This window comes from Pseudomonas sp. zfem002 (genome assembly GCF_032621685.1).
Lineage (GTDB): Bacteria > Pseudomonadota > Gammaproteobacteria > Pseudomonadales > Pseudomonadaceae > Aquipseudomonas > Aquipseudomonas japonica.
Map to the genome: position 1 here is coordinate 631,062 of NZ_JAVYJH010000001.1, position 99,332 is coordinate 730,393.

General features: G+C 65.6%; 94 protein-coding genes (1 of these 94 only partly in view). 51 read left to right on the forward strand and 43 right to left on the reverse strand.

The features are described 5' to 3' along the window. The 11 genes in view from RTI28_RS02815 to RTI28_RS02865 are tightly spaced (at most 20 nt apart) and all read left to right on the forward strand, a layout consistent with a single transcriptional unit that may run on beyond the window. Positions 1-1,405, forward strand: the 3' portion of a protein-coding gene (locus RTI28_RS02815) for an MMPL family transporter (RefSeq protein WP_316919017.1). The gene continues 1,124 nt to the left of window position 1, outside the view; only the last 1,405 of its 2,529 coding nucleotides appear in the window; its start codon lies beyond the left edge, outside the window; its stop codon occupies positions 1,403-1,405. Continuing rightward, complete coding sequence (locus RTI28_RS02820; protein ID WP_316919018.1) at positions 1,402-2,562, forward strand: sodium:proton antiporter; 1,161 nt, start codon at positions 1,402-1,404, stop codon at positions 2,560-2,562. The genes RTI28_RS02815 and RTI28_RS02820 overlap by 4 nt, the downstream gene beginning before the upstream one ends. Continuing rightward, positions 2,549-3,796 carry an NAD(P)/FAD-dependent oxidoreductase gene (locus tag RTI28_RS02825; RefSeq protein ID WP_316919019.1) on the forward strand — a complete coding sequence of 416 codons (1,248 nt, stop codon included), beginning with the start codon at positions 2,549-2,551 and terminating at the stop codon, positions 3,794-3,796. Before RTI28_RS02820 ends, RTI28_RS02825 begins: the two co-directional genes overlap by 14 nt. Further along, a complete protein-coding gene (locus tag RTI28_RS02830; protein ID WP_316919020.1) occupies positions 3,793-4,524 on the forward strand; it encodes a class I SAM-dependent methyltransferase in 732 nt (243 codons plus the stop codon). Before RTI28_RS02825 ends, RTI28_RS02830 begins: the two co-directional genes overlap by 4 nt. Further along, on the forward strand, positions 4,521-5,006 hold the full coding sequence (locus tag RTI28_RS02835; RefSeq protein ID WP_316919021.1) for a hypothetical protein: 486 nt from the start codon (positions 4,521-4,523) through the stop codon (positions 5,004-5,006). Before RTI28_RS02830 ends, RTI28_RS02835 begins: the two co-directional genes overlap by 4 nt. Continuing rightward, a complete protein-coding gene (locus RTI28_RS02840; protein WP_316919022.1) occupies positions 5,003-6,202 on the forward strand; it encodes a beta-ketoacyl-[acyl-carrier-protein] synthase family protein in 1,200 nt (399 codons plus the stop codon). Before RTI28_RS02835 ends, RTI28_RS02840 begins: the two co-directional genes overlap by 4 nt. Continuing rightward, positions 6,199-6,666 (forward strand): hotdog family protein, encoded by a 468-nt coding sequence (locus tag RTI28_RS02845; protein WP_316919023.1) that lies wholly within the window; start codon positions 6,199-6,201, stop codon positions 6,664-6,666. Before RTI28_RS02840 ends, RTI28_RS02845 begins: the two co-directional genes overlap by 4 nt. Then, entirely contained in the window at positions 6,663-7,391 is a 729-nt protein-coding gene (gene fabG / locus RTI28_RS02850; protein ID WP_316919024.1) for a 3-oxoacyl-ACP reductase FabG, read from the forward strand. The genes RTI28_RS02845 and fabG overlap by 4 nt, the downstream gene beginning before the upstream one ends. After that, positions 7,391-8,617 (forward strand): beta-ketoacyl-ACP synthase, encoded by a 1,227-nt coding sequence (locus RTI28_RS02855; protein WP_316919025.1) that lies wholly within the window; start codon positions 7,391-7,393, stop codon positions 8,615-8,617. Before fabG ends, RTI28_RS02855 begins: the two co-directional genes overlap by 1 nt. 20 nt (positions 8,618-8,637) lie before the next feature. Then, the gene (locus tag RTI28_RS02860; protein ID WP_316919026.1) at positions 8,638-9,078 is read left to right on the forward strand and encodes a hypothetical protein; all 441 of its coding nucleotides are present in this window, start codon (positions 8,638-8,640) and stop codon (positions 9,076-9,078) included. 15 nt (positions 9,079-9,093) lie between these two features. Continuing rightward, entirely contained in the window at positions 9,094-9,540 is a 447-nt protein-coding gene (locus RTI28_RS02865; RefSeq protein ID WP_316919027.1) for an excinuclease, read from the forward strand. Between the two features lies 1 nt (position 9,541). On the opposite strand, the gene RTI28_RS02870 is transcribed toward RTI28_RS02865, so the two are convergent. Further along, positions 9,542-10,429 carry a LysR family transcriptional regulator gene (locus tag RTI28_RS02870; protein WP_316919028.1) on the reverse strand — a complete coding sequence of 296 codons (888 nt, stop codon included), beginning with the start codon at positions 10,427-10,429 and terminating at the stop codon, positions 9,542-9,544. A 227-nt stretch (positions 10,430-10,656) separates the two neighbouring features. Between RTI28_RS02870 and RTI28_RS02875 the strand changes: the two genes are divergently transcribed. Continuing rightward, complete coding sequence (locus RTI28_RS02875; protein WP_316919115.1) at positions 10,657-11,814, forward strand: MFS transporter; 1,158 nt, start codon at positions 10,657-10,659, stop codon at positions 11,812-11,814. Positions 11,815-12,231: 417 nt separating this feature from the next. Continuing rightward, entirely contained in the window at positions 12,232-12,531 is a 300-nt protein-coding gene (locus RTI28_RS02880) for a DUF3077 domain-containing protein (protein WP_316919029.1), read from the forward strand. 174 nt (positions 12,532-12,705) lie between these two features. On the opposite strand, the gene RTI28_RS02885 is transcribed toward RTI28_RS02880, so the two are convergent. Then, positions 12,706-13,059 carry a NirD/YgiW/YdeI family stress tolerance protein gene (locus RTI28_RS02885; RefSeq protein ID WP_316919030.1) on the reverse strand — a complete coding sequence of 118 codons (354 nt, stop codon included), beginning with the start codon at positions 13,057-13,059 and terminating at the stop codon, positions 12,706-12,708. Positions 13,060-13,218: 159 nt separating this feature from the next. Between RTI28_RS02885 and RTI28_RS02890 the strand changes: the two genes are divergently transcribed. Together RTI28_RS02890 and RTI28_RS02895 are read left to right on the forward strand one after the other, a co-directional pair. Beyond that, positions 13,219-14,172, forward strand: a complete 954-nt coding sequence (locus RTI28_RS02890) for a hypothetical protein (protein WP_316919031.1) — start codon at positions 13,219-13,221, stop codon at positions 14,170-14,172. Next, on the forward strand, positions 14,169-15,011 hold the full coding sequence (locus tag RTI28_RS02895) for a hypothetical protein (RefSeq protein ID WP_316919032.1): 843 nt from the start codon (positions 14,169-14,171) through the stop codon (positions 15,009-15,011). Before RTI28_RS02890 ends, RTI28_RS02895 begins: the two co-directional genes overlap by 4 nt. Before the next feature lie 43 nt (positions 15,012-15,054). Here RTI28_RS02895 and hemE read toward each other — a convergent pair whose 3' ends face one another. The 10 genes from hemE to pilM all read right to left on the reverse strand — a co-directional run bounded on the left by hemE (position 15,055) and on the right by pilM (position 29,606). Then, positions 15,055-16,119: a uroporphyrinogen decarboxylase gene (hemE, locus tag RTI28_RS02900; protein ID WP_042121224.1), complete on the reverse strand. Its 1,065-nt coding sequence runs from the start codon at positions 16,117-16,119 to the stop codon at positions 15,055-15,057. 129 nt (positions 16,120-16,248) lie between these two features. Then, a complete protein-coding gene (locus tag RTI28_RS02905; protein ID WP_042121222.1) occupies positions 16,249-17,667 on the reverse strand; it encodes an FAD-dependent oxidoreductase in 1,419 nt (472 codons plus the stop codon). 108 nt (positions 17,668-17,775) lie between these two features. Further along, complete coding sequence (gene gltB / locus RTI28_RS02910) at positions 17,776-22,221, reverse strand: glutamate synthase large subunit (protein WP_316919033.1); 4,446 nt, start codon at positions 22,219-22,221, stop codon at positions 17,776-17,778. Positions 22,222-22,592: 371 nt separating this feature from the next. Continuing rightward, complete coding sequence (locus RTI28_RS02915) at positions 22,593-24,242, reverse strand: SPOR domain-containing protein (protein ID WP_316919034.1); 1,650 nt, start codon at positions 24,240-24,242, stop codon at positions 22,593-22,595. 16 nt (positions 24,243-24,258) lie between these two features. Then, positions 24,259-25,356, reverse strand: coding sequence for a 3-dehydroquinate synthase (gene aroB, locus RTI28_RS02920; RefSeq protein WP_316919035.1), 1,098 nt, complete (start codon positions 25,354-25,356; stop codon positions 24,259-24,261). 100 nt (positions 25,357-25,456) lie between these two features. Then, a complete protein-coding gene (gene aroK, locus RTI28_RS02925) occupies positions 25,457-25,975 on the reverse strand; it encodes a shikimate kinase AroK (protein ID WP_316919036.1) in 519 nt (172 codons plus the stop codon). A gap of 4 nt (positions 25,976-25,979) precedes the next feature. Beyond that, a complete protein-coding gene (locus tag RTI28_RS02930; RefSeq protein WP_316919037.1) occupies positions 25,980-27,248 on the reverse strand; it encodes a type IV pilus secretin PilQ in 1,269 nt (422 codons plus the stop codon). 20 nt (positions 27,249-27,268) lie between these two features. Then, entirely contained in the window at positions 27,269-28,162 is an 894-nt protein-coding gene (pilO, locus tag RTI28_RS02935; RefSeq protein ID WP_316919038.1) for a type 4a pilus biogenesis protein PilO, read from the reverse strand. After that, complete coding sequence (locus RTI28_RS02940; protein ID WP_316919039.1) at positions 28,159-28,698, reverse strand: PilN domain-containing protein; 540 nt, start codon at positions 28,696-28,698, stop codon at positions 28,159-28,161. Before RTI28_RS02940 ends, pilO begins: the two co-directional genes overlap by 4 nt. Beyond that, positions 28,698-29,606, reverse strand: a complete 909-nt coding sequence (pilM, locus tag RTI28_RS02945; protein WP_316919040.1) for a type IV pilus biogenesis protein PilM — start codon at positions 29,604-29,606, stop codon at positions 28,698-28,700. Before pilM ends, RTI28_RS02940 begins: the two co-directional genes overlap by 1 nt. A 190-nt stretch (positions 29,607-29,796) precedes the next feature. On the opposite strand from pilM, the gene RTI28_RS02950 reads away from it, so the two are divergent. After that, on the forward strand, positions 29,797-32,226 hold the full coding sequence (locus RTI28_RS02950; protein WP_401249370.1) for a penicillin-binding protein 1A: 2,430 nt from the start codon (positions 29,797-29,799) through the stop codon (positions 32,224-32,226). Positions 32,227-32,385: 159 nt separating this feature from the next. On the opposite strand, the gene RTI28_RS02955 is transcribed toward RTI28_RS02950, so the two are convergent. From RTI28_RS02955 to rpmE, 3 genes are all read right to left on the reverse strand, one after another. Continuing rightward, positions 32,386-33,654 (reverse strand): malic enzyme-like NAD(P)-binding protein, encoded by a 1,269-nt coding sequence (locus RTI28_RS02955; protein WP_316919042.1) that lies wholly within the window; start codon positions 33,652-33,654, stop codon positions 32,386-32,388. 186 nt (positions 33,655-33,840) lie between these two features. Continuing rightward, positions 33,841-34,602, reverse strand: coding sequence for a thermonuclease family protein (locus tag RTI28_RS02960; protein WP_316919043.1), 762 nt, complete (start codon positions 34,600-34,602; stop codon positions 33,841-33,843). 44 nt (positions 34,603-34,646) lie between these two features. Continuing rightward, complete coding sequence (rpmE, locus tag RTI28_RS02965) at positions 34,647-34,862, reverse strand: 50S ribosomal protein L31 (RefSeq protein ID WP_316919044.1); 216 nt, start codon at positions 34,860-34,862, stop codon at positions 34,647-34,649. A gap of 169 nt (positions 34,863-35,031) precedes the next feature. Here rpmE and RTI28_RS02970 point away from each other — a divergent pair, with 169 nt between their 5' ends. From RTI28_RS02970 to RTI28_RS02980, 3 genes are all read left to right on the forward strand, one after another. After that, positions 35,032-37,251, forward strand: coding sequence for a primosomal protein N' (locus RTI28_RS02970; protein ID WP_316919045.1), 2,220 nt, complete (start codon positions 35,032-35,034; stop codon positions 37,249-37,251). A 104-nt stretch (positions 37,252-37,355) separates the two neighbouring features. Beyond that, complete coding sequence (gene argS / locus RTI28_RS02975) at positions 37,356-39,092, forward strand: arginine--tRNA ligase (protein ID WP_316919046.1); 1,737 nt, start codon at positions 37,356-37,358, stop codon at positions 39,090-39,092. A gap of 1 nt (position 39,093) precedes the next feature. Further along, positions 39,094-39,786 carry an SPOR domain-containing protein gene (locus tag RTI28_RS02980; protein ID WP_316919047.1) on the forward strand — a complete coding sequence of 231 codons (693 nt, stop codon included), beginning with the start codon at positions 39,094-39,096 and terminating at the stop codon, positions 39,784-39,786. Positions 39,787-39,833: 47 nt separating this feature from the next. Here RTI28_RS02980 and RTI28_RS02985 read toward each other — a convergent pair whose 3' ends face one another. After that, complete coding sequence (locus RTI28_RS02985; protein ID WP_042121203.1) at positions 39,834-40,253, reverse strand: NINE protein; 420 nt, start codon at positions 40,251-40,253, stop codon at positions 39,834-39,836. Between the two features lie 156 nt (positions 40,254-40,409). Between RTI28_RS02985 and RTI28_RS02990 the strand changes: the two genes are divergently transcribed. The 10 genes from RTI28_RS02990 to RTI28_RS03035 all read left to right on the forward strand — a co-directional run bounded on the left by RTI28_RS02990 (position 40,410) and on the right by RTI28_RS03035 (position 47,817). Further along, a complete protein-coding gene (locus RTI28_RS02990) occupies positions 40,410-41,039 on the forward strand; it encodes a C40 family peptidase (protein ID WP_316919048.1) in 630 nt (209 codons plus the stop codon). A gap of 96 nt (positions 41,040-41,135) precedes the next feature. Then, a complete protein-coding gene (locus RTI28_RS02995; RefSeq protein WP_316919049.1) occupies positions 41,136-41,822 on the forward strand; it encodes a YggS family pyridoxal phosphate-dependent enzyme in 687 nt (228 codons plus the stop codon). 38 nt (positions 41,823-41,860) lie between these two features. Then, positions 41,861-42,679, forward strand: a complete 819-nt coding sequence (gene proC / locus RTI28_RS03000) for a pyrroline-5-carboxylate reductase (RefSeq protein WP_316919050.1) — start codon at positions 41,861-41,863, stop codon at positions 42,677-42,679. 10 nt (positions 42,680-42,689) lie between these two features. Beyond that, the gene (locus RTI28_RS03005; protein ID WP_042121198.1) at positions 42,690-43,280 is read left to right on the forward strand and encodes a YggT family protein; all 591 of its coding nucleotides are present in this window, start codon (positions 42,690-42,692) and stop codon (positions 43,278-43,280) included. Positions 43,281-43,448: 168 nt separating this feature from the next. Further along, complete coding sequence (locus RTI28_RS03010; RefSeq protein WP_316919051.1) at positions 43,449-44,588, forward strand: homoserine O-succinyltransferase MetX; 1,140 nt, start codon at positions 43,449-43,451, stop codon at positions 44,586-44,588. A gap of 7 nt (positions 44,589-44,595) precedes the next feature. Next, a complete protein-coding gene (metW, locus tag RTI28_RS03015) occupies positions 44,596-45,216 on the forward strand; it encodes a methionine biosynthesis protein MetW (protein ID WP_042121196.1) in 621 nt (206 codons plus the stop codon). A gap of 26 nt (positions 45,217-45,242) precedes the next feature. Further along, positions 45,243-45,677, forward strand: a complete 435-nt coding sequence (locus RTI28_RS03020; RefSeq protein WP_316919052.1) for a DUF4426 domain-containing protein — start codon at positions 45,243-45,245, stop codon at positions 45,675-45,677. After that, entirely contained in the window at positions 45,674-46,270 is a 597-nt protein-coding gene (gene rdgB, locus RTI28_RS03025; protein ID WP_316919053.1) for an RdgB/HAM1 family non-canonical purine NTP pyrophosphatase, read from the forward strand. Before RTI28_RS03020 ends, rdgB begins: the two co-directional genes overlap by 4 nt. Continuing rightward, positions 46,267-47,481 carry a radical SAM family heme chaperone HemW gene (gene hemW / locus RTI28_RS03030; RefSeq protein WP_316919054.1) on the forward strand — a complete coding sequence of 405 codons (1,215 nt, stop codon included), beginning with the start codon at positions 46,267-46,269 and terminating at the stop codon, positions 47,479-47,481. Before rdgB ends, hemW begins: the two co-directional genes overlap by 4 nt. A 9-nt stretch (positions 47,482-47,490) precedes the next feature. Then, positions 47,491-47,817 (forward strand): DUF3392 family protein, encoded by a 327-nt coding sequence (locus RTI28_RS03035; RefSeq protein ID WP_316919055.1) that lies wholly within the window; start codon positions 47,491-47,493, stop codon positions 47,815-47,817. Between the two features lie 133 nt (positions 47,818-47,950). Here the strand turns inward: RTI28_RS03035 and trmB are convergent, their stop codons facing one another. The 4 genes from trmB to RTI28_RS03055 all read right to left on the reverse strand — a co-directional run bounded on the left by trmB (position 47,951) and on the right by RTI28_RS03055 (position 50,199). Further along, positions 47,951-48,673 carry a tRNA (guanosine(46)-N7)-methyltransferase TrmB gene (trmB, locus tag RTI28_RS03040; protein ID WP_316919056.1) on the reverse strand — a complete coding sequence of 241 codons (723 nt, stop codon included), beginning with the start codon at positions 48,671-48,673 and terminating at the stop codon, positions 47,951-47,953. Positions 48,674-48,682: 9 nt separating this feature from the next. Next, entirely contained in the window at positions 48,683-49,477 is a 795-nt protein-coding gene (locus RTI28_RS03045) for a thiazole synthase (RefSeq protein ID WP_075805203.1), read from the reverse strand. A 47-nt stretch (positions 49,478-49,524) separates the two neighbouring features. Continuing rightward, positions 49,525-49,725 carry a sulfur carrier protein ThiS gene (gene thiS, locus RTI28_RS03050; RefSeq protein ID WP_316919057.1) on the reverse strand — a complete coding sequence of 67 codons (201 nt, stop codon included), beginning with the start codon at positions 49,723-49,725 and terminating at the stop codon, positions 49,525-49,527. Between the two features lie 102 nt (positions 49,726-49,827). Then, positions 49,828-50,199: a DUF423 domain-containing protein gene (locus RTI28_RS03055; RefSeq protein WP_316919058.1), complete on the reverse strand. Its 372-nt coding sequence runs from the start codon at positions 50,197-50,199 to the stop codon at positions 49,828-49,830. Between the two features lie 67 nt (positions 50,200-50,266). Between RTI28_RS03055 and mtgA the strand changes: the two genes are divergently transcribed. Beyond that, entirely contained in the window at positions 50,267-50,962 is a 696-nt protein-coding gene (mtgA, locus tag RTI28_RS03060; protein WP_316919059.1) for a monofunctional biosynthetic peptidoglycan transglycosylase, read from the forward strand. Positions 50,963-51,173: 211 nt separating this feature from the next. Here the strand turns inward: mtgA and rpoH are convergent, their stop codons facing one another. From rpoH to ftsY, 4 genes are all read right to left on the reverse strand, one after another. Then, positions 51,174-52,028, reverse strand: a complete 855-nt coding sequence (gene rpoH, locus RTI28_RS03065) for an RNA polymerase sigma factor RpoH (RefSeq protein ID WP_042121186.1) — start codon at positions 52,026-52,028, stop codon at positions 51,174-51,176. A gap of 113 nt (positions 52,029-52,141) precedes the next feature. Further along, positions 52,142-53,167 (reverse strand): permease-like cell division protein FtsX, encoded by a 1,026-nt coding sequence (gene ftsX, locus RTI28_RS03070; protein WP_316919060.1) that lies wholly within the window; start codon positions 53,165-53,167, stop codon positions 52,142-52,144. Beyond that, on the reverse strand, positions 53,164-53,835 hold the full coding sequence (ftsE, locus tag RTI28_RS03075) for a cell division ATP-binding protein FtsE (protein ID WP_075805208.1): 672 nt from the start codon (positions 53,833-53,835) through the stop codon (positions 53,164-53,166). The genes ftsX and ftsE overlap by 4 nt, the downstream gene beginning before the upstream one ends. After that, positions 53,832-55,238 carry a signal recognition particle-docking protein FtsY gene (gene ftsY / locus RTI28_RS03080; protein ID WP_316919061.1) on the reverse strand — a complete coding sequence of 469 codons (1,407 nt, stop codon included), beginning with the start codon at positions 55,236-55,238 and terminating at the stop codon, positions 53,832-53,834. The genes ftsE and ftsY overlap by 4 nt, the downstream gene beginning before the upstream one ends. A gap of 237 nt (positions 55,239-55,475) precedes the next feature. On the opposite strand from ftsY, the gene RTI28_RS03085 reads away from it, so the two are divergent. The 4 genes from RTI28_RS03085 to RTI28_RS03100 all read left to right on the forward strand — a co-directional run bounded on the left by RTI28_RS03085 (position 55,476) and on the right by RTI28_RS03100 (position 59,945). Beyond that, positions 55,476-56,828 carry a pitrilysin family protein gene (locus tag RTI28_RS03085; protein WP_316919062.1) on the forward strand — a complete coding sequence of 451 codons (1,353 nt, stop codon included), beginning with the start codon at positions 55,476-55,478 and terminating at the stop codon, positions 56,826-56,828. Beyond that, a complete protein-coding gene (locus tag RTI28_RS03090) occupies positions 56,825-58,285 on the forward strand; it encodes a pitrilysin family protein (RefSeq protein WP_316919063.1) in 1,461 nt (486 codons plus the stop codon). Before RTI28_RS03085 ends, RTI28_RS03090 begins: the two co-directional genes overlap by 4 nt. Beyond that, the gene (gene rsmD, locus RTI28_RS03095) at positions 58,285-58,866 is read left to right on the forward strand and encodes a 16S rRNA (guanine(966)-N(2))-methyltransferase RsmD (protein ID WP_316919064.1); all 582 of its coding nucleotides are present in this window, start codon (positions 58,285-58,287) and stop codon (positions 58,864-58,866) included. The genes RTI28_RS03090 and rsmD overlap by 1 nt, the downstream gene beginning before the upstream one ends. Before the next feature lie 92 nt (positions 58,867-58,958). Next, entirely contained in the window at positions 58,959-59,945 is a 987-nt protein-coding gene (locus tag RTI28_RS03100) for a hydrolase (protein ID WP_316919065.1), read from the forward strand. Here the strand turns inward: RTI28_RS03100 and RTI28_RS03105 are convergent, their stop codons facing one another. Beyond that, on the reverse strand, positions 59,946-60,800 hold the full coding sequence (locus RTI28_RS03105; RefSeq protein ID WP_316919066.1) for a sulfurtransferase: 855 nt from the start codon (positions 60,798-60,800) through the stop codon (positions 59,946-59,948). It lies immediately after the preceding gene. A gap of 31 nt (positions 60,801-60,831) precedes the next feature. Beyond that, entirely contained in the window at positions 60,832-61,497 is a 666-nt protein-coding gene (locus RTI28_RS03110) for a TetR/AcrR family transcriptional regulator (protein WP_316919067.1), read from the reverse strand. Between the two features lie 148 nt (positions 61,498-61,645). Between RTI28_RS03110 and RTI28_RS03115 the strand changes: the two genes are divergently transcribed. The 6 genes from RTI28_RS03115 (at position 61,646) to ggt (ending at position 67,862) form a co-directional block, all read left to right on the forward strand. Next, positions 61,646-63,088, forward strand: a complete 1,443-nt coding sequence (locus RTI28_RS03115; RefSeq protein WP_316919116.1) for a coniferyl aldehyde dehydrogenase — start codon at positions 61,646-61,648, stop codon at positions 63,086-63,088. A gap of 51 nt (positions 63,089-63,139) precedes the next feature. Then, positions 63,140-63,625 carry a twin-arginine translocation pathway signal protein gene (locus tag RTI28_RS03120; RefSeq protein ID WP_316919117.1) on the forward strand — a complete coding sequence of 162 codons (486 nt, stop codon included), beginning with the start codon at positions 63,140-63,142 and terminating at the stop codon, positions 63,623-63,625. 13 nt (positions 63,626-63,638) lie between these two features. Beyond that, positions 63,639-65,252 carry a GMC family oxidoreductase gene (locus tag RTI28_RS03125; protein ID WP_316919068.1) on the forward strand — a complete coding sequence of 538 codons (1,614 nt, stop codon included), beginning with the start codon at positions 63,639-63,641 and terminating at the stop codon, positions 65,250-65,252. An 88-nt stretch (positions 65,253-65,340) separates the two neighbouring features. Continuing rightward, positions 65,341-65,820 (forward strand): pantetheine-phosphate adenylyltransferase, encoded by a 480-nt coding sequence (gene coaD, locus RTI28_RS03130; protein ID WP_075805217.1) that lies wholly within the window; start codon positions 65,341-65,343, stop codon positions 65,818-65,820. Between the two features lie 111 nt (positions 65,821-65,931). Next, a complete protein-coding gene (locus RTI28_RS03135) occupies positions 65,932-66,183 on the forward strand; it encodes a YfhL family 4Fe-4S dicluster ferredoxin (RefSeq protein ID WP_009396754.1) in 252 nt (83 codons plus the stop codon). Further along, on the forward strand, positions 66,183-67,862 hold the full coding sequence (gene ggt, locus RTI28_RS03140) for a gamma-glutamyltransferase (protein ID WP_316919069.1): 1,680 nt from the start codon (positions 66,183-66,185) through the stop codon (positions 67,860-67,862). Before RTI28_RS03135 ends, ggt begins: the two co-directional genes overlap by 1 nt. A 107-nt stretch (positions 67,863-67,969) precedes the next feature. Here the strand turns inward: ggt and mutM are convergent, their stop codons facing one another. Together mutM and RTI28_RS03150 are read right to left on the reverse strand one after the other, a co-directional pair. Next, positions 67,970-68,782: a bifunctional DNA-formamidopyrimidine glycosylase/DNA-(apurinic or apyrimidinic site) lyase gene (mutM, locus tag RTI28_RS03145; protein WP_316919070.1), complete on the reverse strand. Its 813-nt coding sequence runs from the start codon at positions 68,780-68,782 to the stop codon at positions 67,970-67,972. A 3-nt stretch (positions 68,783-68,785) separates the two neighbouring features. Beyond that, the gene (locus RTI28_RS03150) at positions 68,786-69,598 is read right to left on the reverse strand and encodes an HDOD domain-containing protein (RefSeq protein WP_316919118.1); all 813 of its coding nucleotides are present in this window, start codon (positions 69,596-69,598) and stop codon (positions 68,786-68,788) included. 197 nt (positions 69,599-69,795) lie between these two features. Between RTI28_RS03150 and RTI28_RS03155 the strand changes: the two genes are divergently transcribed. Then, complete coding sequence (locus RTI28_RS03155) at positions 69,796-70,992, forward strand: class I SAM-dependent rRNA methyltransferase (protein ID WP_316919071.1); 1,197 nt, start codon at positions 69,796-69,798, stop codon at positions 70,990-70,992. A 56-nt stretch (positions 70,993-71,048) separates the two neighbouring features. On the opposite strand, the gene RTI28_RS03160 is transcribed toward RTI28_RS03155, so the two are convergent. The 3 genes from RTI28_RS03160 to RTI28_RS03170 form a co-directional block, all read right to left on the reverse strand. Then, entirely contained in the window at positions 71,049-71,450 is a 402-nt protein-coding gene (locus RTI28_RS03160; RefSeq protein WP_316919072.1) for a type II toxin-antitoxin system HicB family antitoxin, read from the reverse strand. Between the two features lie 29 nt (positions 71,451-71,479). Then, on the reverse strand, positions 71,480-71,662 hold the full coding sequence (locus RTI28_RS03165) for a type II toxin-antitoxin system HicA family toxin (RefSeq protein WP_316919073.1): 183 nt from the start codon (positions 71,660-71,662) through the stop codon (positions 71,480-71,482). A 105-nt stretch (positions 71,663-71,767) separates the two neighbouring features. Continuing rightward, positions 71,768-72,250: a DUF2867 domain-containing protein gene (locus RTI28_RS03170; RefSeq protein WP_316919074.1), complete on the reverse strand. Its 483-nt coding sequence runs from the start codon at positions 72,248-72,250 to the stop codon at positions 71,768-71,770. 309 nt (positions 72,251-72,559) lie between these two features. Between RTI28_RS03170 and ilvD the strand changes: the two genes are divergently transcribed. Then, positions 72,560-74,401 (forward strand): dihydroxy-acid dehydratase, encoded by a 1,842-nt coding sequence (gene ilvD, locus RTI28_RS03175; protein ID WP_316919075.1) that lies wholly within the window; start codon positions 72,560-72,562, stop codon positions 74,399-74,401. A 195-nt stretch (positions 74,402-74,596) separates the two neighbouring features. Here ilvD and RTI28_RS03180 read toward each other — a convergent pair whose 3' ends face one another. The 4 genes from RTI28_RS03180 to RTI28_RS03195 form a co-directional block, all read right to left on the reverse strand. Further along, positions 74,597-77,002, reverse strand: coding sequence for a TonB-dependent siderophore receptor (locus tag RTI28_RS03180; protein WP_316919076.1), 2,406 nt, complete (start codon positions 77,000-77,002; stop codon positions 74,597-74,599). 131 nt (positions 77,003-77,133) lie between these two features. Next, entirely contained in the window at positions 77,134-78,066 is a 933-nt protein-coding gene (locus RTI28_RS03185; protein ID WP_316919077.1) for a FecR family protein, read from the reverse strand. A gap of 29 nt (positions 78,067-78,095) precedes the next feature. Next, positions 78,096-78,626 (reverse strand): RNA polymerase sigma factor, encoded by a 531-nt coding sequence (locus tag RTI28_RS03190; protein ID WP_316919078.1) that lies wholly within the window; start codon positions 78,624-78,626, stop codon positions 78,096-78,098. A 76-nt stretch (positions 78,627-78,702) separates the two neighbouring features. Further along, positions 78,703-79,617 (reverse strand): LysR family transcriptional regulator, encoded by a 915-nt coding sequence (locus tag RTI28_RS03195; RefSeq protein WP_316919079.1) that lies wholly within the window; start codon positions 79,615-79,617, stop codon positions 78,703-78,705. A 169-nt stretch (positions 79,618-79,786) separates the two neighbouring features. On the opposite strand from RTI28_RS03195, the gene RTI28_RS03200 reads away from it, so the two are divergent. From RTI28_RS03200 to RTI28_RS03215, 4 genes are all read left to right on the forward strand, one after another. Continuing rightward, a complete protein-coding gene (locus tag RTI28_RS03200) occupies positions 79,787-81,130 on the forward strand; it encodes a nucleobase:cation symporter-2 family protein (protein WP_316919080.1) in 1,344 nt (447 codons plus the stop codon). Positions 81,131-81,170: 40 nt separating this feature from the next. Next, positions 81,171-81,680: a nucleoside deaminase gene (locus RTI28_RS03205; RefSeq protein WP_042121158.1), complete on the forward strand. Its 510-nt coding sequence runs from the start codon at positions 81,171-81,173 to the stop codon at positions 81,678-81,680. Next, positions 81,677-82,036, forward strand: coding sequence for a hydroxyisourate hydrolase (locus tag RTI28_RS03210; RefSeq protein WP_316919081.1), 360 nt, complete (start codon positions 81,677-81,679; stop codon positions 82,034-82,036). The genes RTI28_RS03205 and RTI28_RS03210 overlap by 4 nt, the downstream gene beginning before the upstream one ends. 100 nt (positions 82,037-82,136) lie before the next feature. After that, positions 82,137-82,946, forward strand: coding sequence for an outer membrane protein OmpK (locus RTI28_RS03215; protein WP_316919082.1), 810 nt, complete (start codon positions 82,137-82,139; stop codon positions 82,944-82,946). A 168-nt stretch (positions 82,947-83,114) separates the two neighbouring features. On the opposite strand, the gene RTI28_RS03220 is transcribed toward RTI28_RS03215, so the two are convergent. After that, positions 83,115-84,194 carry a haloacid dehalogenase-like hydrolase gene (locus RTI28_RS03220; RefSeq protein WP_316919083.1) on the reverse strand — a complete coding sequence of 360 codons (1,080 nt, stop codon included), beginning with the start codon at positions 84,192-84,194 and terminating at the stop codon, positions 83,115-83,117. A 242-nt stretch (positions 84,195-84,436) separates the two neighbouring features. On the opposite strand from RTI28_RS03220, the gene RTI28_RS03225 reads away from it, so the two are divergent. Together RTI28_RS03225 and RTI28_RS03230 are read left to right on the forward strand one after the other, a co-directional pair. After that, positions 84,437-85,825: an L-cystine transporter gene (locus RTI28_RS03225; protein ID WP_316919084.1), complete on the forward strand. Its 1,389-nt coding sequence runs from the start codon at positions 84,437-84,439 to the stop codon at positions 85,823-85,825. A 257-nt stretch (positions 85,826-86,082) separates the two neighbouring features. Beyond that, positions 86,083-86,637 (forward strand): hypothetical protein, encoded by a 555-nt coding sequence (locus RTI28_RS03230; RefSeq protein WP_316919085.1) that lies wholly within the window; start codon positions 86,083-86,085, stop codon positions 86,635-86,637. 29 nt (positions 86,638-86,666) lie between these two features. On the opposite strand, the gene RTI28_RS03235 is transcribed toward RTI28_RS03230, so the two are convergent. Next, on the reverse strand, positions 86,667-87,185 hold the full coding sequence (locus tag RTI28_RS03235; RefSeq protein WP_316919086.1) for a dihydrofolate reductase: 519 nt from the start codon (positions 87,183-87,185) through the stop codon (positions 86,667-86,669). A 67-nt stretch (positions 87,186-87,252) separates the two neighbouring features. Between RTI28_RS03235 and RTI28_RS03240 the strand changes: the two genes are divergently transcribed. Together RTI28_RS03240 and RTI28_RS03245 are read left to right on the forward strand one after the other, a co-directional pair. Beyond that, positions 87,253-88,632 carry a DUF2868 domain-containing protein gene (locus RTI28_RS03240; protein WP_316919087.1) on the forward strand — a complete coding sequence of 460 codons (1,380 nt, stop codon included), beginning with the start codon at positions 87,253-87,255 and terminating at the stop codon, positions 88,630-88,632. After that, positions 88,625-89,989 (forward strand): GTPase/DUF3482 domain-containing protein, encoded by a 1,365-nt coding sequence (locus RTI28_RS03245; RefSeq protein ID WP_316919088.1) that lies wholly within the window; start codon positions 88,625-88,627, stop codon positions 89,987-89,989. Before RTI28_RS03240 ends, RTI28_RS03245 begins: the two co-directional genes overlap by 8 nt. Here the strand turns inward: RTI28_RS03245 and RTI28_RS03250 are convergent. The 6 genes from RTI28_RS03250 to RTI28_RS03275 all read right to left on the reverse strand — a co-directional run bounded on the left by RTI28_RS03250 (position 89,986) and on the right by RTI28_RS03275 (position 98,556). Next, a complete protein-coding gene (locus RTI28_RS03250; RefSeq protein WP_316919089.1) occupies positions 89,986-91,119 on the reverse strand; it encodes a TIGR03364 family FAD-dependent oxidoreductase in 1,134 nt (377 codons plus the stop codon). The genes RTI28_RS03245 and RTI28_RS03250 overlap by 4 nt on opposite strands. A gap of 138 nt (positions 91,120-91,257) precedes the next feature. Beyond that, positions 91,258-92,283 (reverse strand): putative 2-aminoethylphosphonate ABC transporter substrate-binding protein, encoded by a 1,026-nt coding sequence (locus RTI28_RS03255; protein ID WP_316919090.1) that lies wholly within the window; start codon positions 92,281-92,283, stop codon positions 91,258-91,260. Positions 92,284-92,328: 45 nt separating this feature from the next. Further along, positions 92,329-94,053, reverse strand: coding sequence for a putative 2-aminoethylphosphonate ABC transporter permease subunit (locus tag RTI28_RS03260; RefSeq protein ID WP_316919091.1), 1,725 nt, complete (start codon positions 94,051-94,053; stop codon positions 92,329-92,331). 1 nt (position 94,054) lies between these two features. Further along, a complete protein-coding gene (locus RTI28_RS03265; RefSeq protein WP_316919092.1) occupies positions 94,055-95,119 on the reverse strand; it encodes a putative 2-aminoethylphosphonate ABC transporter ATP-binding protein in 1,065 nt (354 codons plus the stop codon). A gap of 270 nt (positions 95,120-95,389) precedes the next feature. Beyond that, entirely contained in the window at positions 95,390-96,259 is an 870-nt protein-coding gene (locus tag RTI28_RS03270; RefSeq protein ID WP_316919093.1) for a LysR family transcriptional regulator, read from the reverse strand. Positions 96,260-96,267: 8 nt separating this feature from the next. Continuing rightward, entirely contained in the window at positions 96,268-98,556 is a 2,289-nt protein-coding gene (locus tag RTI28_RS03275; protein ID WP_316919094.1) for a heavy metal translocating P-type ATPase, read from the reverse strand. Between the two features lie 84 nt (positions 98,557-98,640). Between RTI28_RS03275 and cadR the strand changes: the two genes are divergently transcribed. After that, positions 98,641-99,084: a Cd(II)/Pb(II)-responsive transcriptional regulator gene (cadR, locus tag RTI28_RS03280; RefSeq protein ID WP_316919095.1), complete on the forward strand. Its 444-nt coding sequence runs from the start codon at positions 98,641-98,643 to the stop codon at positions 99,082-99,084. The last annotated feature ends 248 nt before the right edge of the window (positions 99,085-99,332 follow it).

A 99,332-nucleotide genomic window follows, 5' to 3' on the forward strand; every position in this document is an offset into this window, starting at 1 on the left:
GATCGCCGCGTTCTCCGCCGCCGGGCTGATCGGCGCCTACCTGAGCTCGGTGTGCCTGCTGCCGGCGCTGCTGCGCACGGTCGACCTGCAACCGGCGCAGTGGCCACTGCGTATCGCCGAAACCCTGGTGAACCTGCGCCTGCGCCTGCTGGAGCGGCTGCCGGCGGTGGTCCTGCCAGGCCTTCTGGCGCTGTTCTGCATCGGCGGCCTGTGGCACCTGCAGAACCGCAACGACGTGCGCCAGTGGGTCGCCAGCCCGCCGCAGCTGCAGGAAGAAGCCATGGCCGTGGCGCGGATCACCGGCTACCAGCCCACCAGCCAGTTCTACCTGGTGCGCGGCGCTGACCAGGGCCAGTTGCTCGATCGTCTGCAAGGACTTGGCGAACGTCTGGACCAGCAAGTCGCGGCGGGCCATCTGAAGGGCTACATGGCCCTCGACCAGTTGCTCGCCAGCGCTGCCGAGCAGGACCAGACCCGCGCCGCGCTCGGCAGCCTGCCCGCCCACTGGCAACCACTGCTGGCCGGGGGTGTACCGCAAGCTGCGCTGGAGGCTGAACTGGCGCAACTACAGGCGCTGCCGACGCTGGATATCGACCAGGTTCTTGCCGGCCCCCTCGGCGAGGCCTTCCGCCCCCTGTGGCTGGGCTGCCATGCCCAGGGAGAGGGCATGCGCGCTCTTGTAGGAGCTGGCTTGCCTGCGAAGGACCGCGACGCGGTCCCGGTTCCTGATCTACAGCCAGGCCAATGGTCTCTACCCGGCTCCGAATCTGGAACCGGGACCGCTTCGCGGTCCTTCGCAGGCAAGCCAGCTCCTACAAATCAATTGGTTACCTGTGCCTCTGATGAACAGGGCGTCGCCGCCATCGTCAGCCTGCAAGGCCTGAGCGACGCCAGTGTCCTGCGTCAACAGGCCGAGGGCCTGGAAGGTGTACAACTGGTCGATCGCCTCGGCGAGCTGAACCAGTTGTTCGCCGCCACCCAGGTCAGCGCCGCGGAACTCAAGCTGTTGTCCTGCGCGCTGATCGTCGCCCTGCTGATCCTGCCCTTCGGCCTCGGCGGCGCGCTGCGCATCGTCGCCCTGCCGCTGCTGGCGGCGCTGTGCAGCCTGGCCAGCCTGGGCTGGCTGGGGCAGCCGCTGACCCTGTTCAGCCTGTTCGGTCTGCTCCTGGTGACGGCGATCAGCGTCGACTACGCGATCCTCATGCACGAGCAGATCGGCGGCGCCGCGGTGAGCCTGCTCGGCACCCTGCTGGCGGCCGTCACCACCTGGCTGTCGTTCGGCCTGCTGGCGGTGTCGAGCACGCCGGCGGTGAGCAATTTCGGCCTGGCCGTGAGTCTCGGCCTGGTCTTCAGTTTCGCCTTGGCCCCATGGGCCGCGCCACGCCACAGGGAGAAGTCGGCTTGAGCATCGTGCTGTTCTGGGCCCTGGCCCTGTCGCTGTTCCTGATCGCCGGGGAAATCGGCCGGCGCCTGGGCCTGATCAGCATCGTCAGCCACCTGCTGCTGGCGACCCTCGGCCTGCCCCTGCTGATGCTGCTGTGGGTCGAGCCGCACTGGCAGCTCAACGGCGCCGCGCTGATCGCCCCCGGCTGGCTGAAGACCCTGTACGGCCTGAGCTTCGCCCTGCTGCTGGGGCACATCCTCTCCGACGTGGTCGAGCTGAAGGTCGATCGCCAGAGCCTGAAGATCGCCCTGCCCAGCTTCCTCGTACCCTTCGTCTGCGGCCTGGCCTGCGGCGCCCTGCTGCTGCCCGAGCAGCCGTGGCTGACCTCGCTGGCCCTCGGCCTGGTGTTCGCCATCACCGCGGTGCCGGTGCTCTACCTGTACCTGCGCAATATCGACTACCCCCCCGCCGCCACGCGCCGGCTGATGCAGGTGGCGATCGGCATCGACCTGGTCTGCTGGCTGCTGTTCGGCCTGGGCCAGGGCAGCCTCGACCCGCTGAGCCTGGCCTGGCCGCTGCTGGCCGCCTGCGCGCCGCTGCCCCTGTACCTGCTGGGCCTGCGCAAGCCCTGGGTATTCGGCCTGACCTTTCTCGCCCTGCTGTTCGTCGCCGAGCACTACAAGCTCAACGCGCTGATCTTCGGCATCGCCTACCTGGCCTGCCTGGCCTGGCTCAAGGTGCCGCTGCGCCTGCCGATATCGGCGCAGTGGATCAGGCGCCTGCAGAACGGCGTGGCCATCCCGCTGATCCTGACCTTCGGCATCATCCAGATCGACTTCCAGCACCTGCTGCAGCACCTCGACCTGCTGCAACTGGGCACCCTGGTGGCGCTGCCGATCGCCAGCAAGATGCTCGGCAACTGGCTGGGCCTGACGTGGGCCGAACCATCATTCCCCGGCGCCAGTCGCTGGCGCGAGAACCTGTTGCTGAACATTCGCGGCCTGAGCGAGATCGTCTTCCTCAACCTGCTCCTGCAACAGCAGCTGATCAGCCCGGCGCTGTATTTCGCCCTGATGCTGATGAGCCTGGTCGCCACCTTGATGCCCGCGCTGGCCGGGCTGCACCGGATTCCGCTCAACACCCTTACCACGGCAAGGAGGCCTCATGCCGAACACTGAACTGCAACAACGGCAGGTACTGGTCATCGGCGCCGGCCCGTCCGGCGCCATCGCCGCGGCGCTGCTCAAGCGCCAGGGTCACGATGTACTGATCATCGAACGCCAGCGCTTCCCGCGCTTTTCCATCGGCGAGAGCCTGCTGTCGCACTGCATCGACTTCGTCGAGGAAGCCGGCATGCTCGACGCCCTGCTGGCGGCCGGTTTCCAGCTGAAGAACGGCGCCGCCTTCGCCTGGGGCGAGGCGTACAGCGCCTTCGACTTCGGCGAGACCTTCAGCAAGGGCCGGCCGACCACCTTCCAGGTCCAGCGCGCGCGCTTCGACCAGTTGCTGGCCGACCAGGCCGCCCTGCAGGGTGTGGAGATCCGCTACGAAGAGGAAATCGTCGGCGCCGACTTCGAGCGCGAGCGACCCCAGGTTCAGGTACGTCGCCCGGACGGCAGCGAATACCTGGTCGAAGCGCAGTTCGTGCTGGATGCCAGCGGCTACGGCCGCGTGCTGCCGCGCCTGCTCGACCTGGAAGCACCGTCGAGCTTCCCGGTGCGCCAGGCGGTGTTCACCCATATCGAGGACCGCATCGACCATCCCGGCTTCGACCGCGACAAGATCCTCATCACCACCCACCCGGAACATCGCGATATCTGGTTCTGGACCATCCCCTTCAGCGATGGCCGCTGCTCCCTCGGCGTGGTCGCCGCCGCCGAGCACTACGACCACGCCCCGGACGACCTGGATGCCTGCCTGAAGGGCTTCGTCGCGCAGACCCCGAGCCTGTCGAAGGTGCTGGAGCATGCCGTCTGGGACACCCCGGCGCGGACCATCGGCGGCTACTCGGCCAACGTCAAGACCCTGCACGGCCCGGGCTTCGCCCTGCTCGGCAACGCCGCGGAATTCCTCGACCCGGTGTTCTCCTCCGGCGTCACCATCGCCATGCGCTCGGCGAGCATGGCCGCCGGCGTCCTGCACCGTCAGTTGCAGGGTGAGGCGGTGGACTGGGAAAGCGAGTTCGCCACCCCGCTCAAGCGCGGCGTCGATACCTTCCGCTGCTATGTCGAGGGTTGGTACAACGGCAGCTTCCAGGACGTCATCTACCACCCCGACAGCTCGCCGGAAATCCGCGCCATGATCAGCTCGATCCTCGCCGGCTACGCCTGGGACCAGCGCAATCCCTTCGTCAGCGAACCCAAGCGGCGCCTGCGCATGCTCGCCGAGATCTGCGCGAGGGAAGAGGCATGAGCGAGCAGCGCTTCTTCAGCGACACCTACGTCGAGGAAACCCGCTTCGGCTTCTGGTTCCTGCGCAGCCACACCTGGCAGCACCATGTGCTGCGGGTGGCGATCAACGACCTGCGCCGCCTGTTCGACGAAGAGCCGCCGCAGGCCCCCGTGCTGCTCGATGTCGGCTGCGGCCAGGGGCGCTCGTTCCGCCACCTGCACCAGGTGTTCAAACCGGGCCGGCTGCTCGGCACCGACGCCGACCCGCACAGCCTGGAGTGCAGCGGGGCCGAGGCGGTGAACCAGGGCCTGAAGGTCGAGCTCAAGGGCAGCGACTGCGCCCAGCTGCAATTTGCCGATGCCAGCGTCGACCTGCTGTTCTGCCACCAGACCTTCCACCACCTGGTGGAGCAGGAAAAGGCCCTGGCCGAGTTCTGGCGCGTGCTCAAGCCCGGCGGTTACCTGCTGTTCGCCGAGTCCACCGAGGCCTATATCGACACCTGGGTGATCCGCTGGCTGTTCCGCCACCCGATGCATGTGCAGAAGAGCGCCGAGGGTTACCTGCAGATGCTGCGTGAGCAGGGCTTCGTGTTCGGCGAGCGCAATGTCTCCTACCCCTACCTGTGGTGGAGCCGCTCGAAGGATTTCGGCCTGCTCGAACGCTTCGGCCTGCGCCGGCCACCGCCGCCGGGGCAGCGCGAGGAAACCCTGGTCAACGTGGTCGCGCGCAAGCCCGTGGACGCCGCATGAAACGCCTGCTGTTGCTGCTCGCCTGCCTGATCCTCGGCGCCTGCGCCGGCAGCCCGCCGCTGCCCGAGCAGGTGCCGCCGCTGCAGTTGCCGATGACCCTGCATGTGCAGCGCGAACAGGCCGGACAACGCCAGGACTGGCTGCTGGTGATCCAGCGCGAGGACCAGCGCCTGCGCTGGTCGCTGCTCGACCTGCTGGGCATCCCCCAGGCCCGCCAGCTGCTCGGCGACGGCACCTGGCAGGCCGACGGCCTGTTGCCACCCAACCCGGCGGCCCGCGAGCTGTTCGCCGCCCTGCTCTTCGCCCTGACCCCGGCCGAGCGCCTGACGGCGCTTTATCCCGCGGCGCGACAGCAGGATAATCGGCGCTGGCTCGACGAGCGCTGGCAGGTCACCTACCGCCAGGCCGACGACTTCACCTTGAATCTGCAGCAAGGCCTGCGTTATCAAGTCACCCCCCTGCCCGGCGAGAGTCCACCATGACCGCTTACCTCAACGCCCTGGGCCTGGTCTGCGCCCTGGGGCGTGATCAGGCCGAAGTCGCCCGCCGCCTGTTCGCCGGCGACAGCTCCGGCATGCGCGCCGAAGCGGGCTGGGTACCGGAAAAACAGGTGATCGTCGGCGCGGTGCCGGGTGAATTGCCGTCCTTGCCCAGCCCGGTCCAGGACCAGCAGAGCCGCAACAACCAGCTGCTGTACGCGGCCTGTGCGCAGATCGAAGCGCCGCTGCGCGACGCCATCGCCCGCTTCGGCGCGCGGCGCATCGGCGTGGTCCTCGGCACCAGCACCTCGGGGATCGAGGAAGCCAGCCAGGGCATCGCCCATTACCTGCACCAGGGCCAGCTGCCGCCGAGCTACGACTACGCGCAGCAGGAACTCGCTGCGCCGGCGGCCTTCCTCGCCCGCTGGCTGGGCCTCGGCGGCCCGGCCTACGTGATCTCCACCGCCTGCACCTCCGGCGCCCGCGCCCTGATCAGCGCCCGCCGCCTGCTCGATCTGAACCTCTGCGACGCAGTGATCTGCGGCGGCGTCGACAGCCTGTGCAAGCTGACCCTGAATGGCTTCACCGCCCTGGAAGCGGTCAGCGCCGCGCGCTGCAATCCGTTCTCGGTCAACCGCGACGGGATCAACATCGGCGAGGCCGCCGCGGTGTTCCTGATGACCCGCCAGGCCAATGCCGAAGGCCGCAGCGTGGCCCTGCTCGGCGCCGGTGCCAGCTCCGACGCCCACCATATTTCCGCCCCGGACCCGAGCGGTGCCGGTGCCCTGCGCGCCATGGCCGAGGCCCTGGCCCACGCCGGCCTCAAGCCTGGGCAGATCGACTACCTGAACCTCCACGGCACCGCCACCCGGCACAACGACGCCATGGAGAGCATCGCCGTGAACCGCCTGTTCGGCCCTGGCCTGGCCTGCTCCTCGACCAAGCCCATGACCGGTCACACCCTCGGCGCCGCCGGTGCCCTGGAAGCCGCGTTCTGCTGGCTGGCCCTGGCCCGGGAGCAGCACGACGGCCTGCTGCCGCCACACCTCTGGGACGGCCACGCCGACCCGCAACTGGCCGCCCTCGACCTGATCGAGCCAGGCCGCCGCCTGCCCGCCAGCGGGCCGCGGCACCTGATGAGCAACTCGTTCGCCTTCGGTGGCAACAACGTCAGCCTGATTCTCGGAGACACCCCATGATTGCCTGGCCACTGGCCGAACTCCTGCCCCACGCCGGCGACATGATCCTCATCGACGGGATCGAGTCGTTCGACGAGGAGCAGATCCACACCCACCTCACCGTGCGCCCCGGCGGCCTGTTCAATCGGCCCGACGGCAGCCTGCCGGCCTGGGTCGGCATCGAGCTGATGGCGCAGACCGTCGCCGCCTATGCCGGCTGCCGCGCGCGCCAGCAGGGCAAGCCGGTGGAGCTGGGCTTCCTGCTCGGCACGCGCAAGTTCGAATGCGATGTCGAGCATTTCCCCGCCGGCGCGCAGCTGCGCGTGCATGCCCTGCGCTCGCTGGAAGACGACAACGGCATGGGCGTGTTCGAGTGCCACCTGTACGGACCGGGGCTGCACGCCACGGCCCGCCTGAATGTTTTCCGCCCGCCGCAGGCCACCGCATACCTGGCCGAAGCGGGCGACGAGGAGTCCCCACAATGACCGACACCATCCTGGTCACCGGTTCCAGCCGTGGCATCGGCCGCGCCATCGCCCTGCGCCTGGCCCGTGCCGGCTTCGACCTGGTGCTGCACTGCCGCAGCGGCCGCGCCGAGGCCGAGGCGGTCGCCGAGGAAGTCCGCGGCCTCGGCCAGCAGGCCCGGGTCCTGCAGTTCGACGTGGCCGACCGCGCCGCCTGCGCGGCGATCCTCAGCGACGACGTGGAAACCCATGGCGCCTACTACGGCGTGGTGTGCAACGCCGGCCTGACCCGCGACGGTGCCTTCCCGGCGCTGACCGAGGAAGACTGGGACCAGGTCCTGCGCACCAACCTCGACGGCTTCTACAACGTCCTGCACCCGGTGATGATGCCGATGATCCGTCGCCGCGCGCCGGGGCGCATCGTCTGCATCACCTCGGTGTCGGGGCTGATCGGCAACCGCGGCCAGGTCAACTACAGCGCCTCCAAGGCCGGCGTGATCGGCGCGGCCAAGGCCCTGGCGATCGAGCTGGGCAAGCGCAGGATCACGGTCAACTGCGTGGCCCCGGGGCTGATCGACACCGCCATGCTGGACGAGCACGTGCCGGTGGAAGAACTGCTGAAAATGATCCCGGCACAGCGCATGGGCACCCCCGAGGAAGTCGCCGGCGCGGTGAACTTCCTCATGTCCGCCGAGGCCGCCTACATCACCCGCCAGGTCCTGGCCGTCAACGGAGGCCTGTGCTGATGAAGCGTGTGGTCGTCACCGGCATGGCCGGCATCACTTCCCTGGGCAGCGACTGGGCGACCATCGCCGCAAATTTCGCCGCCAACCGCAGCGGCATCCGGCGCATGGACGAATGGGACCGTTTCGAAGAACTGAACACCCGCCTGGCCGGCCCGGTAGATGACTTCGCCGTGCCGGCCAGCTGGACCCGCAAGCAGCTGCGCAGCATGGGCCGGGTCTCCCGGCTCGCGGTCGCCGCCTCGCAGAATGCGCTGCTCGACGCCGGCCTGCTCGACGCCCCGTCGATCCGCGACGGGCGCATGGGCGTGGCCTGCGGCTCGTCCACCGGCAGCACCGACGAGATCAAGGCGTTCGGCAACATGCTGCTCAACTCGGTGGCCGAAGGCCTCAACGCCAACTCCTACGTGCGCATGATGCCGCACACCACCGCGGCCAATATCAGCATCTTCTTCGGCCTCACCGGACGCCTGATCCCTACCTCCAGCGCCTGCACCAGCGGCAGCCAGGGCATCGGCTACGCCTACGAGGCGATCAAGTTCGGCCGCCTGCCGCTGATGCTCGCCGGCGGCGCCGAGGAGCTGTGCCCGACCGAGGCCATGGTGTTCGACGCGCTGTACGCCACCAGCCTGAAGAACGACGCCCCGCACAGCACCCCGAGCCCCTACGACAGCGGCCGCGACGGCCTGGTGATCGGCGAGGGTGCCGGCATGCTGGTGCTGGAAGAACTGGAGCACGCCCTGGCCCGCGGCGCGCATATCTACGCCGAGATCGTCGGCTTCGGCAGCAATGCCGACGGCCAGCACACCACCCGCCCCGAGCAGGCGACCATGCGCCGGGCGATGGAACTGGCCCTGGAAGATGCCGAGCTGGCGCCGCAGGCCATCGGCTACGTCAACGGTCACGGCACCGCCACCGAACAGGGCGATATCGCCGAGACCCTGGCCACCAGCAGCCTGTTCGGACCACGGATGCCGATCAGTTCACAGAAAAGCTTCCTCGGCCACACCCTCGGCGCTTGCGGCGCGCTGGAGGCCTGGTTCAGCATCGAAATGATGAACAGTGACCGCTACGTGCACACCCTCAACCTGGTCAACATCGACCCGCGCTGCGGCGAGCTGGACTACCTTTGCGGGGAGTTCCGCGGCATCAGCAACCAGTACGTCATGAGCAACAACTTCGCCTTCGGCGGCGTCAACACCTCGTTGATCTTCCGTCGCTGGCCCTGAAACGAACAGGAGAGAAAGGAATGTCTTCGATGATTCGCATGGCCCTGCTGGGCCTGGCGCTGGCCTTCGCGGCGGGCTGTACCTCGAAGCCGGTGATGGCGCCCAAGGAACTGCTGGTGGTCGGCCATTCGTACAGCAACGACGAGATCCAGCGCGCCATCCTCCAGGCCGTGGCCGAGCGCGGCTGGACCGCGCGCAACGTGGTGCCGGGCCTGGTCCAGGCCGACATCACCGTGCGCAACACCTTCTATGCCGCGGTGGATATCCGCTACAGCCTGAGCAACTTCCGCATCGACTACCGCGACAGCCGGGGCCTGGACTACAACAACGGCAAGATCCATCGCAACTACAACCGCTGGGTGTACAACCTCGACAAAAGCATCATGCGCGAACTGCAGCGCATCGAGACCAACCGCATGGTGCAGCGCGCCGTCAACGAACAACGCTCGAACAACCACTGATCAAGGAACGAAACCATGCGTCTGAAAACCTGGACCGCCACCGCCGCCCTCATGCTCTGCGCCCTGCCCGGCCTCAGCCAGGCCCGCGATACCGCGCTGTACCTGCCGTTCGAGAAGGTCGTGCAGCAGATGACCGCCGAGAAGAAGCTCGACGGTTCGGTGAAGTTCTACCTGGCCGGCGTGCAGCCCAAGGGCAAGGTCACCGTGGTCAGCCCGGGCGCGGTCACCAACAAGAAGACCAACGCCTTCAACAAGTCCGACGAAGCGGCCTGTGAATGGGCCCTGCAGTCGGCCCTGCTGACCATGCAGGACGCCGCGAAAAAGGTGAACGCCAACGCCGTGACCAATATCGCCAGCTACTACAAGAAGAACGAGCGTAAAGATGCCGTCACCTACGAGTGCCACGCCGGCGCCGTGATGGCCGGTGTCGCGATCAGGGGCGACCTGTCCCGCGTCGACTGATTCAGGTCTTTCGGGTCAGCAGCTCGACGAAGGCGTCCGCCATCGCCGAGCCCTGCTCCCGGCGCTGTACCAGCCACACCGCGGTGTCGGCGTCGGGGTCCAGCAGCGTGCGATAGACCACACCGTCGATACGCATGCGCTGGAACGACGCCGGCAGCACCGACACACCCAAGCCCGCCGAAACCAGACCGATGATGGTCATCACCTCCGCCGCCTCCTGGGCGAAATGCGGGGTGAACCCGGCTTGCCGCGCCAGGCTCAGCAACTGTGCGTGCAGGCCGCTGCCGTAGCTGCGCGGGAAGAACACGAAGGGCTCGTTGGCCAGTGCCGCCAGGTGCAGGCCGTTTGCCGAGCCCTGCGCCAGCGGGTGATCGGCATTCAGCACGGCCACCAGCGGCTCGCGCAGCAGTTCGGTGGCGACCAGGCTGTCCGGCAGCGGCAACGGCCGCATCAGGCCGACCTCGATGCGTTCGTCGAGCAGCGCTTCGGCAACGTCGCGGCTGCTCATTTCCTTGAGATTCAGGTGCACGGCAGGGAAACGCTGGCGGAAGCTGTAGATCGCCCTGGGAATGCTCGAGTTGAACGGCGCCGACGAGGTGAAGCCGATCTTCATCTCGCCCAGCTCGCCCAACTGCGCGCGACGCGCCACATCGGCGGCCTTGTCCACCTGCGCCAGCACCTGGCGGGCCTCTTCGAGAAACAGCCGGCCGGCCTCGCTGAGTTCCACTCGTCGGTTGGTGCGCTCGAACAGGCGGGCCCCCAGCTCCTGTTCCAGGGCCTGGATCTGCTGGCTCAGCGGCGGCTGGGAAATCCCCAGGGCCTGCGCGGCCCGGCCGAAATGCAGCTCTTCGGCGACGGCGATGAAATACCGCAGGTGGCGTAACTCCATAAGCGCTCCAATAAGTCGCCAAACGTCTTAAACAGGTCGAACAATATATTGGAAATGATCATTAGCCAGCTATATGATTTTTCCAGTTGCCCCCGAGGCCGCACCCCGCCGAGGTTCCCGTGAAAACTGCTGTAGCGCCCCACGTTCATGATCTTCCCCCGCAAACGGTGGCCGACGTTGCCGCCAACCTGACAGAAACCTGGATCGAAAAAGGCACCCCGGCGTTCATGCGCACGGTGCTGGCGCTGTTCTGCGGCGGTTTCGCCACCTTCGCCCTGCTCTACTGCGTGCAGCCGATGATGCCGCTGCTGTCCCGCGACTTTGCCATCAACGCGGCGCAGAGCAGCCTGGTGCTGTCGGTGTCCACCGGGCTGCTGGCCTTCGGGCTGTTGATCACCGGGCCGATTTCCGACCGTATCGGGCGCAAGCCGGTGATGGTCTTCGCCCTGTTCTGCGCGGCCCTGAGCACCCTCGCCAGCGCCCTGATGCCGACCTGGGAAGGCGTGCTGGCGATGCGCGCGCTGGTGGGCCTGTCGCTGAGCGGGCTGGCGGCGGTGGCGATGACCTACCTGAGCGAGGAAATCCATCCGCAGCACATCGGCCTGGCCATGGGCCTGTACATCGGTGGCAACGCCATTGGCGGGATGAGCGGGCGGCTGATCACCGGGGTGCTGATCGACTTCGTCAGCTGGCACACGGCGATGCTGGTGATCGGCGGCCTGGCCCTGCTGGCGGCGGCGCTGTTCTGGAAGGTGCTGCCGGAATCGCGCAACTTCCGTGCGCGCTCGATGAACCCGCGCAGCCTGCTGGATGGGTTCCTCCTGCATTTGCGCGATGCCGGGCTGCCGTGGCTGTTCCTCGAAGCCTTCCTGCTGATGGGCGCCTTTGTCACCTTGTTCAACTACATCGGCTATCGCCTGCTGGCCGAGCCGTATCACATGAGCCAGGCGTTGGTGGGGTTGCTGTCGATCGTCTACCTGTCGGGCATCTACAGCTCGGCGCAGATCGGCGCGCTGGCCGACCGGCTGGGTCGGCGCCGGGTGTTCTGGGGCACCATCGTGCTGATGCTCGGCGGCATGCTGCTGACCCTGTTCAGCGCGTTGCCGCTGGTGATCGTCGGCATGCTGGTGTTCACCTTCGGCTTCTTCGGCGCGCACTCGGTGGCCAGCAGCTGGATCGGCCGCCGCGCGTTCAAGGCCAAGGGGCAGGCGTCGTCGCTGTACCTGTTCAGTTACTACGCGGGGTCGAGCGTGGCGGGGACGGCGGGCGGGGTGTTCTGGCACTACGGCGGGTGGAACGGGATCGGGCTGTTCATTGGCAGCCTGCTGGCGGTGGCGCTGGGGGTGGCGGTGTATCTGAGCAAGTTGCCGCCGAAGACGGCGTAGTTGTCGGGGACCGCTTTGCGGTCCTTCGCGGGCAAGCCACGCTCCTACAGAGCCCGTGCAGTCCGTTGTAGGAGCGAGGCTTGCCCGCGAAGGCCTGCGCAGCAGGCCCATTCCAGACACCCACAAACATAAAGTTTGTGGAACATGAAAATCCTAGGACGTACCCTACGCAATCTGTCGGTCCTGGCTTCCTTGCCCATGGAAACCACTCCTTCTAGGCTTTGTCGGTCGCTGAATCGTCAGCGATCGGGGTGTGGAAACCTTGGCTTCATCGAGTTGGTCCGTCTATGGCGGCTGTGCGCGGGAGACCTTCGGGTCTGCCGGGTTCCTACTCGCTCGGTTTTCCACCCCGCGTACAGCTGCCACCCTTTCGTGTGGAAACGAAAGGCTGGAGGCCCGAACCGAGTAGACACGCCAATGAAGAAAATCGTCCCCGACCCACCCCTCTCACCCACCTGCAGCCGAGCCTTCGGCGAATGTCCCAGCCATCCGCCGTTATTCTCCGTCAACGCCGGCATCGACCCGCATAGCGCGTTGGTGCACACCTCGATGTTCCTGCGCTGCGCCTACGAATCGGCCCAGCAATCCCTCAGCCCGGACTCCGGCAGCAGCAGCTTTCCCTGGCTGACGATGCATGCCGTGGAAGCCGCGAAAGCGGTAGTGGACGGGTTGCTCGAAGGCATCGAACAGGAGAGCTGGAAAGAGCCAATCAGCTAAATAGCGCCGCGGTCGGCGTGGGAGCGGATTCATCCGCGATCGGCGGCGAAGCCGTCGTAGAACCTGAGTCCCGGATCTACCTGAAACAACCGGGACTCAGGTTTTATGGCCGCTTCGCGCCCAATCGCGGATGAATCCGCTCCCACACCGACCGTGGTGTCACGAGATTCGGGGTCAGTTCACGACCTCGACCAGATCCACATCCACTTCCCGCGACATCAGGTGCTTCTCCACCTCGCCCGTCAGCTTGACCCTGGTCTTGTCATTGAACGCCACCGGTGGCAGGTCCTCGTTGTCGATCTCCACGGTGATGGTCCCGGTGTTGTCCTTGAACTCGTACTTGTCGTCGTTGTTGATCTTCTTGATCACATAGCCGGTGAGCACCACCGGGGTATCGTCGGCGGCGTCGCTGGACGCGGCCACGGTGGTCACCGCCTGCGCGCCGGGCCCGGTGTAGCCGCTGCCGGCGGCCAGGGCGGCGGTGCTGAACAGCGGGGCGAGAACGAGGGCGAGGTAACGAATTTTCATGGTGCTGATCCTGTAGGGGTTTTGATGGGATCAGATTACCCGGGGAGCCTGAATTCAAACTTAACCCGTGGTCCTACCTGGTATTTCTGTCAGTTGTGCCCCAGTTGGGCAAATGGTCTGCTGAGCCTGCAACGATTCGCTTCGGGAAACGGAGGCATCATGACCAGCCAGCCTGCTCGGAAACATCACGTGCTCCACTACGGCGTGCTCGCACTCGTCCTCGGACTGCAGGCATGCACGGTGAACACCAGATCACCATCATCCACGACAGCCCACGCCGACCATCACTACCTGACCGCGCAGGAAAAGACTCAGGTTGGTCAACGCGCGGTGCTGCGCCTGAGGGAGCGCTACCGCGATACGCGCAGCGAGTGCCCGCCGGACGGCAAAGCGGCGTTCTACTGCGATGGTGTATTCGTGCGCGCATTGAATATCGACTGGAACAGCCCGACATTCTGGAATCCGGTCGCCAAGGACATCGAGCGCAACGGCGTGTCGTTCATCTACATGCGCGAAGATGCCAGGATCGAAGAGGTCCCCGGCATGGCGGGGATCATCATGAGCGAGTTCGATGCCCATACCCAGGAAAAGCTGGTGGTCGGCTGCGCATTCCCGATCAATGCTCAGACCAATGTGCGGGATGACAGTTGCTATACCTCCAAGCGCCCGATGTCCTGCCAGAAACGACGGGTGTGGACCGCAGAGAGCTGGCTCGGCTACTACGAGTATGCTCTGGACTTCGTTTGCTCCTTCGACCCGACCGCCAGGTGGTTCCAGTTGAGCATCGAAATCCGCCGGGACCACGCCGACAAGCTGCGCAGCGACTGGAACGAGGTAATCATCCGGCCCTGGGCACAGAACGTTCCCGAACGCCTGCCGCTGGAAGTCCTCTGGTACAACGGCAGCGAAGAAGGTCTCATGCGTGCCCGCACCATGCAGGACAACTTCATCAGGGGCACTGGCCTGTTCATCCCCATCGTGCGGGTGGACCTGGGCAGCGCGGACGTCTTTCTCTACACGCCCAAGGATCAGTTGGAACTGCCGGCCAGGGCACGCGGAACGACCGGAACGAAGGTCCTGACAGGAAAACCGCAGAGCGGGGCGGCGCGGTGAAGCGCCTGTCTATCCGCCGTCTCGCACTGCTCACGCTGGCGGCGGGCCTGGGATGTACGGCGATTCCCGCAACGAGCGCCGAGGACCCGGGACGCAGCGTGGTCCACCGCCTGCAGCAACGCTTCGACGACACCCGCGCGGCGTGCGAGGACGGCAGTGCCGCCTACAACTGCAGCGGGGTGATCGTTCGCGCCATCCGCGATCCGTCCAATCCAACGTTCTGGAATCCATCGCCGGGCGGTGTCGAGCGTGACGGTGTAGCGTTCTCCTATATCCGGGCGGATGTCGGCAGCCTTCATCTGGCGGGTAACGCGGGGTTGATAATGCGCGAACTGGGAGCTCCGTCAGAACAGCGGCTGTCCGTGCGTTGCGTGTTCCCCTCCAATGCAAATACTTCCATGCGCGCCGATAGCTGCGCGACCGAAGAATTCCCTCTGCCTTGCCATCTCAGCGGAGTGACCGACATCCCTACCTGGCAGGCCCACTACGAACAATACGGTCCGGTCAAATCCTGCTATTTCGCACCGACTACCGAGTGGTTTCAATTCAGCATCGACGTCCGTGCCCATTTTCCCCAGCCGGAAAACCGCAAATACTGGAACGAGGTGGTAATCGCCGCCTGGCCGCAGGACATACCTGAACGATTGCCAATCGAAGCCCTGTTCTACAGCGGGGACGGGCTGTCTGGAGCCCGTCAGATGCAGGACAGCTTCATCCGCGCCACCGGCAAGTTCATTCCCGTGGTGAGGATCGAGCTGACCCAGGATCCGGTCTTCTACTACTCGCCAAAGGACCAGGCCGTGCAACCGCCTACGCCGACGACCACCCAGCCAAAATGAAAATGCCGCCCGAAAGGGCGGCATTCATGAATCAAGCCGAGGCTCAGGCGTGGTACTGCGCCGACAACTCATGCACCGCGTTGATGAACGCACCGGCATGCTCCGGATCGACTTCCGGGGTGATGCCGTGGCCGAGGTTGAACACATGGCCAGTGCCATGGCCGTAGCTGGCGAGGATACGCGCGACCTCGGCGCGGATCGCCTCGGGCTTGGCGTAGAGCACGGTCGGGTCCATGTTGCCCTGCAGCGCGACCTTGTCACCGACGCGGCGGCGGGCGTCACCGATCTCGCAGGTCCAGTCCAGGCCCAGTGCGTCGGCACCGGCTTCGGCGATGCTTTCCAGCCACAGGCCGCCGTTCTTGGTGAAGAGGATCACCGGCACCTTGCGCCCGTCGTGCTCGCGGATCAGGCCGCTGACGATCTTGCGCATGTAGGCCAGGGAGAACTCCTGGTACGCCGCCGCCGACAGGTTGCCGCCCCAGGTGTCGAAGATCTGCACCGCTTGCGCGCCGGCCTGGATCTGCCCGTTGAGGTAGGACGTCACCGACTGCGCCAGCTTGTCCAGCAGCAGGTGCATGGCCTGCGGGTTGTCGTAGAGCATGGCCTTGGTCTTGCGGAAGTCCTTCGACGAGCCGCCTTCGACCATGTAGGTGGCCAGGGTCCACGGGCTGCCGGAGAAGCCGATCAGCGGTACACGGCCGTTCAGTTCGCGGCGGATGGTGCTGACCGCGTCCATGACGTAGCCGAGGTCCTTCTGCGGATCGGGGATCGGCAGGGCCTCGATGTCGGCCAGGGTGCTCACCACTTTCTTGAAACGCGGGCCTTCGCCGGTCTCGAAGTACAGGCCCTGGCCCATGGCATCGGGAATGGTGAGGATGTCGGAGAAGAGGATCGCGGCGTCCAGCGGGTAGCGGTCCAGCGGCTGCAGGGTCACTTCGCAGGCGAACTGCGGGTTCATGCACAGGCTCATGAAATCACCGGCCTTGGCACGGCTGGCGCGGTATTCCGGCAGGTAGCGGCCGGCCTGGCGCATCATCCACACCGGGGTGACGTCTACGGGTTGCTTGAGCAGGGCGCGCAGGAAACGATCGTTCTTCAAGGCAGTCATGTCGGCATCCGGAAAAAAAGTGCGGGCATTTTCTCAGACGGACAAAGAAAAGGCACGGTGGTTACCGTGCCTTTTGTCTATCAGGATGCCCTGGGTCAATAGTTTTTGTTGTAGTGCCCAGGCGGCAAATCAGACGCCCAGGTAGTCGAGGATCCCTTCGGCAGCGTTGCGGCCTTCGTAGATCGCCGTCACCACCAGGTCGGAACCACGAACCATGTCGCCACCGGCGAAGATCTTCGGGTTGCTGGTCTGGTGCTTGAACTTGCCTTGCTCCGGCGCGACGACACGGCCCTGGCTGTCGGTCTGGATGTCGAACTGCTCGAACCACGGCGCCGGGCTCGGACGGAAACCGAAGGCGATGACCACGGCATCGGCCGGGATGATCTCTTCGGAGCCCGGGATCGGCTCGGGGCTGCGACGGCCACGGGCATCCGGCTCGCCGAGACGGGTCTCGACCACCTTGACGCCTTCGACCTTGTCTTCGCCGACAATGGCGATCGGCTGGCGGTTGTAGAGGAACTTCACGCCTTCTTCCTTGGCGTTCTTCACCTCTTTGCGCGAGCCGGGCATGTTCGCCTCGTCGCGACGGTAGGCGCAGGTCACGGCCTTGGCGCCCTGGCGAATGGAAGTGCGGTTGCAGTCCATCGCGGTGTCGCCGCCGCCGAGGACCACGACCTTCTTGCCCTTCATGTCGACGAAGTCTTCCGGCGACTTCTCGAAGCCCAGGTTGCGGTTGACGTTGGCGACCAGGAAGTCCAGCGCGTCGTGCACGCCCGGCAGGTCTTCACCGGGGAAGCCGCCCTTCATGTAGGTGTAGGTGCCCATGCCCATGAACACGGCATCGTATTCGGCGAGCAGTTGCTCCATGGTCACGTCCTTGCCCACCTCGGTGTTCAGGCGGAACTCGATGCCCATGCCGCTGAAGACTTCGCGGCGATTGCTCAGCACGGTCTTCTCCAGCTTGAACTCGGGGATGCCGAAGGTCAGCAGGCCACCGATTTCCGGGTTCCTGTCGAACACCACCGGGGTCACGCCGCCGCGCACCAGGATGTCGGCACAGCCGAGGCCCGCGGGACCGGCGCCGATGATGGCGACGCGCTTGCCGGTCGGCTTGACCTTGGACATGTCCGGACGCCAGCCCATGGCGAAGGCGGTGTCGGTGATGTACTTCTCCACCGAACCGATGGTCACCGCGCCGAAGCCGTCGTTCAGGGTGCAGGCGCCCTCGCACAGACGGTCCTGCGGGCACACGCGGCCGCAGACTTCAGGCAGGGTGTTGGTCTGGTGCGACAGCTCCGCGGCGGCGAGGATATTGCCTTCGGAGACCAGCTTCAGCCAGTTGGGGATGAAGTTGTGGACCGGGCACTTCCACTCGCAGTACGGGTTGCCGCAACCCAGGCAGCGGTGCGCCTGCTCGGACGATTGCTGGGGTTTGAAAGGCTCGTAGATCTCCACGAACTCTTTCTTGCGCTGGCGCAGCAGCTTCTTCTTCGGATCCTTGCGCCCGACTTCGATGAACTGGAAGTCATTACTCAGACGTTCAGCCATTTTTAAAAACCTCTTTACCGCAGTTGCTAGCTTCACGCTGCAAGCTGCCAGACGATCACGTTTAGCCGGCGAGCCTCGCACAGGGCGAGGTCGCCGCTTGCAACTGCGTTATTGCGGGTTGGCCCGGGTGCTGGACAACAGGTTCTTCAGGTTCGCCGCCTTCGGCTTGACCAGCCAGAAGCGACGCACGTAGTCGTCCAGGTTTTCCCAGAGCTCACGGCCCCACGCACTACCGGTTTCCTCGACGTACTCGGTCAGCACGCGGTGCAGATGGCTGCGGTAAGCCTCCATCGCCTCGCCGGTGATCCGCTGGATTTCCACCAGTTCATGGTTCAGCTTGTCGACGAAGCTGTTGTCCATGTCCAGCACGTAGGCGAAACCGCCCGTCATGCCGGAGCCGAAGTTGTAGCCGGTCTTGCCCAGAACGCAGACAAAACCACCGGTCATGTATTCGCAGCAGTGATCGCCAGTGCCTTCGACGATAGCGTGGGCACCGGAGTTGCGCACCGCGAAGCGCTCGCCCGCGGTGCCGGCGGCGAACAGCTTGCCGCCGGTGGCGCCGTACAGGCAGGTGTTGCCGACAATGGCGCTGTCCTGGGTGGCGAACGGGCTGCCGGCAGGCGGCACGATGGTCAGCTTGCCACCGGTCATGCCCTTGCCGACGTAGTCGTTGGCGTCACCTTCCAGGTGCATGTGCAGGCCACCGGCGTTCCACACGCCGAAGCTCTGGCCCGCGGTGCCCTTGAAGCGGAAGGTGACCGGCGCCTTGGCCATGCCCTGGTTGCCGTGCAGGCGGGCGATCTCGCCGGAAATCCGCGCGCCGATGGAACGGTCGCAGTTGCAGATATCCAGTTCGAACTCGCCGCCGCTCAGGTCGCGAATGGCCGGCAGGGCCATCTGCACCATCTTCTCGGCCAGCACACCCTTGTCGAATGGCGGGTTGCGGTCGACCTCGCAGAACTGCGGCTTGTCGGCCGGCACGTGCGAGCTGCCCAGCAGCGGGCTGAGGTCGAGGTGTTTCTGCTTCTCGGTTTCACCCGGGAGCATTTCCAGCAGGTCGGTACGCCCGATCAGCTCGCCGAGGCTGCGCACGCCCAGTTTGGCCAGCCATTCACGGGTTTCCTCGGCGACGTAGGTGAAGAAGTTCACCACCATGTCGACGGTACCGATGTAGTGGTCCTTGCGCAGCTTGTCGTTCTGGGTGGCTACGCCGGTGGCGCAGTTGTTCAGGTGGCAGATGCGCAGGTACTTGCAGCCCAGGGCGATCATCGGCGCGGTACCGAAGCCGAAGCTTTCGGCGCCGAGGATGGCCGCCTTGATCACGTCGAGGCCGGTCTTCAAGCCGCCGTCGGTCTGCACCCGGACCTTGCCACGCAGGTCGTTGCCGCGCAGGGTCTGGTGGGTCTCGGCCAGGCCCAGTTCCCACGGGGCGCCGGCGTACTTGATCGAGGTCAGCGGCGAAGCGCCGGTACCGCCGTCATAACCGGAGATAGTGATGAGGTCGGCATAGGCCTTGGCCACGCCGGCGGCGATGGTGCCGACACCGGCTTCCGCCACCAGCTTGACCGAGACCAGCGCCTGCGGGTTGACCTGCTTGAGGTCGAAGATCAGTTGCGACAGGTCTTCGATCGAGTAGATGTCGTGGTGCGGCGGTGGCGAGATCAGGGTCACGCCCGGTACCGCGTAGCGCAGCTTGGCGATCAGGCCGTTGACCTTGCCGCCCGGCAGCTGGCCGCCCTCGCCCGGCTTGGCGCCCTGGGCCACCTTGATCTGCAGCACTTCGGCGTTGACCAGGTACTCCGGGGTGACCCCGAAGCGACCGGTAGCGACCTGCTTGATCTTCGAGCTGCGGATGGTGCCGTAGCGCGACGGATCTTCACCGCCTTCACCGGAGTTGGAACGCGCGCCCAGGCGGTTCATCGCCTCGGCCAGGGCTTCGTGGGCTTCCGGCGACAGCGCGCCGAGGGAGATACCGGCGGAGTCGAAGCGCTGCAGGATGGCTTGCAGCGGCTCGATTTCGCTGAGGTCCAGGGCCTGCTCGGCGGTCTTGACCTTGAGCAGGTCGCGGATCATCGACACCGGACGGTTGTCGACCAGCGCGGTGTATTCCTTGAACTTCTCGTAGTCGCCCTGCTGCACGGCGGCCTGCAGGGTGTTGACCACGTCCGGGTTGTAGGCGTGGTATTCGCCACCGTGGACGAACTTCAGCAGGCCGCCCTGCTGGATCGGCTTGCGCGCGCTCCAGGCTTCGGCGGCGAGCAGCTTCTGCTCGTTCTCGATGTCGACGAAGCGCGCGCCTTTCAGGCGGCTCGGGACACCACGGAAGCTCAGGTTGACCACTTCCTCGGACAGGCCGACCGCTTCGAACAGCTGCGCGCCGCGGTACGAGCCGATGGTGGAGATGCCCATCTTCGACAGGATCTTCAGCAGGCCCTTGGAGATGCCCTTGCGGTAGTACTTGAAGACTTCGTCCAGATCGCCCAGCACTTCGCCGGTACGGATCAGATCGGCCAGCACTTCGTAGGCCAGGTACGGGTAGACCGCCGAGGCGCCGAAACCGAGCAGCACGGCGAAGTGATGCGGGTCACGGGCGGTCGCGGTTTCGACGAGGATGTTGCTGTCGCAGCGCAGGCCTTTTTCGGTCAGGCGGTGGTGCACCGCGCCGACGGCCAGCGAAGCGTGGACCGGCAGCTTGCCCGGGGCGATATGACGGTCGCTCAGCACCAGCAGGGTCTTGCCTGCGCGCACGGCCTCCTCGGCCTGGTCGGCGACGCTGCGCACCGCGGCTTCCAGACCCAGGCTTTCCTCGTAGTTGAGGTCGATGACGTGACGCTCGAAACCTGGACGGTCGAGGTTGGTCAACGAACGCCACTTGGCCGGCGAGATCACCGGCGAGCTGAGGATCACCCGCGAGGCGTGCTCAGGGGATTCCTGGAAGATGTTGCGCTCGGCACCGAGGCAGATCTCCAGCGACATGACGATGGCTTCGCGCAGTGGGTCGATCGGCGGGTTGGTCACCTGGGCGAACTGCTGGCGGAAATAGTCGTAGGTCGAACGCACGCGCTGCGACAGGATCGCCATCGGCGTGTCGTCGCCCATCGAGCCGACCGCTTCCTGGCCCTGCTCGCCGAGCGGACGCAGGACCTGGTCACGCTCTTCGAAGGTGACCTGGAACATCTTCATGTATTGCTTGAGCTGGTCGGCGTCGTAGCTGGCCACGCCCTGGTCGTCGCTCAAATCGGCCTGGATGCGCAGGGCATTCTGGCGCAGCCAGCGCTTGTACGGGTGGCGCGATTTCAGACGGTCGTCGATGGCATTGGTGTCGAGAATCTGACCGGTCTCGGTGTCGACGGCGAAGATCTGCCCAGGGCCCACGCGGCCCTTGGCGATGACGTCTTCCGGCTTGTAGTTCCACACGCCGATTTCCGAGGCCAGGGTGATGTAGCCGTTCTTGGTGGTGACCCAGCGCGCCGGGCGCAGGCCGTTGCGGTCGAGCAGGCAGACCGCGTGGCGACCTTCGGTCATCACCACGCCGGCCGGGCCGTCCCACGGCTCCATGTGCATGGAGTTGTATTCGTAGAAGGCGCGCAGGTCAGCGTCCATGGTCTCGACGTTCTGCCAGGCCGGCGGAATGATCATCCGCACGCCACGGAACAGGTCGATACCACCGGTGACCATCAGTTCGAGCATGTTGTCCATCGAGGACGAGTCGGAACCTACGCGGTTGACCAGCGGGCCGAGCTCTTCCAGGTCCGGGATCAGTTCGTTGGCGAACTTGGTGCGACGGGCCTGGGCCCAGTTGCGGTTACCGGTGATGGTGTTGATCTCGCCGTTGTGGGCGAGGAAGCGGAATGGCTGCGCCAGCGGCCATTTCGGCAGGGTATTGGTGGAGAAGCGCTGGTGGAACACGCAGATCGCAGTCTGCAGGCGCTCGTCACCCAGGTCCGGATAGAAGGCGGCGAGGTCCGCCGGCATCATCAGGCCTTTATAGATGATGGTCTTGTGCGAAAAGCTGCAGATGTAGTGGTCGCTGTCTTCGGCGTTGGCCACCGAGGAACGGCGACGGGCACTGAACAGCTTGATGGCGAATTCCTGATCGCTCAGGCCTTCACCGCCGACGAACACCTGCTCGATCTGCGGCAGGCGCTCCAGGGCCAGGCGGCCGAGGACGCTGGTGTCGATCGGCACCTTGCGCCAGCCCACCAGTTGCAGGCCAGCGGCGAGGATCTCGCGGTTCATGTTTGCGCGCGCGGCTTCGGCCTTGGCGTTGTCCTGGTTGAAGAACACCATGCCCACGGCGTATTGCTTCGGCAGCTCGGCGCTGAAGGTTTCCTGGGCGATGGCGCGCAGGAACGCATCGGGCTTCTGCATCAGCAGACCGCAACCGTCGCCGGTCTTGCCGTCGGCGTTGATGCCGCCGCGGTGGGTCATGCAGGTCAGGGCTTCGATAGCCGTTGTCAAAAGGTGGTGGCTGGGCTCGCCCGTCATGTGGGCGATCAGACCGAATCCACAGTTGTCCTTGAACTCTTCGGGATGGTACAGACCTGTTTTCATAGACACTTTCTCACCAGGTTCGCCTCTCAAGTAGGCAAATCTCTTTTAATTCAACCACTTACCATCCACGCCGAACGAACGCCAGCTTTGCGGGGGCAATACGGGTGCCATTGTTGCACAGCGACAGGGAAGCCCACAAATTTGATGACGAATCATCGAAAATCTATGTCGCATTTTTGAATGTTTTTAAGCGAGTGTCGTGGTAACGACTTGGCTTGAGTCTGAAGCGTTTCAGCCATGACTGCAAGACGGGCTTGTGGCCGGCAGTCTGGGACAGAAAAGCCTGCCGCGCATTTGCACAGCAGGCTGCCTGTGAATTCAGAGGTTGATCAGGTGGCGGGGGTAGGATGCCACCTGGATCAGGCTATTTATCAGCGCGTCGCAGCGAGCTCTTGTTGGACGCTTGCGACAGTGCGAGGCCAAGGTTTACCAGCCTGGACCTTGGCTGGCAAGGCCTTGATGGCATTCAGTGCAGCATCGCGACTGGAGAAACTGCCGTAGGTGATGACATACAGCGGCTTGCCCTGGAGGTTTTTCTTGAAGTAGCGATAGTCGCCACCTTGCGCCTTCACATAAGCCTGAGCCGTGGCCTCGGAGCTGGTACCGAGGATCTGCACCACGTAATTGCCCGGTGCCTGCGCGGCATACCAGCCACCACCGGTGCTTCCACCAGCCGGTGCGGCAGCCGGTTTGGCGGCCGGTTTTTCCACGGGCTTGGCGGCCGGAGCGACCGGTTTGGCGACAGCGACTTCCGCCGGCTTCGGCGCAGGTGCAACCGGCTTGCTGGCGACAGGTGCGGCAGGTTGATGAACCGGTGCAACCGGCTGCGCGGAGGCCAGGGTCTGTGCCGGCTGGATCGGCTGCGCCGGAGTCGGCGCAGGGCCCGCCGTGGCACCTTCCGGCGGCGCGGTGGTGGTCACGGTGGGCGGCTGCAGCGCGGTATTGCCGGCCGGACCGCCTTCCTCACCCTCGTTCATGCCCGCGGCTTCCGCCAACGGACCGCGCATCACCGGCTGGGACTGCCCCACCAGTGGCAGCGGCATCGGCTGCGACGAGCCGGCGAACTCGATCGCCGGACCGCCATTGTTCGACTGCGCGTTGCCCGGCTGACCCTGGCCCAGCGGCAATTGCGCCTGCTCGGCAGGTGCGCCGGTCTTCGGCTGGTCGCCTTTCTTCGGCATCAGCACGGCGGCACCGACGGCGACAATCACCACGGCGGACAGCGCCAGCACATGTTTCTTCGGCATAGAGAACCCCACTGATGGTCGCTTCACCGTCGAGCGGCTGGCGATCATGGCTTCGATCAAGGTATCGCGGGCGACCTGGTTGATATTCCCGGGCCAGCCTTCGGAGTTTTGCTGGATGTCGGCGATCTGCTCGGCGGTGAACACTTCGATGCCGCGTCCCGCGCCTTCCAGACGCTGCTCCAGGTATTCCCGGGTCTCGTCTTCGCTGTAGGGCTGCAGTTCGATGACGTGGAAGCGCTCTTCCTCGATCTCCAGCCCGTCCAGGCTGGCGATCAGCGACGGCTCGCCGAACAGGAACACGTGAGGGCGACCTTCCGCGGTGCCCGCCGCCAGTTCCAGCAACGCTTGGAGCGCCGATTCGCCCAGTTGTTCCGCGTCGTCGACCAGCAGATAGACTTCCTGGCCGGTCAGGCCGAGCTGGACCACCTGGGACAGGATCGCCGGGACTTCGGCCTTGGCCACGTTCAGCGACTGCGCCGCCTGGGCCAGCACAGCGGCGGCGTCGCTGGCGCCGCGGGCGGAAATCACCACGCTCTGCACCGTCTGCTTGTTGGTGCTGGCCACCAGCGCCTGGCGCAGCAGGGTCTTGCCGCTGCCCTGCGGCCCCGTCACCACCAGCAGCAACTGGCTGTAGCGGGCGAGGTGATGCAGTTGCCCCAGCACCGGCTTGCGCTGGGCGGGGAAGAACTTGAACCCCGGCACGCGCGCGGCGAAGGGGTCGTGATTCAACTGGTAGTGGCCGAGAAAGGCCTCGTCGGCATGCAAACTAGTCATCGGGCTCTCATCGACCTCAAAGCTGAGCCACGATCGCGGGGTAATCCGCCGCCAGCGTGGCCTGAAGAATCTCTTGCGGGTAGTCATCGGTGACCACCGCCTCGCCCAGCTTGCTCAGCAGGACCAGACGCAGACGACCATCGAGGACTTTCTTGTCCACCGCCATGTGCTGCATGAACTGCGCCGGCGTCATGTCCTGCGGCGGAACCACCGGCAGGCCGGCGCGCTGCAGCAGGCGAATGCCGCGGTCACGGTCCTGCTGGCTGATCCAGCCCAGGCGCATGGACATTTCCAGGGCCATCACCGTGCCCGCGGCCACTGCCTCGCCATGCAGCCACACACCATAGCCCATCTGGGTTTCGATCGCGTGGCCGAAGGTATGCCCGAGGTTCAGCGTGGCACGCACCCCGGACTCGCGCTCATCGGCACCCACCACCGCAGCCTTGGCGGCGCAGGAGCGCCGGATGGCTTCGGTCAGGGCCACGGTGTCGAGGCCGCGCAGGGCATCGACATTGGCTTCGAGCCAGCCGAGGAAAGGTTCGTCGCAGATCAGGCCGTACTTGATCACCTCGGCCAGGCCAGCGGACAGTTCACGTGGCGGCAGGGTGCGCAGGCTGGCGGTGTCGATCAGCACCGCGTTGGGCTGATAGAAGGCACCGACCATGTTCTTGCCCAGCGGGTGATTGATCCCGGTCTTGCCGCCGACGGAAGAATCGACCTGGGACAGCAGGGTGGTCGGCACCTGGATGAAGTCGACCCCGCGCTGGTAGCAGGCGGCGGCGAAGCCGGCCATGTCGCCGATGACACCGCCACCGAGGGCAACCACGGTGGTGCGACGGTCGTGCCGCGCGGTGAGCAGGGCATCGAAGATCAGTTGCAGGGTTTCCCAGTTCTTGTGGGCCTCGCCATCCGGCAGCACCACCGGCAGCACCGAGTAGGCACCGAGGGTCTTGCTCAGGCGCTCCAGATACAGGGGCGCGACGGTCTCGTTGGAAACGATGGCGACCTGCCGACCGGCAATATGCGGCGCCAGCAGTTCAGGTTGTTCCAGCAGCCCTTCACCGATGTAGATCGGGTAGCTGCGTTCGCCCAGGTCGACCTTAAGTGTCTGCATGTATCCCCACATAGAACGAAGACGCGGGCCTCGAATCCTGGCCCGCGTGATAACAAAGTGCCCTGTCACGGCATGACTGGTCGCCGAGGATAGTCATGCGTCAGCGGGGCGGCAACTTCTGCAAGCGCTCGAGAATATCCAGCACCACCATGCGTGGCGGCCGTTCGTCGGTTTCCACGACCAGGTCGGCGATCTCCCGGTACAGCGGATCGCGCAGCGCCAGGAGATTGCGCAGGGTTTCCTCGGGATTGGCGGTCCGCAGCAAGGGGCGATTGCGGTCACGGGCAGTACGCCCGACCTGCTGCTCGACCGAGGCATGCAGGTAGATGACCCGGCCGCCTTCGTGCAACGCCTTGCGGTTGGCATCGCGCATCACCGCACCGCCACCGGTGGCCAGAACCACGCCGTCCGCGGCGCACAGCTCGGCGATCATCGCCTGCTCACGGTCGCGGAAGCCCGGTTCGCCTTCCTTGTCGAAGATCCACGGGATATTCGCGCCGGTGCGCAGTTCAATTTCCTTATCGGAATCCTTGAAAGGCAGGCGCAGCTCTTTGGCAAGCAGGCGGCCGATGGTGCTTTTGCCAGCACCCATCGGCCCAACAAGTATCAAATTTCGCACAGAATCAATGACTCACAGCAATCGCCTGGTCACTCATGATACGCGGAGTCAGGAAGACCAGCAGCTCGGATTTTTTCTCTTGGATGGTGGAGCGACGAAACAGCCGTCCAACATACGGCACATCGCCGAAAAATGGCACCTTGTCCTGCACATTACTTTTGCTGGTGGAGTAAACGCCACCGATGACGATGGTCTGGCCATCGCCCACGCGAACCCGGGCATTGACCTCGTTCTTGCGGATCGGCGGCACCGTGCCCTGGACATTCAGGTAGTCCGGCTCATCCTTGGTCACCTTGACCTGCATGCTCACTTCGCCGCCCGGCATGATCTGCGGCGTAACCTCCAGCGACAGCGAGGCTTCGCGGAAGGTGATGGAGGTGGTGCCGTTGGCCCCCGACTCCTGGTACGGCACCTCGGAGCCCTTGAGGATTCGCGCGGTTTCCTTGTCGGCGGTGAGCACCTTGGGCTGGGAGATGATTTCACCGTTGCCGGACTTCTCCATCGCGCTGAGCTCCAGGTCGAGCAGGCCGCTGTCACCGATCAGGCCGAAGCCGATACCCGACGCCGGGCGGTCCAGGCCCAGGTCGACGAAGGTCGGCGACTCTACCCCCAAGCCCCGGGCGTTCAAGCGGCCACCGCCCAGGGAACCACCCCAGCGCACACCCAGACCACGCTCGTAGTCGACGTTGGCCTCGACGACCCGCGCTTCTATCAGTACCTGCCGTACCGGCACATCCAGTTGCCCCAGGAGCCGGCGCAGCGTATCGAGGCGCTGCGGGCTCTGGCTGGTGACGAGGGTATTGGTGCGTTCATCGACGCTGATCGCACCCCAGGGCTCCTCGTCCGGGTTGGCCTCCAGCAGCGGCTGGAGCAACGCGGCAAGGTCAGCGGCGCTGGCGTGATTGACCTGGAGCAGCGCCTGCTCCCTGAAAAACGACTGCGGCCTGGCGGTATCCGCCAGTTCCGCCAACGGCGCCACCAGCAGGACATTGCCATCCATGCGTTTGCCCAGGCCCTTGCTGCGCAGCACGGTGTCCAGCGCCTGCTCCCATGGGACTTCCTGCAGACGCAGGGTTACATTGCCGCGAACTTCGTCGCTGACCACCAGGTTGACCCCGACGAAGTCGGCCAGTACCTGCAGCACGGCCCTGACCTCGACATCCTGGAAATTCAGCGACAGCGGCTTGCCCGCGCTCCCACCTGGCAGCGGAACGGCGACGACCGACGGTGCAAGCAGCACCAGACACAACACCAGCATGAACATCCTGTTCATTCATCCTTCCTTATATCTATTCATTCCCTGACCGGCGACAGCAGGGCCAATACCCGCGGGATGCCTGCCACGCCGTCCGTGGCGCCCAGAAGCTCTAGCCGTTCCTCATCGATAGCGCTCACCCGCCCAGACCCCAGCGGGTCGCCTTCGCGCAACAGATGGACCTTGTCGCCCCAGCGCACCAGCGCCGCCTGCCCCTTTCGGTCACGCAGATACCCCACCATGCGCGCCTGCTCCAACGGTATCCCCGTGCTCCCCGTGACCAGGGCGTCGAGAGGCTCGAACGGATTGCGCGGCCGCGCCGACACAGGCACCGTCTGGTCTGCCAGCGCCTGTACTTCCAGGGCACGGTAGGCATGCAACTGCAGTTGCAGACGCAAGGCCCCGGGTGACAGCTCGTCCGCCGCCGCCAGTTGCAATTCATGCAGGGTGACCAGCATGTCCAGGCCCTCGAGTTCCGTGAGGAAGCGTTTCAATGACGGGTATTCGCCCAGCACCTGCACCCGCAGCGGAAGCCGGACATGATGTGCCCCCACCTCGGGCTCCAGAACCTCGACCTGTTCGAACGACAACCCTGCGCCCGAGCGAGCCAGCCCCTGCAGCAGGCTCGCCAGGCCATCAGCGTCGAATAGTTGGCGGCGCCGGCGTTCAAGGTCGTTCTGCAACTCACGGTTCTTCGTCTCGTGGGCAGCCAGTCGCCCCACCTCCCCCGACCCGGCCTGCCATTGCTGCTGCGACTGTTCGTGGCGAGCCCGTTCCCGAATGATCTCGGCATGCCACTCGCGCCCCCAGAGCCCATGACCCGCCACCGGGAACACCAGCAGACAGACCGCCAGCAACCCCGACTTCGCCAGCCACGACCAGCGCAGCAGGGCCGACCAGTCAACGGCGTCATCGATCAGCGAGAGGCTCATGGCGCCGTCCCGGTGCGGCGACCGGCCAGCAGGCGAAAGCGTTCTCCGGCGGATGACGAGGTCAGCGCCTGCAAATCGGCCATGCCCAGCCCAGGCGACATGCGCAGATGGTGCAGCAGTTGCGCGACATCGGCACCGCCACGAGCCAGCCCGGTGAGGCGCAGCTCGCCGTCCGCCCACGTCAGTTCCTCCAGGCGGACACCCGCCGGAACGATCGCCATCAGGGTCGACAGCAGATCGCTCCCCGAGGTGCGCTGCGCCTGCAGTTCGCGCAATGCCTCCAGTTGCACCTGCAGGTCCTCACCCCGCTCGCGCAGCACGGCGACCTGCGCCAGACCTTCGGCCAACCCGGTGATGCGCGTCTCCAACACTTGATTGTCGGTACGCCAGCGCTCCAGGTGCTGACTGAGCAGCGCGGCGAGCACCAGCGTCAGCAGCAGGCCTGACACCAGGCAGCCAAGCAGCGCTGCCTGCCAACGCCGCACCGCCCGCAGGCGCTGCCACTCGCGCCACGGTAGAAGATTGACCTCGCCCATCAGCAGAATCCCCGTAGCGCCAGGCCGCAGGCGACGCCGAGCAAGGGTGAGGCCTGCTCCAGGCCGCTGCGCTCACCGCGAGGGGGCAGCACGCTCGCCAGCGGATCGCAGATCCGGGTCGGGATCCCCAGCCACTGCTGCAGTTGTCCGGCCAGCCCATCCTGGCGGGCATGGGTTCCCGCCAGCCAGAGCTGGTCCGGCATCGTTCCGGGTTCGCGCAGCAGGCACAGGTCAACGAAATCCAGCAAACATTCCGCATAGGGTTGGGCAGGCACCCTGTGGTCGCTGAACAGCACCGAGCCATCCGCACGAAAACCATGGAAGACCCAGGCATCCGTCTCCAGCAGCACCACCGCGGACACGCCCGATGCCTGGCGGCCGAGCACGCGCTGCCAGGCGTGGCTGTCGACATCGACGATGCGGGCGTGCAGGCCGGCCAATCCCATCACGGTGTCCAGGCTGTCCAGCCACTCCTGGCGACAGGCGGTGAAGGCCACGTCGAGGCTGCCGGACACTCCGGGGATCACCCGGTAGTCCAGGGCGGCCTCCTGCACCGCAAACGGAATGAACGGCTCGACCTCGTCACGCAGCCGCTCGTCGATTTCATCCTCGTCCAGCCCCGGCGGCATCTGCAACGAACGCTGGATCACCGCTGCGGCCGGCACCGCCAATGCCGCCTCGCGGACGCTGGCCCCGCTGCGTTCCAGGGCCCTGGCCAGAGCCTCGGCCACCGCCGCGGGCGCTACCACTCGCCCGTCGTCCAGGGCACCCGCTGGCAAGGGCTCGATGGCCCAGCCGCGCAGCCCCGGACCCTGCGGGCGGCGCTCCAGTTGCAGCAACCTGACCGTACCGAAGGCGATTTCCACCCCCAGCAGTGAACCGGCATTACCGCCTGTGCGTCCAAACATCCTGTTTCCTCGTCCTGTCCTGAAAAGAGGCCGCACGCCGCCGTCCTGGTGAAGGGGGCAATGGCCGACCTTGACACCGGGGTGCAAATCACGCGGGAAAGTGAAAATTGCTTATAATGCCGAGCGCTTTTTCCGGCCCGTCAGGCCCTGCGCCCAACTCAAAACTCCAACTGGACACCCCAACGCCTTGATACGCCTGCTGAAGTTCTTCTGGTGGTCTTTCGTCGCAGTCATTAGCGCAGCCGTCCTCGGTCTGAGCGGCGCGTTTCTGTATCTTAGTCCCAGCCTGCCTTCGGTCGAGGCGCTGCGAAGCATCCAGTTGCAGATACCGCTGAGGGTCTACAGCAGTGACGGCAAGCTGATTGCCGAGTTCGGCGAAATGCGGCGGTCTCCAATCCGTTTCGCGGATATTCCCCCACACTTCATTCAGGCTTTGCTGTCAGCCGAGGACGACAATTTCCTCAACCACTATGGTGTCGACCCCAGCAGCCTCATGCGCGCCGCCACGCAACTGCTCAAGTCCGGGCATATCCAGACCGGCGGCAGCACCATCACCATGCAGGTGGCGAAGAACTTCTTCCTGACCAGCGAGCGCAGCTTCTCGCGCAAGACCAACGAGATCCTCCTGGCCCTGCAGATCGAACGCGAACTGACCAAGGACGAGATCCTCGAGCTCTACGTCAACAAGATCTACCTGGGTAACCGCGCCTACGGCATCGAGGCGGCGGCGCAGGTGTACTACGGCAAGTCGATCCGCGACATCAGCCTGGCGCAGATGGCGATGATCGCCGGCCTGCCCAAGGCGCCGTCGCGCTTCAACCCGCTGGCCAACCCGGCCCGCGCCAAGGAGCGTCGCGACTGGATCCTCGGGCGCATGTACAAGCTGGGCAAGATCGACGAGGCCAGCTACCAGGCCGCCCTCGCCGAGCCGCTGAATGCCAGCTATCACGTGCCGACACCGGAAGTGAACGCGCCGTACATCGCCGAGATGGCCCGCGCCGAAATGGTCGGCCGCTACGGCAGCGACGCCTACACCGAAGGCTTCCGCGTTACCACGACGGTACCGAGCAACCTGCAGGAAATCGCCAACGCCGCGGTGCTCGACGGCCTCACCAGCTATGACCAGCGTCATGGTTACCGCGGTCCCGAGTCGCGCCTGCCGGGCAAGACCCGCGCAGCCTGGCAGCAGGAGCTGATCAAGCAGCGCAACATGGGCGGTCTGGAGCCGGTCATCGTGACCCAGGTCGACAAGAGCGGCCTGCGCGTGCTGACCCGTTCCGGCGAGGAAGCGAGCGTGGCCTGGGACACCATGAAATGGGCCCGACCGTTCCTCAACACCAATAGCCAGGGTCGCGCTCCGCAGCAACCGGCCGACGTCGCCCAGGTCGGCGACCTGATCCGCGTGCGCCATACCGCCGATGGCCAGCTGGCCTTCAGCCAGGTGCCGGGTGCGCAAAGCGCGCTGGTGACCCTGGACCCGAACAGCGGCGCCATCCGCGCCCTGGTCGGCGGTTTCTCCTTCGAGCAGAGCAACTACAACCGCGCCATGCAGGCCAAGCGCCAACCGGGCTCGAGCTTCAAGCCATTCGTCTACAGCGCCGCGCTGGATAACGGCTATACCGCTGCCAGCCTGGTCAACGATGCGCCGATCGTGTTCGTCGACGAGTACCTGGACAAGGTCTGGCGGCCGAAGAACGATACCAACACCTTCCTCGGCCCGATCCGCATGCGCGAGGCGCTGTACAAGTCGCGCAACCTGGTGTCGATCCGCCTGCTGCAGAGCATGGGCGTGGACAGCACCATCGATTACATCGCCAAGTTCGGCTTCAACAAGCAGGATCTGCCGCGCAACCTGTCCCTGGCCCTCGGCACTGCGACCCTGACGCCGATGGAAATCGCCACCGGCTGGAGCGCCTTCGCCAACGGCGGCTACAAGATCAGCCCGTACCTGATCGAGCGTATCGAGAGCCGCAACGGCGAAACCCTGTTCACCGCCAACCCGGCGCGGGTGCCTACGGGCCATGAGGCCGAGGCCGGCATCGCCGCGCCACAGGCCCAGCCGCTCGTCACCGATACCCAGCCGGTCGCTTCCGGCCTGCCACAGGCGCCGCTGAGCGCCGAGCGAATCATCGACGCCCGCACCAGCTACATCCTCACCAGCATGCTCGAGGACGTGATCAAGCGCGGCACCGGGCGCCGCGCCATGGCCCTGGGTCGCAGTGACCTGGCGGGCAAGACCGGTACCACCAACGAGTCCAAGGACGCCTGGTTCTCCGGCTACAACGCCGATTACGTGACCACCGTGTGGACCGGCTTCGACCAGCCGGAAACCCTCGGCCGCCGCGAGTACGGCGGCACCGTGGCGCTGCCGATCTGGATGAATTTCATGGGCCCGGCGCTCAAGGACCGGCCAGAGCATCGATTGCCCGAGCCGGAAGGCATCCTCAGCCTGCGCATCGACCCGGTGAGCGGCCGCGCAGCGACGCCGAGCACGCCGAATGCCTATTTCGAACTGTTCAAGGCCGAAGACACGCCACCGTCGGTGAATGAACTGGGCAACGGCGGCGCGCCGGGCAGCCCGCTGCCGGCGGACGAGGCGGCGCCGATGGATCTGTTCTGATTCAGGGAACCGGGGCCGCTTTGCGGCCCTTCGCAGGCAAGCCAGCTCCTACAGAATGTACGCCTCACCCGTAGGAGCGTGGCTTGCCCGCAAAGCGGTCCCAAAACAAAAAGCCCCGGCTCTCGCGAGCCGGGGCTTTTTGTTTACTGCGTCAGCGGATCAACCGTTGAACACTTCATCCACGCTGTTCAGCGGGTAGTGCTTCGGATACGGCAGGGTCGCTACGCCGGACTCGATGGCCGCCTTGGCCACGGCGTCGGAAACGACGTTGAGCAGGCGTGGGTCCAGTGGCTTCGGAATGATGTAGCCACGGCCGAATTCCAGGGCGTCGACCTTGTAGGCGTCGCAGACTTCCTTCGGCACTGGCAGCTTGGCCAGGTCTTTCAGGGCGTTGGCGGCAGCGATCTTCATTTCTTCGTTGATGCGCTTGGCGCGAACGTCCAGGGCACCACGGAAGATGAACGGGAAGCCCAGTACGTTGTTGACCTGGTTCGGGTAGTCGGAACGACCGGTCGCCATGATCACGTCGTCGCGGGTCGCGTGCGCCAGTTCCGGGGAGATTTCCGGATCCGGGTTGGAGCAGGCGAACACGATCGGGTTGGCGGCCATGGATTTCAGGCCTTCAGGGCTCAGCAGGTTCGGACCGGACAGGCCGACGAACACGTCAGCGCCATCCAGGGCATCGGCCAGGGTGCGCTTGTCGGTCGCGTGGGCGAACACGGCCTTGTACTGGTTCAGGTCGTCACGGCCAGCGTGGATCACGCCGGTACGGTCGATCATGAAGATGTTCTCGACCTTGGCGCCCATGCTCACCAGCAGTTTCATGCAGGAGATGGCCGCGGCGCCGGCGCCCAGACAGACGATCTTGGCGTCGCCCAGGGTTTTGCCAGCGATTTCCAGGGCGTTGATCATGCCGGCGGCGGTAACGATCGCGGTGCCGTGCTGGTCATCGTGGAACACCGGGATGTCGCACTGTTCGATCAGGGCGCGCTCGATCTCGAAGCACTCTGGCGCCTTGATGTCTTCCAGGTTGATGCCACCGAAGGTGATGGAGATGCGCTTGACGGTGTCGATGAAGGCCTGCGGGCTTTCCGAGTCGACTTCGATGTCGAACACGTCGATACCGGCGAAACGCTTGAACAGAACACCCTTGCCTTCCATGACCGGCTTGGACGCCAGTGGGCCGAGGTTACCCAGGCCGAGAATGGCGGTACCGTCGGAGATCACCGCGACCAGGTTGCCCTTGCCGGTGTACTGGTATGCCAGCTCAGGATCGCGACCGATTTCACGCACCGGCTCGGCGACGCCCGGGCTGTAGGCCAGCGCCAGGTCACGTGCGGTTGCGGTCGGTTTGGTGAGCTCGACGCTCAATTTCCCCGGACGAGGCTGAGCATGATATTCGAGAGCGGCGGTTTTCAGGTCTGACATGGTGGGCATTCCGCTTGTTTACTGTTCTGACGGACCGCCGAGGATACGCAAAGAGCAATGGGCCGACAAGACTGACCGGTCACGGGTGTCAAGGCCTTTAAGCTACGACTTTCAGCCAAGACCCACGTAATTCAAGGCTTTCAGTGTGTACAATCAGCGCGAAAAAATGTTCACAATTTTTCAGCTTTAGAGCTTCTCCAGCATGCTCGCATCGCTCAACGGCAGCAACCAGCGTTTCCGGCCTGCTGACGAGCCGTGGTTGCGGGAACGATCCAGCACCCAGCCGCGCACTTCGACACGGCGCCCCTTGAGCGTGGAGATAAACGAAGCTGGCCAGGTGCCTTGCAGTTTTGCCGGCACCTGCACTACCAGCGTATCGTCGATTTCGATGCGGATGCCTGCGCGATTGCGCTGTACAGCCCTGACCTGCCCGCTGAGCACGGCAAATCCGGAACGCCGCAGTTCGCTCGTGGCGAGGACCGCCGGCTTGCCCCAGAGCCCGCGCCCGGCCTTGCGCGCAGCCTGCTCGGCCTGGCGCTGGCAGGCGACCAGACGCACGTTCGGCGCTACCGCCACGCGATAGCCGAGACCTTCACCGAGCAACCGGGCGGCAAGATTGTCGCCAGAGCGGTTGTACAGATGCGCCAGGGTGCGCCCATATTTGTCGCGGGATTCCACACCGCGGATCAGCCGGACCTGGCCGCCGCTCTCCCGCACCAACGCCGCCAGGCGCCGACGAGCGGTGTCGGCCAAAGGCTCGCCGCGCCGGCCATTGCGGCCGATTTCCGGTGCATTGATGCCGATCAGTCGCACGCTGCGACCGTCTTTCAGGCGCAGGGTGTCGCCATCGATCACATGCCGCACGCTGACCATCTGCCCGCCGACCGGCGCCGGACAGAACGCCAGGGCCGCCGCCTGCCAGATTGCGCCCACAAAAAAGGCGCCCACAAGGAGCGCCTTCTTCAGCAACGTGGGTAAGCCCACGCGCAGTCTTACTTCTTGGTGCTGAACGCGCCGAAACGGTCTGCGAACTTCTGTACGCGGCCGCCGGTGTCCAGGACTTTCTGCTTACCGGTGTAGAACGGGTGGCACTCAGAGCAAACGTCGATCGGCAGTGGCTTGGCCAGAGTCGAACGGGTTTCGAATTTGTTGCCGCAGCTGCAGGTGACTGCAACTACTTCGTAAGTCGGATGAACGTCTGGTTTCATGGTGATTTCCTCGACTGCGTGCCGCCACCCAACACCATTGTTGAATACCGCACGTAATTAGGCGGCGAATAATACCAGAGGCGGCCATCAACGCAAGTTGTCGCTCGCACCGACTGTCGTCTGCTAGGCTCGCGGGCATCTGGAATCCTCCCTACAGAGAAAACCCCGCGTGTCCGACGTCATTCTTCGCCTTGCCCTGCCCTCGCCACTGCGGCGACTGTTCGACTACAGGGCGACGGCGAGCATGGCCCGCCAGGCTCTGACCCCAGGCATGCGCGTGCGCGTGCCGTTCGGGCGCCGGGAGATGATCGGTATCCTCGTGGAAGTGGCGCAGACTAGCGAAGTCCCGGCGGACAAGCTGAAACCCGCCATCGCCCTGCTCGACCCCGTCTCGCCATTGCCGCCGGCGCTGTTCAGGCTGTGCCTGTGGACTGCCCAGTATTACCAGCACAGCCTCGGCGACACCCTCAGTTGGGCGCTGCCGGTGCTGCTGCGCCAGGGCGAACCGGCCGAGGCGCGCCAGGAACGCTTCTGGCAGGTGGCGCCGAATGCCCGCTTCGACGATCCGCGCATTGCCCGCGCGCCGCGTCAGCGCGAGGCCCTGACGACACTGGCGCAGCACCCCCACGGCGTTGCCCATGGTTTGCTGGGCAAGCTCGGCCTGAGCAAGGACAGCCTCGACCTGCTGCTGGCCAAGGAGCTGGTCCAGGTGGAAGTACGCCGCCACGCGCCGCAGGCCCGCCACGAGCACTGGCTGGCCCAGCCGGAGCTGCCGCTGAACGACGAACAACGCGCCGCCTTCCATGCCGTGCGCGCCAGCTTCGACGCATTTCATGCCTTCCTCCTGGCCGGCGTGACCGGCAGCGGCAAGACCGAGGTCTACCTGCAACTGATCCGCGAAACCCTGGAAGCCGGCAAGCAGGCGCTGATCCTCATCCCCGAGATCAACCTCGGACCGCAGACCCTGGCGCGCTTCGAGCAGCGCTTCAACGCCCGCATCGCCCTGCTGCATTCCGCGGTCAACGACCGCGAGCGCCTGGACGCCTGGCTCGCCGCGCGCGACGGCGAGGCCGACATCATCATCGGCACCCGTTCGGCGCTGTTCACCCCGATGAAGCATCCGGGACTGATCATCATCGACGAGGAGCACGACGGCTCCTACAAGCAGCAGGAAGGCCTGCGCTACCACGCCCGCGACCTGGCCCTGGTGCGCGCGCGCCAGGAGAACATCCCGATCGTGCTGGGCTCGGCGACGCCCTCCCTGGAAAGCCTGCACAACGCCCACACCGGCCGCTACGGCCTGTTGCGCCTCAATCACCGCGCCGGCGCGGCCCAGGCGCCGCGTTTCCTGCGCCTGGACGTGAAGAGCCGGCCACTGGACAGCGGTATCAGCGGGCCGATGCAACAGGCCATCGGCCAGACCCTGGCGGCCGGCCAGCAGGTGCTGGTGTTCCTCAACCGCCGTGGTTTCGCCCCGACCCTGCTCTGCCACGATTGCGGCTGGCTGTCCGAATGCCCGCGCTGCGATGCGCGGATGACCGTGCACCAGCGCTCCGGCGAGCTGCGCTGTCACCACTGCGGCCATGAAGAGCGCATCCCGCGCCAGTGCCCGCAGTGCAGTCATGTCGACCTGCGCCCGGTGGGCGCCGGCACCGAGCGGGCCGAGGAGCGCCTGAGCATCCTGTTCCCCGACTACCCGGTATTGCGCGTCGATCGCGACAGCACCTCGCGCAAGGACGCGATGAACCAGCTGTTCAACACCATCCAGCGCGGCCAGCCGTGCATCCTGGTCGGCACGCAGATGCTCGCCAAGGGGCACCACTTTCCGCGGGTCACCCTGGTGGCGATCCTCGATGCCGATGGCGGGCTGTTTTCCGGCGATTTCCGCGCCAGCGAGCGCATGGCGCAGTTGATCGTGCAGGTCGCCGGCCGTGCCGGACGCGCCGAGGAGCCGGGCAAGGTGATCATCCAGACCCACCTGGCCGATCACCCGCTGCTGGTGCAACTGACCGAGGAAGGCTATTTCGCCTTTGCCGAGCAGGCCCTGAGCGAGCGCCGCGCCGCCGGCCTGCCGCCGTTCGCCCACCTCGCCCTGCTGCGCGCCGAGGCGCACAAGCCGGGGCAGGCGGAGGCTTTTCTCGATGAAGCCTGCTCGGCCGCCGAACGACTGCTGGCCGAACAGGGCCTGCAGGGCATCGAACTGCTCGGCCCGGTACCCGCGCCGATGGAGCGCCGGGCCGGACGCTTCCGCGCGCAACTGCTGCTGCAGGCCAACGCGCGAGCGCCCCTGCACCGCCTTGTCAGTGCCTGGCTGCTAGTGTTGGAGGGGCTGCCGAGCGGTCGCCAGGTGCGCTGGTCCGTCGACGTGGATCCCGTGGACCTGTACTGAGCGCGGCGGCAAAGGTTGGCAACCCATGCCCGGCAACGGATAATGCCCAGTTTTTCCACCTGCGCCTCGAAGCGCCACCGCGCTTGCGGTCGAAAGAGAATCCCATGAAAGACACCATTCGCCAGCTTATCCAGCAAGCCCTGACCCGACTCACCTCCGACGGTGTGCTGCCTGAAGGGCTGACGCCGGCGATCCAGGTGGAGAACGCCCGGGACAAGACCCACGGCGATTTCGCCAGCAACATCGCCATGATGCTGGCCAAGCCCGCCGGCATGAAGCCGCGCGACCTGGCCGAGAAGCTGATCGCCGCACTGCCGGCCGATCCGCAGGTGAGCAAGGTCGAGATCGCCGGCCCTGGCTTCCTCAATTTCTTCCAGAACACCCAGGCCCTGGCTTCGCGCCTGGATGCCGCCCTGGCCGACGCCAAGCTGGGCGTGCACAAGGCCGGCGCACTGCAGAAAGTGGTCGTCGACCTGTCCGCGCCGAACCTGGCCAAGGAAATGCACGTCGGCCACCTGCGTTCCACCATCATCGGCGACGCCGTGGCGCGGGTCCTGGAGTTTCTCGGCGACGAGGTGATCCGGCAGAACCACGTGGGCGACTGGGGCACCCAGTTCGGCATGCTCCTGGCCTACCTGGAGGAGAACCCGATCACCAGCGACGAGCTGTCGGACCTGGAGAACTTCTACCGCGCGGCGAAGAAACGCTTCGACGAGTCCCCCGAGTTCGCCGACCGCGCCCGCGGCCTGGTGGTCAAGCTGCAGGCCGGCGATGCCGAGTGCATGACACTGTGGACGCGCTTCAAGGACATCTCGCTGTCGCACTGCCAGAAGACCTACGAACTGCTCAACGTCAAGCTGACCATGGCCGACGTGATGGGCGAAAGCGCCTACAACGACGACCTGGCCAATGTGGTCAGCGACCTCAAGGCCAAGGGCCTGCTGGTCGAGAGCAACGGTGCCCAGTGCGTGTTCCTCGAAGAATTCAAGACTGCCGACGGCGAGCCGCTGCCGGTGATCGTGCAGAAGGCCGACGGCGGCTATCTCTACGCCACCACCGACCTGGCGGCCGTGCGCTACCGCAGCAACGTGCTGCACGCCGACCGCACCCTGTACTTCGTCGACCAGCGCCAGGCCCTGCACTTCCAGCAGGTGTTCGAGGTGGCCCGTCGCGCCGGCTTCATCAGCCATCCGATGCAGACCGAGCACATGGGCTTCGGCACCATGAACGGCGCCGACGGCCGTCCGTTCAAGACCCGCGACGGCGGCACCGTGAAGCTGATCGACCTGCTCACCGAAGCCAAGGAACGCGCCTACACCCTGGTGAAGGAAAAGAACCCTGAGCTGCCGGAAGACGACCTGCGTGCCATCGCCAAGGTGGTCGGCATCGGCGCGGTGAAATACGCCGACCTGTCCAAGCACCGGACCAGCGACTACAGCTTCAACTTCGACCTGATGCTGAACTTCGAAGGCAACACCGCGCCATACCTGCTCTACGCCTACACCCGCGTCGCCGGCGTGTTCCGCAAGCTGGGCAAGGACTTCAGCGAAATCGACGGTCAGATCGCTCTGCAGGCCGCGCAGGAACAGGACCTGGCTGCGCGCCTGGCGCAATTCGCCGAGATCCTCAACAACGTCGCCGAAAAAGGCACCCCGCACGTGCTGTGCAGCTACCTGTACGACGTGGCCGGCCTGTTCTCCAGCTTCTACGAGAACTGCCCGATCCTCGCCGCAGAAACGCCGGAACAGCAGCAGAGCCGCCTGCGCCTCGCGGCCCTGACCGGCCGCACCCTGAAACAGGGCCTGGAACTGCTGGGCCTGGAAACCCTGGAGCGCATGTAAGTTGGCTGCCAAGAAAAAACCAGCGCCCAAGCGCGGCGCCAGCCGCAACCAGCCCCCGGCGAAACAGCCGATTCCGGGCTGGATGTGGCTGGCCGCCGGCCTGACCATCGGCGCCTTCATCGTCTTCCTGATGAAGCTGGAGCCGGGCCGGGATGAGGTGAAGCGGGAGAAACCGGAGCAGCAGAAGGCCGAGAAGATCGCCGAAGCGAACAAGACCCCGCCCAGCCCGCAGCAGCCAGTGAAGCCGAAGTACGACTTCTACACCCTGCTGCCGGAGTCGGAAGTGATCGTGCCACCGGAAGCGGTGCCGGAGAAAACCCCGCCGGTCCCGGCGCAACCTCCGGTCACCCCGGCGGAAGCGGCGAAGATCGACACCGCTCGCGCCCAGGCCGCGCTCAACGGCGAAACGCCGCCCCCGGCACCACCGGTGATCAAGCCGGCAGCCACCACGCAGTTCTATCTGCAGGCCGGCTCGTTCCGCAAACAGGCGGATGCGGACAAGGTGCGCGCGCAGATCATCCTGCTGGGCCAGTCAGTGCAGGTGGAATCCGGCACGGTCAAGGAAGAGACCTGGTACCGCGTGCTGGTCGGTCCGTTCAGCAACCGCGAACAGCTGACCGTGGCGCAAAAGCAACTGGCCGGCAGTGGTTTCAACAACCTGCTGCTGCAACAGCGCCAGACCCGCCAGCAGTAAGTCCCCGCCCATGCGAAAAGGCCCTGATCCGGATCAGGGCCTTTTTTTCAGTAGCGTTCCTGCGCGTTCTTCATCGAAACCTGGGTGTTCAGCGTCCAGAAGTCGTACAACACGCCGATCAGGAACAGCCCGCCGGTGCACAGGTAGATCAGGCCGGTGATCCACTTGCCCTGGTACATGCGGTGCACACCGAAGACGCCAAGGAACGTCAGCAGCAGCCAGGCGACGCTGTAGTTGATGGGACCGGCGTGGAAACGCAGGTCGGCTTCGCGGTCCATGGCCGGGATCAGCAGCAGGTCGATCAGCCAGCCAATGCCCAGCAGACCGAGGGTGAAGAACCAGATGGTTCCGGTCACCGGCTTGCCGTAATAAAAGCGGTGCGCTCCGAGGAAACCGAAAATCCAGAGCAGGTAACCGATGACCTTGCTGTGGGTGTCTGGACGTGGGCCCTGTTGATAACCGTTCATTCATAGCCTCGACGGGTTAGAGAAAAATTTTCTAAGCAAAAATGTGACTTTTAGGGAACTTGCCGACAGATGACACTTTTGAGACGACCAGCGGATCAAAAATTGACCAAAAAGCTGTTATAAAGTTGCGCGCCAACACTATAAGAGCCTTGCCTAATGCATTCTTTTTTCAAGACATGGCTGACTATTTGCCTATTATTGCCCCTGGCCGCCCACGCCACCAATCGTGAGCAACGTCTTCCCAACGGCTACGTCGGATACACCGCCAGTTCCACCGCGGTCCGCTCGAACAAGAGCGCTTCCGCCAAGGCCCGAACCGGCCGCCACAGCAACAGCGCCGCGCTCAAGCAGGTCGCGCAGATGCCCGCCAGCCAGAGCAGCGACGTGCTCAGCCGCGCCGTCAACCAGCTGGGCACGCCCTATCGCTGGGGCGGCAGCACGCCGGGCAAGGGCTTCGATTGCAGCGGGCTGGTGAAGTACGCCTTCAACGACATCGATGAAGTCGACCTGCCGCGCACCTCCAATGCCATGGCCAATGGCGATCATGGGGTGAAGGTGGCCCGCAGCGATCTCAAGCCGGGTGACCTGCTGTTCTTCAACATCAAGAGCCGCCGGGTCAACCACGTCGCCATCTACCTGGGCAACGACCGCTTCATCCACGCGCCGCGCCGCGGCAAGTCGGTGACCATCGACACGCTGAACAAGCCGTACTGGCAGAAGCATTACGTCGTGGCCAAGCGGGTGCTGCCGAAGGAGCAGCCACAGCTGCGGGTGGCCAAGCGCTGAGTGCTTCCGGGGCCGCCTTGCGGCCCTTCGCGAGATTCCCAAACCCCGCCAAGCGGGTAGAATGCCGCAGACCCAAAAGCTGCTGGCATTCTTTCCATGTCCACCATCGCAGACAACCTTTCCACCCTCGCCGGGCGCATCCACAGCGCTGCCGCGGCGAGCGGACGCGACCCGGCGAGCATCCACCTGCTGGCCGTGAGCAAGACCAAGCCCGCCACCGCCGTGCGCGAAGCCTTCGCCGCCGGGGTACGCGACGTCGGTGAGAACTATCTTCAGGAAGCCCTGGGCAAACAGGCGCAATTGTCCGACCTGCCCTTGACCTGGCACTTCATCGGCCCCATTCAGTCGAACAAGACTCGCGCCATCGCCGAGCATTTCGACTGGGTACATTCGGTGGATCGACTGAAAATCGCACAACGCCTCTCGGAACAGCGTCCGGACCACCTGCCGCCGCTGAACCTGTGCCTGCAGGTCAATGTCAGCGGCGAGGACAGCAAGTCCGGCTGCACCCCGGAACAACTGCCGGCCCTGGCCCAGGCCATCAGCGCGCTGCCGAAGCTGCGCCTGCGTGGCCTGATGGCGATCCCCGAACCTACCGACGACCGCGCCGCGCAGGATGCTGCCTTCGCCCGCGTGCGCGAACTGCAGGACAGCCTCGGGCTGGGCCTCGACACCCTGTCCATGGGCATGAGCCACGACCTGGAGAGCGCCATCGCCCAGGGCGCGACCTGGGTCCGCATCGGCACCGCGCTGTTCGGTGCCCGCGACTACGGCCAGGCCTGATCCATGCTTACCCCTCCTTCTTCTCTCAAGGACCTGACATGAGCAAGACTCGTATTGCCTTTATCGGCGCCGGCAACATGGCCGCCAGCCTGATCGGCGGCCTGCGCGCCCAGGGCCTGGAAGCCGCGCAGATCCGCGCCAGCGACCCGGGCGCCGAGCAACGCGCAAAGATCCATGCCGAACACGGCATTGCCCTGTTCGAAAGCAACGCCGAAGCCGTCGAAGGCGCCGACGTGGTCGTGCTGTCGGTCAAGCCGCAGGCGATGAAAGCCGTCTGCGAAGCCCTCAAGCCGAACCTGAAGCCAGGTCAGCTGGTGGTCTCCATCGCCGCTGGCATCACCTGCGCCAGCATGAACAAGTGGCTCGGCGCCCAGCCGATCGTGCGCTGCATGCCCAACACCCCGGCGCTGCTGCGCCAGGGCGTCAGCGGCCTGTACGCCACCGGCGAAGTCAGCGCCGAACAGCGCCAGCAGGCCGAGCAACTGCTGTCGGCGGTGGGCATCGCCCTGTGGCTGGACAGCGAAGCGCAACTGGACGCGGTCACCGCTGTTTCCGGCAGCGGCCCGGCGTACTTCTTCCTGCTGATCGAAGCGATGACCGCCGCCGGCGAGAAGCTCGGCCTGTCCCGCGAAATCGCCTCGAAGCTGACCCTGCAAACCGCCCTCGGCGCCGCGCACATGGCGACTTCCAGTGATGTCGACGCCGCCGAACTGCGCCGCCGCGTGACCTCGCCGAACGGCACCACCGAAGCGGCGATCAAGTCGTTCCAGGCCGACGGTTTCGAAGCCCTGGTGGAGAAAGCACTGGGCGCCGCGGCACATCGCTCGGCCGAGATGGCCGAACAACTGGGCAATTAAGGAGCATTCAATGATCGGACCGAGTACCGCCCTCGTTTTCATCCTGCAGACCATCGGCAGCCTCTATCTGCTGGTGATCATGCTGCGTTTCATCCTGCAACTGGTGCGCGCGGATTTCTACAACCCGCTGAGCCAGTTCGCCGTGCGCGCCACCCAGCCGCTGCTCAAGCCGATGCGCCGGGTCATTCCGAGCCTGTTCGGCCTGGACATGTCCTCGCTGCTGCTGGCGGTGATCGTGCAGATGCTGCTGATGAGCGTGATTCTGCTGCTGCTCTACGGTACCGCGGGCAACCCGGTGCAGCTGCTGATCTGGTCGCTGATCGGCGTCACCGCGCTGTTCCTCAACATTTTCTTCTATGCGCTGATCGTCAGCGTGATCCTGTCCTGGGTCGCGCCGGGCAGCCACAACCCAGGCGCGGAACTGATCAACCAGATCTGCGACCCGTTCCTCGCACCGTTCCGCCGCATCCTGCCGAACCTCGGCGGCCTGGATATTTCGCCGATCCTGGCGTTCATGGCGCTGAAGCTGATCGACATGCTGGTGATCAACAACCTGGCGGCCATGACCGGGATGCCGGAAGTGCTGCGTCGCCTGATCTGATCCGTGGGGCCCTGGGGACCGCTGCACGGTCGTTCGCAGGCAAGCCAGCGCCTACAGAGCGTGGTTTGCCTGCGAAGGAGCGCAAAGCGCTCCCTGGCCTTCCGATTGCTTGCCGCTTGCCCCCGCGGGTCTTTAGACTTACGCCTCTTTCATGCGTGAGCAGGGTCGATGTCCACTGTCCTTCCCGAAGATTCCGTCGGTCTGGTAACACCGCAAATCGCCCGGTTCGATGAGCCGCTGGCCCTGGCCTGCGGCCGCTCGCTGGCGTCCTACGAACTGATCTACGAAACCTACGGCACGCTCAACAGCGCGGCCAGCAACGCCGTGCTGATCTGCCACGCGCTGTCCGGCCATCACCACGCCGCCGGTTACCACAGCCCCAGCGACCGCAAGCCGGGCTGGTGGGACAGCTGCATCGGCCCCGGCAAGCCGATCGACACCAATCGCTTCTTCGTGGTCAGCCTGAACAACCTCGGCGGCTGCAACGGCAGCACCGGCCCGAGCAGCATCAACCCGGCCACCGGCAAGCCCTACGGCGCCGACTTCCCGGTGCTGACCGTGGAGGACTGGGTGCACAGCCAGGCCCGCCTGGCCGATCGCCTCGGCATCCAGCAATGGGCCGCGATCGTCGGTGGCAGCCTCGGCGGCATGCAGGCGCTGCAGTGGACCATCACCTACCCGGATCGCGTGCGCCACTGCGTGGACATCGCCTCGGCACCCAAGCTCTCGGCGCAGAACATCGCCTTCAACGAGGTCGCCCGCCAGGCCATCCTCACCGACCCGGAATTCCACGGCGGCTCGTTCCAGGACCAGGGCGTGATCCCCAAGCGCGGCCTGATGCTGGCGCGCATGGTCGGGCACATCACCTACCTCTCCGATGACTCCATGGGCGAGAAATTCGGCCGCGAGCTGAAGAGCGACAAGCTCAACTACGACTTCCACAGCGTCGAGTTCCAGGTGGAAAGCTACCTGCGCTACCAGGGCGAGGAGTTCTCCGGACGCTTCGACGCCAACACCTACCTGCTGATGACCAAGGCGCTGGACTACTTCGACCCGGCCGCCCGTCATGGTGGCGACCTGGCGGCGAGCCTGGCGCATGTCACCGCGGACTACTGCGTGATGTCCTTCACCACCGACTGGCGCTTCTCCCCGGCCCGCTCGCGGGAAATCGTCGATGCGCTGATCGCCGCGCGCAAGAACGTCTGCTACCTGGACATCGAATCGCCCTACGGCCACGACGCCTTCCTGATCCCGACGCCACGCTATATCCAGGGTTTCGCCAACTACATGAACCGCATCACCTGCTGAGGACTCCATGAGAGCCGATTTGGAAATCATCCAGGACTGGATCCCCGCCGGCAGCCGCGTCCTCGACCTGGGTTGCGGCAATGGCGAACTGCTGGCCTCGCTGCGCGACACCAAGCAGGTCACCGGCTATGGCCTGGAAATCGACGCCGACAACATCGCCCAGTGCGTGGCCAAGGGCGTCAACGTCATCGAGCAGGACCTCGACAAGGGCCTGGGCAACTTCGCCAGCAACAGCTTCGACGTGGTGGTCATGACCCAGGCCCTGCAGGCCGTGGAATACCCGGACCGCATCCTCGACGAAATGCTTCGCGTCGGCCGCCAGTGCATCATCACCTTCCCCAACTTCGGCCACTGGCGCTGCCGCTGGTACCTGGCGACCAAGGGTCGCATGCCGGTTTCCGACTTCATGCCGTATACCTGGTACAACACGCCGAACATCCACTTCTGCACCTTCGAGGACTTCGAGGCGCTGTGCAGCGAGCGGCGTGCCCAGGTCCTCAACCGCCTGGCGGTGGACAATCGTCACCGCAACGGATGGGCCGGGCGCCTTTGGCCTAATCTTCTAGGTGAAATCGGTATCTATCGTGTCAGCAGCCCCGGCCTGCAGGAGCACAAGGTCGCGGTATAACCGTCGTCCATCAGAGGAATGCGATCATGCGTCGTCTAGTCATGTTTCTGTTCAGCCTGTGCCTGGCCCTACCGGTACTGGCCGCCGATGCCGCGAAACCGGAGCGCAAGGAAGTCTTCGGCGACGTGACCGTGCATTACAGCGTGTTCAATTCCACCTTCGTGCAGCCGGACACGGCCCAGGCCGCACAGCTGGTGCGCAGCAAGAACCAGGGCGTGATCAACGTCACCGTGCTCAAGGCCGGCAAGCCAAGCGTCGCCTCGGTCAGCGGCAGCTACACCGACCTGACCAGCCGCAAGACCCCGCTGAGCTTCAAGCAGGTCCCCGACCAGGGCGCGATCTATTACCTGGCGCAGTTCCCCGTCGAGCAGCAGGAAACCCTGACCTTCTCGATCACCGTCGGCTCCGGCGACAGCAGCCACTCCTTCAGCTTCAACCAGGAAGTCTTCCCAGGCGAATGATGAATATCCAGCAACTCGTATTGGCCAGCCACAACGCCGGCAAACTCAAGGAACTGCAGGCCATGCTCGGTGACACCGTGCAACTGCGTTCCATCGGTGAATTCAGCAGCGTCGAGCCGGAAGAAACCGGCCTGTCGTTCGTCGAGAACGCCATCCTCAAGGCCCGCAACGCCGCGCGCATCTCCGGCCTGCCGGCGCTGGCCGACGACTCCGGCCTGGCCGTGGACTTCCTCGGCGGCGCGCCGGGCATCTATTCGGCGCGCTACGCCGACGGCAAGGGCGACGCGGCGAACAACGCCAAGCTGCTCGACGCTCTCAAGGATGTTCCGCAGGCCGAGCGCGGCGCGCAGTTCGTCTGCGTCCTCGCCCTGGTGCGGCACGCCGATGACCCGCTGCCGATCCTCTGCGAAGGCCTGTGGCACGGGCGCATCCTCACCGCTGCCAGCGGCGAGCACGGTTTCGGCTACGACCCGCTGTTCTGGGTACCGGAGCGCAACTGCTCGAGCGCCGAGCTGGCCCCGGCCGACAAGAACCAACTGAGTCACCGCGCCCGCGCCATGAGCCTGCTGCGTCAACGTCTGGGCCTGGCATGACCGAAAAACACCCGGCCCAGCCGCTGCATGCCGGCGAGGCTGGCTTCACCACCCAGTCACCACGGGCGGCCCTGCCACAGCTGCCGCCTTTGGCGCTGTACATCCATATCCCGTGGTGCGTGCGCAAATGCCCGTACTGCGACTTCAACTCCCACACCGCCAGCGCCGAGCTGCCTGAAGACGCCTATGTCGACGCGCTGCTGGCCGACCTCGACCAGGAGTTGCCGGCGGTCTACGGCCGGCCCATCAGCACCATCTTCTTCGGTGGCGGTACCCCCAGCCTGTTCAGCGCCAAGGCCCTGGGCCGGCTGCTGACCGGGGTCGAGCAGCGCATCCCGTTCGCCAGCGACATCGAGATCACCCTGGAAGCCAACCCAGGCACTTTCGAGCAGGAGAAATTCAAGGCCTACCGGCAGTTGGGGATCAATCGCCTGTCCATCGGCATCCAGAGCTTCCAGCAGCGCAAGCTGGAGGCACTGGGGCGCATCCACAACGGTGACGAAGCGGTGCGCGCCGCCGGGATGGCGCGCAATGCCGGGTTCGACAACTTCAACCTCGACCTGATGCACGGCCTGCCGGACCAGTCCCTGGAGGACGCGCTGGGCGATCTGCAACAGGCCATTGATCTCGGCCCGACGCACCTGTCCTGGTACCAGCTGACCCTGGAGCCGAACACGGTGTTCTGGAACCAGCCGCCCGAACTGCCGGAAGACGACATCCTCTGGGATATCCAGGAGGCCGGCCAGGCGCTGATGGCGCGGCACGGCTATCGCCAGTACGAGATCTCCGCCTACGCCCAGCCCGGCCGGGCGGCGCGGCACAATCTGAACTACTGGAGCTTCGGCGATTTCATCGGTATCGGCGCCGGTGCCCACGGCAAGCTCAGTCATCCGGACGGACGTATCCTGCGCACCTGGAAGACCCGTCTACCGAAGGACTACCTGAACCCGACCAAGGCCTTCAAGGCCGGGGAAAAGCTGCTGCCGCTGGACGAGCTGCCGTTCGAGTTCCTGATGAATGCCCTGCGCCTGACCGAGGGCGTGGATGCCGAGCTGTTCACCCTGCGTACCGGACTGCCCCTGGAAAACCTGCGCGAGGCGCGACGGGAGGCCGAACAAAAGGGCCTTTTGCAAGTCGAACCGACGCGGCTGGTCGCCACGCCAAAGGGCCAGCTGTTTCTCAACGATCTGCTGCAGTACTTCTTGACCTAAGGAAAGCCCATGGACCTGATACTCGACCTGCTCTCGACCGTTTCCCGCTGGAGCCGCAGCAACCTGTCGGAGATTTCCCTGGCGTTGGTTGGCTGTCTGCTGGTGTTGTTCGGCACCGATATCAAAGGCTGGGTCGAAGGCCGCCTGGGCAACCTGGCCGGTGCCCTGCGTGTGCCGTTCATGGCCTTGCTGGTGCTGATCGGCAGCGGCGCTGCGCTGATCTATGCCACCCCGTGGGTGGTGAAGGGACTGAGCCAGTTCAACAACTATGCGCTGGCTCCGGTGCTGCTGGTGGTGCTGGTGTTGATCGGTGTGGTGGCCGATCGGCGGGGGTAATTGGGCCTGCTTTGCAGGCCTTCGCGGGCAGCCACGCTCCTACAAGAGCAATGCGGTCCACGGCGGGCATGTCGTAGGAGCGTGGCTTGTCGTGTGACGAACCACCGCGAAGGACCGCAAAGCGGTCCCGGAATCAGTCAACCCTTTCGAACTTCAGATCCCACACCCCATGCCCGAGCCGCTCACCACGGCGCTCGAACTTGGTGATCGGCCGCTCTTCCGGACGCGGCACATAAGCCCCATCCGCCGCCTGGTTGCGATAGCCCGGTGCCACGGCCATCACTTCCAGCATGTACTCGGCATATGGCTCCCAGTCGGTCGCCATGTGGAACACACCACCGACCTTCAGCTTGCGCCGTACCAGCTCGGCGAACTCCGGCTGGACGATACGGCGCTTGTGGTGCCGGCTCTTGTGCCACGGATCGGGGAAGAACAGCATCAGGCGGTCGAGACTGCCGTCGGCGACGCAGCGATTCAGCACCTCGATGGCATCGCAGTCATACACCCGAAGGTTCTTCAGGCCCTGGGTCAGCACGCCATTGAGCAGCGCGCCGACACCCGGACGGTGCACTTCGACACCGATGAAGTCCTGCTCCGGCGCGGCAGCGGCCATCTCCAGCAGGGAGTGGCCCATGCCGAAGCCGATTTCCAGGGTGCGGGGTGCCGAGCGGCCGAACACCTGGTCGTAGTCCACCGGGCTGTCGGCCAGCTTGAGGATGTACAGCGGGCCACCCTGCTCCAGGCCACGCTGCTGGCCTTCGGTCATGCGCCCGGCGCGCATCACGAAACTCTTGATGCGGCGGTGCTGGCGCTCTTCGCCTTCGGCGGTGACAGGCGTTTCTTGCGATTCAGTCATCTGGGACTCTTACTTGATCAGACCATCCAGCGGCGACGAGGCGCTGGCATAGAGTTTCTTCGGCATGCGACCGGCCAGGTAGGCCATGCGCCCGGCGATGATGGCGTGCTTCATGGCTTCGGCCATCATGATCGGCTGCTGCGCGTGGGCGATGGCCGAGTTCATCAGCACCGCTTCGCAACCCAGCTCCATGGCGATGGTGGCATCGGAAGCGGTACCGACACCGGCGTCCACCAGTACCGGAACCTTGGCTTCCTCGAGGATGATCTGCAGGTTGTACGGGTTGCAGATCCCCAGGCCAGTACCGATCAGGCCGGCCAGCGGCATGACCGCGATGCAGCCGGCTTCGGCCAGCTGACGGGCAATGATCGGGTCGTCGCTGGTGTAGACCATCACGTCGAAACCGTCCTTGACCAGCACTTCGGCGGCCTTGAGGGTTTCGATCACGTTGGGGAACAGGGTCTTCTGGTCGGCCAGGACTTCCAGCTTGACCAGGTTGTGACCATCCAGCAGTTCGCGGGCCAGGCGGCAGGTACGCACGGCCTCGACTGCGTCGTAGCAGCCGGCGGTGTTCGGCAGGATGGTGTAGCGGTCTGGCGGCAGCACGTCGAGCAGGTTCGGCTCGCCCGGATTCTGGCCGATGTTGGTCCGGCGCACGGCCACAGTGACGATCTCGGCACCCGAAGCCTCGATGGCCAGGCGGGTTTCTTCCATGTCACGGTACTTGCCGGTACCGACCAGCAGGCGCGACTGGAAGGTACGACCGGCCAGGGTGAAGGGCTTGTCGCTACGAACGTTGCTCATCAGAGATCCTCTTGTGGGGGGAGGGACTTGCGGGTGAAGCGCGACGACTAGCCGCCGCCGATGGCGTGAACCACTTCGACCTGGTCACCCTCGTTCAGGGCGGTGCTGTCGTGCTGGCTGCGCGGCACGATATCCAGGTTCAGCTCGACCGCCACCCGACGCCCGGTCAGTTCGAGCCGGCTCAACAGGGCCGCGACACTCTCGCCGTCGGGCAATTCGTAGGGTTCACCGTTCAGTTGAATGCGCATGCGCACGGCCGCCATTGTTTTCAGGGGCCCGCATTCTAGCGCCGATCCGCGCCCGAACCCAAGGCCGGTGGACACCATTCGTCACGATATTCGACCCGTGAGTCAGTTCAAGCGCCAGGCTGCCAGGCCCAGGCACAGCCAGCCGGCGAGAAAAGCCGCACCGCCCAGTGGCGTGATCATGCCGAGCTTGCCGAGGCCGCTCAGGGTGAGGATGTAGAGGCTGCCGGAGAACAGCAGGATACCGAGGATGAACAGGCTGCCAGCCCAGGTCACCAGGCGACCCGGCAGGTGCACGCTGAGGATGGCGACGCCGAACAGGGCCAGCGCATGGATCAGCTGGTAGGTCACGCCGGTCTGGAAGATCGCCAGGTACTCGGCACTCAGGCGGGCCTTCAGGCCGTGGGCGGCGAAGGCGCCAAGGGCGACGCCGGTGAAGCCGAAGAAGGCGGCCAGCAACAGGAAGCTACGCAGCATGGGAGAACTCCTTGGGACACGGGGTCTGTATAATGGCCCGCTCATCCGCCGCGGCCAAGCCATCATCATGCTGTCACTCGTTCTCCGCCGCCTTTTTCGCGCCGCGCTCTGGTTCGCTGCCGGCAGCATCGTGCTGGTGCTGATCCTGCGCTGGGTACCACCGCCGGGTACGGCGTTGATGGTGGAGCGCAAGATCGAGTCCTGGATCGACGGCCAGCCCATCGACCTGCAGCGCGACTGGGAGCCATGGGAGCGGATTTCCGACGATCTGAAGGTGGCGGTCATCGCCGGCGAGGACCAGAAGTTCGCCAGCCACTGGGGCTTCGACTTCAGCGCGATCCAGGCCGCCCTGGCGCATAACGAACGCGGCGGCAGCATTCGCGGCGCCAGCACCCTCAGCCAGCAAGTGGCGAAGAACCAGTTCCTCTGGTCCGGACGCAGTTGGCTGCGCAAGGGGCTGGAGGCATGGTTTACCGCGCTGATCGAACTGCTGTGGTCGAAAGAGCGGATTCTCGAGGTCTATCTCAACAGTGCCGAGTGGGATGACGGGGTATTCGGGGCGCAGGCGGCGGCACGGCATCACTTTGGCGTGGATGCCAGCCGGCTGACCCGCCAGCAGGCCAGTCTGCTGGCGGCTGTGCTGCCCAATCCGCGGAACTGGAGCGCCAGTCGGCCGAGCAGTTATGTCGCGCGGCGGGCCGGGTGGATTCGGCAGCAGATGAGTCAGTTGGGCGGGGACAGTTACCTGGCGCAACTGAAGTAGTGTGGCTTCGCTCTCTCCGTAGGAGCGTGGCTTGCCCGCGAAAGGACCGCGCAGCGGTCCCAAAATGGTGTTACCAGGACGAATTTGGGACCGCTGCGCGGTCCTTTCGCGGGCAAGCCGCGCTCCTACGAGAAAGGGGCGGCAAGCAGCAGACAGGCAATAAAAAACCCGACCTTGCGAGTCGGGTTTTCTGTTTCTACTACCGGAGCGGTCAGGCAGCGATCAAGGCCTTCACCTTGTTCATCGCATTCTTCTCCAGCTGGCGGATACGCTCCGCCGAGACACTGTACTTGGCCGCCAGGTCATGCAGGGTGGCCTTTTCCTCGGCCAGCCAGCGCTGGTAGAGGATGTCGCGACTGCGCTCGTCAAGGCCCTGCAGCGCTTCGTGCAGGTTGTTCGACGAACTGTCGCTCCAATCGGCATCTTCCAGCTGGCGAGCCGGGTCGTAGCGATGGTCTTCCAGGTAGTTGGCCGGCGACTGGAAGGCGCTGTCGTCATCGGCCTCGGAGGCCGGGTCGAAGGCCATGTCCTGGCCCGTCAGGCGACTTTCCATCTCGCGGACTTCCCGCGGCTCCACACCCAGGCTTTCGGCGACGCGATGCACTTCGTCGTTGTTCAGCCAGGCCAGGCGTTTCTTCTGGCTGCGCAGGTTGAAGAACAGCTTGCGCTGGGCCTTGGTGGTGGCGACCTTGACGATCCGCCAGTTGCGCAGGATGAACTCGTGGATCTCGGCCTTGATCCAGTGCACCGCGAAGGACACCAGACGCACGCCCATTTCCGGGTTGAAGCGTTTCACGGCTTTCATCAGGCCGACGTTGCCTTCCTGGATCAGGTCGGCCTGGGCCAGCCCGTAGCCGGAATAGCTGCGGGCGATATGTACGACGAAGCGCAGGTGCGCGAGCACCATTTGCCGAGCGGACTCAAGGTTCTGCTCATAGTAGAGACTCTCGGCCAGTTCACGCTCCTGCTCGGCGGTCAGCAGGGGAATGCTGTTCACCGTGTGCACGTAGGCCTCCAGGTTCGCACCCGGGACCAAGGCATAAGCAGGTTGCAACGAAGTGGTCATACGAAAAAACCTCCGACTCACTGAACTCGTGCCCGTGGGCACTGCCAACATTGACCGGAAACCGCTAAACAAGTTCCCCAAAAACGAAAATAGTCAATACCAGCAAAAAGACACTATCGTGGCGCCAGCTCCCTCAGGTGGCGGGCCACCGCGATCCATGCACCGATATACCCCAACAGCACTGCACCAAGCAAGAGCGACAGACCATCGGCGGCAGGCACCCCGGCCAGGGCGAAATCGCTGCCATACAGTCCTGACAGGTCGACGACCGCCTCGTTCAGCCAGTTCAGGCCGAATTCCAGCACGCCCCAGGACAGGATCCCCGCACCAAAACCGTACAGCGCCCCCATATAAAGGAAGGGGCGACGCACATAGCTGTCAGTACCGCCCACCAGCTTGATCACTTCGATTTCCGTGCGGCGGTTCTCGATGTGCAGACGTATCGTGTTACCAATCACCAGCAACAATGCGGAGACCAAAAGCACGGTCAGGCCAAAGACGAAGCGGTCGCCGAGCTTGAGAATCGCCGCCAGGCGCTCGACCCAGACCAGATCGAGTTGGGCCAGTTCGACATGGGGCAGCTCCGCCAGACGCTGACGCAGGGCCTCCAGGGCTGGCTTGTCGACTTCGTTCGGGGTTACCACCACCACGCCGGGCAACGGGTTGTCCGGCAGCTCGCGCAGCGCTTCGCCCAGCCCCGACTGCTGCTGGAACTCGTTCAGCGCCTGCTCGCGGCTGACGTACTCGGCATCGGCCACACCCGGCAGGGCCTTGATCTGATCGCGCAGGGCTTCACCGGCACGGGCGCCGGCGTCCAGCTTGAGGTACAGGGAAATCTGCGCCGCACGCTGCCAGGAGCCCCCTAGACGCTCGATATTGCCGAGAATCAGCGACAGGCCCATGGGCAGGCTCAGCGCCACCGCCATCACCAGGCAGGTGAAGAAGCTGCCGATCGGCTGCTTGCCGAGACGACGCAGGCTGTCCAGCAGGCTGGAGCGATGGCTTTCCAGCCAGGCGGCCAGCAGGGTGCGGAAATCCGGACCGTCGTCTTCGTCACGGCCCTTCTTCTTTTGCGGCTGCGGATCGGCAGGCTTCGGTGCCACCCGCTCGGATACTTTCGGACTGCGTGTCGCACTCATTGCCCGGCCTCCCCGTCGCCGATCAGACGACCGCGCTGCAGCGTCAGCATGCGATGGCGCATGCGCGCGATCAGGGCCAGGTCGTGACTGGCGATCAGCACGCTGGTGCCCAGGCGGTTGATGTCTTCGAAAACCCCCATGATCTCCGCGGCCAGGCGCGGGTCGAGGTTGCCGGTGGGTTCGTCCGCCAGCAGCAAGGCCGGTCGATGGACGATGGCGCGGGCGATGCCGACCCGCTGCTGCTGCCCGGTGGACAGGTCGCCGGGGAACAGCTCGGCCTTGTCGGACAGCGCCACGCGCTCCAGCGCCGAGTCGACCCGCTTGGCGATCTCGACCTTGGACAGGCCGAGGATCTGCAGCGGCAGGGCGACGTTGTTGAACACGGTACGGTCGAACAGCAACTGGTGGTTCTGGAACACCACGCCGATCTGCCGGCGCAGGAACGGAATCTGCGCGTTGCTGATCTGGCCCAGGTCCTGGCCGGCCAGCAGCAGCTTGCCGCTGGTCGGACGCTCCATGGCCAGCAGCAGGCGCAGCAAGGTGCTCTTGCCGGCCCCCGAGTGACCGGTCACGAACAGAAACTCGCCCCGCCGTACCCGAAAACTCAGCTCATGCAGGCCAACGTGACCGTTCGGATAGCGCTTGGCGACCTGTTCGAATCGGATCATGGATGCTCCCGCTCGGCAAACAGTGCTTTAACGAAGGGTTCTGCTTCGAACGTGCGCAGATCGTCGATCCCTTCCCCTACGCCAATATAGCGAATGGGCAGACCGAACTGCTTGGCCAGGGCGAAGATCACCCCGCCCTTGGCGGTGCCGTCCAGCTTGGTCAGGGCCAGGCCGGTCAGCTCGACGCTCTGGTTGAAATGCTTGGCCTGGTTGATGGCGTTCTGGCCAGTACCGGCGTCGAGGACCAGCAGGACCTCGTGCGGCGCATCGGCGTCGAGCTTGCCGATGACCCGACGGACCTTCTTCAGCTCTTCCATCAGGTTGTCCTTGGTGTGCAGGCGACCGGCGGTATCGGCGATCAGCACGTCGATGCCCCGGGCCTTGGCGGCCTGCACGGCATCGAAGATCACCGACGCGGAATCGGCCCCGGTGTGCTGGGCGATGACCGGAATATGGTTGCGCTCGCCCCAGACCTGCAACTGCTCCACCGCCGCGGCGCGGAAGGTGTCGCCGGCGGCCAGCATGACCTTCTTGCCTTCGAGCTGGAGCTTTTTCGCCAGCTTGCCGATGGTGGTGGTCTTACCCGCGCCGTTGACGCCGACCACGAGGATGACGAACGGCCGGCTCTGCGCCTCGATGCGCAGCGGCTGCTCCACCGGCTTGAGCAGCCCGGCGAGTTCGCTCTGCAGCGACTTGTACAGGGCGTCGGCATCGTCCAGCTGCTTGCGCGCGACCTTCTGGGTCAGGTTCTGCACGATCACCGAGGTCGCCTCGACGCCGACGTCGGCGGTCAGCAGGCGGGTCTCGATCTCGTCGAGCAGGTCGTCGTCGATGGCTTTCTTGCCGAGGAACAGGCTGGCCATGCCCTCGCCGATGCTGGCGCTGGTCTTGGACAGACCTTGCTTGAGGCGGGCGAAGAAACCGGCCTTGGCTTCCTCGACAGGCGCGGGCGCCGGAACGGCGGCGACAGGCTCCGGAACGGCTTCCGGCACGACAACCGCTGCCGGCGCAACCACAGGCGCTGGCGGAGAGACAACGACCGGCGCCGGCTCCGGCGCGGGCTGGACCACGGCCGCAGGCAGCTCGGGAATCGCTGGCGGAGCCTTGGGCTCAAGGTCGGGAACCAGCGCTACCGGTTCTTCCGGCACCGGCAGCACCAGGCTGGACGGCGCGGCAACAGGCGGCTCCTGAACGAGCGGCGCGACCGGCTCGGGACTGACCACCGGCGCGGCAACGACCGGCGCCTCCGGGGCGACTGCCGGGGCAGGCTCGGGAGCAGCGGGAACGGGGGTTTCAGGCTGTTCGACAACAGGTTGCTGGGGCTTCTTGCGCAGCCAGCCGAACAGGCCTTTCTTTTCACCAGGCGCGCCCGGCGTTTTTTTGTCGTCGTTGGAACCAAACATGGAAGACGGCTATCTCAGGGTGGCGATGCGCCAGCGCGGCGCACTCGGAATTCTTTTGTAACGCAGAACAGACTCTTATAAATCCGGCTCGTTCGTGCGCGTCGTCTATTTTGTCGGGGGGCCTTTGCGGCGACATCCTCGACAGGCATGGTCGCCAGGCAACCGGATCAGTATCCTAGCACCTCCTAGCCCGCCGACGCTAAGGCCAAGCGGGCAGCCCAACAGGTTGAATCACGAATGAATGCTCTAGCCCGCCGTGCCGCTGGCCTGCTGCTCGGCACGATCTGTCTGCCCTTCGCGGCCTTCGCCGCCGACCCGCAACCGACCCATGAATTCATCCTCGACAACGGCCTGAAAGTGGTCGTGCGCGAAGACCATCGCGCCCCGGTGGTGGTCTCGCAGGTCTGGTACAAGGTCGGTTCCAGCTACGAAACCCCGGGCCAGACCGGTCTTTCCCACGCCCTGGAACACATGATGTTCAAGGGCAGCGACAAACTCGGCCCCGGCGAGGCCTCGCGCATCCTGCGCGACCTCGGCGCCGAGGAAAACGCCTTCACCAGCGACGACTACACCGCCTATTACCAGGTGCTGGCCCGCGATCGCCTGAACGTCGCCCTGGAGCTGGAAGCCGACCGCATGGCCAGCCTGCGCCTGCCTGCCGACGAGTTCAGTCGCGAAATCGAAGTGATCAAGGAAGAACGTCGCCTGCGCACCGACGACAACCCCGGCGCCAAGGCCTACGAACTGTTCAAGTCCATGGCCTACCCGGCCAGCGGCTATCACACCCCGACCATCGGCTGGATGGCCGACCTGCAGCGCATGAAGGTCGAGGAACTGCGCCACTGGTACGAGTCCTGGTATGCGCCGAACAACGCCACCCTGGTGGTGGTCGGCGACGTCAGCGTGGATGAGGTGCGCAAACTGGCCGAACGCTGGTTCGCGAAGATCCCGCAACGCCCCCTGCCGCCGAGCAAGCTGCCGCTGGAACTGGCCGAGCCCGGCCTGCGCCAGCTCACCGTGCACGTGCGCACGCAACTACCGAGCCTGATCTTCGGCTTCAACGTACCGGGCCTGGCCACCGCGAAGAACCCGCGGGAAATCCACGCCCTGCGCCTGATCTCCGCCCTGCTCGACGGCGGCTACAGCGCGCGCATGGCCAGCCGCCTGGAGCGCGGCGAAGAGCTGGTGGCCGGTGCCTCCAGCAGCTACAACCCGTTCGCCCGGGGTGACAGCCTGTTCACCCTCTCGGCAACGCCCAACACCCAGAAGAAAAAGACCCTCGCCGAGGTCGAAGCCGGCATCTGGAAGCTGCTCGACGAACTGAAGACCACCCCGCCAAGTGCCGAGGAACTGGAGCGCGTGCGCGCCCAGGTCATCGCCGGCCTGGTCTACGACCGCGACTCCATCAGCAGCCAGGCCACCACCATCGGCCAGCTGGAAACCGTGGGCCTGTCGTGGAAGCTGATCGACAACGAACTGGATGAACTGAAGAACGTGACCCCGGCGGACATCCAGAACGCCGCGCGCACCTACTTCGTCCGCGAACGCCTGAGCGTTGCCCATGTACTGCCCGAGGAGCAGGCCAAATGAGCCAGCAGATCACCCGCTTCACGCTGCGCGGCCTCGTCGCGGCCAGCGCACTGGCGCTGGCCCTGGTCGGCCCGGCCCACGCCGAAGAGGCCAAGCCGGCCAATACCCTGCAATCCCTGGCCGAACTCGACGGCAAGGCGCCCAGCCACCGCACGCTGAACATCCAGAGCTGGAACACCCGCGAAGGCGCCCGCGTGCTGTTCGTCGAAGCCCATGAACTGCCGATGTTCGACCTGCGCCTGATCTTCGCCGCTGGCAGCAGCCAGGACGGCGATATCCCCGGGGTCGCCGCGCTGACCAACGCCATGCTCAACGAAGGCGTGTCCGGCAAGGACGTCAATGCCATCGCCCAGGGCTTCGAAGGCCTCGGCGCCGACTTCGGCAATGGTGCCTATCGCGACATGGCGGTGGCCTCGCTGCGCAGCCTGAGCGTCGCCGACAAGCGCGAACCGGCGCTGAAGCTGTTCGCCGAGGTCGTGGGCAAGCCGACCTTCCCCGCCGACGCCCTGACCCGCATCAAGAACCAGATGCTCGCCGGCTTCGAATACCAGAAGCAGAACCCCGGCAAGCTGGCCAGCCTGCAGCTGTTCGAACGCCTCTACGGCAAGCATCCCTACGGCCACCCGAGCGACGGCACCGCCAAAAGCGTACCGCCGATCACCCTCGAGCAGCTGCGCGCCTTCCACACCAAGGCCTATGCCGCCGGCAACACGGTGATCGCCCTGGTCGGCGACCTCAGCCGCCAGGACGCCGAAGCCATCGCCGCCCAGGTGTCCGCCGCCCTGCCGAAAGGCCCGGCGCTGGCCAAGGTGGCGGCCCCGGCCGAACCCAAGCCGGGCCAGAGCCATATCGACTTCCCGTCCAAGCAGACCCACCTGATGCTCGCGGAGCTGGGCATCGATCGCGCCGATCCGGACTACGCGGCGCTGAACCTGGGCAACCAGATCCTTGGCGGCGGCTCCTTCGGCACCCGGCTGATGAGCGAAGTCCGCGAGAAGCGCGGCCTGACCTACGGCATCTATTCCACCTTCGTGCCGATGCAGGCGCGCGGGCCGTTCATGATCAACCTGCAGACCCGCGCCGAACTCAGCGAGGGCACCCTCAAGCTGGTCCAGGACCTGCTGCGTGACTACCTGAAGACCGGCCCGACCCAGCAGGAACTGGACGACGCCAAGCGCGAATTGGCCGGCAGTTTCCCGCTGTCCAACGCCAGCAATGCGAGCATCGTCGGCCAACTGGGGGCGATCGGCTTCTATGATCTGCCGCTGACCTGGCTGGAAGACTACATGCGCCAATCCCAGGCACTGACCGTCGAGCAGGTCCGGGATGCGCTGAATCGCCACCTGTCCGCGGACAGGCTGGTGATCGTCACCGCGGGGCCCAACGTGCCACAGCAGCCGTTGCCGCCGCCGCTCGATAAACCCGCCGAGCAGCCGCTCGGCGTACCGGAGCACTAATGGCCAGTCCATCCAAGCCGCACGCGGGCCAAGGCCAGTTGCGCATCATCGCCGGCGAATGGCGCAGCCGTCGCCTGAACTTCCCCGACGCTCCCGGCCTGCGTCCGACGCCGGACCGGGTGCGGGAAACCCTGTTCAACTGGCTCGCCGCCTACATCGAAGGGGCCAAGGTGCTGGATGCCTTCACCGGCAGCGGCGCGCTGTACCTCGAAGCCCTGTCCCGCGGGGCGGGCGATGCGGTTGCCGTGGACAGCAACCCGGCGGCCATCGCCAGCCTGAGGAACAACCTCGAAGTGCTGCGCTGCCCCCGCGGCCAGGTGGTGCAGAGCGATGTCCTGCGCTATCTGCAGGGCGAGGCGAAACAGCGCTTCGACGTGGTCTTCCTCGATCCGCCGTTCCACCAGGACCTGCTGCCGCAGACCTGCGAACTGCTGGAAAACGGTGGTTGGCTCGCCGATCACTCGTGGATCTACATCGAAAGCGAAACCGCGCCGTCATCGCTGAACCTGCCGGGCAACTGGCGCCTGCACCGGGAGAAGAAGGCCGGCCAGGTGCACTACGCACTGTGGGAACGCGGCTGACCGTCATCTGTCCGTCATTTCGCGCGGCAGGCCTTGAAACCAGCACTTACACTGGCTGATAGAGCTGCCGCGTGTTCCCGAGTGATGCCGTCATGAAGTCCACGTTCTTCAAGCCCGCAACGGGCCTGCGCAACCCTCACCTGCAAACCCTCTGGGGTCCCCTCTGGCGCAAATCGACGCCGCTGGACCATCAGCGCGAGCGCTTGTGGCTGGCCGATGGCGATTTCCTCGATCTGGACTGGAGTGGCCCGCACCGCAACGACGCCCCGCTGGTCCTGGTGCTGCATGGCCTGACCGGCTCGTCGTCCTCGCACTATGTGCTCGGTCTGCAACATGCCCTGCAGGCCCGCGGCTGGGCCAGCGTGGCGGTGAACTGGCGCGGCTGCTCCGGCGAGCCGAACCTGCTGCCCCGCAGCTATCACTCCGGGGCCAGCGAGGACCTCGCCGAAGTCATCGCCCACCTGCGCGCTCAGCGCCCCGCGGCGCCGCTGTATGCAGTGGGTTACTCGCTGGGGGGCAATGTCCTGCTCAAGCATCTGGGCGAGAGCGGTTCGGCCAGCCAGTTGCAGGCCGCCGTCGCGGTGTCGGTGCCGTTTCGCCTGGACCAGTGTGCCGATCGCATCGGCCTGGGCTTCTCGCGGGTCTACCAGGCGCACTTCATCCGCGAGATGGTCGCCTACGTGAAGAACAAGGAACGTCACTTCGTGCACCGTGGCCATGACGAAGGCCTGGACATCCTCGCCCGCCTCGGCCCGCTGACCAACCTGCGCACCTTCTGGGACTTCGACGGGCGCGTCACCGCACCGCTCAACGGTTTCAGCGACGCCCACGACTACTACAAGCGCTCGTCCAGCCGCTATTACCTGGGCGACAACCGCACGCCGACGCTGATCATCCAGTCCAGCGACGACCCGTTCGTCTTCCCGCACAGCCTGCCGGAAGCCGATGAACTGGCGAGCACGACCACCCTGGAACTGCACGCCCACGGCGGTCATGTCGGTTTCGTCGACGGCAGCCTGCGCCAGCCGGGGTACTACCTGGAACGGCGGATCCCCGAGTGGCTGGTCGCAGGCGGCTGATCAGTCGCCGGTAGCGATCTGGCGCTGCGGGTCGGTGATCCACTCGCTCCACGAGCCGGCATACAGCGGCGCCAGTGGATAACCGGCGAGGCTCAGGGCGAACAGGTTGTGACAGGCAGTGACACCCGAACCGCAATAGGCCACCAGGTCCTGCGGCTTGCGCGAGCCGATCAGGCGGGCGAAACGGGCTTTCAGCTGTTCCACCGGCAGGAAGTGGCCATCGGCGCCGAGGTTGTCGGTGAAGACCGCGCATTGTGCGCCGGGAATGTGCCCGGCCACCGGATCGATCGGCTCCACTTCGCCACGGAAGCGTGGCAGGGCGCGGGCGTCCAGCAGGGTCAGGGCCGGATCGCCGAGGCGCTCGCGCAGTTGCTGGGCACTGATCAGCAGCGCCGGGTCCGGTTTGCCGGTGAAGGTGCCTTCATGACGCTCCGCCGGGTCCAGGCTCAGTGGCAGGCCCGCGGCATGCCAGGCCTTGAGGCCGCCATCGAGAATCGACACGCCGCTGCGCTTGCCCAGCCAGGCCAGCAGCCACCAGGCACGGGCGGCGAACGCACCGGGGCCGTCGTCGTAGAGCACCACTTCGCTGTCGTTGCTGATGCCCCACTGCTGCAGACGCTCGATCAGCCGCCCCGGCTGCGGCAGCGGATGGCGCCCGCTGACGCCCTTGACCACCGGACCGCTGAGGTCGCGCTCCAGATCGGCGAAATGCGCCCCGGCGATATGGCCCTCGGCGTAGCTGCGCTGACCGTAGTCGACGTCCTCCAGGGCAAAACGACAATCGAGAATCACCAGTCCGGGTTCGCCGAGGCGTTCCGCCAGTTGCCGGGGTGCAATCAGTTGCGCGAGGGGCATGACAGTCTCCATATCGATTGAAAGGGGCACGTTACTGCTCCAGCGCCTGCTGCAGCGGTACGTAGAATTCTTCACACAGCGCGTCCACCGCCGGGCGCGCCGGGGCGGTGACGAAACCGAGTTCCAGCACCAGTACCTGATAGACGCCGCGCTTGATGGCTTCTTCACTCAGGTGCGCGGAATTTTCCCGGGTGGTGCAGAGAAACCGCACCCAGGAGGTCAGGACGATCCAGGTGTTGAGGGTCAGCGACTCGATCTGCACCGTGTTCATCTCCAGGATCCCGGCCTCGACGAAGCCGGTGTAGATGGCCTGCCCCTGCAACAGGCTGCGCTGGGAAAAGCGCCGGTAGCGGGCGGCCAGTTCCTTGTCGCTGTCGAGCAGGTGTTCCAGGTCGCGGTGCAGGAAACGGAAATTCCACATCGCCGCGAGGATCGCCTTCAGGTAGAAGCGCTTGTCCTCGACCGTGGCCAGGCGGCCCTTGGGCGGGTGCAGGAAACTGTCCACCTGTTCTTCATACTGACTGAACAACTCGGCAATGATTTCCTGCTTGTTGGCGAAGTGGTAGTAGAGGTTGCCGGGCGAAATCTCCATGTGCGCGGCGATGTGGTTGGTGCTGACACTGCGCTCGCCCTGCTGATTGAACAGCTCCAGGCTGTTCTGCACGATGCGCTCGCGGGTCTTGATTCGCGGGGCCATGACTGCGCTTCCCCATTCATGAGCTTGAAATGATTGCTTGATCTTACGGCGTCGAATGGCCGGGTGCATCTCTTGAGTGAGTGGTGACTTCATCGCTGGCTTGCCAGCGACAGGGCCCTCAAGCGCCATACAAGATCAGGATTAGAGTATATGCTCTAGCCACGACAACACCTCACTGGAGGTCCCGATGTCCCAGCTGGACTGGCTCGACACCCTGTTCGCCGCACAGCGCGCCGCCTTCAATCACCTGCCCATGCCGCCCCTGGCCCAGCGCCGGCAGTGGCTCAAGGCCCTGCGCCAGGCCCTGGTCGCCCGCCAGGACGAGCTGATCGCCGCCATCGACCAGGATTTCAACGGCCGCAGCGCCGACGAAACCCGCCTCGCCGAACTCCTGCCCAGCGTCCAGGGCCTGGTCCACGCGGAGAAACACCTGGCCCGCTGGATGAAACCCCGGCGCCGCGCGGTCGGCCTGGCCTTCCAACCGGCCAGCGCACAGGTGCGCTACCAGCCGCTGGGTGTGGTCGGGGTGATCGTGCCGTGGAACTACCCGCTGTTTCTCGCCATCGGCCCGCTCACCGGCGCCCTCGCCGCCGGCAACCGGGTCATGCTCAAGCTCAGCGAAGCCACCCCGGCCAGCGGCCAGATGCTCAAGTCCCTGCTGGAATCGGTGTTCCCCAGCGACATGGTGTGCGTGGTGCTGGGCGAGGCCGAGGTCGGCCAGGCCTTCTCCCGCCTGCCGTTCGATCACCTGCTGTTCACCGGCGCCACCAGCATCGGCCGCGAGGTGATGCGCGCCGCCGCCGACAACCTCACCCCGGTGACCCTGGAACTGGGCGGCAAATCCCCGGCCATCGTCTCCGCCAGCGTGCCGCTGGCCGATGCCGCCGAACGCATCGCCTTCGGCAAGACCCTGAATGCCGGGCAGACCTGCGTCGCACCCGACTACGTGCTGGTGCCGCGCGAGCGCATCCCCGGCTTCATCGATGCCTATCGCGAGGCGGTACGACGCTTCTATCCGCGGATCAGCGACAACCCCGACTACACGGCGATCATCAACCCGCGCCACCTGGCCCGGCTCAACGGCTACCTCGACGACGCCCGGCGCCAGGGCGCGCGAGTCACCAGCCTGTATCCGGACGAGACCCCGTCCGACCGCCGCCTGCCACCGCTGGTCCTGGAAAACGTGAACGACGCCATGCGGGTGATGCAGGACGAGATCTTCGGCCCGCTGCTGCCCGTGGTGCCCTACGACCATATCGACGAGGCCGTTGCCTACATCAACCAGCGTCCGCGTCCGCTGGCCCTGTACTACTTCGGCTACGAACGCGGCGAGCAGCGCCAGGTCCTGGACAACACCCACTCCGGCGGCGCCTGCCTCAACGACACCCTGCTGCATGTGGCCCAGGACGACCTGCCGTTCGGCGGGGTCGGCCCGTCCGGCATGGGCCATTACCACGGCTACGAGGGCTTCCAGACCTTCAGCAAGGCCAAGGCGGTGCTGGCCAAGCAGCGCCTCAACCTGGCCCGGCTGGTCTACCCGCCTTACGGCAAGCGCCTGCAACAACTGGTGTACCGCTTGTTTATCCGCTGATCACTGCACAGGCCTACAACAATGACAACACGCCTGCCCGAGGTCGCCGCGCTGAACCGCCGCGGCCTGCTCAAGTTCAGTGTCGGCGCCAGCCTGTTCCTTGGCGGCGCCAGCCTGCTGGGGTGCTCCGCCGGAACGCCGGCCAATGGCTTTCGCATCCTGCGCGACGACGACCTGCCGCTGCTCCGCGCGATAACGCCGGTGGTCCTGGAAGGCACCGCCTCGCTCATCGACCGGGTCCTGGCCCGCCTCGACGATACCCTCGCCAGCCTGTCCGAAGAGATGCTCAAGCTGACCCGGCAACTGTTCGACGTGCTCGCCCTGCCCCTGACGCGCGGCCCCCTGACCGGTGTCTGGAGTGCCTGGAACCAGGCCGAACCGCAGCGCATCCAGGCGTTTCTCCTGCGCTGGCGCGACAGCTCGCTGAACCTGCTGCGCCAGGGCTACTGCTCACTGCTGCAGTTGCTGCTGATGGCCTGGTACAGCCTGCCCGAATCCTGGGGCGCCTGCGGTTATCCCGGCCCACCGAACATCTGAGCGAGAACCTCCCATGCCTGTACCCGACCTGTTCCGCGACGGCCTCGCCCGCGGCTGGAAAACCCGCGATGGTTCGGCCCTGAGCCAGGACCTCACGCTGGAAACCGATATCGCCATCATCGGCAGCGGCGCCGGTGGCGCCACCAGTGCCGAGTTGCTCAGCGCCGCGGGTTTCCGTGTGCTGCTGATCGAAGAGGGGCCGCTGAAGACCAGCAGCGATTTCAGGATGCTGGAGCACGAGGCCTACGCCAGCCTCTACCAGGAAGGCATCGGTCGCCTGAGCAAGGACGGCGCCATCACCATCCTCCAGGGCCGCGCCGTGGGCGGCACCACGCTGATCAACTGGACCTCCAGTTTTCGCACCCCGGAACCGACGCTGCGCCACTGGGCCAGCGAGCACGGGGTCGAAGGCCATGGCGTGGACGACCTCGCGCCCTGGTTCGAACGCCTGGAGCAACGTCTCGGCATCGCCCCTTGGCAACTGCCACCCAACGCCAACAACGACGTGCTGCGCCGGGGCTGCACGGCCCTTGGCCTGGACTGGAAGGTGATTCCGCGCAATGTCCGCGGTTGCTGGAACCTCGGCTACTGCGGCATGGGCTGCCCGGTCAACGCCAAGCAGTCGATGCTGGTGACCAGCATCCCCGCGACCCTCGACCACGGCGGCGAACTGCTCTACCTGGCCCGTGCCGACACGCTGGAACACGATGGCCAGCGCATCCGCGCGCTGCATTGCGTGGCCATGGACCCGCGCTGCGTGGCGCCCACCGGCCGGCGCATCCGCGTTCGTGCCCGGCACTACATCGTCGCCGGCGGCGGCATCAACAGCCCGGCCCTGCTGCTGCGCTCGGCGGCACCGGACCCGCACCAGCGCCTGGGCAAGCGCACCTTCCTGCACCTGGTCAACTTCAGCGCGGCGCGCTTCGCCGAGCCGGTGAACCCGTTCTACGGCGCGCCGCAGTCGATCTACAGCGATCACTTCCAGTGGCGCAACGGCACCGACGGCCCCATGGGCTACAAACTGGAGGTGCCGCCGCTGCATCCGGCCCTGGCCGCCACCCTGCTCGGCGGCTTCGGCACGCAAAACGCGCTGCGCATGGAGGACCTGCCCCACACCCACGTGATGCTCGCCCTGCTGCGCGACGGTTTTCATCCGGACAGCATCGGCGGCAGCGTGGAATTGCGCGGCGACGGCTCGCCGGTGCTGGACTACGCGGTGTCCCCCTATGCCTGGGATGGCGTGCGCCGGGCGTTTCACAGCATGGCGCAAATCCAGTTCGCCGCGGGCGCGGAGAGCGTCCTGCCCCTGCACAGCCACGCCCGACCGGCGAAAACCCTGGCCGAAGCCCGCCGGAACATCGACGAGCTGCCCCTGGAGCTGTTCCTCACCCGCCTCGGCAGTGCCCACGTCATGGGTGGCTGCGCCATGGGCAATGACCCGCGCCAGAGCGTCTGCGACAGCCTCGGCCGGTATCACCAGCTGGAAAACCTGTCGGTCCACGACGGCTCGCTGTTCCCCACCAGCATCGGCGCCAACCCGCAGTTGTCGATCTACGCCATCAGCGCGCGGCTCAGCCAGTTGCTTGCCGAACGGCTCCGGCAGGCGGCCGGCGTGGCCGTCCATTAGTCCTTTTGCCCGGTGATGGCGACTTGGCCCGAGCGTATCGGCTGCGCTACCATCCGAGTCCCTAACGCACTCCTGCCAGGACGACGCGATGAACCGAGTGTTGTACCCGGGTACTTTCGACCCTATTACCAAGGGCCATGGCGATCTGGTCGAACGCGCCTCGCGTCTGTTCGATCACGTGATCATCGCGGTCGCCGCCAGCCCCAAGAAGAATCCGCTGTTCCCCCTGGAACAACGGGTGGAACTGGCGCGCGAAGTGACCAAGCACCTGCCCAACGTCGAAGTCCTCGGCTTCTCGTCGCTGCTGGCGCACTTCGCCAAGGAGCAGCAGGCCAATGTCTTCCTGCGAGGCCTGCGCGCGGTCTCGGACTTCGAGTACGAGTTCCAGCTGGCCAACATGAACCGGCAACTGGCGCCCGACGTCGAGAGCCTGTTCCTCACGCCGTCGGAACGCTATTCGTTCATTTCCTCGACGCTGGTCCGTGAGATCGCGGCGCTGGGCGGCGATATCACCAAGTTCGTCCACCCGGCGGTGGCCGACGCGCTGACCGAGCGTTTCAAGAAGTAATCTCATCTGGCCAGGAAAACCCGCGCCGACGTGCACTGTCGGCGCTAATACGGCACAATTGCGCCCATTGGTTTTCAATTGCCAGGGCAGACGTTCCTGGCCGGAGTCCCCATGTCCCTGATCATCACCGACGATTGCATCAACTGCGACGTCTGCGAACCCGAGTGCCCGAACGCTGCCATTTCCCAGGGCGAAGAGATCTATGTGATCGACCCGAACCTGTGCACCCAGTGCGTTGGCCACTATGACGAACCACAGTGCCAGCAAGTCTGCCCGGTCGACTGCATCCCGCTGGATGAAGCTCATCCGGAGACCGAAGAAGAGCTGATGGCCAAGTACCGCCGTATCACCGGCAAGGCCTGATGACCGGCGTCGCCACGCTTCGCACCCTGTTCCTTGGCGCCAGCCTGGCGCTGTGCAGTGTCGCCGCCCTGGCCGCGGGCCCGGGGCGCGCGGCAGTGGCCACGCCCCACACCGACGCGACCGCCGCGGCGCGGGAAATCCTCCAGCAGGGCGGCAACGCCTTCGACGCGGCGATCGCCGTGAGCGCCGCCCTGGCGGTAGTCGAGCCCTATGGCTCGGGCCTTGGTGGCGGTGGTTTCTTCCTGCTGCGCCAGCCCGGTACGCCGACCACCTATCGCTTCATCGACGCCCGCGAGCGCGCGCCCGCCAGGGCCACCGCGAACATGTACCTGAAGGACGGCAAGGTCCAGCCCGGCCTGTCGATCAACGGCCCGCTGGCGGCGGCGATTCCCGGCCTGCCGGCAGCGCTCGATGAACTGGCCGCGCGCTACGGCAGGCTGCCGCTGAAGAACACCCTGGCCCCGGCGATTCGCCTGGCCAACCAGGGCTTCGCTGTCGACCGCATCTACCGTGACCGCGCCGCGATGCGCCAGAGTGCCCTGCGCGACGACGCGGAAAGCGCCCGGCTGTTTCTCGACAAGGGTGAAGTCCCGGTCCTGGGCACGGTGATCCGCCAGCCGGAACTGGCGGCGACCCTGCAGCGCCTGGCGGACCAGGGCCGCGACGGTTTCTATCGCGGGCCGGTGGCGCTGAAGCTGGTCAAGGAGGTCAACGCGGCCGGGGGTATCTGGAGCGTCGACGACCTGGCCGATTACCACACGGCCACCCGCGAGCCGCTGCGCTATGCCCTCGCCGACCAGCGCGAGCTGATCAGCGCACCGCCGCCTTCCGCCGGTGGCGTGGCCATCGCCCAGAGCCTGGCGATGCTGCAGCGCCTGCCGTGGCAGAGCGCCGACAAGGTGCAGCGTGCCCACTACGTGCTGGAAGTGCTGCGCCGGGCCTACCGCGATCGCGGCCTGCTGGGGGACCCGGACCATGTGGCGAACCCGATCCCGCAGTTGCTCTCACGCCAGTACCTGACCGCGCTGGCCGTCAGTATCGACGTCCACGACGCCACGCCCAGCAGCAGCCTGCCGCCGTCCCCGGCCTGGCGCGAAGGCGATCACACCACCCATTTCGCGGTGATCGATGCCGAGGGCAATGCCGTGGCGGCGACGCTGTCGGTCAACCTGCCGTTCGGCGCGGCCTTCACCGCGCCCGGGACTGGCGTGGTGCTGAACAACGAGATGGATGACTTCGCCGCCGATCCGCGCGGCAGCAACAGTTATGGCCTGGCGGGCAGCCAGGCCAATGCCGTGGCGGCGGGCAAGCGGCCGTTGTCGAGCATGAGCCCGAGCTTCATCGAGAGTCCGCAGCAGTTCGCCGCGTTCGGCACGCCGGGCGGCAGCCGGATTCCGAGCATGGTGCTGCTGTCGATGCTGGAATACCTGGACGGGCGGCCGGTGAGCACCTGGCCGGCGGTGCCGCGCTATCACCATCAGTACCTGCCGGATGTGGTGGAGCATGAGCCCGGGGCGTTCAGTGCTGCAGAGATGGAGGCCTTGCGGGCGCGGGGCTACAGCCTGAAGGATGTAGGTCGCAGTTATGGCAACCAGCAGGTGCTGTTCTGGGACAAACGGGATGGGACGCTGGAAGCGGCCAGTGATCCGCGGGGTGTCGGCAGTTCAGAGGTGCACTGACGGACCTCATCGCCGGCAACGCCGGCTCCCACAAGGTCCGCGTACGACGCCAAACCCTGTGGGAGCTGGCGTTGCCAGCGATGAGGCCGGCAAATCCGGCACAAATCCTACGTCTGGCACCGCGGACAGAACACACTCGCCCGCTGCCCCAGCTTCACTTCCCTGAGCGTCGCCGCACACACCTTGCACGGCTCCCCGCCCCGCCCATAGACGAACAGCTCCTGCTGGAAATACCCCGGCTGCCCGTCGCCGCCGATGAAGTCCCGCAGCGTGGTGCCGCCTCGTTCGATGGCTGCCGCCAGGATCCGCTTGATCTCGATGGTCAGGCGCAGATAGCGCGCCCGCGAGATGCTCCCCGCCTCGCGCCGCGGATCGATCCCGGCCGCGAACAACGCCTCGGTCGCATAGATATTGCCCACGCCAACCACCACCGCGTTGTCCATGATGAACGGCTTCACCGCCATCGAGCGGCCGCGGGACAGCTGGAACAGGCGCTCGCCATCGAACAGGTCGGTCAGCGGCTCCGGCCCCAGCCGCACCAGCAGTTCGTGCTCCAGCGGCGCATGGCTCCAGAGCATCGCGCCAAAGCGCCGCGGATCGGTGTAGCGCAAGGCCAGGCCCGACTCCAGCTCGATGTCCACATGCTCATGCTTCTGCGCCGGCAGGCCGATTTCCACCAGGCGCAGGTTGCCGGACATGCCCAGGTGGCTGATCAGCGTGCCCACCTCGGCATTCAGCAGCAGGTACTTGGCGCGCCGTTCCACCGAGACGAAGCGCTGCCCCGACAGGCGCACATCGAGGTCTTCGGGAATCGGCCAGCGCAGGCGCCGGTCGCGGACGATCACGCGGCTGACGCGCTGGCCTTCGAGATAGGGGGCGATGCCGCGGCGGGTGGTTTCGACTTCGGGTAATTCAGGCATGGATCAGTGGCCACCGAGTTCCTGGATGGTTTGCTTGAGGTTGTCGAAGTCGTATTCCGACAGGCCGATATAGTCCAGCACCAGGTGCCCGACGCTGTTCCACTCGTGATCGACGCTCTGGTTGCCCAGCACCCGGTACGAGGCGCAGATGTGCTCGGCCATCTTCAAAATCGCCAGCAGGTTCTTCAGCGGCGCGCTACGCGGCGAGTCATCGCTGAACACCGCAAGGGCGTTGTGGTGGTTGGCGATGGCGTTGCTGACATGCTCCGGCAGGCGCCAGGAGCGCGCGGTGTAGTAACCGACCACGGCGTGGTTGGTGTTGAACACCTGGTTCTCGGTGTCGACCACGCGCTGCTGGTCGCCGGCGCTGGCATAGGCATCTTCCAGCACGCTCATGTAGTCGGGAAAACGCTTGAGCATCAGCGGCACGCCACAATCGTGGAACAGCCCCAGGGCATAGGCCTCGTCCACCGCCTGCGCGCCGAAGCGCTTGGCCAGGGTCAGGCAGGTCATCGCCACGTCCTGGGCGGTGTCCCAGAAGCGATTGAGGGTGACGATGGTCTCGTCGCTCATCTCGCCCTTGATCGATTGCGCGTTGATCAGGTTGATCACCGAACGGCTGCCCAGCAGGTTCACCGCGCGCTGGATCGAGGCGATCTTGTTGGTCAGCCCGTAATGCGCCGAATTGACGATCTTCAGCAGCGCGCCGGCCAGGCCCGGGTCCTGGGCGATCAGCTTGGCGATCGTCTCGAGGTCGGGGTCGGGCATGTACTGCTCCATCTGCAGATCGACCATGATCTGCGGCTGGGGCGGCACGCTGATGCCTTGCAAGGCTTGCTGGATCTGTTCGGCGGAAAGTTCCTGGGGCATAAGTTCACACTCGCGGCTGACGGGCGATTCTAACCTGATCGTTCGGTCGAGTGACGGCCAGTCGCCATGCAATTTGTCGCGGCGGCAGGTGCCTGCCCCGGCCGACACGGTATACTCCCGCTCTTTTTTCCCGGAGCGACGTCATGTCCCTGCCCAGCCTTCGTCTCAAAGCCAATGCCGACCGCCGTCTGCGCGCCGGCCACCTGTGGGTCTACAGCAACGAGATCGACGTCGCCGCCACCCCGCTGCACGGTTTCAAGGCCGGCGACCAGGCGCTCCTGGAAGCCGCGGGCGGCAAGGCCCTGGGCATCGTCGCGGTGAGCCCGAACAACCTGATCTGCGCACGCCTGCTGTCGCGCGATATCAAGCTGTCGCTGGACAAGTCGCTGCTGGTGCACCGCCTGAACGTCGCCCTGTCGCTGCGCGAGCGCCTGTTCGACAAGCCGTTCTACCGCCTGGTGTACGGTGATTCCGACCTGCTGCCGGGGCTGGTGGTCGACCGTTTCGGCGACATTCTGGTGGTGCAGATCGCCTCGCCGACCATGGAACGTCAGCGCGACGACGTCCTCGCTGCCCTGATCCAGGTGCTCAAGCCCAGCGGCGTGCTGTTCAAGAATGACTCCTCGGCGCGCGATGCCGAAGGCCTGGAGCGTTACGTCGAGACGGTCTACGGCGAGGTGCCGGACTGGGTCGCCCTGGAAGAGAACGGCGTGAAGTTCGAAGCGCCGGTGCTGGAAGGCCAGAAGACCGGCTGGTTCTACGACCACCGCATGAACCGCGCGCGCCTGGCGCCGTACGTCAAGGGCAAGCGTGTGCTCGACCTGTTCAGCTACATCGGTGGCTGGGGCGTGCAGGCCGGTGCCTTCGGCGCCAGCGAAGTGTTCTGCGTCGACGCCTCGGGCTTCGCCCTGGATGGTGTCGAGCGCAATGCGACGCTCAATGGTTTCGCCGACAAGGTCACCTGCATCGAAGGCGACGTGTTCGCCGCCCTGCGTGAACTGAAGGCCGCCGAAGAGCGCTTCGACGTGATCGTCGCCGACCCGCCCGCCTTCATCAAACGCAAGAAGGACCTGAAGAACGGCGAAGGCGCCTACCGCCGCCTCAACGAACAGGCCATGCGTTTGCTGAGCAAGGACGGCATCCTGGTCAGCGCCTCGTGCTCGATGCACCTGCCGGAAGATGACCTGCAGAACATCCTGCTGACCAGCGCCCGTCACCTGGACCGCAATATCCAGCTGCTGGAGCGTGGTGGCCAGGGTCCGGACCATCCGGTGCACCCGGCGATTCCGGAGACGCGCTACATCAAGAGCATCATCTGCCGGTTGTTGCCGAACAGCTGATCCGCGCCTGAATGAAAAATCCCGGCCTGGTGCCGGGATTTTTTATGGGCCGAGACCTAGCGCCCCAATTTTTCCAACGCTGCATCCGCCAGGAAGGAGGAGCGGCTTTTTACATTGTGGTCGCGAACATAACGGTCGATCTGTTGAATGACGAAACCAGGCAGAGTCACATTCACCTTTTCTGTCTTGCCCAGGTAAGGCGTGATGTCGATCTCCAGCATTCCCCAGCCCATTTCCTTGAAATCGGGATGGCTCCGGTGGTTCGCGATGCTGGTGGGCATGGGAATGGGTTGGCCACTCCCGGCTATTTCTTCAAGCATGATGTGAGCGACTTCGACCGCAGCGGCATAGGCCGCCTCGAAGGTATCGCCCGCCGTGACGGCACCAGGGATGTCCGGGACCTGGATGCCGGTGGCGGTTCTCTCATCACCCCACTCGATGCAGATGGGATATTGCATGGTTGTCTCCTGCTCGGATGCAGACTTGATCATCTCAGCCCCGCTCGCTGCCTGATGCTTTTGACCGTGCCGATAGGCAAGTCTTTCTTTGGGTGGGGCACGGGTATCAGGTATGGGCTATCTGGGTGTTTGAAAATGTGATGACTGCCAGTGATGCGTTTCAAAACCCATCCAGCGACTTCAAGTTCCCTGATCAGCTGTCTGCTTTGCACCTTCGCCTCTCCATTCGTGAGCGAAGACGCAACATGCCTCTGTGAGCATCAAATCACCAAAGCAAAAGATGTGTCTAGAGGTATATTTTGCAAAGCTGCGAGCGCTTACAACCCACCCAGCATCGCCTTCACCACCCGCCGATGAATCGGTGCGATCAGGCGCATGTACATCCGTCCCAGCCAGTTGTGCGGCTCGACGATGGAGGTCAGGCTCAGCTGGTTGTTCGGGTCCAGGTGCACGGAGATCAGCACATCCAGGTGACTGTCCTTGATCGACAGGATCAGTTCCTTGTCGGTCACCGCGGCGACCTGGAAGAAATCCAGTTGTTCGCCAACCCGGGGCGTCCTCTGCTCGCGCAAGTTGAAACCGGCCACCGGCTTGAGCCCGAACGGACGCACCACGAGGTCGCGCAACCACAATGCCTGGTTGATCCATTTCGGCACCGCGCGGCTCATGCGCTGGTAGGCATCCAGCGCGGTCAGGCCCTGTTCCGGGGTGACCCGGCGGGCGAAACAGTCGAAGAACCATGCCGTGGTGGAAAGCATGCGCAGCACGCTGCTGGCGGGAACATCGGCAGGGTGGACCATATTTCCTCCGTGAAAAAAGGCCATCATTCGAAGAAGGACGCCACGGTAACGCTCTAGCACGCGGAAAGCGAGCCCGATGACAAATCCCGCCGACCATCCATTGCGCCATTCCCTAAGCCCGCCAGCGGTGTAGAATCGGCCTATTCATCGCCAGTCATCCCCGGCGGGTTTATGAGCTCTGGCCAAGCGCGCGGCGATCCCGCGACGTCTTCGGCCTCATCCGTACCAGCGGCCACCTGCCTAGCGGTACCAAGGACAAGAGAAGCTCACTCCCCTTTTTGTTACCTGATTAGCCGCCAGGAGTGCTTCATGCCTGATTACCGTTCCAAAACGTCCACCCACGGCCGCAACATGGCCGGTGCCCGCGCGCTGTGGCGCGCCACCGGTATGAAGGACGAGGATTTCAAGAAGCCGATCATCGCCATCGCCAACTCCTTCACCCAGTTCGTCCCGGGTCACGTGCACCTGAAGGACCTGGGCCAGCTGGTCGCCCGCGAAGTCGAACGCGCCGGCGGCGTGGCCAAGGAGTTCAACACCATCGCGGTGGATGACGGCATCGCCATGGGCCACGACGGCATGCTCTATTCCCTGCCGAGCCGCGAGATCATCGCCGACTCCGTCGAGTACATGGTCAACGCCCACTGCGCCGACGCCATCGTCTGCATCTCCAACTGCGACAAGATCACCCCCGGCATGCTGATGGCCGCCCTGCGCCTGAACATCCCGGTGATCTTCGTCTCCGGCGGCCCGATGGAAGCCGGCAAGACCAAGCTGGCCAGCCACGGCCTCGACCTGGTCGACGCCATGGTCATCGCCGCCGACTCCACCGCCAGCGACGAGAAGGTCGCCGAGTACGAGCGCAGCGCCTGCCCGACCTGCGGTTCCTGCTCCGGCATGTTCACCGCCAACTCGATGAACTGCCTGACCGAAGCCCTGGGCCTGTCCCTGCCGGGCAACGGCTCGACCCTGGCCACGCACTCTGATCGCGAGCAGCTGTTCCTCACCGCCGGCCGCACCATCGTCGAGCTGTGCAAGCGCTACTACGGCGACAACGACGCCAGCGTGCTGCCACGCAGCATCGCCAGCTTCAAGGCGTTCGAGAACGCCATGACCCTGGACATCGCCATGGGCGGTTCGACCAACACCATCCTGCACCTGCTGGCCGCGGCCCAGGAAGCCGAGCTGGCCTTCGACCTGCGCGACATCGATCGCCTGTCGCGCAAGGTGCCGCAGCTGTGCAAGGTGGCGCCGAACATCCAGAAGTACCACATGGAAGACGTCCATCGCGCCGGCGGCATCATCAGCATCCTCGGCTCGCTGGCCCGTGGCGGCCTGCTGCACACCGACGTGCCGACCGTGCATTCGCCGAGCCTGGAAGAAGCCATCGCCAAGTGGGACATCACCCAGACCGACGACCCGGCCGTGCACCACTTCTTCAAGGCCGGTCCTGCCGGTATCCCGACCCAGACCGCGTTCAGCCAGTCGACCCGCTGGGACACCCTCGACGACGACCGTGAAAACGGCTGCATCCGCAGCGTCGAGCACGCCTACTCGCAGGAAGGCGGCCTGGCCGTGCTGTACGGCAACATCGCCCTCGACGGCTGCGTGGTGAAGACCGCCGGTGTGGATGAGTCGATCCACGTCTTCGAAGGCAACGCGAAGATCTTCGAAAGCCAGGACAGCGCGGTGCGCGGCATCCTCGCCGACGAAGTGAAGGAAGGCGACATCGTCATCATTCGCTACGAAGGTCCGAAAGGCGGCCCGGGCATGCAGGAAATGCTCTACCCGACCTCCTACCTGAAGTCCAAGGGCCTGGGCAAGGCCTGCGCCCTGCTCACCGACGGTCGTTTCTCCGGCGGTACCTCGGGCCTGTCCATCGGCCACGCCTCGCCGGAAGCCGCCGCGGGCGGTGCCATCGGCCTGGTGCAGGACGGCGACAAGGTGCTGATCGACATCCCGAACCGTTCGATCAACCTGCTGATCAGCGACGAAGAGCTGGCGGCGCGTCGTGTCGAGCAGGACAAGAAGGGCTGGAAACCGGTGGAACAGCGTCCACGCAAGGTGACCACCGCGCTGAAGGCCTACGCCCTGCTGGCGACCAGTGCCGACAAGGGTGCGGTGCGCAACAAGGCATTGCTCGACGGGCTGTGAGTTTCCGTCAGCCATGAAAAAACCGGCGCCCCTGGGTGCCGGTTTTTTCGTTCGGGGACCGCTTTGCGGTCCTTCGCGGTGGTTCGTCACACGACAAGCCACGCTCCTACGGGGATCGCGCGGCCTGCGCTCTTGTAGGAGCTGGCTTGTCGTGTGACGAACCACTGCGAAGGCCTGCAAAGCAGGCCCAAAGGCTCAGTAGCTGGCCCGTACGGTAAAGGTGAAGTTGCGCGGTTCCCCATAGAAGTTCGAACCCCACGGGCTGTCCACACGCTCGTAGTACTTGCGGTCGAACAGGTTGTTGCCGGTCAGTTTCACCGACAGGTTCTTGTTGATCCGGTAGCCGATCTGCGCCGAAGTCAGCGCATAGCCACGCTGCTCGAAGTCGACGTTGCGCCGGTAGTAGGTCGCACTCACCGCACGCACGCCACCACCGACACTGAAGTCCTTGAACAGGCCGTCGCTGAACTGGTAATCGGTCCACAGGTTGAAGTTGTGCTTCGGCGTGATGGTGCTGAAGGTGCGTCCTTCCGCCTCCTCGGAACCGTTCATCGAGCGGGTCATGGTGTAGGCATAGCCGGTCACCACGCTCCAGTTGTCGGTCAGGTTGCCGCTCAGCTCGGTTTCCCAGCCCTGGCTGCGCACCTTGCCCTGGGCGCGGTAGTACTGCCCACCGGACACCAGCTCGGCACGGTTCTCGTCGTAGATGCGGAACATGGCGAGGCTGCCGTTCAGGCGTCCGTCGAAGAACTCGCGCTTGAGGCCCAGCTCGTACTGCTCGCCTTCACGCGGGGCGATCACCGAACCGCTGGCGTCGATATCGGTTTGCGGCTTGAACACCTTGGTGTAGCTGGCGTAGGCCGAAAGCTCCGGGGTCAGCTTGTAGACCAGCGCGCCATACGGGATGAATTTGCGATCGATGTTGGTCTCGGTCTCGCCGAACTGGTTGAAGTAGGCGTTGGCGTTCTTGCCCTCGGCCTCGAACCAGGTCACCCGGCTGCCAAGGATGACATCCAGCTCGTCGGTCGCGGCAATCTTGGCCCGGCCGTAGGCGCCGTACTGCCGCGAGGTGGACCAGGTGCCGTTGCCCATGGCGAATTCCTGCTTGGGAATATCGATGCTGCGCGGATCGAACACGTTGATCGGGAAGTACTCGCCGCCACCGTAGGTGAAGTCCTTGTTCAGGTGCTGGTACTCGGCACCGACGGTGAACTCGTGGGTGCGTCCGAAGGCTTCCACCGGCAGGGTGACGAAGCTGTCCAGGCCGAGGCTCTTGATATGGGTGTAGTAGGAATACGCCACCGCCCAGCTATCGCCGTTGGCCGGGTTCACGGCATCGTCCGACCAGGTGAAGTTGCGGGTCGGCGTCTCGGCATCGCGATAGGTCAGCGAGGTCTTGAACTGGCCGCCGTTGTCCAGGCTGTGATCGACTTCGGCAAAACCTTCCCAGACCCGCTCGTCCAGCTCGTTCCACTTGGCATCGACGAAGGTCGATCGGCTGACGTCCAGCAGGGTGCCGTCGGCATAGGCCGGCAGGCCGAATGCCGGGGTCGAGCGGTTCTTCTGGTAGGTGCCGCCCAGGGACAGGGTGGTGGACGGGGTGATGTCGTATTCCAGCCGGCCATAGACCATCGGCCGCTCGTTCTTGGCGTAGTCGACCCAGGACTGGTTGTCTTCGTAGGCGGTGACGAAGCGACCGCGCAGGCTGCCGTCGGCGTTCAGCGGGCCGGTGACGTCGACGCTGGAGTGGTAGTTGTCCCAGGAACCGGCGGAAACCTCGCCGTTCAGGCCGAAGGTGCCGAGGGCGCGCTTGCGCACCACGTTGATGGTCCCGCCCGGCTCGCCGGAGCCCTGGTACAGGCCGCTCGGGCCGCGCAGCACTTCGACGCGGTCGTACATCGCCAGGTCGAAGCTGGTGGCCAGGTCGCCCTGGCCGGTGGCCTGGGACACGCCGTCGACCTGCACCTGGTCGACGAGGAAGCCGCGCATGTACACGTCGTTCAGGCTGGAGCCGGAGTTGTACGACTTGATCGTCACCCCGGTGACCTGGCGCATGGCGTCCTGCAGGTTGTTCATGTTCTGGTCGTTCATGCGCTGACGGGTGACCACCGAGACCGACTGCGGAATGTCCTTGAGCTTCTGCTCGCCCTTGCCGATGGTCACCGCGCCGGTGGTGTAGGAGCGGCTGCCTTCGGTGGTGGCGCCGAGCAGGTCGGAGTTGATCTTCGTGGCGCCGAGTTGCACGGCCTCGTCACCACTGACGCGCTTTTCCAGGGTCACGCTGTCGCCGTCGATGTAGCTGGCCGACAGCCCGGTGCCGGCGAGCAGGCGGCCCAGCGCCTCGCTCTGTGGATAACTGCCGCTCAGGCCCGAGGAGCGCAGGCCCTGGGTGACCTCCGCCGTGACCAGCACCTGCACCCGGGTAACCGCGCTGAAGGCTGCCAGCGCGCCGTCGAGGGACTGCGCCGGAATGTCGAAGCGGTAGACCTGCGCCTGCGCCTCGCTGGCGGCCAGAACCGGCAGCGCAAAGGTGCCGCCGCCCATGGCGATGGCCAGGCTGAGCAGCGTCGGCAAGTGCCGGCGGGTGGTGGTGTGTGGCATCGGTGGTGCTCCCCCAAATCGTCGAAGTCGTCGAACGGCGCCGCACTATCTGAGAGTGCTTGTTATTCGCGCCTACGAGTTCAAGGACGTTGGGGTTGCGGGAAACCCTGAAACTTTCTGAAATTTTTTCTTCAGCCTTCGCGCAGCACCCGCAGCCAGGGGGTGTATTGCTCGGCGTTGAGCCCGAGGGTGTGCTTCAGGGCCTTGAGCACGGCGTCCGGCTTGTCGATCTCGAACACCCCGGAAACCTTGCGCTGGCGCAGCGTATCGCCGAGCACCAGGGTCTGCCCCGGCCAGTAGCGGTTGAGTTCCTCGACCACTTCGGCCAGCGGCTGCTGGCGGAACACCAGTTGCCGCTGGCGCCAGGCGAATTCGGCGGCGGCGTCGATCTCGTGCACCGCGGCCAGACGCGCGTCCTGGTACTCGACACCCCGTCCCGGTTCCAGCAAGACCGTCTGCTCACCGCCGGCGCTCACCTGCACCTTGCCCTGGGCGACCCGCACGCGGGTCTGCTCACCCTGGCGCGCGACGCTGAAGCGGGTGCCGACCACCTTGACCCAGCCATCACCGGAACGGATCACGAACGGTCGCGCCGGATCGGCGCTGACCTCGAACCAGGCCTCGCCGCGCAGCAACTGCACGCGCCGTTCGTCCTGGCCGAGATCGATCTGCACGGCGGTATCGGTGTTGAGCTGGACCTGCGAACCATCGGCCAGGCTCAGGCTGCGCGACTCGCCGGTAGCGGTGGCGTAGTCGGCACGCCAGCGGTCCGGCCAGGGGCTGTGCAGGGTCAGCGCGCCCACCGCCAGCAACAGCGCCGCGGCACTGGCCCAGAGCCGCGGCGTCGGCCGGCGCCAGCGCGCCCGCTCGGCCTCGCGCAGTTGCCGCGCCGGTGCGCGCAGGGCGCCGAGCAGCGCCAGCACTTCGTCCCAGGCCTGGGCCTGCTGCGGACCACGCTCCAGCCAGGCGGCAAAGTCTTCGCGGTCGCGACTGCTGACGTCGTCGGCCTGCAGGCGGTAGTACCAGGCGCTGGCCTCTTCGAACAGGTCGTCAGGGTGGGACATGCGCGTATCCATGGCGGCGGAGGGCTCGTTCATCGTGCCCCCGGTGTGTCGTCGAACAGGCGGGTCTTGATGAAGGCCCGGCAATCCACCAGCGCGCGACGCAGTTGGTATTCGACGCTGCGCGGGGAGATCTTCAGACGTTCGCCGATCTCCCGGTAGGACAATTCGTCGACATGATAGAGCAGGAAGATGTGCCGGGTCGCCTCGGGCAGGGCTTCGATGGCTTCGTGCATCAAGCGTTGCTCCTGCTGGCTGGCCAGTTGTTCTTCGGCGCCGGGGGCGTTGCATGGCAGCTCTTCGCTGGGCTCGCCAGCGTCCAGGCGATCGCGGCGGATGGTCTGGCGCTGATGGTCGCGCACCAGGTTGCTGGCGATGGTGAAGAGAAAGGCCGGCAGGTTGTCGACCTTCTTGTCGGCAGGCAGCCGCGCCAGGCGCAGGAAAGACTCCTGGGTCAGGTCGGCGGCCACCTGGCTGTTGCCAGTGCGCCGCGCGACGAAGGCTTCCAGGGCTTTCTTCTGCTCGGCGAACAACCGGGCGATCTGCGTATTCCACGAAGACACGGGCACGTCCTGGCGGGTCTCAAGAGGTGCGCAGGCTAGCAGGGAATAAGAGTGATTCGCAATTGATATCGTTGGCCTACAGGGTGGTCGGGCGGCCCTGGCGGTCCAGCTCGAACACCTTGCCCTGCTGGAAGCGCGAACGCAGCCAGCGCTCGGCCTTGCCGCGACCCTGGCGCAACGGCCAGATCAGATCGACGCCCACCAGCCAGTCGGTATGCGGGTAGGCGCTGAGTTGCAGTTCCACCAGCTCGCCGCTCTCCAGTTCGCGGCGAATCAACTGCCGCGGCAGGGTCGCCCAGCCCAGCCCGGCACGCACCATCTCCATCAGCGCCAGGTAGCTTTCCGCCTGCCACATCTGCGTGGCGCGCAGGTATTCGCTGCTCGGCAGCTTGTTGGCGTGGGCGCTGAAGGCCAGGCGGCGGTGGGCATGCAGGTCGGCGAAGCTGACCGTCGGCAGGGCCGCCAGCGGGTGCCGGGGGTGAGTGACGTGAACCATGATCAGCTTGCCCAGTTGCTGGAATTCCAGCTCCCGCGGGTACTCCGGCTGGGAAAAGGCGATGCCCAGGCTGGCCTCGCCCTTGAGCACCATCTCGCTGACATCGCCGTAGACCGGATGACGGACGATCAGGTCGACATAGGGAAACGCCTGCTCGAACTCGGCGAGCACCGGCATCACCGTGTTGTAGGGCACCTCGATGGCCAGGGTCAGGCTCGGCTCGACCTCCACCGCCATGCCGTCGGCATGCGCCTCCAGGGCCAGGCAGCGTTCCAGTACCGCCTCGGCCTCCAGCAGCAGCTTGTGCCCGGCCGGAGTCAGGGTCGGGATGCGGCTGGCGCGGTCGAACAGCACCACGCCCAGGTCGGTTTCCAGGTTGGCGATGGCCGCACTGACCGTCGACTGGGTCTTGCCCACTCGCCGCGCCGCCGCCGAGAACGAGCCGGCCTGCACCGCGAGGACGAATACCTGCAACTGCTCCAGTGAAAAACGCATGTCCACCCTCTCCCGAACCATCGACCAGATCGATGGTTACTCATTTGTTTCATCGACCACAAGCGGAAAGAATCCGCCTCAGCCAGCACGCATCCCTGATCGTCGCTGCGCCAACAGCACGGGCGCCCATTTACAAAAACAACAGCCGCACCTTCAGGAGACACGCGCAATGAGCCGTATCCCGACCCACCCGGTGGACGAGGTCCTGCCTCTCCGCCAGCTGTTCACCTTCGGTCTGCAACATGTGCTGGTGATGTACGCCGGCGCCGTGGCCGTCCCGCTGATCCTCGGCAGTGCCCTGGGCCTGACCCAGGCGCAGATCATCACCCTGATCAACGCCAACCTGCTCACCTCGGGCATCGCCACCCTGATCCAGACACTGGGCTTCTGGAAGTTCGGCGCCCGCCTGCCAATGATCCAGGGCTGCTCGTTCATCGCCCTGGCGCCGATGATCATGATCGGCAAGGAGTTCGGCCTCAGCGAGATCTTCGGCGCGGTGATCGCCGCCGGGGCCATCACCATCGCCCTGGCGCCGGTGTTCAGCCGCCTGCTGCGCTTCTTCCCGCCGGTGGTGATCGGCAGTCTGATCACCATCATCGGCGTCTCGCTGATGCCGGCGGCGGCGATCTGGCTGGGCGGTGGCAACCCGGGCAGCGACGATTTCGGCAACCCGGCCAACCTGCTGCTGGGCCTGGCGACCGTGGCGGTCACGCTGGTGATCTACGCGAAATTCTCCGGCTTCATCGGCAACCTCAGCGTGCTCATCGGCCTGTTCGTCGGCAGCCTGATCGCCGCCGCCTTCGGCATGACCGACTTCAGCCAGATCGGCAGCGCCGCCTGGTTCGAACTGAGCCCACCGATGGCCTTCGGCGTGCCGAAGTTCTCGACCATGCCGATCCTGGTCATGACCCTGGCGATGCTGGTGATCATGGCCGAGACCACCGGCAACTGCCTGGCCATCGGCAAGCTCACCGGCAAGCCGACCGACCAGCGCACCCTGGGCAACGCCTTCCGCGCCGATGGCCTGTCGACCATGCTCGGCGGCCTGTTCAACAGCTTCCCGTACAACGCCTTCACCCAGAACACCGGGCTGATCGCCCTCTCCAACGTGAAGAGCCGCTTCGTGGTGGCCGCGGCCGGGGCAATCATGGTGCTGATGGGGCTGTTTCCCAAGCTCGGCGCGCTGATCGCCGCGGTACCGACGCCCGTGCTCGGCGGCTGCGCCATCGTGATGTTCGGCATGACCACCGTCGCCGGTATCCAGGAGCTGTCCCGCGTGCAGTTCGACGGCACCCGCAACGGCATCATCGTCGCCGTCTCGGTCAGCGTCGGGGTGCTGCCGATGTCCTTCCCGGCCCTGTTCGAGCATGCCAACGGCGCGCTCAAGCTGGTCCTGGAAAGCGGCATCTTCCTCGGTGCAATCACCGCCATCGTGCTCAACGTCCTGCTCAACCCCAACCCCGAAAAAGCCGTCGACAGCGCGCCTGGCGAGACCGCCCGGCTCAGCGACTGAACGGCACGCCGCACCTTTTCCACTGCCCAACGGAGTTCCCATGACCAGCTTCAGCAACCTCACCCCCGCCGGTGTTTCCGCCCTCGACCTGACCCTGCTGCGGGAAACCATCCGCCTGTCGCAGACCTCCCGCGACAGTGGCCGGCATCCGTTCGCCGCGCTGGTGGCCGACCGTGAAGGCACGGTGATCGCCAGCGCCGGCAACAACTCGATGCCGCCCGAAGGCGACCCGACCCAGCACGCCGAGCTGCGCGCCGCCGCCATGGCCGCAACCCGGCTGTCGCCCGAGGAACTGGCCCAGTGCACCCTCTACACCAGTGCCGAGCCCTGCTGCATGTGCGCCGGCGCGGTGTACTGGACCGGCATCGGCCGGGTGGTCTACGCCTTGTCCGAGCATGCCTTGCTCGGCCTGACCGGCGACCACCCGGAAAACCCGACCTTCTCCCTGCCCTGCCGCGAAGTGTTCGCCCGCGGCCAGCGTCAGGTCGCGGTGCTCGGGCCGATGCTGGAAAGCGAGGCGGCTGGCGCCCATGAGGGCTTCTGGAAGTGAATCGGGGGATCTCCATCCACGTCGTCGACGTCGCCAGCGGCTGCGTCGCCGAGGGCCTGGCGCTGAGTCTGCTGCGGCTCGAGGGCGAACAGTGGGTGCCGGTCTGCAATGGCCGGATCGGCGCCGATGGCCTGCTCGGCGAGCTGGCCGGCTGCGCCGGGGACTGCGTTGCCGGCGTCTATGAAGTGCGCCTGGACGTGGCCGCGTTCTATCGCTCGACGGGCATGACGCTACCCGAGCCCGCGTTTCTCGATGTGCTGCTGTACCGCTTCGGTCTGGCCGACACCGCCCAGCACTACCACCTGCCGTTCAAGCTGACCGCCTGGGGCGTGTCCTGCTTCCGCGGCGGGGCCTGACCGGCAATACCGCGAGGGGGAGCCTCGCGTCTTGTGCCCTCCTCGCGGGGGCACCTTTTTCTTCCGGTATTCACCCACAACCACAACAAGGGAACACCCGATGCCTATCGACCTGCGCGCCGCTCCGGCTGGCGCCCTGCTTCTGCTCGCCTCGACCCTGGCCTGCGCCGACGGCGGCTCGCCACTGCTCTGGCACGACGAAAGCCTCAGCTACCTGTACGGCAAGAACTTCAAGGTCAATCCGCCGATCCAGCAGACCTTCACCCTGGAAAGCGCCAGCGGCTGGAGCTGGGGCGACCTGTTCTTCTTCGTCGACCAGATCAATTTCAACGGCAGGGAAGATGGCCTCAGCGGGCGCAACACCTATTACGGCGAGCTGCAGGGGCGATTGAGCTACGCCAAGCTGAGCGGGCAGAAGATCGCCTTCGGGCCGGTGAGCGATGTGCTGCTGGCGGCCACTTACGAATTCGGTGAAGGCGATACCGAGACCTACCTGCTCGGTCCCGGCTTCGACCTGGCGATTCCCGGGTTCGACTATTTCCAGCTGAACGTCTATTACCGCAAGCCCGACGGCCATCGCGTTCGCGCGGGCGCCGTGCAGGTCACCCCGGTGTGGTCGTATACCGTGCCGCTGGGGCGTTCGGACCTGCTGATCGATGGCTACATCGACTGGATCGTCAACAACCGGGATGCCAGCGATTCACGCCGCGGGCAGAGCGACTACCACGCCAACCTGCACATCAATCCGCAGGTGAAGTACGACCTGGGCAAAGCCATGGGGTACGAGGCGAAGCATCTGTATGTGGGGGTGGAGTACGACTACTGGTCGGACAAGTACGGGATTGAGGATTCGAAGGGGTTCACGACGGACCAGAACACGGCCAGCGTGTTGGTCAAATACCACTTCTAAGGCCACACACAGTCGGCGTGGGAGCGGATTCATCCGCGATTGGGCGCAAAGCGGCCATAAACCCTGAGTCCCCGGTGTATCAGACAAACCCGGGACTCAGGTTTTACGACGGCTCACGCCGCCGATCGCGGATGAATCCGCTCCCACACTGACCGCATACACCTTGGGTTACTGGATTTCCTCCGGCGTCACCACCACCCAGTTCTTGTCCGCCGTCACCGGCAGCCCTTCCTTGGCCTGCGCCGCTGCGTGCCTGGCCATCATCCCGTTGATCTGGTCCATGTACTTGGCCTTGCGGTTGATCCACAGGTGGATGCCGCCCTTGGCCACATCGACGCTGTGGAACAGCATGTAGCCGTCGCTGCTCGGGGTGTCGCCGCCCACCAGCACCGGTTTCTTCCATTCATCGATATAGGTCAGGATCGCCGCCTGCTTGCCGGCCATCCAGGTCGCCGGGGTCCACAGGTACGGGGTCAGTTCCAGGCCGAGGTTGGCGGCAGGCTCGTATTTGCCGGCGCTGATCTGCTTGCGCGCGGTGGTCAACGCCCCCGTGGCGCGGTCCTTGAGCAGCAGGCTGACACCGATGACATTCTGCGGCTTGACGTTGTAGCCGTACTTCGGATCGGAAGCGACCATGCGCACCAGTTCCTCCGAGGCCGCGGTCATCACGTAGACCTCGATGCCGTTCTCCATCAGCTTGTTGTACAGCTCGGTCTGCCCGGTGAAGACCTTCGGCGGCTGCACCTCGATGGTCTTGACCTGATCACCCTCGAAGTAGGTGCTCGGCACCGGCTTGCCCGAGGCCATCAGTTCGTCGACGTAGCCCTTGAGCTCCTTGAGGGTGAAGCCGGAAAACACCTGCGCGACCCAGGGGTAGCAGACCATGTCGTCGATTTCGCAGAGGCGGTAGTAGTAGCTGAACAGGCTTTCCTTGTGCTCGGCGGTGTCCTTGAACGGCATCAGCTTGAGCGACGGGTCGAGCTTGTCGCGGGTCAGCACGCCCTTGTTCTCCATGAAGGGCAGCAGCGACTCTTCGAGGTCGAAGCGGTAGCTGGTGTTGTCCATGTCGAACACCGCGTAGTTACCCTTGTGGGCATTGGCAGCGATCATCGCGTCGAGCTGTTTGGCGGCCGGTTCGGGCCAGTGCTTCAACTCCACCGCGAGGGCCTGGCCGGCCAGCAGCAGGGCCAGACCGGCGACGAGGCCTTTGGCGCGGCCGTTGGCGCGAATCTTCGGAGCGAACGTCATGTGCGGATCTCCTGGAAAGATGAGCGCTCCACCCTAAGCACTCCGGCACCGTCGATCCGCTCTGACAGCGACCCTGGCAATGGTCGAAACGGCAGGCGCATGCCTGAAAGCGACTGGTGTTTATTCCAGAAACGACATGTTTAATTCCATAACGATATAAATTCGTTTGTTTTCAGACTGTTAGCATTTTCGACTGAGCAACCGCCCAAGGAGGCGGTTGCGTCGTTTTGACTGGAGCTTCAATGAACCTGCCGCTGTTTCTCAATCTGCTGGTGTTCCTCGCATTGCTGCTGGGCCTGGCGAAAACCAATTCGAGCTGGAGCCTGGCGAAGAAGGTGCTGTTCGGCCTGATCCTCGGCGTGCTGTTCGGCACCGCGCTGCACACGATCTACGGCGCCGGGCACCCGCTGCTGAAAGCCACCATCGGCTGGCTGGACCTGGTCGGCAACGGCTACGTGCAGCTGTTGCAGATGATCGTCATGCCGCTGATCTTCGTCTCGATCCTCTCCGCCGTGGCGCGCCTGCACAACGCCTCGTCCCTGGGCCGGATCAGCGTGCTGACCATCGGTACCCTGCTGTTCACCACGGCCATCGCGGCGCTGATCGGCATCGTCCTGACCAACCTGTTCGGCCTCAGCGCCGAGGGCCTGGTGGCCGGTGTCCAGGAAACCGCGCGCCTGGCGACGATCCAGAGCGACTACGCCGGCAAGGTCGCCGACCTGAACATCCCGCAACTGCTGCTCTCGTTCCTGCCGAGCAACCCGGTGGGCGACCTGGCGCGGGCCAAGCCGACCTCGATCATCAGCGTGGTGATCTTCGCCGCTTTCCTCGGCGTCGCCGCCCTGCAACTGCTCAAGGACGATGCCGAGAAGGGCAACCGCGCCCTCGCCGCCATCGACACCCTGCAGGCCTGGGTCACCCGCCTGGTGCGCCTGGTGATGAAGCTGACGCCCTACGGCGTACTGGCGCTGATGACCAAGGTGGTGGCCAGCTCCAACCTCGACGACATCATCAAGCTGGGCAGTTTCGTGGTGGTGTCCTACATCGGCCTGGCGCTGATGTTCGGCGTGCATGGCGTGCTGCTGGGCCTGGCCGGGATCAACCCGCTGCGCTTCCTGCGCAAGGTCTGGCCGGTGCTGACCTTCGCCTTCACCAGCCGCTCCAGTGCCGCCAGCATCCCGCTGAGCATCGAGGCGCAGACCCGTCGCCTGGGCGTGCCGCAGGCGATCGCCAGCTTTGCCGCGTCATTCGGCGCGACCATCGGGCAGAACGGATGTGCCGGTCTGTACCCGGCGATGCTGGCGGTGATGGTGGCGCCGGCGGTGGGCATCGATCCGCTGGATCCGCTTTGGATCGCCACGCTGGTGGCGGTGGTGACCCTGAGTTCGGCCGGGGTGGCCGGGGTCGGCGGCGGCGCGACCTTCGCCGCGCTGATCGTGCTGCCGGCGATGGGCTTGCCGGTGGAGTTGGTGGCGCTGCTGATTTCGGTGGAACCGCTGATCGACATGGGCCGTACGGCGTTGAACGTCAGTGGTTCGATGACTGCCGGGACCATTACCAGCCAGTTGCTCGGGCAGACCGACAAGGCTGTTCTGGCTGGGGATGAACAGGTGCAGCTGAGTCACTCGTAAGGGTCAAAGGCCTCATCGCGGGCAACGCCCGCTCCTACAAGGACTGCGTGCACTGCGGACCTTGTAGGAGCCGGCGTTGCCGGCGAAAGGACCGCAAAGCGGTCCCGAACCTCCACTTGCCAACTTTTCCCACCGCTTTATCAGAAGCCACTGATAGTTCTCGGCCCCAAAAGCCTCCAAGGTTGCACGCTTTCAACTGACGAGCTTCAACGAAAGCGATGAAATCAAAAGGGCTATATGGGGGACTGCTGATCCTGATGCTGCTCGCCAGCAGCGGCTGTTTCTGGACGAAAGATCCGGAAATAGCGGTCACGATCGGAGAACCTTGGGCAAACACGCAACAGCGTTCGGCTGTGACGTTTACCGCGAGCCCTGAATCCGACCAAATCATGCTTGCCAGCTCCAATGCACGGCTTCGTCTGATCGATCTCCGGCATGGCTTTGTGACGCAGACCGGTCGGGACATAGTCGTCTTCCTCAACAAAAAGGGACGAGTACAGACCGCGGGATTGTTGCTGGGCGAGGGGCCCATGAGCCTCGACAAGGCGGTCGAGACCGCCGCCGAGCTGCAAAAGCAGATGCGAAAACGCGGTTGGGCGCCCTTCCTGTCTTGGGCAAAGCCGCCTATTGCAGATACACCGGAGTGGCGTGAGTACCTGCATCAAAGCGGCTACAGCACGTTGTCCTTATGGCAAGCAGAAAACAGCTATCTGGCGACGTTCTTCCTGCACCGGATCAAAGACAGCGCTCCAGGCACCGATGGACTTTACGTGCTTTCACTGCACCTCGATCCGGCACTCAAGGGACAGTAGGCAAAGGGCCGCAAAGCGGCCCTCGAATCTCAACGCTTTTCCCACACCTCGAAGCGATACCCCGGCTTCCCTTCCTCCACCGGCCCTGGCTCGCTCGATACCTTCTTCCAGATTGCCTCGTCCACTTCAGGGAACCAGGCATCCCCCTCCGGGCTGATCTCCACCCGGGTCAGGTACAGGCGATCCGCCAACCCGCTGTCCAGCGCCTGCCCATACAGTTGCGCGCCACCGATCAGCATCAGCTCGTCCACGCCCTGCTGCGCCGCCCATTGCTCGGCCCGGACGATGGCGTCTTCCAGCGAGGCGAACACCTCGGCGCCTTGCAGCTGCAGCCCGACCTGGCGGCTGACCACCAGGTTCAGTCGCCCCGGCAGCGGCCGGCCAAGCGAATCCCAGGTCTTGCGCCCCATGATGATCGGCTTGCCCAGGGTGGTGGCCTTGAAGTACTTGAAGTCCCCCGGCAGGTGCCAGGGCATGCGGTTGTCGATGCCGATGACGCGGTTCTCGGCGAGGGCCGCGATCAGGCTGAGGGGGCGTGTTGTTTTCATGGCAGCGAGGATAGCAAAGGATGCCTGGGTTATGCTTCCCCCGGTAATGGGTTCAAGGAAGCTGTACGTGACTGGACTGACCGACCTGGACAAACGCTGGCTGAGCGAAGCGGTACGCCTGCGCGAAGAACACACCGGCCCCCTGGACGACCAGGAAGCCAACCGCCGCGCCCGCCAGCACGGCGGCGACCTGGCGCAACGCATCGAAAGCCGCGCGCTGTGGCTGGCCGAACGCGACGGCCTGCGCCAGGCCCTCGACCACTACAAGCGCGGCGCGCGCCTGGCGCTGCTGGTGCTGCTGGTGCTGGCCGTGTTCAGCGGCGCCGGCCTGGCCTTCGCCGCCCTCGGCGACGGGCAACGCCCGGTCAATGTGTTCTGGGCCCTGGGCAGCCTGCTCGGCCTGGACCTGCTCCTGCTCCTGGGCTGGGCCGCCGGACTGGCCCTGGCCGGCGACCAAGGGGCCAGCCTCGGTCGCCTGTGGCTGTGGCTCAGCGAGAAATTCGCCGGCGATGCCAAGAGCGTGCACCTGGCGCCCGCGCTGCTGGTGCTGCTGCAGCGCCAGCGCCTGACTCGCTGGCTGCTCGGCACTCTGGTCCACGGCCTGTGGTTGCTGGCGCTGGGCAGCGCCCTGGTCGTGCTGCTGATGCTGCTGTCGACCCGCCGCTACGGCTTCGTCTGGGAAACCACCCTGCTCCAGGCAGACACCTTCGTCAGCCTGACCCAGACCCTCGGCGGCCTGCCGTCACTGCTCGGTTTCAACACCCCGGACGTGGCGATGATCCGCGCCAGCGGCGACACCCAGCCGACCCTCGACCTCGGCCGCCAGGCCTGGGCCGGCTGGCTACTGGGGGTGCTGGTGGTGTACGGCATCCTGCCGCGCCTGTTGCTGGCGGCGCTGTGCCTGTGGCGCTGGCGCCGCGGCCGCGCGCGGCTGGCACTGGACCTGAAACTGCCCGGCTACAGCGGCCTGCGTGAAGCGCTGATGCCCAGCAGCGAGCGCCTCGGGGTCAACGATGCCGCGCCGGAGCAACTGCCGCAGATCCCGCGCGGTCACGACGATGTGCAGCACGAAGGTGCGTTGCTGGTCGGCCTGGAACTGGATGACCAGCGCCCCTGGCCGCCCGCGCTGCCGGCCTCGGTGACCGATGCCGGCGTGCTCGACAGCCGCGAATCGCGCCGCCGCCTGCTGGAGCAACTGAGTCACTACCCGCCCGCGCGCCTGGCCATCGCCTGCGACCCGCGGCGCTCGCCGGATCGCGGTAGCCTCGCGCTGCTCGCCGAACTGGCGCGCAGCGCGGCGGCCACGCGGATCTGGCTGATGCTGCCAGCGCCGGGCCAGGCCCTGGATGCCGAGCGCCTCGGTGACTGGCACCAGGCCCTGGAGCAACTGGCCCTGCCCTACGCCGACAGCTCGCCGATCCACTGGCTGGAGCATGGTCATGACTGATGCCCTGAAACTGGCCGTGGTCGGCCACACCAACGTCGGCAAGACCTCGCTGCTGCGCACCCTGACCCGCGACGTCGGCTTCGGCGAGGTCTCCCATCGCCCCAGCACCACCCGCCACGTGGAAGGCGCGCGACTGTCGGTGGACGGCCAGCCGCTGCTGGAGCTGTACGACACGCCGGGCCTGGAAGACGCCATCGCCCTGCTCGATTACCTCGAACGCCTGGAGCGACCAGGCGAGCGCCTCGACGGCCCGGCACGCCTCGAACGCTTCCTGCAGAGCAGCGAGGCGCGCCAGCGTTTCGAACAGGAAGCCAAGGTGGTGCGGCAGTTGATGGCCAGCGATGCCGGGCTCTACGTGATCGATGCCCGCGAGCCGGTGTTGGCCAAGTACCGCGACGAGCTGGAAGTCCTCGCTGGCTGCGGCAAGCCGTTGCTGCCAGTGCTCAACTTCGTCGCCAGCAGCGATCATCGCGAGCCGGACTGGCGCGAAGCCCTGGCCCGCCTCGGCCTGCATGCGCTGGTGCGCTTCGACAGCGTCGCGCCGCCGGAAGATGGCGAGCGGCGCCTGTACCAAAGCCTGCAACTGATGCTGGAAAACGCCCGCCCGGCCCTGCAACGGCTGATCGATGACCAGCAGGTGCAGCGTCAGGTTCGCCAGCACAGCGGCAAGCGCCTGATCGCCGAGTTGCTGCTGGACTGCGCGGCCTGCCGACGCAGCGTGGTGGCCAGGCCAGAGGAGGAAGCCACGGCCATCGCCGAGTTGCGCGATGCCATACGCCAGCGCGAGCAGCGCTGTGTCGAGGCGCTGCTCAAGCTGTATGCGTTCCGGCGTGAGGACGCCAATGCCGGCGACCTGCCCTTGCTGGACGGGCGCTGGGGCGATGACCTGTTCAATCCGGAAACCCTGAAGCTGCTGGGTATTCGCCTGGGAGGCGGGGCCATGGCCGGCGCGGCGGCGGGGGCTGGCATCGACCTGATGGTCGGCGGCCTGACCCTGGGCGTCGCGGCACTTGCCGGGGCCATTGCCGGCGGTGCGCTGGGGACCGCGCGCAGCTATGGCGCGCGCTTGATGGGCAAGCTCAAGGGGCAGCAGGAACTGACCGTGGACGATGCGGTGCTGCGCTTGCTCGCGGTGCGCCAGCGGCAGTTGCTGCAGGCGCTGGATACGCGGGGGCATGCGGCGATGAAGCGGATCCGGCTGGAGAATCCGCCGGATCAGATGTGGCGCGACGGCAAGCTGCCGGCGGCATTGAGCAAGGCGCGGGCGCATCCGCAATGGTCTTCGCTGAACCCGGGGGCGAGGTTGAGCCAGGCGGAGCGGCTGGAGCAGATCGACGAGCTGGTCGAGGAAATCTAGGCCAGCCCCCCCTCCCCCAACAACCGCGCCACATGCCGCTCCGCCAGCGCCGGACCGACACTCATGCCGACGCCGGTGTGCATCAGCGCGGCGCTGATCCCCGGCGCCACCGGCAACAGCGAGAACGGCCCCGGACCACCCGAGCCATACACCCCCTGCCAGCGCTCGAGCACCTGGATGCGCCCGCCCAGGGTGTGCTCGGCCAGCTCGATCATCCACTCGTCCACCTGCTCGGCATTGAACGGCGAGGCATCGCTGCCATAGGCATGGGAGTCGCCAATGATCAGTTCGCCATACGGCGTCGGGCTGATCAGCAGGTGAATGCCGTGCTCCAGCAGATGCGGGCTGTGGGCCGCGACCCGCTCGCGCAGGGCGAGCGCCTGCGGCAGGTCGGCGTAGGCGCCGTAGTGCAGGCAGCTCAGGCCGGTGAGCAGGGCATGCTGCAGGTCCAGCGGGAAACGCGGACGCGCGCGGAGCATCTGCAGGCGGCAGACCTGCGGCTGCAGCGCGGCGATCGGTTCGGCCAGCAGGGTCTGGTAGTCGTGCCCGGAACAGACCACGATCTGCGTGCCGGCGAAGCGGCCCTGGGTGGTGTCCAGATGGCCCGGTTCGATGCCGCGGACCAGGGTGGAGAAGTGGAACTCCACGCCCATCTTGTCCCGCAGCCAGTCGATCAGGCTGGGCAGGGCTTCGCGGGAGAACACCTGCTGGTCGTCGAGGCCGTGCAGGGCCGCGCGGTGATGGGCGAAGCGGCCGTCGTACAGGACGCGCAGGTCTTCGCCTTCGAGCAGGCGCGCGGGGTAGCCGTGTTCGACGGCGCGGCTGCTGCAGAAGGCTTCCAGCAGGTCGCGCTCCTGGTCGGTGCGGGCCAACAGTAGCGAGCCGTTGCGTTTGATCGAGAAGCCGGCGGTTTCCGCCCAGTGCGCCCACAGCGGGCGGCTGGCGCGCGCCAGGTCGAGCATCGGGCCAGGGGGCTGGCCGCTGATCAGGGCCTGGCCGAAGTTGCGTACCGAGGCGCCGAGCGGGGTGGCGCTGCGCTCGAAGACCTTGACCCGCAGGCCACGCCGGGCGGCGGCGTAGGCGTGGGACAGGCCGAGGATGCCGGCGCCGATGATGAGGAAATCGGTCATTTCTGGGGTCCTTCACGTTTTGGGCCTGCTTTGCAGGCCTTCGCGGGCAAGCCACGCTCCTACGGGGATTATCGCGATCTACTTTCGTAGGAGCGTGGCTTGCCCGCGAAGGACCGCAAAGCGGTCCCCGCTTTTGTCTTACTGCTGCGCCACCTTCTCCGACTTGCCGTCATAGCGCTTGCGCCATTCGCTCAAAATCTCGTCACGGTTCTTCGAGGCCCAGGCGAAGTCGTTCTTGATCAGGCGCTGCTCATAGTCCGCCGGCAATTCGGTCTGCGGTTTGGCAATACCCGGCTGGGCCAGCACGGCGAAGTTTTCCTTGTACAGCTCCATCGCCGCCGAGCTGGCGGAGAAGTCGGCCAGGCGCTTGGCCGCGTCTTCATGCGGAGTGCCCTTGATCACCGCAGTGGCTTCGATCTCCCAGCCCAGGCCTTCCTTCGGCAGGACGATGTCCAGCGGCGCGCCCTGGCGCTTGAGCTGCACGGCCGGGTACTCGAAGGAGATACCGATCGGGAACTCACCGGCAGCGGCCAGCTTGCACGGCTTGGAACCGGAATGGACGTACTGGCCGATGTTCTGGTGCAGGGCATCCATGTAGGCCCAGCCCTGCGGCTCGCCGAAGGTCTGCAGCCAGGCGCTGACATCGAGGAAGCCGGTACCCGACGACGCCGGGTTGGGCATGACGATCTTGCCCTTGTATTCAGGCCTGGTCAGGTCCTGCCAGCTCACCGGCTTGCTCAGGCCCTGCTTCTCGGCTTCGACGGTGTTGAAGCAGATGGTCGCGGCCCACACGTCCATGCCGACCCAGGCCGGCGGGTTGGCAGGGTCGCGGTAGTTGCCACCGATCTTGCCCAGGTCCTTCGGCGCATAGCCTTGCAGCATGCCCTGCTGGTCGAGGATCGCCAGGCTGGACGCCGCCAGGCCCCAGACCGCGTCGGCCTGCGGACGCTCCTTCTCGGCCAGCAGCTTGGCGGTGATGATCCCGGTGGAGTCACGCACCCACTTGATCTCGATATCCGGGTTGGCCTTTTCGAACGCCTGCTTGTAGCTCTTCAGCTGTTCGGCTTCCAGCGCGGTATAGACCGTCAGCTGGGTCTGGGCGGCGCTGGCCTGCAGGCTGAACGCGCCGAGGACGGCAGCGGCAAGAGCGAGTGGCTTGAACATGATGGGGTTCCTTTGAAGGGACGTTGGTCAGGTTGGGTGGCGCAATCAATGAGCCGGCGCACGCTGGCGCCAGGCCTGGGAACGCTTGAGCAGGCCGCGGGAGGCCCAGGCCAGCAGCAGCGAAACGCCGGCACTGGTGAACAGGATCAGGGTCGACATGGCGGCAGCTCCGCCGACGTTGCCGGCGTCGTCCATGTTCAGCACGGCCACGGCGGCGAGGATGGTGTCCGGGCTGTAGAGGAAGATCGCCGCCGACACCGTGGTCATCGCCGAGACGAACAGGTAGCGGACGATGTCCAGCAACGCCGGCAGGCAGATCGGCACGGTGACCCGCAGGAAGTGCCGGTACAGCGGCGCCTTGAGCGACAGCGCAGCGGCTTCGAACTCGCCGTCGAGCTGGCGCAGGGCGGTGGTCGCGGTCATCTGCGCGGTGGTCAGGTAATGGGCGACGGTGCACACCACCAGCAGCGCCATGCTGCCGTAGAACACATGCAGCGGGTTGCCCGGCAGGTTGAAGAAGAAGACGTAGCCCAGACCGAGCACCAGCCCCGGCACCGCCATCGGCACGAAGCTGAGCAGGCGCAACAGCAGGTTGAGGCTGCGCTGGCCGCGGGTCTTTTCCATCAGGTAGGCGCCGCTGAAGATCGCCACGCTGCCGATCAGCGCGGTGCCCACGGCCATGGTCAGGCTGTTGCGGTAGGCCAGCCAGCCGCCGCCGGCGGTCTCGTCGAACTGGTAGTGCCTGAACGACAGCGACAGGTTGTACGGCCAGAACTTCACCAGCGACGAGTACACCGCCATGCCAACCACCAGCAGGAGCACGGCGCAGACGACCAGTACGACGGCCAGGAACCAGGCGTCGCGACGGCGCGAGACCTGCGGTTCGAAGACCTGGGCGCGGCCGCTCATGGCGTCGCCCTGGCGGCGGCGCAGCCAGGCATCGACGGCGAAGCTGAGCAGCGCCGGAACCAGCAGAACCATGCCGATCAGCGCACCGCGACCGAACTGCTGCTGGCCGACCACGGCCTTGTAGGCTTCCAGCGCCAGTACCTGGTAGTCGCCACCGACCACTACCGGCACGCCGAAGTCGGTGATGGTCAGGGTGAACACCAGGCAGAACGCCGCGAACACGGCCTGGCGCGTCGCCGGCCAGGTGATGCTGCGGAAGGCGCGCCATGGGCCGGCACCCATGCTCGACGCCGCGTCGAACAGCCGCGCGTCGGCCAGGGACAGGGCGGAAAGGAGAATCATCAGGGCATGCGGGAAGGTGTAGATCGCCTCGCCGAGGACGATGCCCCAGAAACCATAGATGTTGTCGGCAAGCAGCCCGCGCAGCAGGCCCTGGTTGCCGAACAGATAGACCAGGGCGATGGCCGGCAGCATCGACGGCGCTAGCAGCGGCAGCAGGGAAATCCCGCGCCACAGGCGCTTGCCGGGAATCAGCGTGCGTTGCAGGGCGTAGGCGAACAGGTAGGCCAGCGGCACGACGATGGCAGCGACGCTGAGCGCAACCTTGAGGCTGTTGCCCAGCAGCCAGTGGAAGTTCGCACTGGCCAGCAGCTCGCCGGCCGCGACCCAGCCACCGCCCTGACCGGCTTCGCTGCTGAAGCCGCGCCAGAAGATCGCCAGCAACGGCAGCAACACCGAGACCACCAGGAACATCAGCAGCAGCCATTTGCCGCCGACCACGAACAGACGATCACCCAGGGCGACGCCGGCTCGCGATCTTGCCTTCGCGGGTGCGATCGGCAGGGTGATTGGCGCGGCCATGTCAGGCGAACACCTGGAGGGCACGCGGCGGCAGGGCCACCCAGATATCCTGCGAGCCCAGGCTCGGCATGGCCTCCGGCGCGACTTCGGCGAGCAGGGCATGGCCCGGCAACTGGTGCAGTTCAAAGCTCATGCGGCAGCGATTGCCGAGGAAGGTGATCTCGCGCAGACGCGCCGGGAACAGGTTTTCTTCATGCACCAGCGGGTTGATGCTGATCGATTCCGGGCGGCAGAACAGCCGTCCGTTGCCAGCGGCTCGGGCCCCCGGGGCCAGGCGCAGGTTCAGCGCGCCGACCTGGGCGTGGCTGTCGCTGCAGCGCTGGAACGGCAGCCAGTTGCCCTGGCCGATGAATTCGGCGACGAAGGGCGTCGCCGGCTTGTCGTAGATCTGCTGGGCGGTGGCGTACTGCTCGACCTGGCCGTTGTTCATCACGGCGATGCGGTCGGCCATCAGCATGGCTTCGTCCTGGTTGTGGGTGACCATCAGGGTGGTGATGCCCAGCTGGCGCTGCAGCTGGCGCAGTTCCGTGCACAGATGCTCGCGGACCCGGGCGTCGAGGGCCGACATCGGCTCGTCGAGCAGCAGCAGCGACGGCGCCGGGGCCAGGGCACGGGCCAGGGCGACGCGCTGTTGCTGGCCGCCGGAGAGCTGGCCGGGGTATTTCTTTTCGCTGCCGGTCAGACCGACCAGGTCGAGCATGTCGCCGACGCGCTGGCGCACCTCGTTGCGGCCGGCGCCGGCCAGGCCGTAGGCGATGTTGGCCTCGACGGTGAGGTTGGGGAACAGCGCGTAGGACTGGAACAGGATGCCGTAGTCACGGGCTTGCGGCGGCAGGGTGGAGATGTCGCGCTCGCCGATGCTCAGTTCGCCGCGGTCCTGGCGTTCGAGGCCGGCGATGCAGCGCAGCAGGGTGGTCTTGCCGCAGCCGGAGGGTCCGAGCAGGCAGACCAGCTCACCGGCGGCGACATCGAGGGAGACGTCGTGCAGGGCCGTGAAGGCGCCGAAGCGTTTGTGGATACCGCGAACGCGCAGATGTGCGCCGGGATTTGCGTGCGTGTTGTGCATGACAGGACCTCACCGAGCTAGTGGAGGTCATGCTAGGAGCGCTTTGCGAAGGTTCCGTGGCGGTAAGGCAAAAGCTGCCGATAGTGGTATTGGCGGATTTTTGTTGGCGCTGGCGCACAGAACCCTGTGGGAGCGGATTCATCCGCGATCGGCGGCGCAGCCGTCGTAAATCCTGAGTCCCGAGTTTGCCTGACACACCGCAGAGGCAGGTTTACGGCCGCTTCGCGCCCGATCGCGGATAAATCCGCTCCCACACCGACCGCGTCTACCTCAGGAATCGAGCGCCGACATCTCCTGCGCCACCCCCAGGAACGCCGCCGGCAAGCGCGCCTGGCGCCGCTCCTTCAGGCAGTACAGGTACTCGTGCATCACCGGCGCGCCCTCCAGGCTCAGCACCCGCAACGCCGGGTTATGCGGCACTTCATGCCGGGCAATGATGCTGATGCCGATATTGCGCAGCACCGCCTCGCGGATCGACTCGCGACTGCCGATCTCCAGCAGCGCCCCGACCCTGACCCCGGCCCCCGCCAGCATCTGCTCGGTCAGCTTGCGCGTGGTCGAGCCCTGTTCGCGCATCAGCAGGCAATGCCCGCTCAGCGCCGTCAGCGGCACCGACTCCCGCGCCGCCAGCGGATGGCTGCGGTGCACCGCCACCACCAGCGGATCGCTGCCGAGCACGCAGCGCACCAGGCGGGTGTCCTCCAGCAACTGCGAGGACGCCGCCACATCCACCCGGTAGTCCTCGAGCAGCTCCAGCACCTGCTGCGAGTTGCCGATTTCCACCGACACCTCCACCTGCGGCAGACGCTCGCGGAAGATCTTCACCAGATCGAGGATGTAGTACGGCGCGGTCGCCGCCACCCGCAAGGTGCCCTGCCCCAGGCCGCTGTTGCGCAGGAAGAATTCGATATCGGCCTCCTGCTGCAGCAGGGTGCGTACCATCGGCAGCAGGCGCGCGCCGTCCTCGCTCAAGGCCAGGCGACGCCCGCCACGGTAGAACAGCTCGACGCCGTAGTGGCTTTCCAGGTTGCGGATCTGCGTGGTCACCGTGGGCTGACTGAGTCCGAGCTTCTTCGCGGCCAGGGTGATGCTGCCCAGGCGGGCCACCATGTGAAACGCCTTCAACTCGGAACTCAGCATGAAACCCCTTACTTTCTCAGCAGACGCAGGCCGTTGAAGACCACCAGCAGGCTGACGCCCATATCGGCGAACACCGCCATCCACATGGTCGCCATGCCGGCAAAGGTGATCGCCAGGAAGATCGCCTTGATGCCCAGGGCCAGAACGATGTTCTGCACCAGGATCGCCGCGCTTTGCCGCGAGAGCCTGACGAAGGCCGGGATTTTGCGCAAGTCGTCGTCCATCAGGGCGACGTCGGCGGTCTCGATGGCGGTATCGGTGCCGGCCGCGGCCATGGCGAAGCCGATCTCGCTGCGGGCCAGCGCCGGGGCATCGTTGATCCCGTCACCGACCATGCCGACCCGGTGCCCCTTGGCATAGAGCGCCTCGATCGCCGCCAGCTTGTCCGCCGGCAGCAGGTTGCCACGGGCCTCGTCGATACCGACCTGGGCCGCGATGGCCTCGGCGGTGTGCGGGTTGTCGCCGGTGAGCATGAGCGTGCGGATGCCCAGTTCGTGCAGTTCGGCGATGGCTTCGCGGCTGGTCTGCTTGACCGTGTCGGCCACGGCGAACAGCGCCAGCGGGCCGGAAGCGTCGAGCAGCAGGACCACGGTCTTGCCCTGGCGCTCCAGCGCGTCGAGTTTTGCTTCCAGCTGCGGCGAGCACAGGCCCTGTTCTTCTACCAGGCGGTGATTGCCCAGGTGGTAGAGCACGCCGTCCACCTCGCCGCTGACACCGCGGCCCATCAGCGCCTGGAAGTTGTCCACCGCGTCGACGCCGAGGCCCTGCTCCTTGCCCTTGCGGGCAATCGCCAGCGAGACCGGGTGATCGGAGCGCCCGCCAAGGCTGGCGGCGATGCGCTGGGCGCGCTCGGCGAACAGCGGATCGAGCACCTCGATATCGGTCTGCACCGGCTTGCCATGGGTCAGGGTGCCGGTCTTGTCGAGGGCAATGAAATCAAGCTTGCGCCCACCCTCCAGGTACACGCCGCCCTTGATCAGGATGCCTTTGCGCGCCGCCGCGGCGAGGCCGCTGACGATGGTCACCGGGGTGGAGATCACCAGCGCGCAGGGGCACGCCACCACCAGCAGGACCAGGGCGCGGTAGATCCAGTCGAACCAGGCGCCGGCCATGAACAGCGGCGGAATCACCGCCACCGCCAGGGCAAAGGCGAACACCGCCGGGGTGTAGATGCGCGAGAACTGGTCGACGAAACGCTGGGTCGGCGCCCGCGCGCCCTGGGCTTCCTCCACCGCGCGGATGATCCGCGACAGGGTGGATTCGCCCGCCGCGGCGGTGACCCGATATTCCAGCGCGCCGGACTGGTTGATGGTGCCGGCGAACACCTTGTCGCCCGGGCCTTTCTCCACCGGCAGGCTTTCGCCGGTGATCGGCGCCTGGTCGAGGGTGGACTGGCCGCTGATCACCTCGCCATCGAGACCGACCCGCTCGCCCGGCCGCAGACGCACCAGCGCGCCCAATGCCACCTGGGTAACCTCGACCTCGCGCCACTCGCCGTCAGTCTGCTGCACCGTGGCGACATCCGGACTCAGTTGCATCAGCCCGCCAATGGCATTGCGCGCCCGGTCCAGCGAACGCGCCTCGATCACCTCGGCGAGGGTGAACAGCACCATCACCATGGCCGCTTCCGGCCACTGGCCGATCAGCACGGCACCGGTCACGGCGATGCTCATCAGCGCGTTGATGTTCAGGTTGCGGTTCTTCAGGGCGATCCAGCCCTTCTTGTAGGTACCCAGGCCGCAGCCGAGGATCGCCGCCAGGGCCAGCACCGCCACCACCCACTCCGGCGCGGCAGCGCTGAAGTGGACGATCTCCGCGACCAGCGCGGCCACCCCGGACAGCGCCAGCGGCCACCAGGATTTCTTCGCCGGCGGCGCGGCCTTCTCCGGGGCATCGTCGGCCAGCGGCTCGGCCTGCATGCCTAGGGATGCAATGGCCTCGACGATGCCGCGGGTGTTGCCCAGGGTGTGGCGCACGCCGAGGATGCGGTTGATCAGGTTGAATTCCAGCTGCTCGACGCCGGCGAGCTTGCCCAGCTTGTTCTGGATCAGCGTCTGCTCCGTCGGGCAATCCATGGCCTCGATGCGGAAACGGCTGAGCTGGGCATCGGCACTGGCGCTTTCGCGCAATTGCACCAGGGCCGGCGCCTCGGCGGCGGAACAGCAGCCATGGCCATGGTCGTGGGCTTGCGGCTTGGGCGCGCAACAGCCATGGGCCTGCTCGCTGGCGTGAGCGTGATGGCTATGGTCGTGATCGTGCGGGGCTTTGTGCGGGTCGAAGCTGACAGGTCGATTCATGAGGGTTCATCCCTAAAGGTCCTGTTGCCAAGTGAACACCCTGTAGCCACTATAGGGTCAAGCAATCCGACGAGGGGTTTCCAGATGAAGATCGGCGAACTGGCCAAGGCCACTGACTGTGCGGTGGAGACCATCCGTTACTACGAGCGGGAGAACCTGCTGCCGGAACCGGCACGCAGCGAGGGCAACTACCGGGTCTACACCCAGGCCCATGTCGAGCGCCTGACCTTCATCCGCAACTGCCGCACGCTGGACATGACCCTGGAGGAAATCCGCAGCCTGCTGAAGTTGCGCGACAGCCCGCAGGACCAGTGCGAGAGCGTCAATGCGCTGGTCGACGAGCATATCGAGCATGTGCAGGCGCGGATCGACGGGTTGCTGGCGTTGCAGGAACAACTGGTGGAGTTGCGCCGGCGCTGCAGTGCGGAGGGCGCGCATTGCGCGATTCTGGAGAGATTGGAGGTGAATGGGGCCGTGTCGGTGCCGGAGGCGGAGCATTCGCATGTAGGCAGAAGCCACGGCCACTGAAGATCACCGCGGTCTCTGTAGGAGCTGGCTTGCCTGCGAAGGACCGCAAAGCGGTCCCCGAATGCAGTGCGGTCCTTCGCAGTGGTTCGTCACACGACAAGCCAGCTTGTGTCTTCAGGACCTCTTAAAATCAAGGTGTGAGAGCGGTGGATGGCAGACTGGATGCCGGCGGTGCCCTAGAGCACGTGTGGGAGCATAGTCGCCATCCACCTCTCACTCTGACCCGAAGCCCGAACAGTTGAATGAGC

Coding starts and splice junctions, on each gene's coding strand:
- RTI28_RS02825 (WP_316919019.1), top strand. CDS start 2,549: ATGCCGAACACTGAACTGCAACAACGGCAGGTACTGGTCATCGGCGCC.
- RTI28_RS02830 (WP_316919020.1), top strand. CDS start 3,793: ATGAGCGAGCAGCGCTTCTTCAGCGACACCTACGTCGAGGAAACCCGC.
- RTI28_RS02835 (WP_316919021.1), top strand. CDS start 4,521: ATGAAACGCCTGCTGTTGCTGCTCGCCTGCCTGATCCTCGGCGCCTGC.
- RTI28_RS02840 (WP_316919022.1), top strand. CDS start 5,003: ATGACCGCTTACCTCAACGCCCTGGGCCTGGTCTGCGCCCTGGGGCGT.
- RTI28_RS02845 (WP_316919023.1), top strand. CDS start 6,199: ATGATTGCCTGGCCACTGGCCGAACTCCTGCCCCACGCCGGCGACATG.
- fabG (WP_316919024.1), top strand. CDS start 6,663: ATGACCGACACCATCCTGGTCACCGGTTCCAGCCGTGGCATCGGCCGC.
- RTI28_RS02855 (WP_316919025.1), top strand. CDS start 7,391: ATGAAGCGTGTGGTCGTCACCGGCATGGCCGGCATCACTTCCCTGGGC.
- RTI28_RS02860 (WP_316919026.1), top strand. CDS start 8,638: ATGTCTTCGATGATTCGCATGGCCCTGCTGGGCCTGGCGCTGGCCTTC.
- RTI28_RS02865 (WP_316919027.1), top strand. CDS start 9,094: ATGCGTCTGAAAACCTGGACCGCCACCGCCGCCCTCATGCTCTGCGCC.
- RTI28_RS02870 (WP_316919028.1), bottom strand. CDS start 10,429: ATGGAGTTACGCCACCTGCGGTATTTCATCGCCGTCGCCGAAGAGCTG.
- RTI28_RS02875 (WP_316919115.1), top strand. CDS start 10,657: ATGCGCACGGTGCTGGCGCTGTTCTGCGGCGGTTTCGCCACCTTCGCC.
- RTI28_RS02880 (WP_316919029.1), top strand. CDS start 12,232: ATGAAGAAAATCGTCCCCGACCCACCCCTCTCACCCACCTGCAGCCGA.
- RTI28_RS02885 (WP_316919030.1), bottom strand. CDS start 13,059: ATGAAAATTCGTTACCTCGCCCTCGTTCTCGCCCCGCTGTTCAGCACC.
- RTI28_RS02890 (WP_316919031.1), top strand. CDS start 13,219: ATGACCAGCCAGCCTGCTCGGAAACATCACGTGCTCCACTACGGCGTG.
- hemE (WP_042121224.1), bottom strand. CDS start 16,119: ATGACTGCCTTGAAGAACGATCGTTTCCTGCGCGCCCTGCTCAAGCAA.
- RTI28_RS02905 (WP_042121222.1), bottom strand. CDS start 17,667: ATGGCTGAACGTCTGAGTAATGACTTCCAGTTCATCGAAGTCGGGCGC.
- gltB (WP_316919033.1), bottom strand. CDS start 22,221: ATGAAAACAGGTCTGTACCATCCCGAAGAGTTCAAGGACAACTGTGGA.
- RTI28_RS02915 (WP_316919034.1), bottom strand. CDS start 24,242: ATGACTAGTTTGCATGCCGACGAGGCCTTTCTCGGCCACTACCAGTTG.
- aroB (WP_316919035.1), bottom strand. CDS start 25,356: ATGCAGACACTTAAGGTCGACCTGGGCGAACGCAGCTACCCGATCTAC.
- RTI28_RS02930 (WP_316919037.1), bottom strand. CDS start 27,248: ATGAACAGGATGTTCATGCTGGTGTTGTGTCTGGTGCTGCTTGCACCG.
- pilO (WP_316919038.1), bottom strand. CDS start 28,162: ATGAGCCTCTCGCTGATCGATGACGCCGTTGACTGGTCGGCCCTGCTG.
- RTI28_RS02940 (WP_316919039.1), bottom strand. CDS start 28,698: ATGGGCGAGGTCAATCTTCTACCGTGGCGCGAGTGGCAGCGCCTGCGG.
- pilM (WP_316919040.1), bottom strand. CDS start 29,606: ATGTTTGGACGCACAGGCGGTAATGCCGGTTCACTGCTGGGGGTGGAA.
- RTI28_RS02955 (WP_316919042.1), bottom strand. CDS start 33,654: ATGTCAGACCTGAAAACCGCCGCTCTCGAATATCATGCTCAGCCTCGT.
- rpmE (WP_316919044.1), bottom strand. CDS start 34,862: ATGAAACCAGACGTTCATCCGACTTACGAAGTAGTTGCAGTCACCTGC.
- argS (WP_316919046.1), top strand. CDS start 37,356: ATGAAAGACACCATTCGCCAGCTTATCCAGCAAGCCCTGACCCGACTC.
- RTI28_RS02985 (WP_042121203.1), bottom strand. CDS start 40,253: ATGAACGGTTATCAACAGGGCCCACGTCCAGACACCCACAGCAAGGTC.
- RTI28_RS02990 (WP_316919048.1), top strand. CDS start 40,410: ATGCATTCTTTTTTCAAGACATGGCTGACTATTTGCCTATTATTGCCC.
- RTI28_RS02995 (WP_316919049.1), top strand. CDS start 41,136: ATGTCCACCATCGCAGACAACCTTTCCACCCTCGCCGGGCGCATCCAC.
- proC (WP_316919050.1), top strand. CDS start 41,861: ATGAGCAAGACTCGTATTGCCTTTATCGGCGCCGGCAACATGGCCGCC.
- RTI28_RS03005 (WP_042121198.1), top strand. CDS start 42,690: ATGATCGGACCGAGTACCGCCCTCGTTTTCATCCTGCAGACCATCGGC.
- RTI28_RS03010 (WP_316919051.1), top strand. CDS start 43,449: ATGTCCACTGTCCTTCCCGAAGATTCCGTCGGTCTGGTAACACCGCAA.
- metW (WP_042121196.1), top strand. CDS start 44,596: ATGAGAGCCGATTTGGAAATCATCCAGGACTGGATCCCCGCCGGCAGC.
- RTI28_RS03020 (WP_316919052.1), top strand. CDS start 45,243: ATGCGTCGTCTAGTCATGTTTCTGTTCAGCCTGTGCCTGGCCCTACCG.
- rdgB (WP_316919053.1), top strand. CDS start 45,674: ATGATGAATATCCAGCAACTCGTATTGGCCAGCCACAACGCCGGCAAA.
- hemW (WP_316919054.1), top strand. CDS start 46,267: ATGACCGAAAAACACCCGGCCCAGCCGCTGCATGCCGGCGAGGCTGGC.
- RTI28_RS03035 (WP_316919055.1), top strand. CDS start 47,491: ATGGACCTGATACTCGACCTGCTCTCGACCGTTTCCCGCTGGAGCCGC.
- trmB (WP_316919056.1), bottom strand. CDS start 48,673: ATGACTGAATCGCAAGAAACGCCTGTCACCGCCGAAGGCGAAGAGCGC.
- RTI28_RS03045 (WP_075805203.1), bottom strand. CDS start 49,477: ATGAGCAACGTTCGTAGCGACAAGCCCTTCACCCTGGCCGGTCGTACC.
- thiS (WP_316919057.1), bottom strand. CDS start 49,725: ATGCGCATTCAACTGAACGGTGAACCCTACGAATTGCCCGACGGCGAG.
- RTI28_RS03055 (WP_316919058.1), bottom strand. CDS start 50,199: ATGCTGCGTAGCTTCCTGTTGCTGGCCGCCTTCTTCGGCTTCACCGGC.
- mtgA (WP_316919059.1), top strand. CDS start 50,267: ATGCTGTCACTCGTTCTCCGCCGCCTTTTTCGCGCCGCGCTCTGGTTC.
- rpoH (WP_042121186.1), bottom strand. CDS start 52,028: ATGACCACTTCGTTGCAACCTGCTTATGCCTTGGTCCCGGGTGCGAAC.
- ftsX (WP_316919060.1), bottom strand. CDS start 53,167: ATGAGTGCGACACGCAGTCCGAAAGTATCCGAGCGGGTGGCACCGAAG.
- ftsE (WP_075805208.1), bottom strand. CDS start 53,835: ATGATCCGATTCGAACAGGTCGCCAAGCGCTATCCGAACGGTCACGTT.
- ftsY (WP_316919061.1), bottom strand. CDS start 55,238: ATGTTTGGTTCCAACGACGACAAAAAAACGCCGGGCGCGCCTGGTGAA.
- RTI28_RS03085 (WP_316919062.1), top strand. CDS start 55,476: ATGAATGCTCTAGCCCGCCGTGCCGCTGGCCTGCTGCTCGGCACGATC.
- RTI28_RS03090 (WP_316919063.1), top strand. CDS start 56,825: ATGAGCCAGCAGATCACCCGCTTCACGCTGCGCGGCCTCGTCGCGGCC.
- rsmD (WP_316919064.1), top strand. CDS start 58,285: ATGGCCAGTCCATCCAAGCCGCACGCGGGCCAAGGCCAGTTGCGCATC.
- RTI28_RS03100 (WP_316919065.1), top strand. CDS start 58,959: ATGAAGTCCACGTTCTTCAAGCCCGCAACGGGCCTGCGCAACCCTCAC.
- RTI28_RS03105 (WP_316919066.1), bottom strand. CDS start 60,800: ATGCCCCTCGCGCAACTGATTGCACCCCGGCAACTGGCGGAACGCCTC.
- RTI28_RS03110 (WP_316919067.1), bottom strand. CDS start 61,497: ATGGCCCCGCGAATCAAGACCCGCGAGCGCATCGTGCAGAACAGCCTG.
- RTI28_RS03125 (WP_316919068.1), top strand. CDS start 63,639: ATGCCTGTACCCGACCTGTTCCGCGACGGCCTCGCCCGCGGCTGGAAA.
- coaD (WP_075805217.1), top strand. CDS start 65,341: ATGAACCGAGTGTTGTACCCGGGTACTTTCGACCCTATTACCAAGGGC.
- RTI28_RS03135 (WP_009396754.1), top strand. CDS start 65,932: ATGTCCCTGATCATCACCGACGATTGCATCAACTGCGACGTCTGCGAA.
- ggt (WP_316919069.1), top strand. CDS start 66,183: ATGACCGGCGTCGCCACGCTTCGCACCCTGTTCCTTGGCGCCAGCCTG.
- mutM (WP_316919070.1), bottom strand. CDS start 68,782: ATGCCTGAATTACCCGAAGTCGAAACCACCCGCCGCGGCATCGCCCCC.
- RTI28_RS03155 (WP_316919071.1), top strand. CDS start 69,796: ATGTCCCTGCCCAGCCTTCGTCTCAAAGCCAATGCCGACCGCCGTCTG.
- RTI28_RS03160 (WP_316919072.1), bottom strand. CDS start 71,450: ATGCAATATCCCATCTGCATCGAGTGGGGTGATGAGAGAACCGCCACC.
- RTI28_RS03170 (WP_316919074.1), bottom strand. CDS start 72,250: ATGGTCCACCCTGCCGATGTTCCCGCCAGCAGCGTGCTGCGCATGCTT.
- ilvD (WP_316919075.1), top strand. CDS start 72,560: ATGCCTGATTACCGTTCCAAAACGTCCACCCACGGCCGCAACATGGCC.
- RTI28_RS03180 (WP_316919076.1), bottom strand. CDS start 77,002: ATGCCACACACCACCACCCGCCGGCACTTGCCGACGCTGCTCAGCCTG.
- RTI28_RS03185 (WP_316919077.1), bottom strand. CDS start 78,066: ATGTCCCACCCTGACGACCTGTTCGAAGAGGCCAGCGCCTGGTACTAC.
- RTI28_RS03195 (WP_316919079.1), bottom strand. CDS start 79,617: ATGCGTTTTTCACTGGAGCAGTTGCAGGTATTCGTCCTCGCGGTGCAG.
- RTI28_RS03200 (WP_316919080.1), top strand. CDS start 79,787: ATGAGCCGTATCCCGACCCACCCGGTGGACGAGGTCCTGCCTCTCCGC.
- RTI28_RS03205 (WP_042121158.1), top strand. CDS start 81,171: ATGACCAGCTTCAGCAACCTCACCCCCGCCGGTGTTTCCGCCCTCGAC.
- RTI28_RS03215 (WP_316919082.1), top strand. CDS start 82,137: ATGCCTATCGACCTGCGCGCCGCTCCGGCTGGCGCCCTGCTTCTGCTC.
- RTI28_RS03220 (WP_316919083.1), bottom strand. CDS start 84,194: ATGACGTTCGCTCCGAAGATTCGCGCCAACGGCCGCGCCAAAGGCCTC.
- RTI28_RS03225 (WP_316919084.1), top strand. CDS start 84,437: ATGAACCTGCCGCTGTTTCTCAATCTGCTGGTGTTCCTCGCATTGCTG.
- RTI28_RS03230 (WP_316919085.1), top strand. CDS start 86,083: ATGCTGCTCGCCAGCAGCGGCTGTTTCTGGACGAAAGATCCGGAAATA.
- RTI28_RS03235 (WP_316919086.1), bottom strand. CDS start 87,185: ATGAAAACAACACGCCCCCTCAGCCTGATCGCGGCCCTCGCCGAGAAC.
- RTI28_RS03245 (WP_316919088.1), top strand. CDS start 88,625: ATGACTGATGCCCTGAAACTGGCCGTGGTCGGCCACACCAACGTCGGC.
- RTI28_RS03250 (WP_316919089.1), bottom strand. CDS start 91,119: ATGACCGATTTCCTCATCATCGGCGCCGGCATCCTCGGCCTGTCCCAC.
- RTI28_RS03255 (WP_316919090.1), bottom strand. CDS start 92,283: ATGTTCAAGCCACTCGCTCTTGCCGCTGCCGTCCTCGGCGCGTTCAGC.
- RTI28_RS03260 (WP_316919091.1), bottom strand. CDS start 94,053: ATGGCCGCGCCAATCACCCTGCCGATCGCACCCGCGAAGGCAAGATCG.
- RTI28_RS03265 (WP_316919092.1), bottom strand. CDS start 95,119: ATGCACAACACGCACGCAAATCCCGGCGCACATCTGCGCGTTCGCGGT.
- RTI28_RS03270 (WP_316919093.1), bottom strand. CDS start 96,259: ATGCTGAGTTCCGAGTTGAAGGCGTTTCACATGGTGGCCCGCCTGGGC.
- RTI28_RS03275 (WP_316919094.1), bottom strand. CDS start 98,556: ATGAATCGACCTGTCAGCTTCGACCCGCACAAAGCCCCGCACGATCAC.
- cadR (WP_316919095.1), top strand. CDS start 98,641: ATGAAGATCGGCGAACTGGCCAAGGCCACTGACTGTGCGGTGGAGACC.